Annotated in this window: 93 protein-coding genes (1 of these 93 running past the window's edge); 46 read left to right on the forward strand and 47 right to left on the reverse strand. The window is 32.3% G+C overall.

Annotated elements, in window-relative coordinates:
- The coding region (locus IUY40_RS05575) for a hypothetical protein (RefSeq protein ID WP_195735879.1) at nt 1-1,774 on the forward strand (1,774 nt) is incomplete at its 5' end.
- Nucleotides 1,775-1,786: 12 nt separating this feature from the next.
- A complete protein-coding gene (locus IUY40_RS05580; RefSeq protein ID WP_195735880.1) occupies nt 1,787-2,152 on the forward strand; it encodes a hypothetical protein in 366 nt (121 codons plus the stop codon).
- Nucleotides 2,153-2,241: 89 nt separating this feature from the next.
- Here the strand turns inward: IUY40_RS05580 and IUY40_RS05585 are convergent, their stop codons facing one another.
- The gene (locus tag IUY40_RS05585; protein WP_195735881.1) at nt 2,242-2,718 is read right to left on the reverse strand and encodes a RecX family transcriptional regulator; all 477 of its coding nucleotides are present in this window, start codon (nt 2,716-2,718) and stop codon (nt 2,242-2,244) included.
- Between the two features lie 421 nt (nt 2,719-3,139).
- Here IUY40_RS05585 and IUY40_RS05590 point away from each other — a divergent pair, with 421 nt between their 5' ends.
- Together IUY40_RS05590 and IUY40_RS05595 are read left to right on the forward strand one after the other, a co-directional pair.
- On the forward strand, nt 3,140-6,919 hold the full coding sequence (locus IUY40_RS05590; RefSeq protein ID WP_195735882.1) for a T9SS sorting signal type C domain-containing protein: 3,780 nt from the start codon (nt 3,140-3,142) through the stop codon (nt 6,917-6,919).
- 564 nt (nt 6,920-7,483) lie between these two features.
- Nucleotides 7,484-11,875, forward strand: coding sequence for a T9SS sorting signal type C domain-containing protein (locus tag IUY40_RS05595; protein ID WP_195735883.1), 4,392 nt, complete (start codon nt 7,484-7,486; stop codon nt 11,873-11,875).
- 177 nt (nt 11,876-12,052) lie between these two features.
- On the opposite strand, the gene bioB is transcribed toward IUY40_RS05595, so the two are convergent.
- The 3 genes from bioB to IUY40_RS05610 form a co-directional block, all read right to left on the reverse strand.
- Entirely contained in the window at nt 12,053-13,138 is a 1,086-nt protein-coding gene (gene bioB, locus IUY40_RS05600; protein WP_195735884.1) for a biotin synthase BioB, read from the reverse strand.
- A gap of 333 nt (nt 13,139-13,471) precedes the next feature.
- Entirely contained in the window at nt 13,472-13,909 is a 438-nt protein-coding gene (locus tag IUY40_RS05605; protein ID WP_195735885.1) for a hypothetical protein, read from the reverse strand.
- A gap of 115 nt (nt 13,910-14,024) precedes the next feature.
- Nucleotides 14,025-14,954, reverse strand: a complete 930-nt coding sequence (locus IUY40_RS05610) for a bifunctional riboflavin kinase/FAD synthetase (protein ID WP_195735886.1) — start codon at nt 14,952-14,954, stop codon at nt 14,025-14,027.
- A 192-nt stretch (nt 14,955-15,146) separates the two neighbouring features.
- Between IUY40_RS05610 and IUY40_RS05615 the strand changes: the two genes are divergently transcribed.
- Nucleotides 15,147-17,816, forward strand: a complete 2,670-nt coding sequence (locus IUY40_RS05615; protein WP_195735887.1) for a reprolysin-like metallopeptidase — start codon at nt 15,147-15,149, stop codon at nt 17,814-17,816.
- A gap of 16 nt (nt 17,817-17,832) precedes the next feature.
- On the opposite strand, the gene IUY40_RS05620 is transcribed toward IUY40_RS05615, so the two are convergent.
- The gene (locus IUY40_RS05620; protein ID WP_195735888.1) at nt 17,833-18,516 is read right to left on the reverse strand and encodes a ComF family protein; all 684 of its coding nucleotides are present in this window, start codon (nt 18,514-18,516) and stop codon (nt 17,833-17,835) included.
- Between the two features lie 98 nt (nt 18,517-18,614).
- Here IUY40_RS05620 and IUY40_RS05625 point away from each other — a divergent pair, with 98 nt between their 5' ends.
- The 5 genes from IUY40_RS05625 (at nt 18,615) to IUY40_RS05645 (ending at nt 24,668) form a co-directional block, all read left to right on the forward strand.
- On the forward strand, nt 18,615-20,156 hold the full coding sequence (locus IUY40_RS05625; protein WP_195735889.1) for a glycine--tRNA ligase: 1,542 nt from the start codon (nt 18,615-18,617) through the stop codon (nt 20,154-20,156).
- A 369-nt stretch (nt 20,157-20,525) separates the two neighbouring features.
- A complete protein-coding gene (locus IUY40_RS05630; protein WP_195735890.1) occupies nt 20,526-21,341 on the forward strand; it encodes a LytTR family transcriptional regulator DNA-binding domain-containing protein in 816 nt (271 codons plus the stop codon).
- Between the two features lie 174 nt (nt 21,342-21,515).
- The gene (locus IUY40_RS05635; RefSeq protein ID WP_195735891.1) at nt 21,516-21,830 is read left to right on the forward strand and encodes a hypothetical protein; all 315 of its coding nucleotides are present in this window, start codon (nt 21,516-21,518) and stop codon (nt 21,828-21,830) included.
- 497 nt (nt 21,831-22,327) lie between these two features.
- Nucleotides 22,328-23,986, forward strand: coding sequence for a tetratricopeptide repeat-containing sensor histidine kinase (locus IUY40_RS05640; protein ID WP_229335393.1), 1,659 nt, complete (start codon nt 22,328-22,330; stop codon nt 23,984-23,986).
- Nucleotides 23,976-24,668, forward strand: a complete 693-nt coding sequence (locus IUY40_RS05645) for a response regulator (RefSeq protein ID WP_195735893.1) — start codon at nt 23,976-23,978, stop codon at nt 24,666-24,668. Before IUY40_RS05640 ends, IUY40_RS05645 begins: the two co-directional genes overlap by 11 nt.
- Nucleotides 24,669-24,733: 65 nt before the next feature.
- On the opposite strand, the gene thiL is transcribed toward IUY40_RS05645, so the two are convergent.
- On the reverse strand, nt 24,734-25,780 hold the full coding sequence (gene thiL / locus IUY40_RS05650) for a thiamine-phosphate kinase (RefSeq protein ID WP_195735894.1): 1,047 nt from the start codon (nt 25,778-25,780) through the stop codon (nt 24,734-24,736).
- 305 nt (nt 25,781-26,085) lie between these two features.
- Between thiL and IUY40_RS05655 the strand changes: the two genes are divergently transcribed.
- The gene (locus tag IUY40_RS05655; RefSeq protein WP_195735895.1) at nt 26,086-26,565 is read left to right on the forward strand and encodes a DinB family protein; all 480 of its coding nucleotides are present in this window, start codon (nt 26,086-26,088) and stop codon (nt 26,563-26,565) included.
- 48 nt (nt 26,566-26,613) lie between these two features.
- Here the strand turns inward: IUY40_RS05655 and IUY40_RS05660 are convergent, their stop codons facing one another.
- The 3 genes from IUY40_RS05660 to IUY40_RS05670 form a co-directional block, all read right to left on the reverse strand.
- A complete protein-coding gene (locus IUY40_RS05660) occupies nt 26,614-27,570 on the reverse strand; it encodes a YafY family protein (RefSeq protein WP_195735896.1) in 957 nt (318 codons plus the stop codon).
- A gap of 281 nt (nt 27,571-27,851) precedes the next feature.
- Entirely contained in the window at nt 27,852-29,648 is a 1,797-nt protein-coding gene (gene lepA / locus IUY40_RS05665) for a translation elongation factor 4 (RefSeq protein ID WP_195735897.1), read from the reverse strand.
- Nucleotides 29,649-29,898: 250 nt separating this feature from the next.
- Nucleotides 29,899-30,432 (reverse strand): CvpA family protein, encoded by a 534-nt coding sequence (locus IUY40_RS05670; protein ID WP_195735898.1) that lies wholly within the window; start codon nt 30,430-30,432, stop codon nt 29,899-29,901.
- 166 nt (nt 30,433-30,598) lie between these two features.
- On the opposite strand from IUY40_RS05670, the gene IUY40_RS05675 reads away from it, so the two are divergent.
- The 4 genes from IUY40_RS05675 (at nt 30,599) to IUY40_RS05690 (ending at nt 33,241) form a co-directional block, all read left to right on the forward strand.
- A complete protein-coding gene (locus IUY40_RS05675) occupies nt 30,599-30,955 on the forward strand; it encodes a hypothetical protein (protein WP_129540515.1) in 357 nt (118 codons plus the stop codon).
- A gap of 83 nt (nt 30,956-31,038) precedes the next feature.
- Nucleotides 31,039-31,566, forward strand: a complete 528-nt coding sequence (locus IUY40_RS05680) for a hypothetical protein (RefSeq protein WP_195735899.1) — start codon at nt 31,039-31,041, stop codon at nt 31,564-31,566.
- 168 nt (nt 31,567-31,734) lie between these two features.
- Nucleotides 31,735-32,754 carry a phenylalanine--tRNA ligase subunit alpha gene (pheS, locus tag IUY40_RS05685; RefSeq protein WP_195735900.1) on the forward strand — a complete coding sequence of 340 codons (1,020 nt, stop codon included), beginning with the start codon at nt 31,735-31,737 and terminating at the stop codon, nt 32,752-32,754.
- Between the two features lie 79 nt (nt 32,755-32,833).
- Entirely contained in the window at nt 32,834-33,241 is a 408-nt protein-coding gene (locus IUY40_RS05690) for a hypothetical protein (protein ID WP_195735901.1), read from the forward strand.
- Between the two features lie 158 nt (nt 33,242-33,399).
- On the opposite strand, the gene IUY40_RS05695 is transcribed toward IUY40_RS05690, so the two are convergent.
- The 3 genes from IUY40_RS05695 to IUY40_RS05705 form a co-directional block, all read right to left on the reverse strand.
- Nucleotides 33,400-34,395, reverse strand: coding sequence for an NAD(P)H-dependent glycerol-3-phosphate dehydrogenase (locus IUY40_RS05695; protein ID WP_195735902.1), 996 nt, complete (start codon nt 34,393-34,395; stop codon nt 33,400-33,402).
- A gap of 278 nt (nt 34,396-34,673) precedes the next feature.
- Entirely contained in the window at nt 34,674-35,831 is a 1,158-nt protein-coding gene (locus tag IUY40_RS05700; protein WP_195735903.1) for an iron-containing alcohol dehydrogenase, read from the reverse strand.
- A 162-nt stretch (nt 35,832-35,993) separates the two neighbouring features.
- On the reverse strand, nt 35,994-36,758 hold the full coding sequence (locus tag IUY40_RS05705) for a type 1 glutamine amidotransferase domain-containing protein (RefSeq protein ID WP_195735904.1): 765 nt from the start codon (nt 36,756-36,758) through the stop codon (nt 35,994-35,996).
- An 87-nt stretch (nt 36,759-36,845) separates the two neighbouring features.
- Here IUY40_RS05705 and IUY40_RS05710 point away from each other — a divergent pair, with 87 nt between their 5' ends.
- From IUY40_RS05710 to IUY40_RS05745, 8 genes are all read left to right on the forward strand, one after another.
- Nucleotides 36,846-37,742: a LysR family transcriptional regulator gene (locus IUY40_RS05710; RefSeq protein ID WP_195735905.1), complete on the forward strand. Its 897-nt coding sequence runs from the start codon at nt 36,846-36,848 to the stop codon at nt 37,740-37,742.
- An 88-nt stretch (nt 37,743-37,830) separates the two neighbouring features.
- Nucleotides 37,831-38,523 carry an NUDIX domain-containing protein gene (locus tag IUY40_RS05715; protein WP_195735906.1) on the forward strand — a complete coding sequence of 231 codons (693 nt, stop codon included), beginning with the start codon at nt 37,831-37,833 and terminating at the stop codon, nt 38,521-38,523.
- Between the two features lie 73 nt (nt 38,524-38,596).
- On the forward strand, nt 38,597-39,430 hold the full coding sequence (prs, locus tag IUY40_RS05720; protein WP_195735907.1) for a ribose-phosphate diphosphokinase: 834 nt from the start codon (nt 38,597-38,599) through the stop codon (nt 39,428-39,430).
- A complete protein-coding gene (locus IUY40_RS05725) occupies nt 39,427-39,963 on the forward strand; it encodes an NADAR family protein (protein ID WP_195735908.1) in 537 nt (178 codons plus the stop codon). The genes prs and IUY40_RS05725 overlap by 4 nt, the downstream gene beginning before the upstream one ends.
- Before the next feature lie 6 nt (nt 39,964-39,969).
- A complete protein-coding gene (locus IUY40_RS19665; protein WP_317190903.1) occupies nt 39,970-41,424 on the forward strand; it encodes an O-acetyl-ADP-ribose deacetylase in 1,455 nt (484 codons plus the stop codon).
- Between the two features lie 4 nt (nt 41,425-41,428).
- A complete protein-coding gene (locus IUY40_RS05735; RefSeq protein ID WP_195735909.1) occupies nt 41,429-41,971 on the forward strand; it encodes an RNA 2'-phosphotransferase in 543 nt (180 codons plus the stop codon).
- Between the two features lie 2 nt (nt 41,972-41,973).
- Complete coding sequence (locus IUY40_RS05740) at nt 41,974-42,705, forward strand: metallophosphoesterase family protein (protein ID WP_195735910.1); 732 nt, start codon at nt 41,974-41,976, stop codon at nt 42,703-42,705.
- A 16-nt stretch (nt 42,706-42,721) separates the two neighbouring features.
- A complete protein-coding gene (locus tag IUY40_RS05745; RefSeq protein WP_195735911.1) occupies nt 42,722-44,191 on the forward strand; it encodes a nicotinate phosphoribosyltransferase in 1,470 nt (489 codons plus the stop codon).
- A gap of 249 nt (nt 44,192-44,440) precedes the next feature.
- Here IUY40_RS05745 and nadD read toward each other — a convergent pair whose 3' ends face one another.
- The 6 genes from nadD to IUY40_RS05775 form a co-directional block, all read right to left on the reverse strand.
- Nucleotides 44,441-45,022, reverse strand: a complete 582-nt coding sequence (nadD, locus tag IUY40_RS05750; protein ID WP_195735912.1) for a nicotinate (nicotinamide) nucleotide adenylyltransferase — start codon at nt 45,020-45,022, stop codon at nt 44,441-44,443.
- A gap of 118 nt (nt 45,023-45,140) precedes the next feature.
- Nucleotides 45,141-45,563, reverse strand: a complete 423-nt coding sequence (locus IUY40_RS05755; protein ID WP_195735913.1) for a DoxX family protein — start codon at nt 45,561-45,563, stop codon at nt 45,141-45,143.
- 71 nt (nt 45,564-45,634) lie between these two features.
- Nucleotides 45,635-46,207, reverse strand: coding sequence for a guanylate kinase (gene gmk / locus IUY40_RS05760; protein ID WP_195735914.1), 573 nt, complete (start codon nt 46,205-46,207; stop codon nt 45,635-45,637).
- Nucleotides 46,204-47,049 carry a hypothetical protein gene (locus IUY40_RS05765; RefSeq protein ID WP_195735915.1) on the reverse strand — a complete coding sequence of 282 codons (846 nt, stop codon included), beginning with the start codon at nt 47,047-47,049 and terminating at the stop codon, nt 46,204-46,206. Before IUY40_RS05765 ends, gmk begins: the two co-directional genes overlap by 4 nt.
- A gap of 50 nt (nt 47,050-47,099) precedes the next feature.
- Nucleotides 47,100-47,960 (reverse strand): YicC/YloC family endoribonuclease, encoded by an 861-nt coding sequence (locus IUY40_RS05770; protein ID WP_195735916.1) that lies wholly within the window; start codon nt 47,958-47,960, stop codon nt 47,100-47,102.
- Between the two features lie 57 nt (nt 47,961-48,017).
- Nucleotides 48,018-48,371 carry an ArsC/Spx/MgsR family protein gene (locus IUY40_RS05775; RefSeq protein WP_195735917.1) on the reverse strand — a complete coding sequence of 118 codons (354 nt, stop codon included), beginning with the start codon at nt 48,369-48,371 and terminating at the stop codon, nt 48,018-48,020.
- A 73-nt stretch (nt 48,372-48,444) separates the two neighbouring features.
- On the opposite strand from IUY40_RS05775, the gene IUY40_RS05780 reads away from it, so the two are divergent.
- Entirely contained in the window at nt 48,445-48,900 is a 456-nt protein-coding gene (locus tag IUY40_RS05780) for a DinB family protein (protein WP_195735918.1), read from the forward strand.
- Here IUY40_RS05780 and IUY40_RS05785 read toward each other — a convergent pair.
- The 14 genes from IUY40_RS05785 to IUY40_RS05850 form a co-directional block, all read right to left on the reverse strand.
- Nucleotides 48,893-49,402: a septal ring lytic transglycosylase RlpA family protein gene (locus tag IUY40_RS05785; protein WP_195735919.1), complete on the reverse strand. Its 510-nt coding sequence runs from the start codon at nt 49,400-49,402 to the stop codon at nt 48,893-48,895. The two genes, IUY40_RS05780 and IUY40_RS05785, sit on opposite strands and share 8 nt — an antisense overlap.
- An 84-nt stretch (nt 49,403-49,486) precedes the next feature.
- The gene (locus IUY40_RS05790) at nt 49,487-49,909 is read right to left on the reverse strand and encodes a hypothetical protein (protein ID WP_195735920.1); all 423 of its coding nucleotides are present in this window, start codon (nt 49,907-49,909) and stop codon (nt 49,487-49,489) included.
- Nucleotides 49,910-50,014: 105 nt separating this feature from the next.
- The gene (locus IUY40_RS05795) at nt 50,015-52,768 is read right to left on the reverse strand and encodes a TonB-dependent receptor (RefSeq protein WP_195735921.1); all 2,754 of its coding nucleotides are present in this window, start codon (nt 52,766-52,768) and stop codon (nt 50,015-50,017) included.
- Nucleotides 52,769-53,089: 321 nt separating this feature from the next.
- The gene (pgi, locus tag IUY40_RS05800) at nt 53,090-54,733 is read right to left on the reverse strand and encodes a glucose-6-phosphate isomerase (RefSeq protein ID WP_195735922.1); all 1,644 of its coding nucleotides are present in this window, start codon (nt 54,731-54,733) and stop codon (nt 53,090-53,092) included.
- 114 nt (nt 54,734-54,847) lie between these two features.
- Entirely contained in the window at nt 54,848-55,183 is a 336-nt protein-coding gene (locus IUY40_RS05805; RefSeq protein WP_195735923.1) for a hypothetical protein, read from the reverse strand.
- 38 nt (nt 55,184-55,221) lie between these two features.
- On the reverse strand, nt 55,222-55,842 hold the full coding sequence (locus tag IUY40_RS05810) for a hypothetical protein (protein WP_195735924.1): 621 nt from the start codon (nt 55,840-55,842) through the stop codon (nt 55,222-55,224).
- A gap of 36 nt (nt 55,843-55,878) precedes the next feature.
- Nucleotides 55,879-57,099, reverse strand: coding sequence for a peptidoglycan DD-metalloendopeptidase family protein (locus IUY40_RS05815; RefSeq protein ID WP_195735925.1), 1,221 nt, complete (start codon nt 57,097-57,099; stop codon nt 55,879-55,881).
- 20 nt (nt 57,100-57,119) lie between these two features.
- Nucleotides 57,120-58,061, reverse strand: a complete 942-nt coding sequence (locus IUY40_RS05820; protein WP_195735926.1) for a tryptophan 2,3-dioxygenase family protein — start codon at nt 58,059-58,061, stop codon at nt 57,120-57,122.
- A complete protein-coding gene (locus IUY40_RS05825; protein ID WP_195735927.1) occupies nt 58,061-58,828 on the reverse strand; it encodes a DUF3108 domain-containing protein in 768 nt (255 codons plus the stop codon). Before IUY40_RS05825 ends, IUY40_RS05820 begins: the two co-directional genes overlap by 1 nt.
- A gap of 293 nt (nt 58,829-59,121) precedes the next feature.
- Complete coding sequence (hppD, locus tag IUY40_RS05830) at nt 59,122-60,282, reverse strand: 4-hydroxyphenylpyruvate dioxygenase (RefSeq protein WP_195735928.1); 1,161 nt, start codon at nt 60,280-60,282, stop codon at nt 59,122-59,124.
- Between the two features lie 175 nt (nt 60,283-60,457).
- A complete protein-coding gene (locus tag IUY40_RS05835) occupies nt 60,458-61,615 on the reverse strand; it encodes a homogentisate 1,2-dioxygenase (RefSeq protein WP_195735929.1) in 1,158 nt (385 codons plus the stop codon).
- Nucleotides 61,616-61,867: 252 nt separating this feature from the next.
- Nucleotides 61,868-64,252 (reverse strand): patatin-like phospholipase family protein, encoded by a 2,385-nt coding sequence (locus IUY40_RS05840; RefSeq protein ID WP_229335395.1) that lies wholly within the window; start codon nt 64,250-64,252, stop codon nt 61,868-61,870.
- 379 nt (nt 64,253-64,631) lie between these two features.
- Entirely contained in the window at nt 64,632-66,431 is a 1,800-nt protein-coding gene (gene uvrC, locus IUY40_RS05845) for an excinuclease ABC subunit UvrC (protein ID WP_195735930.1), read from the reverse strand.
- 107 nt (nt 66,432-66,538) lie between these two features.
- Nucleotides 66,539-67,066, reverse strand: coding sequence for a hypothetical protein (locus tag IUY40_RS05850; protein ID WP_195735931.1), 528 nt, complete (start codon nt 67,064-67,066; stop codon nt 66,539-66,541).
- A 100-nt stretch (nt 67,067-67,166) separates the two neighbouring features.
- On the opposite strand from IUY40_RS05850, the gene IUY40_RS05855 reads away from it, so the two are divergent.
- Both IUY40_RS05855 and IUY40_RS05860 read left to right on the forward strand, forming a co-directional pair.
- A complete protein-coding gene (locus IUY40_RS05855) occupies nt 67,167-68,147 on the forward strand; it encodes a succinylglutamate desuccinylase/aspartoacylase family protein (RefSeq protein ID WP_195735932.1) in 981 nt (326 codons plus the stop codon).
- Nucleotides 68,137-68,703, forward strand: a complete 567-nt coding sequence (locus IUY40_RS05860; protein ID WP_195735933.1) for a 5-formyltetrahydrofolate cyclo-ligase — start codon at nt 68,137-68,139, stop codon at nt 68,701-68,703. The genes IUY40_RS05855 and IUY40_RS05860 overlap by 11 nt, the downstream gene beginning before the upstream one ends.
- Before the next feature lie 142 nt (nt 68,704-68,845).
- On the opposite strand, the gene IUY40_RS05865 is transcribed toward IUY40_RS05860, so the two are convergent.
- The 9 genes from IUY40_RS05865 to IUY40_RS05905 all read right to left on the reverse strand — a co-directional run bounded on the left by IUY40_RS05865 (nt 68,846) and on the right by IUY40_RS05905 (nt 78,585).
- Nucleotides 68,846-69,595, reverse strand: coding sequence for a tetratricopeptide repeat protein (locus IUY40_RS05865; protein WP_195735934.1), 750 nt, complete (start codon nt 69,593-69,595; stop codon nt 68,846-68,848).
- A gap of 90 nt (nt 69,596-69,685) precedes the next feature.
- A complete protein-coding gene (locus IUY40_RS05870; protein ID WP_195735935.1) occupies nt 69,686-71,440 on the reverse strand; it encodes a BatD family protein in 1,755 nt (584 codons plus the stop codon).
- A gap of 125 nt (nt 71,441-71,565) precedes the next feature.
- The gene (locus IUY40_RS05875; protein ID WP_195735936.1) at nt 71,566-72,342 is read right to left on the reverse strand and encodes a tetratricopeptide repeat protein; all 777 of its coding nucleotides are present in this window, start codon (nt 72,340-72,342) and stop codon (nt 71,566-71,568) included.
- 51 nt (nt 72,343-72,393) lie between these two features.
- Nucleotides 72,394-73,428: a VWA domain-containing protein gene (locus IUY40_RS05880; RefSeq protein ID WP_195735937.1), complete on the reverse strand. Its 1,035-nt coding sequence runs from the start codon at nt 73,426-73,428 to the stop codon at nt 72,394-72,396.
- Nucleotides 73,429-73,502: 74 nt separating this feature from the next.
- A complete protein-coding gene (locus tag IUY40_RS05885; protein ID WP_195735938.1) occupies nt 73,503-74,504 on the reverse strand; it encodes a VWA domain-containing protein in 1,002 nt (333 codons plus the stop codon).
- Entirely contained in the window at nt 74,504-76,135 is a 1,632-nt protein-coding gene (locus IUY40_RS05890) for a hypothetical protein (protein ID WP_195735939.1), read from the reverse strand. The genes IUY40_RS05885 and IUY40_RS05890 overlap by 1 nt, the downstream gene beginning before the upstream one ends.
- A gap of 172 nt (nt 76,136-76,307) precedes the next feature.
- Nucleotides 76,308-76,610: a four helix bundle protein gene (locus IUY40_RS05895; protein ID WP_229335406.1), complete on the reverse strand. Its 303-nt coding sequence runs from the start codon at nt 76,608-76,610 to the stop codon at nt 76,308-76,310.
- Nucleotides 76,611-76,638: 28 nt separating this feature from the next.
- Entirely contained in the window at nt 76,639-77,502 is an 864-nt protein-coding gene (locus IUY40_RS05900) for a DUF58 domain-containing protein (RefSeq protein WP_195735940.1), read from the reverse strand.
- A 78-nt stretch (nt 77,503-77,580) separates the two neighbouring features.
- Complete coding sequence (locus IUY40_RS05905; RefSeq protein WP_041518585.1) at nt 77,581-78,585, reverse strand: MoxR family ATPase; 1,005 nt, start codon at nt 78,583-78,585, stop codon at nt 77,581-77,583.
- A gap of 204 nt (nt 78,586-78,789) precedes the next feature.
- Between IUY40_RS05905 and IUY40_RS05910 the strand changes: the two genes are divergently transcribed.
- The 3 genes from IUY40_RS05910 to IUY40_RS05920 all read left to right on the forward strand — a co-directional run bounded on the left by IUY40_RS05910 (nt 78,790) and on the right by IUY40_RS05920 (nt 81,782).
- Entirely contained in the window at nt 78,790-79,662 is an 873-nt protein-coding gene (locus IUY40_RS05910; RefSeq protein WP_195735941.1) for an aldo/keto reductase, read from the forward strand.
- A 111-nt stretch (nt 79,663-79,773) separates the two neighbouring features.
- Entirely contained in the window at nt 79,774-80,526 is a 753-nt protein-coding gene (locus IUY40_RS05915) for an SDR family NAD(P)-dependent oxidoreductase (protein WP_195735942.1), read from the forward strand.
- 113 nt (nt 80,527-80,639) lie between these two features.
- Entirely contained in the window at nt 80,640-81,782 is a 1,143-nt protein-coding gene (locus tag IUY40_RS05920; RefSeq protein WP_195735943.1) for an ATP-binding protein, read from the forward strand.
- Nucleotides 81,783-81,948: 166 nt separating this feature from the next.
- On the opposite strand, the gene IUY40_RS05925 is transcribed toward IUY40_RS05920, so the two are convergent.
- A complete protein-coding gene (locus tag IUY40_RS05925; RefSeq protein ID WP_195735944.1) occupies nt 81,949-82,692 on the reverse strand; it encodes a DUF3298 and DUF4163 domain-containing protein in 744 nt (247 codons plus the stop codon).
- Nucleotides 82,693-82,796: 104 nt separating this feature from the next.
- On the opposite strand from IUY40_RS05925, the gene IUY40_RS05930 reads away from it, so the two are divergent.
- Nucleotides 82,797-83,939 (forward strand): cystathionine gamma-synthase, encoded by a 1,143-nt coding sequence (locus tag IUY40_RS05930; RefSeq protein ID WP_195735945.1) that lies wholly within the window; start codon nt 82,797-82,799, stop codon nt 83,937-83,939.
- Nucleotides 83,940-84,012: 73 nt separating this feature from the next.
- Here IUY40_RS05930 and IUY40_RS05935 read toward each other — a convergent pair whose 3' ends face one another.
- Nucleotides 84,013-84,807 (reverse strand): outer membrane beta-barrel protein, encoded by a 795-nt coding sequence (locus tag IUY40_RS05935; protein ID WP_195735946.1) that lies wholly within the window; start codon nt 84,805-84,807, stop codon nt 84,013-84,015.
- A 322-nt stretch (nt 84,808-85,129) separates the two neighbouring features.
- Here IUY40_RS05935 and gdhA point away from each other — a divergent pair, with 322 nt between their 5' ends.
- The 7 genes from gdhA (at nt 85,130) to IUY40_RS05970 (ending at nt 97,680) form a co-directional block, all read left to right on the forward strand.
- Complete coding sequence (gdhA, locus tag IUY40_RS05940) at nt 85,130-86,473, forward strand: NADP-specific glutamate dehydrogenase (RefSeq protein WP_195735947.1); 1,344 nt, start codon at nt 85,130-85,132, stop codon at nt 86,471-86,473.
- A 128-nt stretch (nt 86,474-86,601) separates the two neighbouring features.
- On the forward strand, nt 86,602-88,890 hold the full coding sequence (locus IUY40_RS05945; protein WP_195735948.1) for a T9SS type A sorting domain-containing protein: 2,289 nt from the start codon (nt 86,602-86,604) through the stop codon (nt 88,888-88,890).
- A gap of 102 nt (nt 88,891-88,992) precedes the next feature.
- Nucleotides 88,993-89,706, forward strand: a complete 714-nt coding sequence (gene recO, locus IUY40_RS05950) for a DNA repair protein RecO (RefSeq protein WP_195735949.1) — start codon at nt 88,993-88,995, stop codon at nt 89,704-89,706.
- Nucleotides 89,707-89,829: 123 nt separating this feature from the next.
- Nucleotides 89,830-91,722, forward strand: a complete 1,893-nt coding sequence (locus IUY40_RS05955; protein WP_195735950.1) for a PQQ-binding-like beta-propeller repeat protein — start codon at nt 89,830-89,832, stop codon at nt 91,720-91,722.
- A 48-nt stretch (nt 91,723-91,770) separates the two neighbouring features.
- Nucleotides 91,771-93,687 carry an Atg14 domain-containing protein gene (locus IUY40_RS05960; protein WP_229335408.1) on the forward strand — a complete coding sequence of 639 codons (1,917 nt, stop codon included), beginning with the start codon at nt 91,771-91,773 and terminating at the stop codon, nt 93,685-93,687.
- A gap of 203 nt (nt 93,688-93,890) precedes the next feature.
- Complete coding sequence (gene ileS / locus IUY40_RS05965) at nt 93,891-97,292, forward strand: isoleucine--tRNA ligase (RefSeq protein WP_195735951.1); 3,402 nt, start codon at nt 93,891-93,893, stop codon at nt 97,290-97,292.
- A 7-nt stretch (nt 97,293-97,299) separates the two neighbouring features.
- Nucleotides 97,300-97,680 (forward strand): TraR/DksA C4-type zinc finger protein, encoded by a 381-nt coding sequence (locus IUY40_RS05970; protein ID WP_082001802.1) that lies wholly within the window; start codon nt 97,300-97,302, stop codon nt 97,678-97,680.
- A gap of 178 nt (nt 97,681-97,858) precedes the next feature.
- Here the strand turns inward: IUY40_RS05970 and IUY40_RS05975 are convergent, their stop codons facing one another.
- On the reverse strand, nt 97,859-98,239 hold the full coding sequence (locus IUY40_RS05975) for a hypothetical protein (RefSeq protein WP_195735952.1): 381 nt from the start codon (nt 98,237-98,239) through the stop codon (nt 97,859-97,861).
- A 27-nt stretch (nt 98,240-98,266) separates the two neighbouring features.
- Nucleotides 98,267-98,626 (reverse strand): roadblock/LC7 domain-containing protein, encoded by a 360-nt coding sequence (locus IUY40_RS05980; protein ID WP_195735953.1) that lies wholly within the window; start codon nt 98,624-98,626, stop codon nt 98,267-98,269.
- 171 nt (nt 98,627-98,797) lie between these two features.
- On the opposite strand from IUY40_RS05980, the gene IUY40_RS05985 reads away from it, so the two are divergent.
- From IUY40_RS05985 to IUY40_RS06010, 6 genes are all read left to right on the forward strand, one after another.
- Nucleotides 98,798-99,022, forward strand: a complete 225-nt coding sequence (locus IUY40_RS05985) for a hypothetical protein (protein ID WP_195735954.1) — start codon at nt 98,798-98,800, stop codon at nt 99,020-99,022.
- 89 nt (nt 99,023-99,111) lie between these two features.
- Entirely contained in the window at nt 99,112-99,708 is a 597-nt protein-coding gene (locus IUY40_RS05990; RefSeq protein WP_195735955.1) for a lipoprotein signal peptidase, read from the forward strand.
- Nucleotides 99,709-99,790: 82 nt separating this feature from the next.
- Nucleotides 99,791-102,949, forward strand: coding sequence for a UvrD-helicase domain-containing protein (locus IUY40_RS05995; RefSeq protein ID WP_195735956.1), 3,159 nt, complete (start codon nt 99,791-99,793; stop codon nt 102,947-102,949).
- A 71-nt stretch (nt 102,950-103,020) separates the two neighbouring features.
- Nucleotides 103,021-104,214: a glycine C-acetyltransferase gene (kbl, locus tag IUY40_RS06000; protein WP_195735957.1), complete on the forward strand. Its 1,194-nt coding sequence runs from the start codon at nt 103,021-103,023 to the stop codon at nt 104,212-104,214.
- A gap of 112 nt (nt 104,215-104,326) precedes the next feature.
- Nucleotides 104,327-105,787, forward strand: a complete 1,461-nt coding sequence (locus IUY40_RS06005; RefSeq protein WP_195735958.1) for an OmpA family protein — start codon at nt 104,327-104,329, stop codon at nt 105,785-105,787.
- 64 nt (nt 105,788-105,851) lie between these two features.
- On the forward strand, nt 105,852-108,614 hold the full coding sequence (locus IUY40_RS06010) for a PD-(D/E)XK nuclease family protein (RefSeq protein ID WP_195735959.1): 2,763 nt from the start codon (nt 105,852-105,854) through the stop codon (nt 108,612-108,614).
- Nucleotides 108,615-108,839: 225 nt separating this feature from the next.
- On the opposite strand, the gene IUY40_RS06015 is transcribed toward IUY40_RS06010, so the two are convergent.
- Both IUY40_RS06015 and IUY40_RS06020 read right to left on the reverse strand, forming a co-directional pair.
- The gene (locus tag IUY40_RS06015; protein WP_195735960.1) at nt 108,840-109,622 is read right to left on the reverse strand and encodes an alpha/beta hydrolase; all 783 of its coding nucleotides are present in this window, start codon (nt 109,620-109,622) and stop codon (nt 108,840-108,842) included.
- Nucleotides 109,623-109,726: 104 nt separating this feature from the next.
- Complete coding sequence (locus IUY40_RS06020; RefSeq protein WP_195735961.1) at nt 109,727-111,019, reverse strand: aminopeptidase P family protein; 1,293 nt, start codon at nt 111,017-111,019, stop codon at nt 109,727-109,729.
- Between the two features lie 319 nt (nt 111,020-111,338).
- Here IUY40_RS06020 and IUY40_RS06025 point away from each other — a divergent pair, with 319 nt between their 5' ends.
- The 3 genes in view from IUY40_RS06025 to IUY40_RS06035 are tightly spaced (at most 38 nt apart) and all read left to right on the forward strand, a layout consistent with a single transcriptional unit that may run on beyond the window.
- Nucleotides 111,339-112,697 carry a polymer-forming cytoskeletal protein gene (locus IUY40_RS06025; protein WP_195735962.1) on the forward strand — a complete coding sequence of 453 codons (1,359 nt, stop codon included), beginning with the start codon at nt 111,339-111,341 and terminating at the stop codon, nt 112,695-112,697.
- A 38-nt stretch (nt 112,698-112,735) separates the two neighbouring features.
- Complete coding sequence (locus IUY40_RS06030; protein WP_195735963.1) at nt 112,736-114,079, forward strand: hypothetical protein; 1,344 nt, start codon at nt 112,736-112,738, stop codon at nt 114,077-114,079.
- An 8-nt stretch (nt 114,080-114,087) separates the two neighbouring features.
- On the forward strand, nt 114,088-115,343 hold the 5' portion of the coding sequence (locus IUY40_RS06035; protein ID WP_195735964.1) for a hypothetical protein. It continues 121 nt past the right edge of the window; 1,256 of the gene's 1,377 nt are visible here — the first part of the coding sequence; its start codon is at nt 114,088-114,090; its stop codon lies beyond the right edge, outside the window.

Below are 115,343 nucleotides of genomic sequence, written 5' to 3' on the forward strand. Positions count from 1 at the left end.
TGATACCAAAATTGCCGTTGAGTTTAATGATATTACAATCAATACCGATTATCAGTTGATAAGCGGTGTTGTAGAGACAAGCTACAATCCAGATTGGGGTAATGTAGTGGCTACAGACAATATTCTCGAAGATATTGAATCCTTAATAAACCTGATAAAAGAAGCTCTTCAAGAACAAACTCAAAGCGGAACAATTACACCCGAAAAAGCGGATGAAATTATAAAAGAAATTGCAAAACAAGAAGAAATTGCACAAAAAAGTAATGAAGAGATAAAACAAACGCAAGAGCAAATTAATAAAGAAAAAGGAGAGAAAAAAGAACAAGAAACAACCCAGGAACAAAAAGATAAGTTAGAAACTGCAAAAACTGCAGTAAGCGATGCTCATGATAAACTACAAGAAATAGCCAATAAACTTGGCGTAAAAGTTGGAAAGGGTAATAGAGAATCTGATGAATACTTCCAAGGGGTATTGCCTTTAGCTACTAATAACGGAACATTACAAATAAAACAAATAGATGGTAATGGCGTTTTTACATTTAAAACTACTGATACTAACTTCCTAGAAGCCTATAGCACAGTAGTCTCTGGAAAAAAATATACTTTTGTAATTACAACTTCTAATTCTACAAAAGAGGAATTAGAAAAGGCAAAAAGTATGGTTGACAATCCTGCAGAAGGGGTTGTTATTTACAATCATTATGACCTAAAAAACAATAAATTAGGATACAAAGTAAATTTTGCAAATAATTTCTTCAGTGGCATAAAACAACAAGATATTGAAGAGATTAAAGCCTTATATGCCGAAGCGCTGAACAACACGCTGGACGAAGCCGAAAATGTAACCGACTGGGCAAGCGAAATCTTTAAAGTCACAACGCAAATCAATAGTGTTTTTCAAGATTTGATGAACAAAATTGTTTTGCCAGAAGGCATTTGGAATCCTGCCGACAAAGATTTTGCTAGTAACAGATACAAAATGCAGGCTCTTGATGCAGGAGTAATTGATGGAGCTCTTGATGAAATTAAAAGCATACCATTATTAATAAGCATTGTCGTTGATTACACTACTAGTTCAAAAACTAGAGAAAAAATCAATCAAGCTTTCAGTGATTTTAGTTTCAAAGAAGCTATGAAAAGCTGGTACGAAGAACGAAAAGAACTTTATACAGGGCAATCTTTGCCAAAAATAGAACATCAAACTGGCAAAGATGTTGTTGCAGTGGGAACTCTTTTTGCAACAGGCGGTTTATCTGCTGTTGGCAAAACAGAAAAAGGACTTAGCTTTGTACAAGAGCTGGTTCAGGTAGTTAAGAAAAAGGGACTAACTGGTGTTGCTAAAATTTCTGCAAAACAGATAGATGATATTATTCTTAAATTTAAAGGAAAAATAAAATATGTACTTGAAGGAACTGGAGAATATTCGAAAGTAGGTGGGCATCATCCATTAGCAAAAAAAGCTTTTGAAGGAGCGACAGAATACGATTACAAAAAGGCTTTTAGTATTTCTGTAAATAAATTAGAAGACATCGGAGATATTGGAATCCATGCAAAAATAACAGGACAACAAAATAGTTTATATTCCGCTTGGAAAAAAGCTAACCCATTGAAAAAAATGAGTATCGAAGATATGGCTGATATAGAAATTAAAGCTATGGTAAATGCGGGTATTCCAGAAGATATAGCAACAGGATGGGTTATAAAAGGACTAGAAGATATTAAAATAAAAGGCGTAACTGAAATAAAAAACATCCCTTGGAATGGGGTTAATTAAAAATGAAATTATATGAAGACAAATCAAGAAATTTTAGATAATTATGGTAAGTTAGTTGTAAATGAAATAATCGACAGACAATATAAAGGTGTTTCAAAAGCAATTTTTCAAGGTTTAAAAAACCCTACTATGCAACGATACAATAAAATATTTGATAAGTTGAATCAAGAAGAAAAAGAATTACTAAAAAGTTTTATCTATGAAAATACTAATTCTTTAGTATTTGATTTTCTAAGAATTTTTGAAGAAAATGACGAATATAAATTAGTCTATGAAGAAGAAGGAAAACAAGTAAATCTAGTTGAGATTAGTGAAATGCTAAAAGCAGAACCTATTATAGAAAATGGGTGGATAGAGCGATTTAGCATTGAAAAATAAAGATATAATTTGTAGAAAATAGATATGAACTAAGTTTAGATTTAATTAATATAAAAAAAGAAATGTTGCTATTTTGTACAGTGTAAAAATTATTTTGTTTCGGCTTCTAGTTCTTTTACCTTTTCATATACCATATTGCTTTCGTAGCCTCTACGTAGTATATAATCGCAAAATTTCTTGCGTTTTTTAAGTTGATTATTTTCTTGTATACCATCCCAACATTTTTGGGTTAACTTTTCAAATGTTTCAATATATTCTTCCGTACTAATTCCTGCAAGAGCAAGATTAATATTGGTAGAAGTAATATGGCGTGCTTTGAGCTCGTTTACGATTCTTATTTTTCCCCATTGCTTTATTCTATGTTTTCCTTGGGCAAAACTACAGGCAAAGCGGGTTTCATTAAGGAAATTGTCTGTAATAAGTTGTACAACAATAGCGTCTATTTCGTCTGAAGTCATTTTTAAGCTATATAATTTTGATACAACTTCATCATGGCAGCGTTCTTGATAAGCACAAAAATGCTCTAATTTTCGCAAAGCTTCTTTGGGAGTACAATCTGATTTCATACAGTCTATTGTAGTTTTAATATTGAATAATAAACAAATGTAAAGCTTTAATTTTTTTGTCTAAAGCCTGTTTTGCTTTGAAATCCTATTTTGGAATAATTTGCTTAAAAACGCACGGTTAAATTGAATTATAAGGTATTGTAGGTTAGTTTGTTAAAAAAGCAATAAGAATGTAATTATAGCCGATGTAATGCATTATAATATGAATAATATTACAATAAGGTTTGGTTTTTTTTTATTATATTTAATAAAGTATTTTATAATCGTCTTTGCCCTAGGATGTTATGGAATTTTAATTCTCCTTTAGAGAAAAGGATATAATGCTAATTAATTTATTCAATTAGCATTGTCGTCTTTTTAATACCGCTCGTTAACATCACAAAGAGTTTGTTCATTTTTTTATCATTAAACCTACTATAACATGAGACTAAAATTATCTTTGTTTTCCGTTTTTATTAGTATGTATTCATGGTCTCAGACCACAGACACATTTACAACAAGTGGTACATTTACCGTTCCTGCTGGTATTACTAGTATTACCGCTAAGGCTTGGGGTGGAGGTGGGTCTGGAGGTGGAGCCAGTGGTGCTGGTTTACTTGCAGGAAGAGGTGCTGCCGGAGGAGGAGGAGGAGCTTATGTAAGCTCTGTACTTACAGTTACTCCCGGAGCAGTTTTGAGTGTGGTTGTTGCAGGCCAGACATCCGGTACAACAGGAGCAAATGGTACAGCAGGAGGTAATTCTACAATTACAGGTTTTGAAGCTTCATTTTTGGCAGTCGGAGGATCAGGAGGAGGTGCTAATAATACAGGAACTGCACCAGGTGCGACAGCAGGTGGTACAGTTGCAGCGTCGGCAGGAACAATCAAGATAGCTGGTGTTGCAGGAGGTGCAGGTAATTCAGCATTATTATCATTAGGTCTTTTCTCAGGAGCTGGAGGAGCTGGCGGAAATTCGGGAGGTGCCGGAGGAGGTGCTAATTCAAGTCTGATTTTGGGAACTGCGCCGGGAAATATAGGTACTGCCCCTGGTGGAGGTGGAAGTGGAGCAATAAATTCTGCATTAGGGGTAGCTCAAATTGGAGGTACAGGAGGAGCAGGTGAAGTATCGATTATTTATACTTGTCCAACTTATAATATTACAGGTACTAGCGCAACAAATGTTTGTGTTCCAGCTACTACATCTACAGTAACATTAACCTCAAGTGCATTATTATTACCTGTAGGTAATTATACAGTAACGTATGACAGAAGTAGTCCTAGCGCTACAGGGCTAACCGGAAGTATGACTGTTAGTACTGCAGGAACAGGTACATTTGTAGCAACTGGGCTTACGACTGCAGGTTCTAGCACTATTTCAGTTACTGGTATTGCTTCAGGGACATGTTCTTCTTCTTTTAGTGCTAATAATACGGTTACTATAACAGTGTCGCCAGCTACAGTTGGAGGAACTGTAAATGGAGGAACTACTATTTGTTCTGGAAACACGAGCGGATTGCTAACATTGTCAGGACATACTGGATCTGTTGTTAAATGGCAGTATGCTGTAAGTCCTTTTTCTTCATGGAATGATATAACAAATACTAGTACTACTTATACTTCTGGCGCATTAACTGCAACTACACAATTTAGAGCAGTTGTTCAGAGTGGAGCTTGTTCTTCGGCTACTTCTGCAGTAACTACTGTAACAGTAAATGCTCTGCCAACAATAACCTTAGCAGCTTCAGCGACAAATGTTTGTTTTAATGCAAGTACCCAAAATACAACTTTAGCTTATAGTGCTACTACAGGAACTCCAACTACCTATAGTGTTGTTTGGAACACTTCACCTAGCAATAGTTTTACAGCGATTACAAATGCGTCTTTATCAGCAAGCCCTCTTACAATTGCAGTTCCTGCAGGTACTGCTGGAGGAACTTATACTGGTACTTTGACAGTTAAAAATGCAAACGGATGTGTTAGCGCAGGATCGGTTTTTACTATAACTATTAATGCTTCGCCTGCAATTACTACAACAGGAACAGTAGCTAGCGTTTGCACAAGTACAAGCTCGCAAAATGCAACACTAGTCTATACAGCAACAGGAGGTGCCCCCACAGGGTATAGCATCGATTGGAGCGCAACGGCAAATGCAAATTTATTGGCAGATCAACTTAATACTTCTTTCGCTTTTTCGCAAACTGGAGGCAGCATAAATACAATTGTTGTGCCTGCAAATGCTTTGGCAGGGACTTATTCTGGGGTAATGACAATTACGAATGGAAATTGTAATACAACTCAGGCTGTATCTATAACGATTAATACTACACCTACTGCTCCAATAATAGGATTGATTACACCTCCAACTTGTACTGTTCCATTTGGGAGCGTTGCTCTAAGTAGTTTGCCTTCTGGTAATTGGACAATAATAACTAATCCAGTCACTGTTACTACATCAGGTTCTGGAACGAGTACAGTTATTACAAATCTAGCGCCAAATACATATACTTTTATAGTAAGTAATTCGGTAACAAGCTGTACTTCTCCAGCTTCACTACCAGCTACTGTTGCAAGTTTAATTACCAATTATTGGAATGGCTCTGGATGGACAAATGGGACTCCAAATATAAATCAGAATATTGTTTTTACAGGAAATTTCACTTCTTTAACTGGAACAGCAGGAGATATAAATGGATGTTCTTGTCAGGTAAACTCAGGGGTTAAAGTTGTATTTAACTCAGACGCTACTTTGTCTATTATAAATGCTGTTAATGTTAGCACGAATACGGGAACTAGCCTAACTTTTATGAATAATGCAAGTTTGCTGCAAACGAATAATGTTTCTAATTCAGGGAATATTATTTACAACCGAACAACAACAGCAATGAATGCATTAGATTATACGTATTGGTCTTCCCCAGTATCTGGACAGACTTTTAATTTATTATCGCCAAATTCAGATCCAAATAAGTTATATTCATACAATAACGGTTGGGTAGCTGAGTTGGCAACTAATATCATGACAGTAGGCAAAGGATATCTTATTAGAGTTCCAAAGGCAGGTACATGGCCAAATGGTGAAATAGTTAGCTATCCTTATTCTCAGCCTGTTTCGTTTACTGGAATTCCAAATAATGGAAATATAACAGGTCAGGCAATTACAATATTAGATGAGCCTTATTTAATTGGCAATCCATATCCTTCGGCAATGGATGCAAAAGCATTTCTAACAGCAAATAATCTTATTTTAGAAGGGACATTGTATTTATGGACACACAATACTCCCATTGCAGATAATGGAAATTTAGGTTTTCTGTATAGTGCAAATGACTATGCAGTTTATAATTTTACAGGAGGAACAGCAACTTCAGCAGCATTAAATCCAGGAGTTAATAATTCGGTTCCCTTAGGTCAAATTGCTTCAGGGCAGTCTTTTTTTGCTAAAAGCATAGCTTCAAGCGGGACAATTGTTTTTAATAATAATATGAGAATAGCCGGAAATAATGCTCAGTTTTTTAAACCTGCAAAAGAAGCCAAAGAAGCTTTAGTTGAAGAAGGACGTATATGGCTAAATTTAACAAATGCGAATGGTTTTTTTAAGCAAGTACTTATAGGTTATGTTGATGGAGCGACAAATGAGTATGATAACAAATACGATGGATCCAAATTTGATGTGGAACAAATGGCAGATTTGTATAGTGTAATTTCAGATAAAAAATTTATAATTCAGGGGCGTGCATTACCTTTTGATGTTAGCGATATAGTGCCGTTGGGGTATAGCTCAGCAATCATTGGTAATTATACTATTGCAATTGATCATTTAGATGGATTGTTGATTAATCAAGAGGTATATCTCGAAGATAAAGTAACTAATACAATACATAATTTGTATAATGGAGGATATACATTTGCTACAAAAGAGGGAGTTTTCGAGGATAGATTTGTATTGCGATACACTAATAAAACTTTGGGGACTGATGAATTTGATGCTTCTAAAAATTTGATATTAGTTGCTGTTGAAAATAAAGAAATTAAAATTAGTGCATATAATCAAACTATAGATAAAGTATTTATATATGATATGTTGGGTAAATTGATATATAAAAAAGAAGCAATTGAGTCCCCAAAATTAATTATAGAAAATTTAAAATCAAGTAATCAGGTTTTAGTGGTAAAAGTAATTTTAGATAATAAATATGTTGAAACAAAAAAAGTGATTTACTAAACAGATTTTATAAACCATTTGCTTTTTAATCGTTTAAGAGTGTGATATAAATTTGTTTTCTTCTTTTTAAGCATTGCCTACTTTTAATAGTTACGTCCATATCTATTAAAAGTAGGTTTTTGCTTTATAAACAAATATTTTATTGTAAAAATTAGGTATTTAAACGATTATATAGGTAGAATAACGAAAATTTGTTTTCCAAAAAAAAATCTCTTGTAAGAGGTTTTTTTTTGTGCTTTATTTGGTGTGAATTTGTTAAAATTAACAGTTTTTAAGGTTTAATTCCCTGTTAATTAGCCTTTTGGTGAGTTTTAAAAATCCTTGAATTTGTGTAAAATGACTTGATATAAAATCATTTGAAAGTAAAAACCGACAACGTGTTGGGTTTATTTTTTGAAATGCAATGAAAAGAAAAAATAGAAAAATAATAGATACTGATTTACTGATTGTTATTGAAAAATTTTAAGCAATAAATTGTTAAAATAAGATTGCTAATAACGGTCAATAAAATGATTGACAAAGAAATACCATACCAAACCATTTTTATAATTATAAACCATACTCATGGATAAAAAAATACTATTAAGCATTGTGCTATTCTTTACTTTTTTAATTAATTATGGGCAATGTACTTATCCAATTTCTGGGACATCACAATTAGGAACAGATTTGTTCTTTTGTATTGATAATAATACTCAAACTTTTACTAGAGGATCTTTTACAGCAATGCAGTATGTTAGTGTTAATGTTGTTAAGGGGTTTAAGTATACTTTTTCTGTGCCAAATATTTGGAACACAGCAGGAAATGACGTTGAATATTTGGGATTGTTTAACGATGCCGTTGGGAATTCTATTTTAGCACAAAATAGTACAGCAAATGGGGCTAGTGTAACATGGGAGGCGACCTTTTCTGGAAAAATCAGGGTTTTGTTATTAAGAAATAACGGTTGTTCAACTACACCAGATGCCACGGCAACAACCCTTACCCTTAGTTTGAATTCGATTGGAAATAAATTGGACTCACCAGATGCGGAAGGCTTAAATACATGGAGAGGGCATATTTATAATTATGCAGGTGGAGGTTCACCTGGAAACTTTCCGTCACCAACAATGGTAACAGCAGATGTAAATCCTTTTTTTAATGCAGATTATGTAGGGTATTATGATATTGCTTCAGATGCAATAAATGAAATTTTCATAGCTAATGCAGCTTGTTTTCCAGTATTTTCAGATGGGAATAAACGTGCGGAGATTTACACGGAAACTTTCGCAGTTCGGTATCGGATGAATTCAAAAAAAGCAGCGGGATGTTATCTGGCTACTTTTGCAGGAGATGATGGAGTTCGCTTATATGTTGATGGTGTAAAAGTTTTTGATGAATGGAAAGAACAGGCAGGGCTTGCTTATAATAGTGTTATGATTTATTTGTCTGGGGACAGTCATCTCGTACTTGATTATTATGAAAATGCGGGAGGTAATATAGTTACTTTTAGTTTAGTTCCTTTTGATGGTAGTACAAATAAAATTACTGCACCTACAACGACAACTGTATGTGGTGGAATAACTCCTGGGACTATTGTTGGGTCTAATTATTCGTATAATGGAGCAACAGTTAATCCTACGATTAAGTTTCAATGGCAATATTCATCATCGGCTACTGGTCCATGGACAGATGCAACAACAGGAGTAGGATTTGCCTCAAGAGATTATACGCCTGCTGCAATTACTGAGTCGACAATAAATACAACTTACTACAGACGTAGAGTATCTCCTGTTTCAAATTCAGCATGTTATAGTGATAGTACACCTATTTCTATTACAACAAATCCTAAACCTGTAATTGCAGACATGACAGCTTCATCTTGTAGCGGATCTGCATTTACTGTTATTCCAACAGATGGTATCAATGGAGTTGTGCCTGCTGGAACCATATATACTTGGTCAGCTCCAACTGTTCCAGCTACTGTAAGTGGATTTGCGTCTAGTGGAAGTAATCAAACAAGCATAACAGGAACATTAACATTGACCAACGGAACCGTAACGCCACAAAACGTTACATATACTGTTACAGCCACAAAAGGAAGTTGTACAAGTACGTTTAAAGTAATTGTTACTGTATATCCTGCAAGTATTGCGGGTACAATTTCTGGTGGTACTGCAATTTGTGCAGGAACAAATAGTACCCTTTTAACATTAAGTGGGAGTATAGGAAGTGTTCTTAGATGGGAATCTTCTACAGATAATTTTGTTTCGGTAATTACGCCTATCACCAATGCGGGAACAATATATACAGCAGTGAACCTTACTACGACAACCTCGTATCGAGCAATAGTACAAAGTGGAAATTGTGCTGTTGTTACTTCTGCGATTGGAACAATAACAACTAAAAATCCCATTGCTACTGGTGCTACAATTTGTCAAGGAGGCTCAGGTTCTCTTACAGCATCAGGCTCTTGTACAGCTGTTGTTCAAACACCAATAACTGCCTCAGGGACAGGAGGGATATCGAATAGTACAAGTTATGGAAATACTGCAAATACAAATATTTCTATAAATTTTCCTGTATTGCCAGTTGGAGCTGTGGTTGTTAGTACAAATGTTACGATAAGTTTTAATACAAATGGTAATTCGTATTTGAGAGAATTACGTGTTAGAGCGATACCTCCTGCTGCAGCAGGAGTAATGCAAGATGATTTAGCTCCAGGAGGTACTCTTACTCAGGGTAGTATTATAAATGGGCCTTTAGGAATATGGGGTACTGGAAATCCTGCGGGGAATTGGACATTTGCATTTAGAGAAGACTATTTAGATTATGCAAATCCAGATGCAAATATTACAAATATTACAATTACGGTTAATTATGCTTTACCAGGAACATTAGATTGGTATACAGTTGCATCTGGAGGTACAAAAATAGGTTCCGGATCTTCATTTAACCCAGTTGGTGTAGCTAATTCAGGATTGTTAAATACCAATACGGCAGGTATATTCCCATACTATGTAGCCTGTTCTAATGATGCAAATTGTAGAACACGTGTTGATTATATTATAAATCCATTACCAACAACTCCAGTAGTAGGAGCAGTTATTCATCCTACTTGTATTATCACTACAGGGAGCGTTACCTTGAACGGTTTACTAGTTGGTGGTACTCTAAAACAAACTGGGACAGTAATTCAAAATTATTCAATTACAACATCATCAATGACGGTTCCATTGCTTGTATCAGGAACATATCAGTTTGCAGTAGATAATGGTACATGTCCCTCGACAGCAACAGCTGTAATAACGATTAATGCACAACCAGCAGTAGCGATTTATACGACTGGTGGATGGAGTTCTACTCCTGCAATCGAAAAGAGTATTGTTTTTGCAAACAATTATAATTCAGAAATGAAAGGAGTTGGTGCTGCAGGAAATTTAGAAGGCTGCTCTTGTACAGTAAATTCTGGAGTTAATGTTATAATAAATTCTGGAGCTACACTAACTATTACCAATTCAGTTACAGTTAATACAGCAGCAAATACAAGTTTAACATTCGAAAATAATGCAAGTTTGGTTCAGACGACAAATGCAACCAATACAGGGGATATTATTTATAAACGTATTTCTAGCCAGATGAAAGCTTTGGATTATACTTATTGGTCATCACCAGTTTTAGGGCAAAAACTTAATGTATTGTCGCCAAATTCAGATCCAAATAAATTTTATTTTTACAATAATGGTTGGCAAGCAGTAGGAGCATCTAGTCCGATGGTTATAGGAAAAGGATATATTATTAGAGTTCCTAAAGCGGGAACTTGGCCAGGAGAAACGGTTAGTTATCCTTATGCACAACCAGTAGTTTTTAAAGGGGTTCCAAATAACGGAATCATTCCGGGAGAGACCATAACAGCAGGGAATGTTTATTTAGTAGGAAACCCATATCCTTCTGCTATTGATGCAGATAAATTTATACTAGATATAACGAATAATGCAATAACAAAAGGGACTCTTTATTTCTGGACACACAATACTGCGATTGCAGACAAAGGTTCACTAGGATTTACATATACATCAGATGATTATGCTTCTTATAATATTACAGGAAGTACAGTTACAAAGGAATCGGCAATTTCATTAGGAAATAAAGATCTCCCAACAGGTAAGATAGCTGCAGGGCAATCTTTTATGGTTGAGAGTACAGGGCCAGGAACAATTGTTTTTAATAATGGAATGCGAATAGCGGGTGAAAATAATCAATTTTTTAGACCAAGTAAAACGGCTAAAGCATCTGGGATCGAGAAAAACCGTGTATGGCTTAATCTGATTAATAATGAAGGAGCTTTTAAGCAAATTTTAATAGGTTATATCGAAGGAGCTACTAATGGAGAGGATAATAATTTTGATGGTGCAGCTTTTAATTTAAATAGTTTTATTAATTTTTATAGTATTAATGACGAAAAAAATTATAGTATTCAAGGGCGTGCTTTGCCATTTATAGAAACAGATATAGTTCCATTGGGTTATAGCTCAACAATAAAAGGGGATTTTACTATTGAAATAGATAAGGCAGACGGATCATTGTCAAGTCAAGTTATATATCTGGAAGATAAGGCAGAAGGGATAATTCATAATTTAACACAAACAGGATATACATTTAAGACAGCTATAGGTACTTTTGATGATCGATTTGTGTTGCGATATACCAATAAAACATTAGATACTGGAGAGTTTGAAACAGCCGAAAATGAAATTTTAGTATCAGTAGCAAATAACGAAATTAAAATTAATGCAATTAGTGAAACAATAGATAAGGTATTTATTTATGATATAACAGGTAAATTAATTTATAAGAAAGACAAAGTAGGAAATCCTAAATTGGTTATTGAAAATTTAAAATCAAGTAATCAGGTATTGTTGGTAAAAGTTGTTCTAGATAATAAGCATACCGAAACAAAGAAAATTATTTTTTAATACATAATAGCATTCTATTTTAAAACCATTTATCGAAAGGCAAATGGTTTTTTGTTTTTAGAGATTATGGTTGCTTACCAATTGATAAGAGATGTTGCGGTTATCATGAAAGTTAAGCATAAAAAAAATCCTCATTAAAGTTGATTTAATGAGGATTTTATAGTTTCAGAATTAAGATTATTTCGATTTACCCGAAGCTTCTAAATTTCTTTCTATCGCATGTCCAGGTCTTGACCATTTTGGTTTTTCACCAAGTGGAGCATATTGTGAATTTTCTGCTTCAACAGTTTCTGGTTGAGAAATTTTAGTAAAAGGTTTTTGAGGAATCAATCCTAATAAATCAAACATTTTCATGTCTTCGTGTACATCAGGATTTGGAGTGGTAAGTAATTTATCACCTGCAAATATTGAATTCGCTCCAGCAAAAAAGCACATTGCTTGCCCTTCGCGACTCATATTGGTTCTTCCTGCCGATAAACGTACTTGAGTTTCAGGCATGATGATTCTGGTTGTAGCAACCATACGAATCATTTCCCAAATTTCAACAGGTTTCTCTTCTTCCATTGGAGTTCCTTCTACAGCAACCAATGCATTAATTGGCACAGACTCTGGTTGAGGGTTTAAGGTAGAAAGCGCTACTAGCATTCCAGCGCGGTCTTCAATACTTTCTCCCATGCCTATAATTCCTCCGCTACAAACAGTAACATTGGTTTTACGAACATTCTCGATAGTTTGCAAACGATCTTCAAAACCACGAGTCGAAATAACCTCTTTATAATATTCTTCAGATGTATCTAAGTTATGATTGTAGGCATATAAGCCAGCTTCGGCCAAACGTTGTGCTTGGTTTTCAGTTATCATACCAAGGGTACAACACACTTCCATATCTAGTTTGTTTATAGTACGAACCATTTCTAGAACTTGGTCAAATTCAGGTCCATCTTTTACGTTTCTCCAGGCAGCTCCCATACATACACGAGACGAACCACCAGATTTAGCACGTAAAGCTTGAGCTTTTACTTGGCTAACAGACATTAAATCATTTCCTTCTACTCCAGTATGATAACGAGCAGCTTGAGGGCAATAGCCACAATCTTCTGGACAACCACCAGTTTTGATAGATAGCAAAGTAGATACCTGAACTACATTTGGATCATGATTTACCCTGTGAATTGAGGCTGCCTCATAAAGCAAATCCATCATTGGTTTATTATATATAGCGATAATCTCGTCTTTCGTCCAATTGTGTTTTGTACTGTTCATCTATGGGATTTTTTGATGCTCCAAAAGTAGTTAAATTGTTCTAATGAATCAATGTACTATTTCGTAAAATAAATTACAGTATTTAAAGTTCAGTCTGTTAAAAGTTTTTGTAATTATATTTCAAGACATGACTTTTAGATGCATGTTAGCAAGGATATTCAAAAAACAACAATTTATTCTTGTGAAATTATTCTATTTATTGAGAAATATTTTTTTAATTGCCTGTTTAAAATTTAAATATTACAATTTCGGTTAGGTTATTTAACGAAAGATGAGGTTAATTTTGAAAGAATAATTAGATAAATTTTAAACAGGGTCTAAAAGGTTATAAAATTAATCCGCTGCATATTTATTGTTCCAATACAGCATTAATAGCATGGTTACAACTACCGAAGAAGCAATGCCTTCAAATAATAGGCAAATACAATAAGTAGGTACAGATGGATTACCACCAAACATGAAAGTTGACGATAAAGTTTTTACATAAGCATCACCGCCTTTGGCATAACTGTAAATGAGTAATCCGAGGATACTAAGACAAACGCCAATTACAGATGTTATCATAGCAGAAATAGCATTAGAAACAGCATTGTTTTCGCCTTCAGCAAGATTCATCTTAATTGTTCTGTTTACTCCATAAACGATAAAAGCTACGTTCAAAGCACGTAAATAAAGGATATGAGCAAGGCCTAAAAGATTCATTAATAAAAAATAAACACCAATACCTAGGAATATAAGAATTCCGTTGTACAATTCTTTTGGAAGTTTCATAACGATTATTTTTAAGAAGTTAATAGTATTTGATTGAGAAACAGTGTAATGCTTATCAAATTTACTAAAAAAAACGCTATGTTGCCATTATGAATTGTAGAAAAAAATTAAGGAGTTATAATTTATTTGTAAAATCTAAAGTTGTTTTTTTATCTTTCTCTAATTGTTCTTTTAAGAGCGTAACTGAGTCAAATTTTTGTTCTTCACGAATATATTGTAATAAAGAAACCGAAATTTCTAAATCGTAAATATCTTCATCAAAATTTAAGAAATGAATTTCAATAGATTGATTTTGACCACCTACAGTTGGGTTAAAGCCTATGTTCATCATTCCGTAAATCAGTTTTTCATTGATAGTTGATCTTACAATATAAACCCCATTTTTAGGAATTAATTTGTATTCCTCTTCAATTTTAAGATTAGCAGTTGGGAAACCAATACTTCTGCCCAGTTGTTTTCCTTTTATAACAGTACCAGTCAAGAAGTAATCATAACCTAAATATTCGTTGGCAAGATTCATGTCACCTTCAGTTAATGCATTTCTTATTTTTGTAGAACTTACAGATACATCTTTTATTTCTTGTGCCGAAATCTGCTCTACTTCAAAACCATATTGTTCACCAAATGCAATTAAATCATTAATGTCAGCAGTTCGATTTCTTCCAAAACGATGATCGTGACCAATGATTATTTTTTGAATATGGAATTGATCTACTAAAATAGAACTTACAAAATCTTCGGCAGTTAATCTTGAAAAACTTTCGTTAAAAGGATGAATGACAAGGTTTTCTATTCCGGTGTTCTCCAGAAGTTTTGTTTTTTCAGCAATAGTGTTCAGTAATTTTATTTCTGATTTTTCCTGTAAAACCATTCTGGGATGCGGAAAAAAAGTTAGAACTAAACTCTCGTATTTTCCTTCTTGGGTATTTTGAGTAATCTTTTCAAGTATTTTTTTATGACCAATATGAACACCATCAAAGGTGCCAAGAGTTAGTATTGTTTTCTTGGTAGACTGAAAATCGTTTATAGAATGAAAGAGCTTCAAAGCAAATAGTTTAAGATGTTGCAAATTTATACTATCTATTTTAAATCTAATAGTAAGGAGAATTGAAATTTTATAAACTTGGCAATCATTTTGTGAAAATCCTTGATTTGAACATTTTAGCTAATTAATTAACAATTAAATTCTTTTATTATCTTTTATTAAATTAATTTTGAACTTTAAATATTTCTCAAGATGAAAAAAACTATACTTCTTTTGTTAATTATCTTTAGTTCGTCACAAATTCAGGCGCAAAGCAATGAAATGTGGACAAAAGTTAGTGAAAGTACAACCTCAATTACGGAGAGGGGAAATGCTCCTACTTATGATACAGAAAAGGCTGTTTATAAACTTGATGAAGCTTTTTTAAAAGAAAAACTATCCAGTACATTGCTTAAAACGGGTAAAAAAAACACAGTCGAAATCACTATTCCTAATATGGATGGGGCTTTTGAAAAATATACTGTTTGGGAATCATCTAATTTTGATGCCCAATTACAAGCTAAATATCCAGATATCAGAGCTTATGAAGGAATAAGCAGTAAAGATAAAAAAGCAAGAATCCATTTTAGTGTTTCTCCCAGAGGAATTCAAACAATGGTTTTAAGAGCAGATAATGCATCGGAGTTTATAGAATCTGTGGATGTAAGTACTGATGAATATATTTTGTTTACTGCTAAAAATAGAGGAAAAGGGAGTTTACCATTAACATGTAATACAAAAGAGGTAGCACTAAATCAAGACTTAAAAGATAAAACAGCTAAAATAGCAGCTAATAATAAAGTGTTTAAAACATTGCGATTGGCATTGTCTTGTACAGGTGAGTACGCTGTCTTTTTTGGAGGTACAAAAGCAAATGCATTAGAGGGAATAAATGCTACTATGACAAGAGTTAATGGGGTTTTTAATAAAGATCTGGCTTTAAAATTAGTTTTAATTGCTAATAATGATGCTGTAATTTATACAAATGCTGCAACAGACCCATATTCTGATGCTTCTGATGGAGTAAAAGGAAAGTGGCCTCAAGAATTACAAACGACTTTAACAAACGTTATAGGCGAAAGTGCATACGATATTGGTCATTTATTTGGTGCTTCAGGAGGTGGCGGAGATGCAGGATGTGTAGGATGTGTTTGTGAAGATTCGGTTAAAGGGAGTGGGTATACTTCTCCATCGGATAGAAAACCACAAGGTGATACTTTTGATATTGATTTTGTGTCACACGAAATGGGGCATCAATTAGGAGCAAATCATACTTTTTCTTATAGTATAGAAGGAAGTGGGGTAAACGTAGAGCCAGGAAGTGGTTCTACGATTATGGGGTACACTGGAATTACAGGTGATTATGATATACAAGACCATTCCGATGATTATTTTGCCTATGCTAGCATTTTACAGATTCAAAATAATCTTGCTAGAAAAACCTGTCCAGTAGATCAGGCTTTGACAAATAGTCCTCCTGTGATTAATGCAGGAGCAGATTATACAATTCCATTTAAGACGGCTTTTGTTTTAAAAGGTACAGGATCAGATGTCGATGGTAATTCAGTTACCTATTGTTGGGAACAAAATGATTCGGCAGTATCAACATCAGGAAGTGCTAGTGTAGCTAAACCTGATAAGCCCGATGGGCCTTTGTTCAGATCGCTTCCTCCTTCAAGTACACCTATTCGCTATATGCCAGATTTAAATATTGTCCTTTCAGGGAATTTAATAAGCACATGGGAATCAGTCCCGTCAGTAGCCAGAACATTGCACTTTACATTAACAGGCCGCAATAATGCAGCTTTAGGAACTGCACAAACAAATACAGATGAAATGACTGTAAATGTAAGAGCAGATATAGGACCATTTGTAGTAACATCTCAAAATAAAGATGATATAGAATGGCTTCATGGAACTAGTCAAATTATAACTTGGGATGTAGCAAAAACCAATACTTTAACAGGTTCTGCCAACGTTAATATAAAACTTTCTACAGATGGAGGTCTGACATTTCCAATTGTCTTAGCAGCAAATACACCCAATGATGGTTCTCAAACGATAAGTGTTCCAGAAGATATAACAGCAACAAATTGTAGAATTTTAATTGAACCTACGGCGAATATTTATTACGCAGTAAATAGTAAATCATTTGCAATTGGATATAAAGTAGAGTCCTCGTGTACTACGTATCCGATTAATGCAGGATTTACAATTCCTACAGCATTAGCATATGCATCAAGAACAATAACGGTTCCGGCAGATTCTGGAATTGTTTCGGATGTAAATGTTTTTGTTGGGTTAACACACACAAGATTTTCGGATATTCAAATGGAATTAGTAAATCCACAAGGAAAAGCAGTGCGGTTATTCGATAAGGATTGTGGAAATACTTCAGGAAGTTTATTACTAAAATATGATGATTTGGGAGGGGCTTTAGATTGCTCCAATACAATTTTACAAACTATAGCTCCTAAAGATTTATTAAGTGGTTTTAATAATCAAGAAGGAAAAGGAACCTGGACATTCAAAGTAAGAGATATTTACGTAGGTAAAGATGGTAAACTGGATTCAGCTTCGATAGAGATTTGCACAAAGAAATATACTTTGCAAACTGAAGACGTTGTTGAAATAATAGATCTTACTGTTTTTCCAATTCCTAATAAAGGAGAATTTGATATTGCATTTAAAAGTGAATCTAACGAAGAGATTAGGGTTTTTATATATAATGATTTAGGAAAAGAGGTATATAGAAATTCATTTGAAAGTATGGTAAACTTTAAAGAACATATTCAGTTAAAAAATCATGTAGCACCAGGAGTCTATTTCATGGCTGTATATGATGGGGATAGAAAAATGGTAAAAAAGATAGTTTTCGAATAGAGAGAAGTAATATAGTTTAGGAATGTGCCATTGCCATACAAACGATGCTAATTTTAGCTCCTGGTATTTTCAGCAATGCGCGGGAACAAGCTTCTAGTGTCGCACCCGTTGTAATTACATCATCGATAAGTAAGAAATGTTTGTTGTGTTCAGTATCAGTAAAGGAAACGTCGAATGTTTCAGTAAACCCCTCCGATCTTCCTAGAAGATTTTTTTTAGATTGAGTTTTAGAATATTTAGTTCTGATTAAGACAGAATCATTGTAATCAATGTTTAGCCCTTCTGAAAGAGCAAGCCCAAAAGAAGTTACTTGATTATAGCCTCTTTCGTTGAATTTTTTTCGATGTAATGGAACTGGGATTATTACATCAAAAGGTATAGCTAGCTTTAATTCTTTTAAATCTTCAACATACCATTGCCCAAGTATAGTGCCTATATTTTGGTGTCCTTTGTATTTTAAATTGTGAATAAGTTCCTGTACAATTCCTTTTTTATTGAAATAAAGAAATGCAGAAACATGTTCAACTTCTATTTTCCCATAAAATTTTTTATAAGCTTCGTTTTTTGGATTTAAATAATATTGGGTCAGAGGCATTTCATGCCTGCAAATCGTACAAATTATAATTTCATTTGCCATTAAAAAAGTGTGGCATCCAGCACACGCTTTTGGGAAAAACAGGTTAATAATGTAATTAAACACGAATAGAGAGAATTTAGTTACAAAAATAAAGAAATTCAAGCTTCAATCTTTGAAATTTTTCTTTTTTTTACAAGTACTTTTTATATTTTTGCATTACTATGGCAAAACAAGACGATTTATTTAAGAATGTAGTTTCGCACGCAAAAGAGTACGGATTTATTTTTCCGTCAAGCGAAATATACGATGGTTTAAGTGCGGTATATGATTATGCGCAAAACGGAGTAGAATTAAAGAAAAATATCCGTGAATATTGGTGGAAATCAATGGTTCAAATGAATGAGAATATTGTAGGTTTAGATGCCGCGATATTAATGCATCCAACAACTTGGAAAGCTTCAGGACACGTTGATGCCTTTAATGATCCATTAATAGATAATAAAGATTCTAAAAAAAGATATAGAGCAGATGTTCTAGTAGAAGATTATGCAGAAAAACTAAATCTAAAAGCTAAAAAAGAAATCGAAAAAGCGAAAGCTCGTTTTGGAGATGCATTCAATGAGCAGGAATTTGTAACAACAAATGCCAGAGTAATTGAATATTTAGCAAAAGAAAAAGAAATTAGAGAACGTTTAGGACGCTCTTTAGGCAATGGAGATTTAGAAGATGTTAAAGCTTTAATCGAAGAACTAGAAATTGCAGATCCTGAAACTGGATCCAGAAACTGGACTGATGTAAAGCAATTCAACTTGATGTTTGGTACAAAACTAGGAGCTTCAGCAGATTCAGCTATGGACTTATATTTGCGTCCGGAAACAGCTCAAGGTATTTTTGTGAATTTCTTGAATGTACAAAAATCTGGGCGAATGAAAGTTCCATTTGGAATCGCACAAACAGGAAAAGCGTTTAGAAATGAAATTGTTGCAAGACAATTTATTTTCCGTATGCGTGAATTCGAACAAATGGAGATGCAATTTTTTGTGCGTCCAGGAGAAGAAATGCAATGGTATGAGCACTGGAAAACAACACGTTTAAACTGGCACTTATCTTTAGGACTAGGGAAAGAAAATTACCGTTTTCATGATCACGAAAAGTTAGCACATTATGCTAATGCAGCTACGGATATAGAGTTTAATTTTCCTTTTGGATTTAAAGAATTAGAAGGAATACATTCTCGTACTGATTTTGATTTAAAAGCACACGAACAATTCTCGGGTAGAAAATTACAGTATTTTGATACTGAATTAAATCAAAATTATGTTCCTTATGTAGTAGAAACTTCAGTAGGGTTAGACAGAATGTTCTTGGCGATTTTTGCTACCTCATTAAAAGAAGAAGAACTTGAGGATGGTTCAATAAGAACAGTTTTGAAATTACCAGCAGTTTTAGCTCCAACAAAAGCAGCAGTTTTACCATTAGTAAAGAAAGATGGTTTACCAGATATCTCTAAAAAAATAATAGAAGATTTAAAATGGGATTTCAATGTTGCTTATGATGAAAAAGATGCAGTAGGAAGACGTTACAGGAGACAAGATGCTCTGGGGACTCCTTTTTGTATTACTGTAGATCATCAAACTATCGAGGATCAAACAGTAACAATTCGTCATAGAGATACGATGAAACAGGATCGTGTTGCTATAGCCGATTTGAGATCGATTATAGAAAATGAAGTTTCGATGAAAAACTGGTTGATGAAAATGTAAGTATAATGTATTGTTTTTACACAGTTATGTGTATTCCAATAAGTTAAATATAAAAAAAGCTTCTCATTTGAGAAGCTTTTTTTGTTTATAATGTTTTTGTACTTCTAATATAGAAAATAAGAATAATAAATTTAGCTGGATTTTATTTTACGTATTTCGTCGGATATATTTGTATTTCGTCCTTATGTATTAACATTTGTTTAAAATGTATTAACAATAAAATGTTTAAAAAGAGGAAAGATGTAATTTTAATTGCTTAATTAAAACTAAAAATAAGATTTTGTTGTTTAAATTTTAGTGAAAGGAATGAGTTTAAATATAATTGTCAGTTCGCTTACTATTAAATAATACCACTAATAAACAAAAGCATTGAAAAATTATTTATACATTATTATTGATGATAATCAAGAAAGTGTTTTGAAAACCAAGGAAGTAGCCGATAGTTTTTCAGAACTAATTTTTGTCGCTAGTGCAAATACATATAAACAAGGATTAAATTTAGTTTTAGAACATAATCCGAATCTTATATTTCTTGAAATTGATCCCGAAGATAAGACAAGTAATCTCTCGTTAGTGTTTATTAATGAACTGTATCATTATTTACGGATTGTCCCTAAAATTATTATAACGACAACCAAAAAAGATTTTGCGTTTGATGCAATTAAGTATGGGGTAATGGATTATTTGCTAAAACCACTTAAACGGACAGATTTGCTTAAAACTATTTTGAAACTCGATTTGCCTAATCATGAAGTAAACTTAATTAGTAATGAAACAGTAACAGATTTTAAAGGAACCCTAAAGGGAGATGCAATAGAATTACAAAAAATTAGTCAAGGGTTAATGTTATGTGTTAAATCATATGGAGATTATCGTTATATTCAAGCAAAAGATATTACCTATATTCAAGCAGATAATAATTCTACCGATATTTATTTGAACACTGGTGAAATGATAACGGCTTTTAAAACTTTAAAGTACTTTGAAGCTATTTTATTACATCCGTTCATACGCATACATAACAGTTACATCATTAACAGAAACCACATAGCAAGAATACATACAGGAAATTCAGTATGTTACATAAAAAACTCTACAAAAAAGTTACCATTTTCTAAAACGTATAAAAGAAATGTAGAGATAATAATTGCCGAATTTGCAAACGGAAACTATATAGAGGTCTAGCAACTAAGTATTTACACGTATTTGACCTACGTACACTATCATTTGATAGCATTCCACCATATATGTCTTTTTATCAAATTGAAAAGGGGATAACAGTACTAATTTTACACCATGATTTAGCAATAAGCGGTCATTTAAAATGTAAAAAAACACTAACAATAAAATCCCCCAATCATGAAAAAGTCATTCACAACAATCGCATTATTTTCTTTAGTATTAGTAGCAACTTCTTTTACTACTCAAGAAGTAGTAAACAGTAATATAGATCCCATTGATGGTGGTGTATCTGTAGGAGGAGGAAGAAAACAAGATATCTATATTGCGCAATTATCATCAACTACTAATTACACACAACCTATTGACGGTGGAGTATCTGTAGGAGGAGGAAGAAAACAAGATGTTTATAGAGCACAATTATCATCAACAGCTAACTACAATCAACCTATAGATGGTGGTGTTTCAGTTGGAGGAGGAAGAAAACAAGACTAGAATAAAAAAATTATATTTATAATTAAGGCTATCAATTTTTTGATAGCCTTTTTTTGTATGCATAGTTTTACTATTTTTGATAAAACTCAAAAACAGTATTGAAAAATAACTACCATATATTATTGTTATTATTTGTCGTCTTTTTTGGGTGTACCAAGAAAAATATGGTGGACAATAATCTGAATTCTTCAACAGATAGTCTACCAGTTTATTTATCATTGGCAAATGATGTTAATTTATCATTTAAGGAAAAACAAGATTATAATAAAAAAGCATTTGCCATAATTATAAATCAAAAAGACGATTCCCTTAATAAAGTAAATTTATTTAAAGTGGCTAATCGGTATTATAATATGAGCGATTGGTCGGCGTACAGAGAAACTTCAAGATTAATTTTAGAACGATCAAAAAGTAGCAATGACTCGATTCATTTGGCAAAAGCTTATACATATTTAGGGGATTATTATAGTTTTAAAACAGTTTCGGATAGTGCTTTTATGAATTATTTTAAAGCTGAAAAAATATATCTTCGGATAGATGATAAATACAATCTAGCAAAAACTTTTTTAAGTAAGGCAAATTTACAATTTAACGTAGGAGACCTTTTTGAGAGTGAAATAACGGTTTTTAAAGCTTTAAGGATTTTAAAGCAACAAAAAAACGTAAGTAATTTGCTGTATGATTCATATAATCTTTTAGGAGTAATATATAATGAACAAGAAGAGTTTAATAAAGCCCTAGAGTTTCATAATAAAGCTTTAAGTACTCTTGATGATAAATTAATTGCCCCTGATCTTCAACTAAAAGCCACCTCACTTAATAATATAGGATTTGTTTATTTAAGTACATATAATTATAAACAGGCAAAACAATCTTTTCAAAAAGGATTGGAACAAAAAAACTTATTTAAAGAAAAAACGGCATTATATGCTATGTTACTAGACAATTTAGCATATTCTAAATTTAAATTAAAAGAATCAGATGAGCTTCCGGGTCAGTTTTATCAGGCATTAAAGATAAGAGATAGTTTAAATCTAACTTCAGGAATAATACTAAATAAAATGCATCTATCAGAGTATTTTTTTAATAAAAATGATACTTTAAAAGCGATACAATATTCTAAAGAGGCGCTTAGTTTATCTCGGAATTCAAATAGGTTGAGGAATATCTTAGATGCCCTAAGACAAATAGCTCTTGTAGATCCTGAAAAAGCATCGATTTATTCAAAAGAATATATTCAGATAAATGAAAAACTACAAAAAGAAGAAAGAAAAATGGGAGAGAAATTCTCTCGAATAGAATATGAAACAAATGAAATAAAAGATGAAAATACAAGTTTAAATATACAAAATAGAACTTTGATATATGTGTTTAGTATATGTACTTTATTAGGACTCTTCTTTTATGTTTATTTGACTCAAAAAGCCAAAAATAGAGAGTTGCTTTTTAAGCAACAGCAACAAATTGCTAATGAAGATATTTATAATCTGATGATTTCGCAGCAAAACGCAATTGAAGCGATAAGGATTAAAGAGAAGAAAAAGGTAGCTCAGGATTTGCATGATGGAATTTTGGGCAGAATGTTTGGGGTTAGAATAAGTTTAGATAGCTTGGATAAAATCAATGATACGACAGCAGCTGTAAAGCGAAAAAAATATTTATTAGATTTAAGAGAAATTGAACAAGATATTCGTGAAATTTCACATGATTTAAACAAAGAGAAATCTGAATTGATTAATAATTTTGTTGCAATTGTGGATAAGTTATTGGAGAATCAAAAAGCTGCTTTTGAGTCAAAATTAATTTCAAGTATCGATTCGAGTATTAGATGGGACTTGGTGAGTAACTCTATTAAAATAAATTTATACAGAATTATACAGGAAGCTTTGCAAAATTGTAATAAATATGCACACGCAAAAACAATAAAAATAGAGCTTAAAAATGAGGTAAATCATTTGTCTTTACTAATAAGTGATGATGGGGTAGGGTTTAATGTACATAGAACAAAAAAAGGAATTGGTTTGCAGAATATTTTTTATCGAACTAAAGAATGTAATGGAACTGTTGATATAAAATCTAATAAAGTAGATGGAACAATTATAGTAATTAAAATTCCGATTGATCAAAAAATAAACCTACAGAACGATGACAATTGATAAAAATATTGATGGAATAATCAAAAATAATATACTAATAGTAGATGATCACCCTTTTATAATAGAAGGGTATAAAAATGCAATTACGAGATATAAGCCTAAGGAGTATGATTTCCTAATTACTCAGGCAAAAGATTGTAAGTCGGGTTATGAAATTATAACAGACCCAGCAATAACAAGTTTCGATATTGCGTTTTTAGATATCAGTATGCCAGTTTATGAAGAAAAGGAAATATATTCAGGAGAAGATTTAGCAAAGCTAATTATGGAGCATATGCCAAATTGTAAAATAATTTTGCTGACTATGTTTACTGAGTTACTTAAGATAAAGACAATCATTAGAACAATAAAGCCTAAAGGGCTAATTATAAAAAATGACTTGACATTTGATGAGTTACTTTTTGCTTTTGATAAAGTAATGAAAAACAATACTTATTACAGTCAATCGGTTATAGAAATGTTAGAAAAATCGCCAAAAGACTCCATAGAAATTGATCAGATTGATGAACAAATTCTTTTTCATTTATCTAAAGGAACCAAAATAGATGAAATTCCACATTATATTCCTATATCTCTAAAAGCAACGATAAGAAGAATAGATAACTTGAAAGGATTATTAAACATAAATAGGGGAACAGGTGATGATTTAGTTGAGAAGGCTAGGATTAAGGGGCTTTTGTGATAAACTATTTTAATAAAAACAGAAAAGACATCTACTTGAGATGTCTTTTTTTATAGGCGTAAGAATTATTCGCTTAAAGCGTCCCATCCACGAGCTTTTAAAGCAATTTTCGTATTAGCACGTGTTACCAGGTGTATGCCTTCACTTTCTTGCGTCATATGACCAATAATTGAGAAGTTTGGGTTTGCTTTTATTTTTTCAAAATCTTCCATAGCGATAGTAAAAAGCAATTCATAATCTTCTCCACCATTTATAGCAACAGTGGTGCTGTCGATATTAAATTCTTCACAAACATTTATAAATTGTGGATCTAGTGGTAATTTGTCTTCGTATAAATTACAGCCAACTTTAGATTGTTTACATAAATGAATAATTTCAGAAGATAATCCGTCTGAAATATCAATCATAGAGGTTGGTTTAATCTCAAGAGCATGTAATAAAGTACGAATGTCTTTACGAGCTTCAGGTTTTAACTGACGCTCAATTAAATAGGTATAAGCATCTAGATCGGGTTGAGAATTAGGATTTACCTGAAAAACTTGCTTCTCTCTTTCTAAAACTTGTAAGCCCATATAGGCAGCTCCAATATCGCCAGTAACAACTAACAAGTCAGTTTGTTTGGCGCCATTTCTATACACAATTTCATTTTCATCGGCTTCACCAATAGCAGTAATGCTAATAATCAATCCTTTTTGAGACGAGGTAGTATCACCACCAATTACATCTACATTATATTCCTTGGCAGCATGTGTAATACCTGCAAATAACTCTTCTAGGGCTTCTAGAGGGAAGCGATTAGAAACAGCAACAGAAACAGTTATCTGTGTTGGCTTGGCATTCATAGCACAAATATCAGAGATGTTTACTACTACAGCTTTGTAGCCTAAATGTTTTAAAGGCATATAAGCCAAGTCAAAATGCACACCTTCGATTAATAAATCGGTAGAAACAACAACTTTTTTGTCTTTAAAATCTAATACAGCTGCATCATCGCCGATACTTTTTAAAGTAGATTCCTGAGTAACATCAAAGTTTCGTGTTAAGTGCTCAATTAGTCCAAATTCGCCTAATTGTGCTATGCTGGTACGTTGTGGGTTTTTATCTTCAATCATTTTGTTGAGGTGCTAAATTTCTAAGTTGCAAATGTACAAAGTTGTAAAGGTTTTGTCTAATTAAAAAGAAGCCCATTTATTAGAGATGTTTATTTTAGATAAAATGAGGCTTGTTTCTTTAATTTTCACTTAAAAGTAAAACGTTTTAAGATGTGTTTATTTTTTAAGTGCTGTATTTAGTTGAAATATAAAGAGGTATGGTTTTTATGTTAAATATTTTTAAAAAATAAAATTACTACTGACAAACTGTTGTCACCAGCTCAATTTACTTTTGAAGGAATAAAAAAAATCAAACTTTTAAAATTATGAAAACACTAGCAGCACAAGTTATTACTCCAGAAGATTTATTAAAGCATTGGCAAGGACATCGCGTATTAACACGTCATGTTATTGAAGCGTTTCCTGAAAAAGATTTTTTTGAATTTTCTATCGGAGGGATGCGTACTTTTTCTCAATTAGCAGATGAACTTTTGGCTATTGCAGCACCAGCGCTAAAAAATATTGTAGAAAGAGAGATCCAACCTTATAAGGAAGGAGAAGAAAAATTGATTTTTAAAGCACAGTATCTTGAAAAATGGGACGAATCTACTGTCAAAATTAATCAGTATTGGGAAAAGCTTATGATAGAGGACTTCAGTGAAAGCTTCAATTTATTTGGGCAATATGAGTCTCCAATTATTCAGAATATCTTATATTTTATAGATAATGAAGTACACCACAGAGGTCAGGGATATGTTTATTTACGGGCTTTAGGTATTGAGCCTCCTTTTTTCTGGGATAGATAAAATGATTAAAACTCCTAAAATAAGATAAAACTTGTTTTAGGAGTTTTTTTATAGAAGTCTGTTCTTGTTTTTTTCTAACAATTCTAAAACCCGTAGCTTTAGTCGCTCAGGTTCAATTATTTTGGCATAATCACCATACATTAAAAACCAACGAGAAAAACCTTCTTCAATATCGCATGACATAAAGGTCATTTCAATTTGATTTTCTACTTCTCTTTCAGAAATAAAGCCATGGTATTTTCGTTCGCGCGATAGATATCTTGCTATGTTTTTCTCGACAAGAATACGTACTTTAGTAGTTGGGATAGTTTCACTTTTATTCAAATAAGTTTCAAGAGAATCATGTTCTATTGTGAAATCCTTTTCTGTTTTCTTTATTCCATGTACGCGATCAGTTCGAAATTGTCGGTAGTCACTACGTAAATGGCAGTATCCTATAACATACCAATTGTTGTTGTCATGAAAGATACCAACAGGTTCAATATTTCTTTCTATAATCTCATCTGAATTTAAAGCCCTGTAAAAAAGAATAACTTGCTTTTTTTCTGCAATACTCTCAAAAAGTACCGCTAGAGTATCAGGTGATTTATCATTAAAAAGTTTTTCGGTAGCTTGCATCAAAATACTTGACTCAATTGTAGAAACCCAATCTTTATCGTCGCTTTTAAGAACGGCTTTTAATTTATACATGGCCGAAGCATAATGGTTTCCTAATGCCGTATCTGTAAATTTTTGCATCAATTTTTCGGCAGCAATAAAACTACTAGCTTCTTCTCTGGTAAACATTATTGGAGGCAAACGATAACCTTCCATTAAGGCATAGCCAACCCCTGCTTCACTATAAATTGGAACTCCAGAAGCTTCAAGAGTACGGATGTCTCGATAAATTGTTCTTAGACTTACTTCAAAGCGATTGGCTAATTCCTGCGCTTTTACAATTTTTTTAGATTGTAACTGGATTAGAATAGCTACAATTCGGTCAAATCGTTTGGGAGTTTCGTCCATTTTTTTAAAGAATCTAAGTTTAAAGGTGCTAAGTTACTAAGTTTTGTCTTCCATTTACTCCAAATTTTATAAAAGTCTGAACTGTTTGTAATTTCATAGGAAATAAAAAACTTGCCACTGATAAAGAAGAATAAAGGAAAAAAATAGGTCTCAGCATTTTTAATGGAAGATTTGAATAAAGTAAAAAGGTTTAAAAATTTAAGATATCCCACAAAAAAACCTGACAACTTTCGCTATCAGGTTTTATCTATTCTCTTTATTTTTTCTTCTAAAATAAAAAACTAGTCATTCAATTTTAAAACAGCCATAAAAGCTTCTTGAGGAATTTCTACGTTTCCTACCTGACGCATACGTTTTTTACCTTTTTTCTGTTTTTCAAGTAATTTACGCTTACGCGAAATATCACCACCATAACATTTTGCGGTAACGTCTTTACGTAAAGCTTTTATAGTTTCACGAGAAATTACTTTTACTCCAATTGCAGCTTGAATTGGAATATCAAATTGTTGACGTGGAATTAATTCTTTTAGTTTTTCACACATTTTTTTACCAATGTGATACGCATTATCAACGTGAATTAAAGAAGATAAAGCATCAACAATTGTAGCATTTAATAAAATATCAACTTTTACTAAGTTTGAAGTTCGCATTCCAATAGGAGTGTAATCAAATGATGCATATCCTTTTGAAACTGTTTTTAAACGATCATAAAAATCAAATACAATTTCTGCAAGAGGCATATCAAAAGTTAATTCGACTCTTTCAGTAGTTAAATAGGTTTGGTTAGTGATTAAACCTCGTTTTTCAATACACAATGACATTACATTTCCTACGAAATCAGCTTTGGTAATAATTGTAGCCTTAATGTAAGGCTCCTCTACGTGATCTAATTTTGAAGGTTCAGGTAAGTCAGAAGGGTTGTTTACTACAAAACCTTCAGTAGGTTCTTTTTTGGTGTAAGCCAAGTAAGAAACGTTGGGAACTGTAGTAATTACAGTCATATTGAACTCGCGCTCTAATCTTTCCTGAATAATCTCCATGTGTAGCATTCCTAAGAATCCACAACGGAAACCAAAACCTAATGCAGCCGAACTTTCAGGTAAAAAAACCAATGAAGCATCGTTCAATTGTAATTTTTCCATCGAGTTACGTAACTCTTCATAATCTTCGGTGTCAACAGGATAAATTCCAGCAAATACCATTGGTTTTACATCCTCAAAACCAGTAATCATATTAGTAGTCGGAACTTTAGCATCAGTTAAAGTATCTCCAACTTTTACTTCTTTGGCCTCTTTAATTCCTGAAATTAAATAACCAACATCTCCAGCAGAAATAACATTTTTAGGAACCTGATTTAATTTTAATGTTCCAATCTCATCAGCAAAATACTCATTGCCAGTAGCCATGAATTTGATCTTTTGTCCTTTTTTTATTTGCCCGTTTTTAACACGGAAAATAACTTCAATTCCACGGAATGGATTGTAATGTGAATCAAAAATCAAAGCTTGTAATGGCTCATCTATATTTCCTGTAGGAGGAGGAATTCTTTCGATAATCGCAGCCAAAATGTTTTCGACACCTAAGCCAGTTTTACCTGAAGCGTGAATAATTTCGTCTAGTTTACATCCTAACAAGTCTACGATATCATCGCTTACTTCTTCTGGATTTGCACTTGGTAAATCGACTTTGTTTAAAATTGGAATAATTTCTAAGTCATTTTCTAGTGCTAAATATAAATTTGATATTGTTTGTGCTTGTATACTTTGAGCAGCATCAACAATTAATAACGCTCCTTCGCAGGCCGCAATTGATCTTGAAACTTCGTATGAAAAGTCAACGTGTCCAGGAGTATCAATTAAATTTAAGATATACTCTTCTCCTTTATAAGTATATTCCATTTGGATCGCGTGACTTTTTATGGTAATTCCACGTTCGCGTTCCAAGTCCATATTGTCTAGCAATTGAGCCTTTTCTTCACGAGCAGTAACGGTTTGTGTAGCGCCAAGCAAACGGTCAGCAAGTGTACTTTTACCGTGATCAATGTGTGCAATAATGCAAAAGTTACGTATCTTTTTCATTGTTTATTATGTCAATTCTCTATGCGAGTTTAAGTGTTTTTTTGTTGTGAATCGATGGTGTAGCAAAGCCATAACACCTCTTCAATAATCCGCAAAGATAATGCAAAGTTTTGGATTCTAGAATCTAGATGTATTATTGTTGAGGCTTTAAGAAATAAAAAATGGATTTGGCTGTTTTTTATACTCTTGTGTGCTTATTGTAGAATATAAACTTAAATAAAACACAAGCTTTTGTGTAAGAAAAAAACTTCTATTTAGCTGACTTGGATTTTTTTTCAGTACTGCTTTTCTTTAAAGTTTCGTACCAGTTTTCAATAGAAGGATATACAAAAGATGCGACTTTTTTAATTGGGTTATAGAATATCGATTTATCGAGTGTTTCTTGTTTTGCAAATGTATGATTGAAATTTATTTTTTCGAAAAGAGCAATAAAAATGCTCAAAATTAAGATTGTTTTTAAAACTCTGAAAAAACCTCCCCCAAGTTTATTAGCCCATCCCAGGAAAGCAAAATCGGCAATTCCGGTAAGAATTTTTGCTAAGAAATATACGGCAATAACTACTAAAATAAATGTCAGGATAAAAGCTGTAATCTGGATTGTATTTGGGTTCCAAGAAACATGTTTCATGATAATTTCTTTCATTAAAGACGAAAATTTGATTGCTAAATAGATCCCTAATAATAAAGAGATAAAAGAGGCTATCTCTACAAAAAGTCCATTTTTGATGCCCTGGTACAAACCGTAAACAAATAATGCACCTAAAATCATATCGAAAAAACTCATATTGCTGTCAATGTTTAATGAATGCGCAAATATAAAAGAATTATCAACTACGTATTGTCAAATTTCAAGTTCTTATCTTTGTAAACGGATTTATTTTTTTTTAATCCTATTAAACTGTTATCCTGAGCAGAGTCAAAGGATACAAATCATAATCAACAATATAAATATGTCAAGAGACACACAACTTAAAGAACGCTGGGAACAGCTTGTAAATATACTTTCTGATCAATTTTCACAAGGAGAAAACTTAGATTTAGATTCCATAATTTATTTAATTGGCGTACAGGAGTTAGGAAAATTACATCGTGAATTCAAAAAAGATGAAAAATTAAATCTTATGCACATTGCCATTTGTAGGTTATTAGAGCCTTACGGATTTTACGAATTTGAGTTTTTTGATGAGGAAGGTTGGCCACATTACAAAGTAAAAGAAGAATTACCTCCATTAAAAGCCGGAGAACAATCTGTTTTGATGAAAGAAGCAATTGTGAATTATTTTTTAGAAAGAAAACTTATTGATTAGTTTTATTAGTATTCAGTCGCAGTCTCAGTTTTCAGCGTGTGCTAAACTGTAAACCGCGACTGAACACTGAATATTAAAAAAATATGTGTAGATATGCAATGGTTTCTTATAAGCCACATTACGCTTGTTTTAAGTGTCGAAAAACATTTAAGAGGAGGCTTATAAAAGACATAACCGAAGGAGGTCAATCAATTCAGGAAGCAAAGTGTCCAGAATGCGGGGAATTAATGGCTAATATGGGACTTGATTTCGAATCGCCTAAAAAAGATGATGTAAAAAAATGGGAACATTTAAAAAGTCTATATTCAGTCGGAATTACTTTCCATTCATGTGGATGCAGTGGGCCTGGCTACATTCCTAATTCGAAAGAAAAATTAATGGAGTATTTTGAACAGTTAAAAGAGAAATATCTTAAGAATATTGATTTTTGGCGAGCCAGAATAGAACCCACTAATAATAGCGAAAGAGATAGAGATTGGAATAAAAACTGGGTTGAATTGGGTAGTGTAACATCAAAAAAAAAAAAAGAGATTGTTAAGAATCAGGACGGAATAGATTTTTGGCTTAAAAAAGTCAAGGAAATTGAACATAAACTAAGTCTGGTGAAATAGTTATAGATTGAATTTGTTTTGTGAGTTAAAATGTTTTTTCACTTTAATAATGTTTATATTTTCGTTTAGCTTGTTAATATATCACGACTTGTAAAGGAAACTTTAAACTTTAGACTTTAAACTTAAAAACAAATTACGTAAATTTGTATTCTCAATTACGGAATGAAAATGATAGATAAGATAAAAGAATATATTGGGGAAGCTCAAGCTTTTTCAACAGAAAATAAGGAAGAATTAGAAGCATTCCGAATTAAATTTCTTGGTAAGAAAGGTGTTTTAAATGAGTTTTTTGCAGAATTTAAGACTGTACCAAATGACCAAAAAAAGGAATTTGGACAAGTTATAAACGCTTTAAAAACAGCAGCAGAAGATAAAGTAAAAGCTATTGTTGAAGCTTTAGAAAGCAAAGAAGAAGTAAAAGGTATTTACGGAGATTTAACTCGTGCTGCAGAACCAATAATTATTGGATCTCGTCATCCGATATCAATCGTGAAGAATCAGATCATAGATATTTTTGCTAATATTGGTTTTAACGTTTCCGAAGGTCCAGAAATCGAAGATGATTGGCATAATTTTACGGCATTAAACCTTCCTGAATACCATCCGGCACGTGATATGCAGGATACATTTTTTATACAAACAAACCCAGATGTGTTGTTGCGTACGCATACTTCATCTGTTCAGGTGCGTTATATGGAAAATAACAAACCACCTATTCGTACTATTTCTCCAGGGCGTGTTTTTCGTAACGAAGCAATTTCGTCACGTTCACACTGTATTTTTCATCAGGTAGAAGGATTGTATATTGATAAAGATGTTTCTTTTGCAGATTTAAAACAAACGTTGCTTTATTTTACGAAAGAAATGTTTGGGAAATCTAAAATTCGTTTGCGTCCGTCATATTTTCCGTTTACAGAACCTAGTGCTGAAATTGATATTTATTGGGGGCTAAAAACAGAAACTGATTATCGTATTACCAAAGGAACAGGTTGGTTAGAAATTGGTGGCTGTGGAATGGTTGATCCAAACGTATTGAAAAACTGTGATATAAATCCAGAAGAATTTAATGGTTTTGCATTTGGAATGGGAGTAGAGCGTATTGCAATGTTGTTGTACCAAATTGGAGATATCCGTATGTTTTATGAAAACGACGTTAGATTCTTAGAGCAATTTAAATCAAACATATAATTTAAGTTCAAAATTTGTAAAGTCGAAAGTTTCATCACATGAAGCTTTCGACTTTATGACTTAATAATTTTTGGTAGCTATGAAAAAAGATATAATTATTCCAGAAGTAGAGAATGTTTTTATAGCCGTTGTTCAGGAATGGAGTGACGATTTTATGGAGAAAGTATGGTATGCTTATCTTGTAAATGACAGTGATTTTAATATTGAAAGTGTAATGGTGGTTTCAAAAGCATTTGGAACAATCGATGGCGAAATGAAAAAAACGTCACTTTTGCGTCATGCTTTTGTAGAAGTTCCTTCAGTTTCGGTAGTAAAAATTGAAATGGTAGAAAAAAGTGTATTGGCTTTAAACAACGAATTCATGGTTACTTATTTTATCGGTAATACATTATATGATAAGAAGTTTATTTTCAAAGCACATTCTATTCATGAAGATTTTTCAGAAGAAGTGCCAATTCTATTCGTTGAAGGAATTATGGTAAAGTAGTTTGCAGTAAATATAGTGATACATCACAGTTTCAATAAAACAGAAATAGATTTAGAAGGAAAACAAAGAATATAAAAAAAGAGTCAAGACAAAATAAATTAGTCAAGACTCTTTTTTTTCCTACAATATAACATTTATCCGTAACAGTCATTAGATATTTAATCTAATACATCAGTAAGTTTTTTGAAAACTGTTTTAGCATCTTTTCCTTCATATAAAATAGCATAAACGGCATCTATAATTGGTGTTTTTGCACCATAACCTTGGTTTAGTTTGTAAGCACTTTTAGTTGCATAATAACCTTCAGAAACCATGCTCATTTCCATCATAGCACTTTTAACAGTATATCCTTTTCCAATCATACTTCCGAACATTCGATTTCTCGAAAAAAGAGAATATCCTGTAACTAATAAATCGCCTAGGTAGGCTGAGTCATTAATGTTACGTTTCATTTTATGCACTTTTTTGATGAATTTTTTCATCTCGCGAATAGCATTGCTCATGATAACCGATTGAAAATTGTCGCCATAACCTAAACCATGAGCAATTCCGGCAGCAATCGCATAAATATTTTTAAGCATTGCAGCATATTCAGTACCAATAATATCATCAGAAATTTTGGTTTTGATGTAGTTTCCAGATAAGTTTTTGGCAACGACGCTAGCTTTACTTGGGTCACCGCATGCAATTGTTAAATAAGACAATCTCTCCAGAGCAACTTCTTCGGCGTGACATGGACCAGTAATAACACCAATGTTATAATATGGGATATCATATTTTATATGAAAATGTTCACCAACAATTAAGCTCGTTTCTGGAACAATACCTTTAATAGCCGAGAAAATAATCTTATTCTCTAATGAGACTGTTAGTTTTTCTAGTTCAGCATATAAAAAAGCCGATGGAATAGCAAAAATAATATAATCAGCATATTCAACAGCTTCATTTATATTATTGGTAAGTTTTAGCTTTTGAGTATCAAATTCTACCGAACTTAAGTAATTCGGGTTATGTTTGTATTTATTAATGTGTTCGATAGCAGCATCATTACGCATATACCACGAAATTTCAGAAAGATTTACACATAGCATTTTTGCAATGGCGGTTGCCCAGCTTCCACCACCGATAACTGCAAATTTTAAATTTTCGCTCATTATAATTATTAATTTTTCTCAAAAGTACTTAATAATGCAGTAATAACACAAAAACGAGCCCAATTAATGTACTATTTTGGTTTCAATAATAAAAAACAACTTTTTCGCTATACACACAATAAGTTATTGATTCTTACGTTGTATTTGTTTATGAATTAGAATTTTAGTTAAATGATTTCACAAATTATTGAGTTAGTTAGTTTTGTTTTAGTATTGTGAAAAGGCGTCCTTATTAAGTATAAGAACGCCTTTTCTATTTTATTTCTATTTTTAGAAACTTAATAACTCATTTCTACAATCGATTTTACTTTATCTAAAGTAACCAATTGTTTTTCTCCTAAACCTTTCCAACCTCTTTCTTCAAAACGATTTACAATAAAATCAGCTGTTTTCGCATAATCATTTGTATATTGAGATAATTTAGTGTCCATTCCCATAGTATGGAAAAATGCCACTGTTTGATTGATAGCTTCTTTTGCAACTTCATCATCAGAACCAGTTAGATTAAAAATACGTCTTCCGTATTGCGCTAGTTTTCCTTTTTTAGTTTCAAACATTACATGGTATAAACTAGGACCAACAATTGCCAATGTTCTTGCATGGTCAATACCATATAAAGCAGTCAATTCGTGACCAATCATATGAGTTGCCCAATCGCTCGGTACACCTTTTTGAATTAATCCGTTTAACGCCATAGTACAACTCCACATAAAGTTTGAAGCGAGAGCATAATCAGTAGGGTTTTCAACTACTTTTGGACCAACTTCTATTAACGTTTGTAAAATACCCTCGGCAATCCTATCTTGTAAATACCCTTCATGCGGATACGTTAAGTATTGTTCCATTACGTGAGTATAAGCATCTACAACACCATTTTGTAATTGTCTTTTAGGTAGAGAAGCAATTACAGTTGGATCGCAAATAGAGAATTTTGGGAATAATGCGCTACCGCCAAAAGCTAGTTTTTCTTGGGTAGCTTCAATGGTAACTACAGCACCCGAATTCATTTCGCTTCCTGTTGCAGGCAAGGTTAAAACGGTACCGAATGGCACTGCGTTTTCTTTAATCAACAAACGCTTTTGAAGAATATCAATTGGATTTCCATCAAAATTAACAGCAGCCGAAATAAATTTAACCCCATCAATTACAGATCCACCTCCAACAGCTAAGATAAAGTCGATTTTTTCGGCTTTAATAACAGCTACCGCTTTTATCAAAGTTTCAAAATGAGGATTAGGTTCAATTCCGCCAAATTCTACGATATCAAAACCTTTTAAGTTATTGATTACTTGTTCGTGAATTCCGTTTTTAAAGATGCTTCCACCTCCATAAGCCAATAATATTTTTGCTCCTTGAGGAACAAGATCTTTTAGTTTTTCAATTTGTCCTTTTCCGAAAATTAAATTTGTCGGATTGTATAATTCAAAGTTTAGCATTTCTTTTTAGAGTTTCTAAGATACTAAGTTACTAAGGTTCTAAGTTTTTTTGATTCTGGCAATTTGATATCTTTATTATTAATATTTATTGTGACACTAAGTTTTAAGCTTTCTTAAAGATATTCAAAACTTAGCAACTTAGAACCTTAGTAACTTAGAATCTTATTTAGTTAATTTTTGTAATAATTTTTCAGCTACCAATTTAGATGAGGCAGGATTTTGACCTGTAATTAGTAATCCATCTTCAATTGCGTATGGTTCCCAGTTTGGTCCTTTAGAATAAATTGCACCATCTTTTTGTAATGCATCTTCTAGCAAGAACGGAACTATTTTGGTTAATCCTACCGCTTCTTCTTCAGTGTTAGAAAATCCAGTAACTTTTTTTCCTTTTACCAAGAATTCGCCATTTATCTTAACGTCTTTAAGAACACCAGGAGCGTGACAAACAAAACTTACTGGTTTGTTTTGTGTGTAAAATGCAGAAATTAACTCAGCTGAATTTTTGTCTTCGGCAAGATCCCATAAAGGACCGTGTCCACCAGGATAAAAAACAGCATCATAATCGGCAGGATTTACATCAGTTAGTTTAATAGTATATTTTAATTTTTCTAATAAAACTTTATCAGCATCAAATCGTTTCGTGTCTTCGGTTGCTGATGCGGGATCGGCACTTTTTGGGTCTATTGGAGGTTGTCCCCCAAGTGGTGTTGCTATAGTTATTTCAACTCCTTTATCTACAAGAGCATAATAAGGAGCTGCAAGTTCTTCTGTCCAGAATCCGGTTTTTTCGCCTGTGTTACCCAATTTATCATGGCTAGTAACAACAAATAATACTTTTTTCATATGTTTTTTATTTACTTTTTGCGCTGTAGTTTTTGCGCTGTTTATAGTTACTGCGATAATAACAAATAGAGCGATTTTCTTCATATTGAATTTTATTTGATACAAAATTAGAGTAATTGAGGTATTAGTAAAAATAAAATAAATTATGTTTGTGATAAATATATTTATATCATGGTCAATCTAGAATGGTACAGGACGTTTAAATCGGTATATAAAAATGGTAATTTTTCTTTGGCTGCCAAAGAGCTTTTTATTAGTCAACCTGCGGTAAGTCAACAAATATCAATGTTAGAAGCACACGTAGGTTACAAGCTCTTTAACAGAAAATCAAAAGGAGTCGAACCAACGGACTATGCTAAGTTACTTAATAATCTGATTATAGATGCCTTGGATCGCCTCGAAAATGTTGAGAATGGCTTTCGAGCAAAAGCGTCAGATGCAAATCGATTAATTTCAGTAGGGATTTCTAAAAATTTATTTGCAAGCTTAGGGAGTGTTTTGATAGCTAAATTTGATTTTATCGATTTTAGTTTCAATGATAACGATTCTCTTTTTGAATTAGTAGATGCCAAAAAACTTGATTTTGCAATTGTTACCAAGCAATTTGACACCTTTGATACCATTCAGGAAATTGTTGGGAAAATAAAATTGGTTATGGTTTCTTCTCCACAACTTGAAGTAAATGAGTTTAAACTAAAGTTAAAAACTAAAAATTCTTCGGATATAGAACAATGGCTTAATGAGCAAAAATGGTATAGTCATGATGCACGAATTCCTCATGTTAAATTGTTTTGGTTGCATGTATTTAATAAAAAAAGACCTTCGATGGTTGCTAACTATATTATTCCTAATGAAAGCGAAATGCTAAGAGTGCTTTCTAAAAACAGCGGAATCGGCATTACTTGGAATTGTAATGCAAAAGAATTAATTGAGGAAGGCAAGCTACAGTTATTATGGGATAGTAAAGAAATGCCAAATATTGATGTTTTCTTATTGTCTGGGAAAAATAGTAATCTGAGTCCGATTTTTGAAACTATTGCTACAGAGTTAAAGGAGGTTTTAAAATGATAATCACTTATGTTTATATTTGATAGAGGTTAAATCTTAATCAGTACAAATACTAGTTATATTTGTGTAAATTTTACGCATTAGAGTTATGATAGAAAATCAAAATATTAGAGTTGCTGTTGATGCGATTGTTTTTGGATACCAAAACAATCAATTATATGTGCTTTTAATTCAACAAAAATTTGGAACTCAAGAATCGTATTGGGCTTTGCCTGGTGGTTTGGTAAAAAATGATGAGTCATTGCAACAAGCTGTAAAACGAGAGTTAAAAGAGGAAACCAATATCACGGTGAATCACTTTGAACAATTATATACTTTCGGCGATGATGTTTTCAGAGATCCAAGAAACAGAGTTATTTCTGTTGCTTATTTTGCATTAGTAGATCCTTCGAAGCTTAAAGTTAAAGCCGATTCTGATGCAGACAATGCGCAATGGTTTAAAGTAGATGCAATTCCTGATTTGGCTTTTGACCATAATTTGATTCTTAAAAAAGCAATTGAGCGTTTAAAAGCAAAACTTACTTATGAACCAATTGGGTTTGATTTATTGCCAGAAGAGTTTCTTTTTTCTGAACTGGAGAATTTGTATTGCACGATTTTAGAGAAAGAAATTGACAGAAGAAATTTTAGAAAAAAGATTTTAAGTTACGGGATTATTCAGGAAACAGATAATTTTTCGCCTAATAAAACAGGAAGACCTGCAAAATTATTTAAGTTTAATCAGCAGAAATACAATGCTTTATTGAAAGAAGGATTTCACTTTGAAATAAAGTTTGCGTAATTTTTACACAAAATAATTGCCGAACAAAACATTAAATGTATATTTGCGTATAATTAACGCAAACTAAAAAACTATGATACTTAATTTAGACCCAAATTTCAGACCATTTCCAGGACAAAAAGAAATAGATTTTAAAAGTTTCATTTTTTCAGGAGGAGAACCACATATCAAGATTAATCCTGATTTTGATGTCAACCAAAAAATAACAATTACACATAGATTAAATTCATTCAACGATTTAGGATTGTTGTGTTTAACTGTAGATGCATTAAGAAGAATGGATGTAAAAGTGATTGATTTGTTTATTCCGTATTTTCCAGCAGCAAGACAAGATCGTGTAATGATAAAAGGAGAACCATTATCTGTAAAAGTATACGCAGATATTATAAACGCAATGCAATTGAACAAAGTGTTTGTATTTGATGCACATTCTGAAGTTACACCCGCTTTGGTAAACAATTGCGAAGTGATTCCGAATCATACTTTTATTGCAGCAGTTATAAAATCAATAGGAAACGATGTAAAATTGATTTCTCCTGATGGTGGAGCTTTGAAAAAAATCTATAAAGTTTCAGAATTTTTAGGTGGAGTAGATGTTGTTGAATGTAGCAAAAGCCGCGATGTAAAAACAGGAAGATTATCAGGCTTTAAAGTATATGAAGATGATTTGCAGGGAATGGATTGTCTTATTGTAGATGATATTTGTGATGGTGGAGGAACTTTTGTAGGATTGGCTGAAGAGTTAAAAAAGAAAAATGCTGGAAAATTATATCTAGCGGTAAGCCACGGAATTTTCAATAAAGGCTTTGAAGTTTTAGATTGTTTCGATAAAATATTTACAACCAATTCTTTCAAAGATTTTGAGGGAGAAAGTGTTGAAGTTGTGAAATTAAGTGAATTGATATGAAGTATAGTATAGAAAAACTGATAGTAGAAAATCAAGATAATAAATATCTCTTTTTCTGGGGACATCAACCCAATAAAGATGGAAGTATTTCTAAAACTTGTTTTAGTCAGTGGTGGTTAAGCTCATTTGAAGTTGATAATGTGACTTATAAAACGGCAGAACACTGGATGATGGCAAAGAAAGCAGAATTGTTTAACGATAAAGAGGTTTTAGAAAAAATAATTAAAGCCAATTCTCCTGCTGAAGCTAAAAAGTTAGGCAGAGAAGTTAAAAGTTATGATGATGCTGTTTGGTTAGATAATAGATACGAGATTGTTCGACAAGGGAATTTTTACAAATTCAGTCAGAATAAGAACCTAAAAGAATTTCTGATCAATACAAAGGATAGAGTTTTAGTAGAAGCAAGTCCAGTTGACCCAATCTGGGGTATAGGAATGGCAAGTGATCATAAAGATATTCTTAATCCAGAAAAATGGCAAGGACTCAATCTTTTAGGTTTTGCTTTAATGGAAGTTAGGGATGAATTAAAGTGATAGATTATGAAAATAGAACTTCTTAAAGCAGATATTACAGAAATTCATGTTGATGCAATTGTAAATGCTGCTAATACTTCTTTATTAGGTGGAGGTGGAGTTGATGGAGCTATTCATAGAAAAGGAGGAAAAGCTATTTTAGACGATTGCGTTAAAATTCGAAATAAGCAAGGCGGTTGCAAAGTTGGAGATGCCGTGATTACAACAGCTGGAAATTTGCCAGCGAAATATGTAATTCATACCGTTGGTCCAGTTTGGAATGATGGTAAAAGTTTTGAAGAGGAATTGTTGAAATGCTGTTATTTAAGTGTTTTGGAATTAGCGGCTGAAAATAACATTAAAACAATTGCTTTTCCGAATATAAGTACAGGCATATATAAATTCCCTAAAGAATTAGCCGCAGAAATTGCAATTAATATGATTTCTATTTCTGAACACAGAGAGCAATTCGAAAAAATCATTTTTGTTTGTTTTGATGATGAAAATTTCAAAATTTATAATGATATAATAGAAAGTGATTTTGAATATAAAGTTAAATCCGGTTTGTTTGGTTTGGCAGTTGGAGATGCATTAGGTGTTCCTGTGGAATTTTATTCGAGATCTTCTTTAAAAGAAAATCCTGTTTCTGAAATGATTGGTTATGGAACCCATTATCAACCTTTAGGAACTTGGAGCGATGATAGTTCTTTGGTTTTTTGTCTAGCTGAGAGTTTATGTAATGATTTTGATTTATCTGATATTGCAAGGAATTTTGTAAAATGGTATAATGCAGAGTTATGGACACCACATGGAAAAGTTTTTGACATCGGAATCGCGACAAGAAATGCAATTCATAATATTGCAAAAGGTCATCAACCAGAATTGTGTGGAGGTTTTGAGGAAAAAGACAATGGAAATGGTTCTTTGATGCGAATCTTACCATTAGTATTTTATCTTAAAGGGGAAGAAGATATTGAAGTTATTTATCAAAAAGTAAAAGAAGTTTCTTCTATTACTCATGCACATTTTAGATCAGTATTTGCTTGTTTTATCTACGTTGTTTATTGCCTAGAAGTTTTAAATGATAGTATGAAAGAAGACGCTTATAAAAACATGCAAAATATTATTTCTGCTTTTTTAAGTGATAAAAAAATTAATCCTGTTGAAATTGAATTGTTTGATAGGGTTTTGAAAAACAATATAGCGGATTATTCTGAAAATGAAATTCATTCATCAGGTTATGTTCTTCATAGTTTAGAAGCTAGTTTATGGTGCTTTTTAAATTGGAATACCTATGAAGGGACTGTTTTAAAAGCAGTGAATTTAGGTGGTGATACAGATACAACTGCATCAATTACAGGAGGTTTGGCAGGAATATATTATGGAATTGACAATATTCCACAAAAATGGATTTCGGCATTGGTAAGAAAAAATGATATTGATGATTTGTGCGATCAGTTGTCTTTAAAGTTAAAAAAATAAAGTAATGAATGAAAAAATAGCAAAAAGCATTAGCAAATTCCTGAGTTTAGTACTCAGACATTCGCCAGAAACCATAAATTTAAAATTAGATGAGAATGGTTGGGCAGATGTAGAAGAATTGATTGCAAAATGCTCGAAAAACGGAAATACATTAAATTCAGAACTTCTGGATTATGTAGTAGAAAATAATGATAAAAAAAGATTTGCTTTTAATGAAGATAAAACTAAAATAAGAGCAAGTCAGGGACATTCAATTTCGGTTGAGTTAAACTTGAATGAAGCAGAACCTTCGGAGTTTTTGTATCACGGGACAGTTGGGAAGTTTATGGAGAGTATCAAAAGAGAAGGACTTCAGAAAATGAGCCGCCAACACGTACATCTTAGCCAAGATAGAGAAACAGCTATTAAGGTGGGCGGAAGAAGAGGAGCGCCGCAGATTTTAAGCGTTAGGAGTGGAGCCATGCACAGAGATGGATTTAAATTTTATTTGTCTGAAAATAATGTTTGGTTAACAGATGCCGTTCCGGCAAAATATATTGAATTTTAATCATGAAAAGATCTTTGGTAATTGGAGACATTCATGGCGGGTTAAGAGCTTTAATTCAGCTTTTGGAGCGAACCAATATCCATGCAAATGATAGATTGATTTTCTTAGGAGATTATGTTGATGGTTGGAGTGAATCTGCAGCAGTAATTGATTTTCTTATCGAATTGAATAAAAGACATAGTTGTATATTTATTAAAGGAAATCATGATATTTGGTGTCAGGAATGGTTACAATCAGGGAAGCCAAATAATATTTGGTTACAACACGGAGGAACGGCTACTATGAAAAGTTATGAAGACTATTCTTCTGAGAAAATAACGGAGCATTTGTCTTTTCTTGAAAGCATGAAAGATTATCATATTGATGAGCAAAATCGCTTATTTATTCATGCAGGATTTTCATCAATGCATGGTCCCGAAAAAGAACATTATTCGAGTAATTATTCTTGGGACAGAACATTGTGGGAAATGGCTTTGACAATGGATTCTCGTATAAAAAAGGACTCTCTTTCCTATCCCAAAAGGTTATTGCTTTATGATGAAATATATATAGGACATACACCAACCTTACATTACAATATTGAAGTTCCTATGCAGGGTTGTAATGTTTGGAATATTGATACAGGAGCTGCTTTTCTAGGAAAATTATCCTGTATAGATGTTGATACAAAAAAAGTTTGGCAAAGCGATACAGTACAAGAATTATATCCGAACGAAAAAGGAAGAAATAAATAACAATAACAATAAAACCATGAACCCATTATTATTAACAGACGGTTATAAAGTTGACCACAGAAGACAATATCCAACAGGAACAACATTAGTATATTCTAATTGGACACCAAGAAAATCCAGAATCGAAGGAGTTGATGAGGTAGTATTTTTCGGATTACAATATTTTATCAAAAAGTACATCATTCAGGATTTTGATTTATACTTTTTTAAACAACCAAAAGAAGAGGTTGTGAAAAAATATGCAAGAAGAATTAATAACTATTTAGGAGAAAACTTAGTTGGAACTAAACATATTGAAGATTTACATGACTTAGGATATATACCAATGGTTTTTAAAGCATTGCCAGAGGGAGCAAGTGTCCCTGTTCGTGTACCTATGTTTACAATGTATAATACACTTCCAGAATTTTTTTGGTTAACAAATTATTTCGAAACATTGCTTTCGGCAGTAGTTTGGTTGCCATGTAACTCTGCAACAATTGCAAAACAGTATAGAAAAGTACTTGATAAATACGCACAAGAAACTTCGTCAGTTCCAGAGTTTGTAGATTGGCAAGGGCATGATTTCTCTATGAGAGGAATGGGTGGGATAGAAGCTGCAGTCACATCTTCGGCAGGGCATTTATTAAGTTTTGCTGGTTCTGATACTATTCCTGCAATTGATTTTTTAGAGGAGTATTACAATGCTAATTCAGATGTTGAGCTAGTTGCTGGTTCAGTAGCTGCAACCGAGCATTCTGTAATGTGTATGGGAACGACTGAAGGAGAATGTGAAACTTTTAAAAGATTGATTTGCGAAGTGTATCCTAAAGGGATTGTTTCTATAGTTGCTGATACTTGGGATTTGTGGAAGGTATTAACGGATTACTTACCTCGATTAAAAGAAGAGATTCTTTCTAGAGAAGGAAAAGTAGTGATTAGACCTGATAGCGGAGATCCTGTTGATATTATTTGCGGTAACCCAAATGGGAAAACAGAAGAAGAAAAGAAAGGCGTTATTGAGTTAATCTGGGATGTTTTTGGAGGAACTACAAATAGTAAAGGATATAAAGAATTAGTACCACAAATAGGAGCAATATATGGTGATAGTATTACTGTAGCGAGAGCAACGCAAATTTGCGAGAGATTAAAAGCTAAAGGTTTTGCTTCTACTAATGTGGTTCTAGGAATTGGTTCATTTACGTATCAATATAATACAAGAGATACTTTTGGATTTGCAATGAAAGCAACTTACGGTGAAGTAAATGGAGAAGGAAGAGCAATCTTTAAAGATCCAATTACGGATGATGGAACTAAAAAATCTGCTAAAGGATTAATGAAAATTGACTTAGTAGATGGTATATATAATTTAACCGATAATGTTTCTTGGGAAGAAGAGCGTAAAGGAGAATTAAAAGAAGTTTTTAGAGATGGTAAATTATTAATCGACCACTCTTTAACTGAGATTCGAAATAACGTAAAAAAAGAAGAGCTTGCAATAAGCTAATAAAGGAAAAGCCTAAATGAAATTAACATTTAGGCTTTTTTGATATAATACGAAATACGACTCGATGTGTATAATTGTTTTTAACGCATAGAAACATAGTTTTTGTACTCTATAAAAATAGGGGTTTCTCTTATTTTAAATACACAGAGCTAGCTATGTGAGAGAAATGTATTTCTTTTCGTTTTCTTTTTAATGCATAAAGTCTATGTTTCTATGCGTTAAATAAAGTTTTATAAAGAGTTACTATAATTACTTTTTGTAAAAATTATTGTGGTCAATATATTCCCAAACTTTCTCGGGTAAAAGTGGTTGAATGTTCTTTCCTTCTTTAATATTATTACGAATAAAAGTAGAAGATATTTCTACAATAGGCGCATCTATTAAATGAATTTTAGGATGGTTTTTTAGTTCTAAATTTTCTACTTCAGATGAAATTCGAGGATAAACATAAATGTCATAATTTTCAAGAATCACCTCATAGTTTTTCCATTTATGAAGTGTTTTTAAATTGTCTTCACCCATAATCAATGAAAACTTATGATTAGGATATCTTTCCTGTAAATGAACTAATGTGTTTACAGTGTAATTAGGCTGAGAGAGTTTAAATTCAATATCCGAGGGTTTTAACTTCTCAAAACTATCTGTAGCTAAATGAACCATTTGCAAGCGGTGATAGTCATCTAGTAAAGTACTCTTCTTTTTAAGAGGGTTATGAGGTGTGACTACCATCCAAACCTGGTCTAAATTGGCATGTTCTGCCATGTGATTGGCAATGATAAGATGCCCAACATGTATGGGATTGAAAGTTCCGAAATAAAGACCAATTTTCATAAAAAAGGTAATTTTTGTTTGATAGATTAAATAGCTTTAACTACAACAGTATTTAACTGGATGAGGTAGTGTTTATCTTTTTTACTTTCAAATTGTTCTAAAATAATAGCTGTTAAGCTTAAAAACGATTCTTTTTAGCAATGAAGTTGTCAATTGAGAACTTACCACTTCCTGTTACAAAAAGGAGTAGATAAAACAATAGATATAAAGTCGCCATTTCTTTAACATCGATTGGGTCAGCTCCATGAACAACAAATACAGCAACTAACATTGTTACTATTAAAGGTATAGAGGCTAATCTTGTTGCTAAACCTATTGCAATAAGAAATGAACATATAACTTCGGCAAAAACTGCAAGAGCTAAAGAGAAAGCACTTCCTACTCCCAGAGGATCAGGGAACTGAATTTCGCCTCCGGCTAATAGTGTATTTAACTTTGGTAAACCATGAAAGAGCATCAATGTTGCAATTGATAATCGGATTATAAGAATAATAAAATCTACGCTGTTTTCGTTTCTTTTTATTTGAAATAATCTATTCATAATAGTACAGTATTTATTTTTATTTTAAAATAATTAGGGTTTTATGTTGCTTTTAGAGTGCAGAAAATCTATTATTTATTAATGAATTCTTTTACCAGTTGGTATGCTTCTTCTTTGGCAGTATCTAAATCGTAATTTTTGATAATTTTGTCAAATTGAGGAGCAGTTGCTAATTCTACAGATGCTTTTGCAATACGCATATTTATTTTATCCTCACTTTCGGTAGAACGTTTTTTCAAGCGGATTTTTAGTTCATCTATACTTGGGGGTTTTACAAAAACGGCTAGAGTTTCTTCAGGAAATTTATGTTTGATACGCAATCCCCCAGAAACATCAATGTCAAAAATAACATTTTTTCCTAATGCCCAAATACGTTCGATTTCGCTTTTTAAAGTCCCGTAAAAATTATCACGGTATACTTCTTCCCATTCCAGAAAATCTTCGGCTTTAATGTGTTTTTTAAATTCTTGTAAGGAAATAAAATAATAATCAGTTCCATGAACTTCTTCTCCACGAGGCTCGCGAGAAGCTGCTGAAATAGAAAATTCTAAGTTTAAATCTTCTTTACTCAATAAATGTCTAACGATGGTTGTTTTTCCTGAGCCGGAAGGTGCTGAGAAAACAATTAACTTTCCTTTGTTCATTCTGTTTTAATTTCAATTAATTTCTCATTAATGGTAATTGTCTTTGCAATTTTTGTGTCAGAACCATTTTCAGATAATTTAAATTTTTTAATGTGTTTTACGTCACTCCTTATTCCTTCATAATAAACATTGCCTAAGCAACTTTCAATTTCTGTTCTTTGAATATTTATTAGGTTAAAATCAGAATCGTAGTTTAATATTGTGTATCCAGTCTCATTGCCAGCACCGCACATTCCTTGTATATTGAATCTCGAACCGTAGTCAAATTTTAATAATATTTTAGTACCTGTAGCCGCATTTGCAAAATTTACTAATTCAAAACCTCTATCATAAATCCCTAAATCCGAAAGGTTAATGTTTTTATTAATCTGGGGACTTTTTATGTTTAAAACCTGATATTCTTTCAAAATTGAAATGTCTTGATTGTAAAGTTCTAACTTTAATTTCTTTTTTCTATCAGTCCACTCATTACCCGATTTATCATCTTCAGAATAAGTAAACTTTTCGTTAAATTCAGTTAAGTTCTTAAGAATATCTATTTTTTTCCAAACAGTCCCTTTAGGTTCAAAATTTAAAACCTGATCTTGCTGTTCTTTGGTCTTGAATGAATACAAGGTAAGTCCCCCGTCATAAATTCCTACAAGAGGGATTCTTTTCTTTATATTCTCATAATAATACCACCCTTTAACAGAGTATATTCTCATATGGTCTTCAGAAGAATTGTAAAAATTAAGATATACTGAGATTGGATATTTGCTATTAATCGAACCAGTCATTACTTTTTCTTCCGTTCGAATATTCTGAAGCTCAATTTTTAAATTTTGAGCAGATATATCAATCAAAGTTATAAATAGGGAAACCAGTAAGAGAAATCTTTTTTTCATGAATCTATCTAAAGTACATTTAAGACCTGCTCTTTAATTTTCTCTAATTCATCTTTCATCAGCACAACCAATTTTTGCATTTGGGCATGATTTGATTTGGATCCCATGGTGTTAATTTCACGACCCATTTCTTGAGTAATAAAACCTAACTTTCTACCATTGGCTTCAGTACCGTTAATAGTTTCTAAGAAATAATCCAGGTGATTGGTTAAACGTACTTTTTCTTCTGTTATATCTAATTTTTCAAGATAATAAATAAGCTCTTGTTCAAAACGATTCTCATCAATATTTACTTTAAGTTCCGAAATGGCAATTTGCAAACGATCTTTAATAGCCTGAACGCGTTCTGGGTCAAGTGCCAAAGCGTCTGTCATATATTGACGGATATTAGCTATCCTTAATTGGAATTCTTTTTCAAGTGATTCGCCTTCGTCTTTTCTGAAGCTTAAAATATTTTGTAGTGCTTCTTCAATTACAGTTTGAATTTGTTCCCAATCATTTTCGTCAATTTCATCACGTTCCGTTTTTAATGTGTCTGGCATACGAATAGCCATTTTCATCAATTCAGTTTCATCAGCTTCGGGATAAATTTCTTTTAATTGATTGATATAAATTCTCACGATAGGAACATTTACTTTCGTGGATGTTTGTTCAGAAGTACTTTCGATAAAAATAGAAAAATCGACTTTACCTCTTTCTAGTTTTAATGCAATTTGATTGCGTAAACCCAATTCCATTTCTCTGTAAAGTGAAGGCATTCTAACATTGAGGTCTAGGCCTTTACTGTTTAACGATTTTACTTCTACAGTAATTTTTTTTGTTGGCAATTGCAAAGTAGCTTTGCCAAACCCTGTCATGGATTGTATCATATAATTGGATATAAAGGGGCAAAGATAATGAAATATTTGCTGTAATGCTGTTGAAGGTTATTTGGTTAAAACTTTCATTACCTGTAGGATGTTTTGTTGCGAGTTGCCAATGTAAATTTTATCATCAATAATAAACACAGGACGGCTCAAGAAAGTATAATGTTCTAGTATATATTTTTTAAAGTCAGCTTCAGTCAATGATTTGTTTTTTAAATCCATCGATTTATACAATTGTGCTTTTTTACTAAACAGCGCTTCGTAGCTACCAGAAAGACGATACATTTCTTCAAGTTCGGTTTCTGTAATTGGATTTTGCTTGATGTCATGAAATACCAAATCTATATCTTTAGGTAATCCTTTTATTATTTTGCGACAAGTATCGCAAGTGGCGAGGTAGTATATTTTATTCATAGTGTCGAAATTTTGAGTACAAAGAAAACCCTTTTAAGATTCAAAATGTCTATTTTTATAAAAAAACAGAACCATGAACCAAACATTTGAAACAATTAGAGTGAGTAGAAAATTGACATCACAATTTTTAGAGAATTATTCATTAGAACAACTAAATAAAATTCCAGAGGGTTTTAATAATAATATAATTTGGAATATTGCACATGTTATTGTCACGCAACAACTTTTAGTATATAAATTGTCGGGATTGCCAATGATGGTTTCAGATGAGTTAGTGGACAAATATAGAAAAGGAACTAAACCTGATGGAGCAATATCGCAAGTTGAACTCGATGAAATTAAATCATTACTCTTTGAAACTATAAATCAAACTGAATTAGATTATAATGCTAAAGTGTTTAAGTCATACAATGAATTAACTACAAGTCTTGGTTTTGCTCTTAAACGTATTGAGGATGCATTATCTTTTAATAACTATCATGAAGCACTTCACGTTGGAATCATGATGAGTATTCGAAAATTTATTTAATTTTTTCTATTATTTCAATAGTTACTTTCATTGCGCCCGCACCTTTGTTTTTGGTAATATCCATAAATGCACGTTTAGATAAATCTATTTCACGTGTTTTTACAAATGGCCCTCTGTCTGTAATTACTACAATTACAAACTTTCCGTTGGCTTCGTTTGTTACTTTTACTTTGGTGCCAAAAGGGAGTTTTTTGTGAGCAGCAGTATATTTATTGTTATTGAAGCGACTTCCGTTTGCAGTTTTTCGTCCATTAAAACGATCAGCATAGTAGGAAGCGTGAGCAGATTTTTTGTATATTTTTAATCTAGAATTTTTATCTATAGTTATAGAGTCTTTTTCGGTATTAGTAGGAGAAGCAACTGTTTTGTTTTTTAGGTTCTTTAAGGTATCCTGTATTATTTTAGGATCAACAGGTTTTGTTTGGCTGGTTATATATGAAAAACCACAACTTAGAAAAGTAATGACTAGGATAGAAAGTATGATATTTTTTTTGTTACTCATAAATTTTATTTTTAAGGTGATAAATTACACAAATAATATGCCGAAAATAAAAAAAGCCCTATAATTAGGGCCTTACTTGTGCTTTTAGAACCATAAGTTCCATGGTAATCTACTTAAAATCAATACTAATCCTAAACCGTAAAAGATTGAAAATGTTTTGAATTTAGATTCACTAGTGATTAAGTTTTTATGTTTTGACCAGCCAATAGTTATCAAAATGATTGCAATGATATTGATTAATGGGTGCTCTAGTGAAGTAAGTCTAAGTTCTGCGTTTGCCATTTGTCCAAAAGCTGCTTTACCAAGTGGAGAAATAAAATAAAGAATCAAACCAATTAATAATTGTGTATGAGTTGCAATTAAAGTAAAAAGCCCAATCTTACGATCTGTAGATGTAAAATCTTTTTTTGAAGTAAAACCGATGATGGCATTTATAACAGCAACCAATAAAAGTATTAAGACAAGATATGCCCATCCTGAATGAAATTTTTGTATGAAATCGTACATAGAACTAAAGTTTTTTAAACAAATATAAACAAAATTATGGCATAAAAAAAACGGCATTAAGCTAAAAGCCAATGCCGTTTTTGATAATTATTTTGATTCTAAATATTAGAAATTATAACTTAGTGTAAAGTTCCAAGTTCTTCCAAAACCAAAGTAAACGTTGTTGTTTGTCGCTATGCCTTTGTAAGTTGCTTGTGTAGGGTAATCAGCAGCAAAAAAATTAGTTTTAGATTCAGCAATGTAAACTTTGTCTAAAACGTTGTTTACATTTAATCTGAAGTTAAATGAATTATCTCTGTTTTTACCAACTAACATTTTGTATGAGAAACCAGCGTCAAGTAAACCGTAGTTTGGTAATTCTAAAGAACCTCTATTGTCAGGTTTGTCAAAGTTTATTGGAGCGATAGATGCATACAATTTGTCATTGTAGTTGTAGTTTGCGTCTATTGTTACTCTTTCTAACACTTCATAAGATGCACCTAAAGATGCTGTTAATTGAGCAGCGTCACCAACTTTTACTTTGTCTAAATATAAAGTTTTATTAGCTAACCCTTCAATTGGATTATTTGCAGAATCGTAAGTGTTACTTATACTGTTTCCGTTGTATATCCAGTTTCCAATAGAGAACATACCAGTAACTTTTAATTTGTCACTTAATTTTGCATTACCTTCAAATTCTATACCACTATGTGTTTCTGATATTCCAGAGTAATCTAAGTACCCACCGATATTTGTTGGAGAGCCATCGTTACCTCTCTGATATCTGTCTTTCCAAGTTGTGTGGTAAAGGTTTACGTTACCATTAAATACAGCAGAACGGAAACCGTATCCAGCTTCTAGACCTACAATTTTTTCGTTGGTCAAGTTACCATTTAATACATTTCTAAAGTTTGGGTAAACACTTGTAAAGAATGGTTGTTTTGAGTAGTAACCAGCATTTACAAATACATTGTGTTGTTCGTTGATGTTGTAGTTAACTCCAGCTTTTATGTTACCACCAAGTATGTTTTCATAATCAGTTTTTGCAATAGGGTTTTCTGGTGTATAGTTAAAACGGTCAGCCCTTTTGAAACCTTGTTGAGAGATCCCTCCTTGTAAGAATGCAGTTAAATTATCTTTAGAGTATTCTAATTGAGTAAATGCCCCGTACCAATTTACATTTCCATCATAATCATATCCTAATTTTTCATTAGCTGTTGCTTTAGCAAAAGGATTTAAAGATGGTTTAAGAGGGAAAATTTCTGTTAAGATTCTATTTGGATTGTTAACATCAGTTTTATCAAGAAATGCATTTGCACCATATAGATCATTTAATGTTTGATAGTGGATACCTTTGTATGTTCTTAAATCAACACCAAAATCTAATGTTAGAGTTTGTGATAATTTTTTGTTTAAACTTATGATACCGCCGTACCAGTTGTGAGAGTTAAAAGATGATACTTGAGAGATACCTGAAGTGTTATTAATTACACCAGCTGATGATCTTCCAGTATCAGCGCCATTAAGATATTGACCTCCGATTTGTTGTCTTTGGTAAGTTGTGCTACCAATTTGAATTGGTTTTCCAGAATTCCATGCTTGGATTTTGTCCCAGTCTACTAAACCATTTGCAGTTCTAAAGGCAGCACTTGCGTAGTTGTTACCTCTAACACCACCAGTAGTTGTAGCACCAGCTCCACGACCCCAAGATCCATAAACTACTGTAGATAATTTTGTAGTTTCATTTATATTCCAATCCCAGTTGATAGAACCTACTGGTTTGTGGTAATAATTAGTTCTTAAGTTATATTGTTCGCCATTTAAATATCCCCAATCAGAGTTGTATCTTGTGTTTGGTTCTCCGTTTGATCCATATTTTAGGTAAGTGTCAAGAGAGATAAATGTACTTCTTTGATCGTGCCATTGTGGAGCACCTGTGAAACTAAATTGAATATCGTGTTTGTCATTTGGTTTGTAACCCAAAGCGATATAATAATTCTTTCCTTCAAATTTAGTTCCATCTATATAACCGTCACCAGTTGTTGAACTTAATAATATAGACGCAGAAAGACCATTTTTCATAAGTCCAGTGTTGTAAGAACCTTGTACTTTTAAGTAGTTTGCATTTCCGAAACCAGAAGCAAAACTTCCTCCTTCTTTTAAATCAGAACTTTTAGTTAAAATATTTATTGTTCCACCTACAGAAGCAATGGCTAATTTAGAAGAACCTAAACCTCTTTGTACTTGCATTGCTGAAGTTACATCTGAAAGTCCAGCCCAGTTACTCCAGTAAACAGTTCCACCTTCCATGTCGTTAATTGGAACACCATTTACCATCACAGCAATGTTCTTTTGGTCAAATCCACGAATGTTTATTCTTGAATCTCCAAAACCACCTCCAGATTTAGTAACATATACAGATGGTGTATTTTTTAAGATTTCAGGAAATTCCTGAGTTCCTAATTTTGCTTGAATTTCTGAAGCTTTAATTGTAGAAGCTGCAACAGGTGTTTTTCTGTCTTTTGCAATGTCAAGAACCCCACTTTTTATAACGATCTCCTCTAATTGGTTAGAGTTTGAAGTTAAAATGATAGTTCCTAAATTAACAGTTCCTCCTTTAGAAAGAGAAAATTTAACTGTTTTAGAATCGTAACCTAGGTAAGAAATAACTACTTCTCCAGATGCTACTGAAGTTGTAATAGTAAATTTACCATCAAAATCGCTAGAACCAGCATCAGTTGATCCTTTAACAACAGCGTTAGCTCCGGGTAAAGAATTTGAACCATCGGTAATAGTACCTGTGATTTTTCCTTGCGAAAATACGGTTGAAACTATCATGAACAATAGTCCTGTGAGTAACCAATTTTTCATTGTCTTCATTTGTTATTTAGTTAATTGTTTTTGGCAAAATTATAACAAATTAATCGGATTATGTTATCAAAACGTTAAGAAAATAATGTTTTGCGTAATCTCTTGAGTATTAAAGCGGTTTTATTGATTTATAGTAAAGAAATTAATGTTTTTTTGATTTTTAGGGCTGATTATTTGTTAAAATGGCAATGGGGTGTAGTGAGAAATTAAGACCTGATGTTAAATTTATATAAACAGAACGTGCTGAGGACTAGTATTATAAGAAAAAGCTTATTGATTATTTATTAATCAATAAGCTTTTATATATTGTGTAGTATTAAGTTCGGGGATTTACTTATTTTTTAAGAAATGATTTAGTAGGAAAGAAGTAGAGCTATCGTGATTCTTTACTGTTTTTGTATTGATCTCTTCAAGTATTGAATTAGCTAACTGCTTTCCTAATTCAACTCCCCATTGGTCAAAACTGAATATATTCCATATAATTCCTTGAACAAATATTTTGTGTTCATATAAGGCAATTAATGATCCTAAAGATTTTGGAGTTAATTTCTGTATCAAGATTGTATTTGTAGGTTTGTTGCCAGTAAATACTTTAAAAGGCAATAAAAGCGCTACTTTGTCTGCAGAAAGACCTTGTTTGTCAAATTCGGTTTGAACTTGCGATGCTGTTTTTCCGTGCATTAAAGCTTCCGTTTGAGCAAAGAAGTTTGACATCAATTTATTATGATGGTCTTCATTACTATATAATGGCTTCATATATCCAATAAAATCTGTTGGAATTAATTTTGTTCCTTGGTGTATTAATTGAAAAAAAGCGTGTTGAGAGTTTGTTCCAGGCTCTCCCCAAATGATAGTTCCAGTTTGGTAGTTCACAGGTTTTCCGTCACGGCCAACACTTTTTCCGTTACTTTCCATAGTTGCTTGTTGCAAGTATGGAGCCAGTTTTTGCAAATATTGGGTGTAAGGAATTAAAGCTTCACTTTCGGCTCCGAAAAAATTATTATACCAAACACTCAATAAAGCTAGTACAACTGGAATGTTTTGGTCAAATTCGGCTGATTTGAAATGTTCGTCCATTTCATAAGCACCATCCAATAATTCATTGTAATTATCAAAGCCTACTGCTAAGCTGATACTTAAACCAACTGCACTCCATAATGAAAAACGTCCACCAACCCAATCCCACATTGGGAAAATATTATCCGGGTTAATCCCAAATTCGGTAACTTTTTCAATATTGGTTGATACAGCAACAAAATGTTTAGCGATATCTTCTTGGCTAGCCGATTTTAAAAACCATTCTTTTATGGTTTCAGAATTTGTTAGTGTTTCTTGTGTTGTAAAAGTTTTTGAAACAATTACAAATAATGTTGTCTCAGGATTTAGTTTCTTGATAATTTCATTTACGTGATCACCATCTACGTTTGAAACAAAATGTGTTGTTAAGTGGTTTTTGTAAAACTGTAAAGCTTCAACAGCCATTACAGGGCCTAAATCAGATCCGCCGATGCCAATGTTTACAATGTCAGTAAATTCTTTTCCTGTAAACCCTTTTCTTGTGCCAGAAGTTACTTCTTGAGTAAATGCTTTTATTTTGCTTTTTACGCTGTACACTTCAGGAATTACGTTCTGTCCATCTACTTTTATTACTGCCGATTCTTTGGCGCGTAAAGCAGTATGTAAAACAGCTCTATTTTCAGTTTGATTAATGATTTCTCCACTGAAATATTGTGATATAGCATCTTTTAATCCAATTGAATTGGCTAGCTCTAATAAAAGAGAGATTGTTTCTTGACTGATGTTGTTTTTAGAATAATCTAGTAAAAAGTCATTCCATAATAAGTTGAATTTTTCAACACGAGTATCATCTTGTTGAAATAATTCTTGTATCGTAGTTTTGTGAGTTGCGTTATAGTGGTTTTGTAGATTTTTCCACGCTTCAGTCCCAGTTGGGTTTGTTGTGTTTAAAGCCATTTTTTGTTTTAATTGAAAATTTGGTTATTAATACACAAAAATACTGAAATTAGTTTTTAATAGCGTAGCGCTTCACAATTATATGACAATTAGTTACGAAAACGTTTTATGGAGTTATTCGTTTTTAATTTTTGTCGTTATTATAACCGCACCATCATTTTCTTTTTCATTATAAATGATGCGACTACTATTTTTGTTTAAAAAGTCTAAACTTATGATATCAGATTTTTTAAGAGGCAATAATATGGTATCTTGTGTCTTGTTGTATTCGAAAAGCACTCCATTTATTACAATTAAAGGAGATTTATCAATTTGATCTTTTTTAAAGGCTTGGTTAATGGTTTCTGTGATAAAATATTTATTTGCCTCCATATCATTTAAAATAAAAGTATGAGGATTAGTACATCCTAATGCTATTATAGACAAAACTATTAATAAAATTTGTTTCATTAATTGCTATGATTAAAATGTTATTTTTAAGTAGAATTTTACCAAATTTTCCACCAAGGCTTCTTGTTAACTTCAATTGTTTTTTTGTCCATATTGATTTCTATTCTTTTCGGTGATTCCATTTTAATTTTAGAATCATCAAAAAACATTACGCCATTATCATTTATTCCAATTGGAGATTTTGTTCTTTCTTTCCAGTCTTTAGTTTGTAGTTCTGGAATTAGCAGGCTGTTTTTTTTGTTAATGAAATTATCTCGTGCTTTTTCTGTGATTTCTTCTTCCAAATTTGAAGATGAATTTTTAAAGAGTGTTAGTGAATTGTCAGGAATATTTAAAAGCAAAATTTGAGTTTTGTCTTCGATTGTCAGAATGTCCAATACTTTAAAATAAGCAAGGGTATCTATGAGAAAGTGCCCGATTTTTGCTGAATTGGGATTGAATATTGATAAGTCTTTTGCATGAGCGCTGGCTATTAAATATCTGAAATTTTCTGAAAGGCCTTCGCCAAAAGAACTCATATCAGTAAAGTCTTTTTCTTGAATTATTTGACCAACTCTATAATTTAAAATTAAGTTATCGGGTAAATGGGTATCTCTGTAAAATAGTTTTAAACCTGAAAAAGTTTCATTATAAATAGATTTAAGACGATAGTTTTTCATTGTTTCCTTTTTTAAAAGATGAGATTTTAATAAAAACTACAAATTTCCAATGCTGTCCAGTTCTCTTTTTAGAGGTTCTATTTGCTTTAAGAAGCGTTCTCTATTTCTACCAGTCAACGATTCTCCTGTTGGTAGATTTAATTTTAAAGCATCAACCTGAACTCCATTTTTCCAGAAACGATAACAAACATGAGGTCCGGTTGCCAATCCTGTGCTTCCTACTAATCCTATTGTTTGTCCTTGTGTAACTCTTTGTCCTCGTTTTACTAATATTCGGGACATATGTAAATATTGGGTAGAGTAAGTACCGTTGTGTTTTACTTTAACAAAATTTCCGTTTCCAGCAGTGTATCCTGTAGTTTCTACAATTCCGGCCGCCGTTGTAGATATTGGGGTTCCTGTAGGAGCTGCATAATCGGTTCCTTTATGTGCTTTCCAAGTATGTTGTACAGGGTGAAATCTATTGCTAGTAAATCTAGATGTGATTCGGCTAAATTTTATTGGTGTTTTCAGGAAGAGGTTTTTAAGTGTTTTTCCCTCATCATCATAATATTCTATTTTTCCAGATGTTGTATCTTGTTCGAAAGGGAAGGCGTAAACGATTTTGCCTTTATATTCAAAGAAAGCAGCTTCTAGTTCTTCTACACCATTATAAATAGAGTCATTTATGAAGCGTTCTTTAAAAATTAAGCCATAGCGATCTCCTTTTTTTAATTTAAAGAAGTCGATAGACCAGGCGAATATTTTAGTAATTCGGCTAGCAAGTGCAGTTTCGACGCTTTCATTTCCTAAAGTCCCCGATAGAGAGTTTTTTAAAATGCCACCTATTATTTTTCGTTTAAGAGTAACGGGTTTTACTTTTTTGTATGCCTTTGCAACGCTATCTCGTAAATCAATTACATAATAGCTTAATGCATCGGGTTGGTATATGAAAACTTGTAGATCGTTTGTTTTATTTTTTGATCTAAGAAGCGTGTATGGTTTGTGATATCGGATGTTTCTAACATTAAATGAATCTTTGATTTGTTCTACAATACTATAGACTTGTTTGTTACCAATGTTTTGTCCTTGTATTATAGATCCAAAAGTTTGTCCTTTTTCTATAGTGTCATTAATTACATTGTAGTCAGCATAATTAAATCCAAATTCAATTTTTACTGGTTTTGGTTTGGTAATTTTTGGTTCAATTTTATCCGTTGTTTTATTACATGATATTATTAAAAATAATAGTGTTATAATTGCTAATACTTGTTTCAAACTCTTCCTTATTTTATTAATTAAACTTCTTTTTCATTTCCCCAATTGGCTAATTCTTCGGGGCTCCATAATTCTGGAAAAAATATTCTACGTTGGTATTTTGGATGCATATATTTTTGCCAATCGCTTCCGCCAGTTGCTTCTCCATTTCCTTTTCCGCTTTCAAGAATGTATTTTTTAGCTGTGTTTAAATGTTGCATTACCCAAGTAATATTTACAGTATGGTCGTAATGGCGCATTGCTTCAATTAATACTGGGTTTTTTTGGTCTTTTTCTGGAAGTTGCTTGAATTTTTGCCAAATATTTTTAGTTTGGTATTCTTTCATTTGAGTTAGAAACTGAGATTTGTATTTTTTCTCAAATTCCTGAAGTAAATATGATTTCTTTCCTGTTTGATAATCTTTTCCAGCTGCTTGCCAATATAAGTGCTCAAAGCTAGTCTCTAGATTTGTGCTTGCATCAAATGTATTTTTGTATCTGCGATCTGTTAAATTTATAACATCGGTTGAGGAAAATTCGATTAGTCGATATTGTGCGCTCTGAAAACCACTTGCTGGTGTTAATGTGTTTCGGAATTTCATATACTGCTCTACTTCCATTCCATTTTCCATAATACTAAATGAGTTGGTAAGCATGTCAAAATATCGTGTAATTCTAGAAAGGCGTTCGCTAAAAAAATCGGTTTGAATGTTTTCTGCTTCCGAAATTTGTTCAATCTCCCATAGAATCATTTTAAAAATTAATTCATTTACCTGATGATACATTATAAATACCATTTCATCAGGCAGGGTTGTTCTTTGTATTTGTAGGTTTAAAAGTGCATCAGTTTGAATGTAATCCCAATAGGTAATAGGTTTAGACCAAAGCAGACCTTCTAATTGTACATCTGTTTTTTGGTTAATAGCATGGTATTTTTTGCCAATTTCTTTTAAAATTGATTCTGAATTATCAGTGATATTCATTATTTTTTTACTTTAAGTGGATTCTTTAATCCTTTGTATGCATCCAAATCGGCTTTTAATGAGCCAACGGCAAGTTCTGCTTTTATTCGGACAGGCAACTTATTGTCGTCATCTGTTATCCATAGAGTTACGCTTTCCTTTTCTTTAAAAACTCGCCCCGATTGTACCAATGGTTTAAAAATCATTGTTGGAACGGTTCCAAATTTAGTTGTAATATCCTCACGACCTACGAATTTTAACTTAAATTTTGTTGTTTCGTTGTCAAAAAACATGTCGATTGTTATTGAGTCTCCTGATTTCAGTTTATCTATATTAGGATGATTTCTCAAATAATAAAAAGAAGATATAATATCTTGCACGTTTTTACCAACAGCTACTGTTTTTTCTGTTTTGTGTTTGTAGTCTTTTACCAAAACTCGGCCATCTTGATTAAAAAAGCCTTCTTGATTTTTGGTATAACCACCTTCGTCTATTTTTCGTACAAATTGATATGGGTTGCCTGTTTCTTTGTCAAAGTAACTTTCGTATAAGTCATCTACTTTGAAGAAAAAGCGAGACATACCAGTTGTATATCCTTTGCCCACTGCGTGGAATACTTTTTTGTTGTTTACTGTCGCTTCTTTCATTTCTAGAGTTGCATATCCAGCATTTATAATGCCATAATGTATTCTAAATTTGAACCATTCACCCACATCAAAGGCATCTTCTTTTTTGGTGTCGAAGCTAAGTGTAAGCATTACGAATATGCAGAGGATTAGTTTTTTCATAAGTTTCTTTGACAATTTATAAAAATAAAAGCAAATTCTATTCCAAATTTATTAAAACAAAAAAACTCAGTCAAGAAATGACTGAGTTTTTATGCTATTAACTAACCAAAAAACTATAAATTATGAAATTTATATCAATTTAGGAAGGAAACCACCCCCTCCTGTTTTGCGAGTGCAAAGATAGATATAAACTCCTTAAAAATAATAGCAAAAAAGTTAGTTTAACATAACATTTGTAAAAAAAGCATCAGTTTAAAGAGAATTTTTTCGCATAATGCATAAAAAAAGACTTTTTACAGCGTTCCTCGCAATTCTTGCTCTCTTTCAATTGACTCAAAAAGGGCTTTGAAGTTGCCAGCGCCGAATCCTTTAGCTCCCATTCTCTGAATTATTTCAAAAAATAGGGTAGGGCGGTCTTGAACTGGCTTTGTAAATATTTGTAATAAGTACCCATCTTCGTCTGCATCGACCATAATGGCTAGTTTCTCTATTTCATTCAAATCTTCTTTCATCATATCCATATGAACCCCTAGACGCTCAGGAATTGCTTGGTAGTATGTGTGTGGAGGTGGAGATAAAAATTCTACACCTCTGGCTTTTAATTCAGATACTGTTTTTATGATGTCATCTGTAGCGATAGCTATATGCTGTATTCCTGGGCCGCCATAAAAATCTAAGTATTCCTCAATTTGTGATTTTTTCTTTCCTTCGGCTGGTTCATTGATTGGGAATTTTATTCTTCCGTTTCCGTTACTCATTACTTTGCTCATCAACGCAGAGTATTCTGTATTGATTTGTTTGTCGTCAAAGGATAAAAAATTTACAAATCCCATAACATCTTCATAGAATTTTACCCAAGTATTCATTTCGTTCCAGCCTACATTTCCTACCATATGGTCGATGTATTTTAATCCTGTTGGTTCTGGATTATAGTCAGATTTCCATTCTTTGTAACCTGGTAAGAATATACCATTGTAGTTTTTTCTTTCCACAAAAATATGAACGGTTTCTCCGTAAGTATAAATTCCTGAGCGAACTACTTCTCCAGATTCATCTTTTTCGACAGTTGGTTCCATAAAAGAGCGAGCACCGCGTTTCATGGTTTCTTCATAAGCGCTTCTGGCATCTTCAACCCAAAGAGCAGCAACTTTTACCCCATCACCATGTTTTTTAAGATGTTCATGGATCGGAGAGTCTTGTGTTAATGGTGTGGTTAAAACAATTCTGATTTTATCTTGTTTTAATACATAAGATGCTTTGTCTTTTACTCCGGTTTCTAATCCTGCATAGGCTAATGATTGATAACCAAAAGCTGTTTTGTAATAGTGAGCCGATTGTTTTGCATTCCCTACGTAGAATTCTACATAATCTGTTCCTAATAATGGAAGGAAGTCTTGTGCTCCTTCAAATATTTTTTCTAAACCGTATTCTACTGATTTTACTTCTTTACTCATTGTGTTTATTTGTTTAAGCGGTTAATCGTTTAATTGAAGAACCGAAATGTTGTTTTTAAGTTTTGGTTTTTTAACCGTAAAGGGCGCTAAGTAAAAAACGCAAAGTTCGCAAAGTTTGTCGTGGCGATGTTTGCGTAAAATTCTTGCGGACTTTGCGGTTAGATTGAAAGTGAAATTACTCCGTCCAGGATTTGTAATACTGTCCATCATCAAGCCCCATTGCTTCTTCTGTAACCATAAGAGGTCTGAAAGTATCAACCATTACGGCTAATTCGTGGGTTTCTTTGTGGCCAATACTGCGTTCCATTGCGCCAGGAGCAGGGCCATGCGGAATTCCTTTTGGGTGTAAAGTGATGTGGCCTTGTTCAATATTATTACGGCTCATAAAATCGCCATCAACATAGTATAGCACTTCATCTGAATCGATATTGCTGTGGTTGTAAGGTGCCGGAATTGCTTTCGGGTGATAATCGTAAAGTCTTGGGCAGAATGAACAAACTACAAAAGTTGCCGTTTCAAAAGTTTGGTGTACTGGTGGTGGTTGATGTACGCGTCCAGTGATAGGTTCGAAGTTGTGAATCGAAAATCCATACGGAAAATTGTAACCGTCCCAACCCACAACATCAAAAGGATGTGTAGCATAAAGTACTTCGTGTATAATGCCTTCTTTTTTGATTTTAATTAAAAAATCACCTTTTTCGTCATGTGTTTCTAATTCATTCGGCAATATAAAATCACGTTCACAAAATGGGGAATGCTCTAAGTGCTGACCAGATTGGTTTTTGTAACGTTTAGGGGTGTAAAATGGAGAATAAGATTCGACATAAAAAAGACGGTTGTCTTCCGTTTCAAATTCTATTTGGTATATGATACCTCTAGGAATAATTAAGTAATCACCATATTCAAAAGGGATATTTCCTAACATGGTTCTTAGTTTTCCTTTTCCTTTGTGGATGAAAAGCATTTCATCTGCATCTGCATTTTTATAGAAATATTTTGTTAGTGATTCTTTTGGGGCTGCCAATCCAATAATACAGTCTTTGTTGACTAACATTGCTTTTCGGCTATCTAGAAAGTCATTTTCGGGTTTTAATTCAAAGCCTTTAAAAAGTAATGATTTTATATTTTTTCCGATTGCAATTTTCGGTTCAACAGAGTAAGAGTTTAGAATTTCCTTGACTTGTGTTGGTCTGTGAACATGATAGGATAATGATGAGTGTCCGTGGAAGCCTTCAGTTCCAAATAACTGTTCATAATAAAGTCCGCCGTTTGGTTTTTCGAACTGGGTATGTCTTTTTTGAGGAAAACTTCCTAATTTATGATATAATGGCATGGCTTTTCAATTAGATAATTTGTAAATTAGATAATTAGAAAATATGAATTGTGTGAACAGATAATTAGTTTATTTTCTAATTGACCAATTATCCCAAATCGAAACCATTACTCAGGATTTCTCTTAATGAGGAATTGAAGATAATCTAATAAACCTATCCATTTTGTTTTCATTATAACAAATGTCGTATTTTTTTTAATTAAAATTGCATATTATGTTATTTATAATATAAAAAATCTCCAAAAATTCAAATTAAAATACAAATCCTATTTTAAACCAGGTGTAACCTTTTGTATTTTCGGGTGACCAAGAATATTTTACTTCTATAGGGCCTAACATTGTTTCTAAGCCGTAGCCTATGGCATAACCTGTGTATTTTGGTACCGACACCCATTCGACACCTTCGAAAATGTTGTTTCCGAGGTTTGCGAAGTTGGCAGCAAAATTAATGTGATTCTTTTTGAATATTTCATAATCGAAAGTTACTTCAGTTTTTATGAAGCTATTTCCTGCTGTACTTAGAAAGTCATATCCGTAGAAGTAATTAAAATTATCTATTTTTTGGTAACCATAACCTCCTAATATATAATTAAAAAAAGGTACACTCGCCTGACCAAAAGTTAGTCCCGCATTGGTTTTAAAGAGGATAGTAGCTTTATTGAATATGGTTTCTGCGAAACCAATTTCGGCTTTTGCAGTAGAGAAAGGCTCAAATGCTTTTGTATAATTTGAAGAAAACAAATAGGATTGGATATTACCTGAGAAACCCCATCCTTTTTTAGGAAAATCTTTATTGTCGAAACTATCATAATTCATATAACCGAATAAACTAAAGTAACTGCTATTGTCAATATTAGGATCTATATTGGTTAATGTCTTGGAGTTTATTCTTAAATATTTATATTCTACACCACCTCCAATCAAGAATTTTTGAACAAAAATACTTTGAAAATACGCTTCATTAGTTATATCAAGAAAATCGACATTAACTAAATTTGGATCTATACTTTTGTTTAGAGGATCACTTAATTGGGTAGTTATATTTCGGTTAAATTGCGTTAGTTTTGATTTAAATCCAAAACTTATATTAAACCCATTTTCAATATAATAGTCAAAATTATATCTAAAATTATCTCCTAAAATTATATCTAATGAAGTAATATCATTTTTAAAGAGTGTTTTTTTATGGGTTAGATTTACTAAGATAGCGCTTTTGTATAAGCCATCATAGTGTAGACCAAGTTTTAAATAAGTTTGTGTTGGGTTTTCTTTTAGTGTTAAGTTTAAGTTGTCTATAGAATTATCAGGATCTAATGAATATGAAATGGCACTAAAGTTTTGGGTGGCATTAATGTTGTTAACTCCTTTAGTAAGGTCAGCATAGGTGATTTTTGAGCCAGATTTAAAACGTAATTTACTTGTTATATATTCGTCAGTGTAATTGTCTAAGTGGTTGCAATTTATGTTCTCTATTTGGAGTGTGTCTGAAGCTACTTTTAATTTAGGTTTTTTATAATAGCCTTGTTTTTCTACTAATGCTTTGATTTTTTCATAAACAGAAAAAGCAGCATCTTCTCCTCTGCGAATAATTTGACCTCCTTTGTCAAATGAAATTACACCATATTCTTTAATATCTGGTTTGATATAAATATCTGTGTTTTTTACTTTTTTCTTCATCTTGTCTATAGATTGAAGATTGGTAATTTGTACTAATATGCGAGTTGCATCTTTAAGCTTATGTCGATCTAGTAAATCATCTTGAACATCGACACCTATAATGATATCTGCACCTAAATTTCGAACTTCTTTTATTGGGTAATTATTTACAACTCCACCATCTACCAGAAGTTTTCCATCTATTTCTATAGGAGAAAACAAGGATGGGAATGCTGCACTGGCAATCATGGCTTGAGCCAAGTTGCCTTTGTTTAATAATACTTCCTCACCAGTTTCAATATTGGTACCAATACACAAAAATGGAGTAGGCAATTGATTAAAATCTCGAATGTGTCTTACGTTTCGAGTAAGGCTACTTAACAAATTATAATTATACATCCCTTTAGAAAGTGCTTCGGGGATACCAATTTTGAAATTACTAAAAGGTAAAATTATAGCATATAATTCGTCATTTCTTTTTTCGTAAAAATTTTTAGAAGACCTTGGGATATAATCATTTATTAAATCATCAAAGTTTGTCTTTTTGAAAATTGAATCAATTTGAGTTGCATTGTATCCTGAAGCATAAAGACCTCCGATTATAGACCCCATGCTGGTACCTCCTATAAAATCTATTTTCACTCCAGCTTCTTCTAGCACTTTTAAAACACCAATATGAGCAAATCCTTTGGCACCACCACCACTTAGTACCAATCCTATTTTTGGTCGATACGATTCATCGGTGTTTAATTTTTTTATGGTGTCTTGAGAAAATGTACTCTGAGTGAAACCTAATACTATTAAAACAACTAATGGTTTTATGTTCTTGATGGTTCCAATAGCTATCGGAATGGAAAACTGCGAGTACATAAAGGCTATTTTTTCTTGTATAAAAAGAGCGACCCTAGAAGCTTCTTTTTTTACAATAGAAAAAAAGTTTATTAATCGAGTATTCGTAATGGACAGCTGGATGAGGCTCATAGAAATAGCTGGTTTGTTTTGTAAAAGTCGGAAATATTATTGAACTTTATATGTCAAATTTGTTTTAATAATATTATTTCTTCAATAATATTAGGTTTTTGTTTTTGTTAAATTTCTACATATCGGTATGCCATCGTGCGCCAACTCTGCAACTAGATTGGATTGTTTTCTTCTTTTTGTTTATTTGTATGTCGCAAAATTCGTCGCATTCAAGCCCTATGTTTCAATACTATTTATAATTTGTATTTTATTATTCTTAGAGGTTGTGATTTCTAATTTTTCGAAATCATTTACTGCTTTTATTTTTATGTTATCTTTTTGACTATAACTATGGAATGAAAATAGTAGGAGGATATTTAAAATGATTATTTTCATGGTATTATACCGAGTTGTTGTTGTTGTAAAATGTTGTTATTTTTTTTGCTTTGGATGGACCTATAACGTCTGTTATTTCTTTTTCCGAAGCCAGTTTTAATCGTTTTACACTTTTAAAATGTTGTATTAAGGTTAACATGGTTTTTTCGCCAATTCCGGGAATACTTTCTATAGATGAATTTAATGCTGCTTTGCTGCGTTTATCACGGTGAAATGTAATTCCGAATCGGTGTGCTTCGTTTCGTAATTGTTGTATTATTTTTAATGTCTCAGATCTTTTATCTAGATATAATGGTACTGAATCTCCAGGATAAAAGAGTTCTTCAAGACGTTTGGCAATACCTATTATTGTAATTTTACCTCGTAAACCAAGTTCGTCGATACTTTTTAAAGCAGCTGACAATTGTCCTTTTCCTCCATCAATAATTATTAATTGAGGTAATGGTTCGTTTTCCTCTAATAATCTTTTATAACGGCGATAGACGATTTCGGTCATAGACGCAAAATCATCTGGGCCTTCGACAGTTTTTACATTAAAGTGACGGTAATCTTTTTTGCTTGGTTTTCCATCTTTAAAAACCACACAGGCAGCAACAGGGTTTGTTCCTTGTATATTGGAGTTGTCAAAGCATTCGATATGACGTGGTTCAATAGGTAGGCGTAAATCTTTTTGCATTTGTGCCATAATACGTTTTGTATGGCGATCAGGATCTACAATTTGTAACTGTTTGAGTTGTTCTATGCGGTAAAATTTGGCATTTCTAATTGATAAATCGAGGATTTGTTTTTTATCACCCAATTGTGGAACAGTAACTTTTATATTTTCTCCTAAATCGACTTCAAAAGGCACAATTATTTCTTTAGAAAGTAATTGAAAACGTTCGCGAAGTTCGATTATAGCTAGTTCAAGTAATTCGGCATCAGTTTCGTCTAGTTTCTTTTTTATTTCTAATGTATGTGAACGTATAATCGACCCATGCGAAATTTGAAGAAAATTGACATAGGCGGCACTCTCATCAGAAATTATCGAAAACACATCAATGTTGGTAATTTTCGGATTAATAATAGTTGATCGTGATTGATAATTTTCGAGAACTTCTATTTTTTCTTTTATTTTTTGAGCTTCTTCAAAACGTAGATCTTGTGCCAATTGGGTCATGTGACGTTTAAAATCCTTCATGCTTTCTTTGAAGTTTCCTTTTAGAATTTCGCGAATTGCATCAACTTGTTTTTGGTAATCTTCTAGTATTTCTAATCCTTCACACGGACCCTTACAATTGCCAATATGAAATTCCAAACATACTTTAAACTTGCCACTATCGATATTTGATTTACTTAAATCGTAATTACAGGTTCTAAGAGGATAAAGCTCTTTAATGAGATCCAAAATCGTATGAACGGTCTTAAAGCTGGTATAAGGGCCAAAGTATTCTGAACCATCTTTGACCATTTTGCGTGTAGAAAAAATGCGGGAAAAAGGTTCTTTTTTTATACAAATCCAAGGATAGCTTTTATCATCACGTAATAATACATTGTAGCGTGGCTGTAAGGTTTTTATAAGATTGTTTTCTAATAAAAGAGCATCGGTTTCAGTAGGAACAACAATGTGTTTTATAGTTACAATTTTTTTTACCAAAACATTAGTCTTGGCTGTATCATGAATTTTGTTAAAATATGAGGAAACTCTCTTCTTTAAATTTTTAGCCTTACCTACATATAATATTTTTCCGTCTTTATCATAATATTGATATACGCCAGGGTTGTCTGGTAATGTTTGAATTTGGAGTTCGAGTGGAGTATGCATATAACAAAATTAAACTTTTGAGTTTAAAATATATAATTCTTTTGAGTTTCTTCAAAAGAAAGAGTCCGTTTTCTATAGAAAACGGACTCTTTCTTTATTGGGAATTTTTATTTAATTGTAAAGTATTCTGTTTGTAGTAAATGTGTTCTTTCATCAAATGAGAAATCTACATATTTTGCATCATCTTTTTTAATAGAAATTTCTAATCTGCTTCTTCCAATTTCTTTTTTATTAGCATCGTATGCTTTTAAAATTAGATCTCCTTTAAAATCATTTTTAGCGATTAAGTATATGGTTACTTTTTTCTGCTTATCGGTATCTGCTCCGTATATTTTTTCAGCTTTGCATTCCTCGAAGTTTACCTTAAAAGTAGGCTCTGAAATTACTTTTGATGTATTTATACTCTCGCTTATTCCTGAATTTATCCCTTTGATTACATCACCGATTCCTTTTGAAGCACTTTTCGCAGCTTCTTTTCCTTGTTCTTGGAGTGCTTTTCCTGCACCTTCTATTAACTTAGATTTTACAGCGATTACTTCATTTCCATCTGTTTCTGCTTTTTTCATTTTTTCTTCTTTACTCATGCAAGAAATCAAAAGAGATAATGCACCAAATAAAATTGCAATTTTTTTCATTTGTGTTTTAGTTTGTTGATTTTGTTTAGGAATTTATGTATTAAAACCCAAATGTACAAATATAAAATATAATTTCTATATTTAGCTTTTATTATTGAATATGAGAAACAGTATACCGCTGGTGATTTTTGGTGAATCCATTTTACCAGGTGAGAGTAAAACCATCAATGTCGAAATTGCCCGACTGCACACTACTACTAAACTTAATATTCCTGTTATTGTGAGACGTTCTAAGCTCGAAGGGCCTGTAGTGCTCTTTTCTGCAGGGATTCATGGTGATGAAATTAATGGTGTCGAAATTGTTCGTCAGATAATTAGCAAGAAAATAAATCGTCCGAAAAAAGGAACTATCATTTGTATTCCTGTAATAAACATGTATGGTTTTGTAAATAAAGCACGAGAGTTTCCTGATGGTCGCGATTTAAATCGAGTTTTCCCAGGAAGTAAAAAAGGTTCTTTGGCAAGTCGCTTTGCATATCACATAGTTGCTGATGTTTTACCAATTGTCGATTACGCAGTCGATTTTCATGCTGGTGGAGCAAGTCGTTTTAATGCGCCACAGATTAGACTTTCTGAAAACAATCCTGATTTAAAAATTCTAGCAGATGTGTTTAGCGCACCCTTTACTTTGTATTCTAAAAATATTTCGGGTTCGTTTAGAAGTATAAGTGAAAAATTAAAAGTGAAAATGTTGCTTTTCGAAGGCGGAAAATCATTAGATATTAATCATGATATTGCTAATGTAGGTATTGATGGAGTTAAGCGTTTACTCGCTCATTTGAAAATGTTAGATTCTAATCAGGTTGTTGAAACTCCAGATAAACCTTCTATTTATATTGAAAAATCAGTATGGCTACGCGCTAAATGCTCTGGATTGCTACATGACTATGATACAATTGGTAAGTTTGTTAAAAAAGGAGCTATTTTAGCAATTATTACTGATCCATTTGGTAAGTTTGAAAGAAAGGTGAAAGCACCACATGATGGTTATATCATAAATGCAAACCATTCGCCAATTGTGTATGAAGGTGATGCTATTTATCATATGTCCAAAAACAATTTAGAGGAAGATGACAACTAAGAAAGAATTGCGTTTAGAAAAAAAAAGGTTAAGAAATCAGCTTACTGAAACAGACATTGAAGAATTGAGTTTGGTTATTGCCAATAAAGTACTTTTATTACCAATTTGGGAGAAAACTTATTTTCATGTTTTTCTACCGATTGTAGAACATAAAGAAGTAAACACGGAGTTTATTCTGCATTTATTAGCTGGTAAGGACAAAGAAATTGTTGTTTCAAAAAGTAATTTTGAAACTAGAGAAATGACCCATTTTTTGCTTACAGATAATACCAGAATTAAAAAAAATGAATATAATATTCCTGAACCTGTAGATGGTCTAGAAGTTCCATCAAGCAAAATTGATGTTGTTTTTGTTCCTCTTTTGGCTTTTGATACTTTTGGGAATAGAGTAGGATATGGGAAAGGATTTTATGATAAGTTTTTATCTGAATGTAAACCCGAAACTATAAAAATAGGATTGTCTTTCTTTGAACCAGAAATCGAGATTACAGATGTTTTTGAAGGAGATGTGAAATTGGATTATTGCGTTACACCTGAGAAGGTTTATAAATTTTAGTTTTTTTCTACAAAGATTCGTGAAGAAATTAGATTTAGCTTATGTTGAATTAAGATTTGCAAAGTTTAAATTGTATGCAAAAAAAATAAGACTGCTTTAAGAGTCTTATTTTTTTATTTAAAGATATAGACGTGGTAAAAAACTATTTCACCTCTTTAACTGCTGAGGATTCTATCCAACCTTCAGTCCCATCAGTTAATTCTATTTTTTTCCAGTTTTGTAATGATTGTTTTACGTATACTTTTGCTCCTTCATGAAGTGTAAAAATTGATGAACCAGCTTTTTGAGGTTCGCTACGTACTTCGGCAATTTCTGAAAATACTATAGCAGGTCTTTCATTGTCAAAATGACTTTTTTCTAGAAACCCTGCTGTTAAAGTTACAAGTAAAGCAAGTAATATTAAAAACATTCCGATAAAGTAAACTCTTTTTGTACGTGTAAGTTGCGAAAAATAATATCCAATAAAGCAAAGTAAGAAAGCTGAAGTGATCCCTACAGAAATCCATGCCCAAGTATTGTAATGGTATATTCCGGTAAAGTTTCGGATCAGTTTTGCAAAACCAACTTTAGGCACTTCTTTTATTTCGTCGATAGTTAGTTTTTTCGCAAATTTTAAATTGTTTAAAGCCTCTGGATGATTAGGGTTTAATACCAACGCTTTTTCATAATTGTATATTGCTGGAGCTACTTTATTTAGTTTGTAATAGCAGTTGCCTAAATTATAATATAATTCAGCCGATTGTTTTTTATCAACTTTTATAACGTTTTCATACTCTTGTACTGCTTGTTCGTATTTAGATTCTTGGTATAAAGCATTTCCTTTATCAAAGCTATTTTGAGCAAAGAAAATTTGGGATAATAATAAGAATAGGTATAAAAGAATATTTTTCATTTTATTGATATGTAATAAGAGTTTCAATTTTTTGAAGTTCAATCCAATATGAATTAAAATTCTTAGCGGGTTTTGCGGTTAGAAACCATATTAAACAATTTGTTTTTCTAATTCTGAAATTATCAATACTGCTTTATCAAAATCTTGCTGAATAGAAGCGCTAGATGCTGGTGCATATCGTGCAAACTCACAGTTTTCTGTTAAGTTAATGAAATTCTGAACTGATTCTGAATTTGCATTTCTTGATAATAAGATCTCTTTGATATTATCCTTACTCATTTCTGAAGTTTCAATATGTAATTTAGCTTTCAAGAAATTGTGCATTGCTTTTTCAAGTGCAATATAAAACGCCTCTTTATTATTGATTTGTTTTTTAGCTTGTGATAAATATTTCTTGGCTAGTTTATTATTCATTCTAATTCTGTTTCCAGTAATATCACCATCAAGTGCTTCTTTTTTCTTCTTAGCTAGAACAATAATTGGTAAAATAAGGAATGGTAAAAACAATAAGACATAATATAAGTTTGAACCATAAAAATCATCTTTTATTACTGAGGTGAAATTGCTTCTAAGTTTAATGTACTTGAATTGTTCGCTAGTCGATATTTTGTTTTTAGCAGTTGGACCAGATGCTACATTAGCTTCTGTCGGTGTTGGGCCATCAAGAACATTTACCATTATTTCTGGAGAGGTAATTGTTTTATAGCTTCCCGTATTCAAATCAAAATATGAGAATTGCATTGGTTTTATAGCATAATTTCCTTTGTATTGTGGAATAATAGTATAGGTATCAGAAACTTTTCCCGACATACCGCTAAGGGTTGTATTTACTTTTTCATCATGTACAGGGTCATACATTTCCAAAGCATTTGGTACAACAGGTTTAGGTAAAGTAAATAATTTCATGTTTCCGCTACCAGTTGCACTAACTACTAATTCTAGACCTTCTCCGTTTTTTAAAGTTGTTTTGGATGGTGTTACTTTAAAATCAAATCGACCAACAGCACCTGAAAAGCCTTCGGGTTTATTCGTTTCGGGAAGTGCTTTTACGGAAATTGTTTTTGAACCGGCAGATACGCGTTTGTTACCTTCCGTGATTATTACTTGGCCAAACATATTTCTTCTGTTGGTAGGTAATTGTACAGCAACGTCTAAGGATAGAGGTTCAATTGCTAATTTTCCTGATTTTTGAGGGTATAATACCGTTTTTTTAAGTACAACATAACGATATCTTTCTCCTTTAAACATGGCTTCTTCGGCAACAGGCTGTTTTATCTCGATATTCTGACTCCAAAAATCATTATATTTTGGTTTGTTTAATTCTCTCCAACTTGTAATACCGATATTATGACTGAAATATAATTTATAAACAACTGTAATTGGCTCATTTATATATGGTGACGTTTTTGAGATATCTGCGACTAAATACAAATTATCATCTGCAGATATCTGTTGTGGGTCATTAGGATCTCTTTCCTGTGCCACAGCAGCTGTGACATTTATTTTTATTGGTGAAGTTTTGTAAACCTGACCGTTATATTCTATTGCTGCTTGTTTTATGACAAGGCTTCCTTTTTGGTTTGGTAATAAAAAATAAGAATAAATTTTTTCAAATGAACTTCTTCCATTGATCCATGACTGGCTTACTTGTTGGCTTGGTCCTGCCACAATTCTGAAACCATCAAATGAAGGCTGAACAAAGTTATCGCCATCAACGTTCATAATGAAGTCAATTCGAAGTCTTTCGTTTAGACCAAGTGTAGTTTTACTTACTCTGGCTTCAAATTGAACTTGAGCCATAAGCCCTTGGAAACTTAATAGTAATAGAATTAAATATCTTTTCATTACCTGTATTTCAGTTTTTGTTTAACTGTTTAATTGCTTTTGATTGTTTATTTGCTTAATTGAATGTTTATTTAATATTATTTATCAAAGAAACAGTTAAACAAATAGAAGAGTAACCTTAAAAATTACCAGTCTTTTTCAGTCTTTTTAGGAGCTCCTTTTACTTTTTGGGCATTTACTTTATCTTGAATTTTCTTTTCCTCATTATTTACAGCATCTAGAAGATTTTGTAAACGTTCTTTTGATATACCGCCTGGCACTGGTTTTGGCTCACCCTTATTGTCATCTTTTTTAGGATTTCCTTTGTCATCTTTTCCATCTTTTTTATCCTTATTAGGATCGCCCTTGTCATCTTTTTTATCTTTGTCTTTATCTCCTTTGTCGTCCTTTTTATCTTTATCGCCGTCTTTTTTGTCGTCTTTTTTATCCTTGTCCTTGTCTTTCTTTTTGTCTTTGTTTTTATCTTCTTTAGGAGGGTTTTCTTTTAGCATTTTCTTTGCCAATGCATAGTTGTAACGGGTTTCATCATCTGAAGGATTGTTGCGTAATGCATTCTTATAGGCTTCGACTGCTTGTCCATAATCTTTTTCTTTCATGAAAACATTTCCAAGGTTATGAAAAGCTTTATGTTTTTGAGATGGTGTTTTGGCAATTTTTAAGGCTTTTGCGTAGGCAAATTTAGCTTCGCTCGCTTGATTTTGCTTATAAATAGCATTTCCTAAGTTATAAGGCGCAACGGTACGATTTGGAAATTTAGATTGCGAAATTCTATAATTAGCTTCGGCATCTACAAATTTATTCTGTGTATATTCTTCATTAGCTTTTGGCAACGCTTTATCCTTTTCTTGAGCTGAAATAGTCAAAGAAAGCGTCAATAAAATATATAGAAGTAAATTTTTCATTCTAATTTTTTTGTTTTTTTGTTTCAAAAGATAGTAACTGTTCTGAAACAATTATTTTTTCTCGTTAAATAAATTCAACTCTTTTACCCAGTTTGTTTTTCTTTCCAATAAGAACAGATCAATGAACAATAAAACAAAAGCAATACCAATTAACCATTGGAATTGTGATTGAAAATCGGCCATTTGTGTAGCTTCAAACTCTGTTTTTTGGATATTGTCTAAAGCATTTTTCACATAATCTAAAACCTCTTTAGTGTTTCCACCATAAATATAGCCTCCTTTGGTTGCTTTTGCAATAGCTTTTAAACCTTCTTGATTTAATTTTGTTATAACTATTTCGTTATTATTATCTTTCTGAAAGCTCTGGATTACACCATTTTTTTTCAACGGAATTGTAGCTCCTTTTTCAGTTCCAATACCAATGGTAATGATTTTCATTCCTAGCTTATTGGCTTCTTCAGCTGCGGCTTCGGCACCTTCAGAATGGTCTTCTCCATCAGAGATTAGTATCAGTAGTTTGCTTGTTTTGCTTTTTTCGTCAAAATAAGTTGCTGATAGTCTTATGGCTTCGTCAAGAGATGTTCCTTGTGATGAAACCATATCAGGACTCATACTTTGTAAGAACATTTTAGCTACGCTATAATCGGTTGTAATTGGCAAAACAGGGAACGCACTTCCCGCATAGGCAACAATTCCTATTCGGTCATTTCCTAATTGGTTGACAATTTGGGAAACTAGTTGTTTGCTTTTTTCTAAACGGCTTGGAGCTACATCTTCTGCAAGCATACTCTTAGAAACGTCTACGGCAAACACAATATCGATCCCTTCTCGTTTTACGGTTTCCATTTTTGTTCCAATTTTCGGATTAACCAATCCTAAAATCAATGCTGCTAAAGCTAAAAGGATAACTCCCAACTTTAAAAAGGGTTTAAAAACCGAATGCTCTGGAGTTAGTTTTTTCACTAATTCCAAATCTCCAAATTCGCGTTGCTTTTTTCTTTTCCAATACATATTGAAAAGGAAAATGCAAACCAAGATTGGAAGCAATATAAGAAGGTATAAATATTTTTTTTCGTCTAATTCCATTTTCTAATTCTAGTTTTCAGTTTCTAGTTTCAGCTCCCAGTTATTTACTGTGACTGTAATTTAACACTGAAATATTATATAAAGCTTCTGTAAACAGTATTTCTTAATCCAACTTCCAATAATAACAATAAACCTGCAAATATTACAAAAGGGCGGAATTTTTCATCGTAATCATAAAATTTTAATTCTTCGATTTCGGTTGTTTCCAGCTTATTAATTTCATTATAAATAGAGGCTAGCTTTTCATTACTTGTAGCTCTAAAATATTTACCTCCCGTTTTGTTTGCGATAGTTTTCATCATTTGCTCATCAATTTCTACCTTCATCATTCTAAATAAAAATTGACCATTAGGAGCAATTGCATATGGGAACTCGGCCATTCCATTGGTTCCAATTCCAATTGTATATACTTTAATTCCGTATTGTTTTGCTATATCTGCTGCGGTATCAGGTTCGATAAATCCAGCATTATTAACACCATCGGTCATTAATATAATTACCTTACTCTTGGCCTTGCTATCTTTAAGCCTATTTACAGCAGTTGCCAATCCCATTCCTATTCCTGTTCCATCAACTAAAACATTATCGTATTTTATGCTTTTAATTGCTTCTAGAATAATTGCTTTGTCGCTAGTTACAGGGATTTTTGTATAAGCTTCAGATGCGTATAAAACGATTCCAATTCTGTCGTTTGGTCTTTCGTTTACAAACTCAGCAGCTAGTTTTTTAAGCGCTTGCATACGATCTGGTTTTAAATCTCTCGCAAGCATACTTCCAGAAACGTCTATTGACATTACGATATCTATTCCTTTTGTCGTTTTCGTTTTGTTGCTCACATCTACTGTTCTAGGCCTTGCTAGTGCAATTATCAAAGAGCTTAGTGCTAAAATTCTAAATATGCCTAAGAAAGGTTTTAGTTTTGCTAATAATGATTCGGAAGATTTAAAACCTTGCAATGAACTCATTTTTAATGTTGCCGATTGCTGATTTCTTTTCCAAAATAACCAAGCAATTGCAATGGGAATCAAAAGAAACAACCAGAAAAACTCAGGGTTTAAAAAAGTTATTTTATCCATTAATTAGTTACTTTTTTTAGTTCTACAGAGTTTAATATGCGGTCTGCAATATCATTTGCATAACTATCTCCCTCTTCATGAAAAATCATTATTTGTTGTAATCCGCCTTCTTGACTAAATAGAAGAATTTCGTAATACATTTTGCTACTTGACTTTGTACCTTTGTCTATAATAGAGAAAGTTCCATATCCCTTAATTCCACGAATTCCTTCTTTAGTTTCAAAATCTTCTTCTTTTACAATCATATTTCGAGCTCCTTGTGCTTCGATAGTTTTGATAGTAACTTCTAATGATTTAGATAAATCAATTTGAGTTTCTTGTTTGTATTTTAAAGTAGAAATCATCAATGAGAAATTATCAACTAGGCTTCCATATCCAAAAGACTGCATCTCTTTAATTAGTGCCAAGCCTTCTTTAGGTAAAGTTTTGGTTAAATCCATTCGTTTTAAAACCTTAGGCGTTTCTATTATTATGCCTGGATTTCCATACTCACTTTTCACCCATTCCCCTTCTAATAATTCTTTAGATGGGTGTCCGATGATATTATCTTTTACATAAGTAAAACCTTTTGTAGCGATAAAATAGCTAGTAACAAGAATAATCAAAAATAAAACAGTAGCTACGGATAAAGCAATACGTTTGTTGCGTTTTTTTAGTAATTGAAGTTTTATTTGTTTTTGTCTCTGAGCTTCGTTTAACAAAGTATCTTCTTCAACGGTCACTTCCACAGGAATTGCATTGTCAAGAGTAAGGATTACTTTTTGTATTTTATTTCGGTCTTCGGTAATTTCAAAATCTAATGGTTTAGATTTTGCAAATTTCACCAAATCGGCTTGTTTTAATACGCGTTCTAAGTTCTCAACAGTTTCTGGAGTTAGTGTCATTTTCTTTTTTAAAGAAGCGGCTCTAATACCTTGAATCAACTCTGAGGTAGTGCTTTCCATTGCAGGAATTTCTATTGCTTCTTCAATATAATTTCTAGCAATATCTGTTAATTCACTATAATAAGCTTTGACTTCACCTTTTTGCCAAAGTTCTTTTTTCTCCAATGTATTAAGTAAGCTAGTTGCTTTCTCGATAGGAGTTTTGTAAACTTCTTCTTCTATCTTTTTCTGTTGTCTTTTTTTGATAAACCAATATACTAAAGCACCAATTACTAGAATTAAAACGAGAGCCAAGAGGTATTTCCACCAATCGCCAATTTGATTTTCAACTTTAGTTATGTCTTTAATATCATACATTTTTTGTTGCAATGTATCTACTTTCACATTTGCAACTTCTACTCGAATAGAATCAGATAGATATGGTTTTTTATCGATAAGGATTTGAACGCTTGGAATGGTATATTTTCCAGAGTCAAATTGAGTTAAACCATATTTTTTAATCAATTCATAACGGTCGTCTTTTTTGACTGTATCAATTGGATACGATTTGATTACCTCAAGAGGTCCGATATTTTTAAGTTTAGGAAAAACAACTTTCGACTTAGAATCGACAGAAGTTTTAATTGTTAACTTAAACTCAGCTCCAATTTTGTTTTTAGTAGTATCTATGCTGGTCTCAATTTGTTTTTGTTGCCCAAAAACAGTTGCCGATAGCAAGAATAAAAATATGTAAAGTTTTAATTTCATTTGATTTTTTTGATTCAGATAGTGATTTTTGATTGAAGATTAACGATTTTTGATTTCAGATTTTCTATCCGATAATAAATTCATATATCTTTTCTTCAAATTCTAATCTTTCATTCTTTATAAATTATTTTTTGATGTTTTTATGCTTGAAACAAAGATTGAAATTAATTCATTAACCTCTGTTTTTAGCTTTTGTTACATTTCCTAAATCTAATGACAAATTTGCTTTTTCTATTATTTTTAAACAAACGAAAGTTTCTCTTAGCTCTTTGAGACAAATTCCCATTTTATGAATAAAATCTTTTTTACTCTCTGCGCTTTGGGCTTCTCCATAATTTAAAGCTGGAGATGTTCCAGAACGAATTATTTGACCAGATAGATGATTGCCAGCATAATTTTTTTCAAACTTACTTGCGACAATTATTATAGTTGCTACAAAATCAATCAATCTATTTTCTAATTCTTGCTTATTCATTTTTTAACCCTTCTTAAATCAAAAATCTTTATCTCGATTTAAAATAGCCTAATAATTTGGTTACATAACTTTCATCCACACGAGTATTTACAACACCTGCACCCGATTTGCTAAAAGTTTCTTTAAAATAAGCTACTTTGCTATGGTAGTGTTTCTCGTAATTAGCTCGTATTGATTTGGAACCGGTATTGATTAATTGTGTTTTACCAGTTTCAGCATCAAGCATTGAAACCATTCCGATATTTGGTATTTTTTCTTCTCGAATATCATATACCCGAACACCAGTAATATCATGTTTTTTGGATGCAATTTTCAAAGTATGCTCATAATCATCAGACATGAAATCTGAGATTACAAAAACGATGGCTTTCTTTTTTTGTGTACCCGATAAAAATTTTAATGCCTGGGCAATATCGGTTTTATGACTTTTAGGTTCAAATTCGATTAATTCACGTATGATACGTAATACGTGTGATCTTCCTTTTTTAGGTGGAATATATAATTCGATTATATCCGAAAATAAAATCAAACCAATTTTGTCATTATTTTGGGTTGCCGAAAAAGCCATTGTTGCAGCAATTTCTGTTACAATATCTTTTTTAAACTGACTTTTTGAACCAAAATTTTCAGAACCGGAAATATCCACCATAAGAACCATGGTAAGTTCGCGCTCTTCTTCAAAAACTTTTACGTGAGCTTCATTATAACGTGCCGTTACATTCCAATCAATAGCACGTATATCATCACCATATTGGTATTGACGTACTTCACTAAAAGTCATTCCTCGTCCTTTAAATGAAGAATGGTACTCTCCCGAAAAGATATGATTACTCAATCTTTTGGTTTTTATTTCAATTTTCCGTACTTTTTTTAACAGGTCTTTTGTATCCATTTTATTTGTTTAAAGTTTAAAAGTTTCAGGTTTCAGGTTAGTTATCCCAGCATGAAACTTGAAACGCTAAACAAATTTTTAAGGTACCTCAATTTCGTTTACAATTTTATTAATGATGTCTACAGAAGTTATGTTTTCTGCTTCTGCTTCGTAAGTAATACCCACTCTATGACGTAATACATCATGTACAACTGCACGAACATCTTCTGGTATTACATATCCACGACGTTTAATAAAAGCATAACATTTTGCAGCATTGGCTAAGTTGATACTTCCACGAGGAGATGCTCCAAAACTGATAAGTGGTTTTAAGTCGGCCAATTTATATTTTTCAGGATAACGTGTTGCAAAAACAATATCTAGAATATACTTCTCTATTTTTTCATCCATATAAACTTCACGAACAGCTTCTTGTGCGCGTAAAATTTGATCTACAGAAACAACAGCATTTACTTTTTCATAACTTCCTTTTAAATTCTGGCGAATTACTAAGCGCTCTTCATCCATTTTAGGATAGTCAATTACAGTTTTAAGCATAAAACGATCGACTTGCGCTTCTGGAAGTTGATATGTTCCTTCTTGTTCAACAGGGTTTTGAGTTGCAAGTACTAAAAATGGACGATCTAGTTTAAAAGTAGTATCACCAATAGTAACTTGTTTTTCTTGCATCGCCTCCAAAAGTGCCGATTGAACTTTGGCTGGAGCACGGTTAATCTCATCGGCAAGGACGAAATTAGCGAAAATTGGGCCTTTCTTGATAGAAAATTCATTTGCTTTAATGTTGTAAATCATCGTACCAACAACATCGGCAGGTAATAAGTCAGGTGTAAATTGGATACGGCTGAATGAACCTTGTACTGCTTGTGAAAGGGTATTTATTGCAAGTGTCTTTGCTAATCCAGGAACTCCTTCTAACAAAATATGACCTTGACCTAGAAGTCCAATTAATAAACGTTCGACCATATGTTTCTGACCCACAATAACTTTGTTCATTTCCATTGTGAGAAGGTCTATGAAAGCACTTTCTCTTTCAATTTTTTCATTGATCGCTCTAATGTCTAAAGTCGTTGTATTTTCTTCCATATAAATATTTTTAAAACCTTGAATTTAATGCCTTACTTTTGAGAGTGCAAATTGAATATTTTTTGAGAAGTAAGATGTTAAAGAATGGTTAAAACTTCAGGCAAGGCGCTAATTTTAAGGACGAATTGTGATTCTATTTTTAAGAACTTTGATGATTATGCTTTAGAAAGCAAGATTTATTACTACAAATAATGTTATATTACCATGAGCAAAACACTATTATCGCCTATAATCGTGGGCACTATGAATTGGGGAGTTTGGGATAAAAATCTAACTCCAAAAGAAATGGAAAACCTTATCCAGATTTGTCTAGAGAATAAAATAACCACCTTTGATCATGCTGATATTTACGGTTCATATACTACCGAGGCTGATTTTGGAAAAGCATTCGCAGCAAGTAAAATTTCAAGAGAGAAATTACAACTGATTTCTAAATGTGGAATTCAGATGATCGCGGAAAACAGAAAAAACACAATTAAGCATTATGACTATTCGAAAGAATATATTATCTGGTCTGTAGAAAATTCTTTGAAGAAATTAAAAACAGATTATTTAGATGTTTTTTTATTACATCGACCTAGTCCCTTAATGCAAGCTGATGAAATTGCTGAAGCTATTGAAAAACTTAAAACAGAAGGGAAAATTATTGATTTTGGATTGTCGAATTTTACAACATCGCAGACAGAATTAATTCGCCAAAAAATTGATGTTAGTTATAACCAAGTACAATTTTCGGCTACAAATTATGAGCCGATGGTTGATGGAAGTTTTGATTATATGCAAATGCACGGGATTCGCCCAATGTCATGGAATCCATTGGGGACTATTTTTAGAGAAGATAACAAGCAAACAAGAAGATTGAAAAAACTATTAGCAACATTAGTTTCAAAATATAGTTTAGGTTCGGATACTATTTTGCTAAGTTGGATTTTAAGCCATCCAGCAAAAGCTATTCCTATTGCCGGAACAGTTAACGTTGCAAGAATTCAAGCTTTAATGAAAGCAGTAGAATTACAATTAGAAAAAGAAGATTGGTTTGCTATCTGGACAGAAAGTATGGGTGATGATGTGCCTTAAATTTTAGTTTATATTACTTGATTTACAGATGTTTTAAAATTAAAATAAACACATAGAAATATAGTTTCTAGGAATGCAATTAATATTTCTATGTGTTAACAATAAAGGAGAATGAAAAAAACAGCTTTGATAACTGGCGCTACAAGTGGTATAGGTAAAGCTACAGCGCAAATATTAGCAAAAAACAATTATAAAGTTATTCTTTGTGGAAGGAGGCAAGACCGATTAGCAGAGCTTGAGGCAGCACTTTCGGAATATACTGAAGTACACACATTGGCATTTGATGTTCGTGATAAGGAAGCTGTTCTAGAGCGTATAGGTTCTTTGCCAGAATCATTTTCTGTTATTGATGTTCTTATCAATAATGCAGGAAACGCGCATGGATTGGATCCGATTCAGACAGGTGATTTAGACGATTGGGATGCTATGATTGATATAAATGTAAAGGGACTTTTATATGTTTCTAAAGCGATTATACCGCAAATGAGCGCAAGGAAGTCGGGACATATTATTAATATTGGTTCAACAGCTGCAAAAGAAGTTTATCCTAATGGGAATGTGTATTGTGGTACAAAACATGCTGTTGATGCGATTAGTCAAGGAATGCGAATTGATCTAAATCCATTCGGAATTAGAGTAGGTGCAATTCATCCAGGAATGGTTGAGACCGAATTTAGTGAAGTGCGTTTTAAAGGTGATGCTGATAGAGCTTCAAATGTTTATAAAGGATTTACTCCCTTACAAGCAGAAGACATTGCTGATATTATTCATTTTGTGGTTTCAAGACCCTATCATGTAAATATTGCGGACTTGGTTGTTATGAGTACTGCTCAAGCTTCGTCAACAATAGTTAAAAGAGATTAATTAGTTTAGCTAGGTTTTTTAGCTAATTAGACTAATAGAAATTGTGAATATGATATTTATAATCAAACAATCCAATAATCGTACAATCTAATAATTTAAGAAGTCTAAAATATATGATAAATAAGCGCCTTTTAATAAAAAACCTGCTCGCGCATAATGATGAGAGTAGTTTTTATGATAAAAAAAGGCAATTAAATTTGCATTCTCGTGAAGGGAAAGCGAAGTTTTTAAAACATATTTGTGCGTTGTCTAATTCTAATCCAACAAATAATTCTTATATAGTTGTAGGGGTTGAGGATCAAGACAATGAAATTGTAGGAGACGATTTTTTTGACGATAGTCGAATTCAGAATCTAGTTAATGCTTTTCTTGAAAATCCACCAAAAATTCAATATGAAAATGTACCTTTTCCTAATCTCCCCAAAGATAAAGTGATAGGATTGGTTACAATCAAACCTAAAAGCAAAATATCATATTTCAAAAAAGGAATTCATACCATTGTTGCCAATAGTGTTTTTATTAGGCGAGGAAGTAATTCGGTTCCAGTTGAAGAAAGAGAAGTTGAGAAAAATTATCAGAATACCGAAACAGTAATCGGGATCGAAAATAATTCACGTAATAGTATAGGGTATACTCTAGATGGAGTAATCGATTTTATGAATTTTAGACATAAGGATATGTCGCCAAAGTATAAAGTTTTTAAGGAATTATTTGTGATTTGTTGGGCAGGAGTTCCGAATAAATCTCGTGATAAAACATTTTTATCTCGAGTGGATATCGAACTGATAAATGAGCAAATTAAGTTGTTTTACTCAGCTCAGGACGTGGTTACGATTACTTATAATGATGATACTTTTACTATTCTAGAATATGTTCCGTTGGGATTAAATGACAAAACAAGTTATTATCCGTTGGAGCAACAAACAATTCATTTTTTTGAAAATGGCTACTATAAAATTGATAGAGAAATACTTTTTCAGCCGCCAGAATTTAATAGAAAAATGCTGTTTCATATATACAATTCCAATATTGCATTACTTGTCAAAGTACAAAAAGGACTTGTATTGTCTAATCGGGAAATGATAGATTTAGAGAATTTACCTTCTACTTTTATGATCTGCTACCTCAATGGATTTGAAGATGCTAAGCAAAAATTAATTGATGCTAAGCTTCTTTTAAAACCATTTACACAAGTGTATTTATCTTTTAAAGAAGCTTTACGAATCTTACGAAAGATGAAATATGATGTGCAGTGAGAAAGGCACTAAGGTTTCCTTCGTAGGAGGATAACGCTATGTTTCGCAAAGATACACTACAGTGTGTCTTTATTAGAGGTTCTAAGGTTTAATTGCCTCCAGTTTTAACTGGAGGAGATAATTAAGGTTGTTTTGGCTTTAGCTAAATTATTTTCGTTTTCAAGAATTATTTAAATACTAAATAATCATTTACTTTATCATAAGGCAATAGCAATTCTTTTGGACCATCTGCATACGAAGCAGCTTCATAAGAGTTGTAATAAAGTAGTAATCCTTCTTTTGTATAAAAAATATTTAAAGGCAGATTAAATTTTTCATTTTCAAACATTAAACCTGTTGCATTAATACTTCCGGTGACAGGAATTTTATATTTTGCTCTGAATTGTTTTTCTGCAAAGACTTTAAAATCCTTTTCGTTTACAAATAATTTTTTGTTTGTAATTGTTTTTCCAGTTTTAGGATTAAACAATAAAGAACGGTATCCTTGATATCCATGAGCACCTCCTGTAAAGGTATAATGATTGATTTTTATATTTATAATACTATCAGACTGGTATTCTATATTGCCTTCAATTTTGGCTTCCCAACCGAATTTATCATCAGGAAATTTTTTGTGCATTTCTTCATACGAGCCAATAAAGGAAGTCGTTAAGTCATTGTAGTCAGTTGATTCAAATGGTTTTTCTCCAAAATAAACGATTTCTTTTAGAACTGAAAATACTTTTTTGTTGATGCTATCTGCTACAATAGGAGGATTCTGAGCAATAGGTATTTTTAAGCTAATTTGTGGGCAATTGCTTTTACATGGTAAAGTTGATTTCTTTTCAAACGTTTGTTCTTTGAACGAAAGTTCTTTAGTACAACTTGTTAAAATAAAAAGGGTTACGAATAAAAAAGTATAATGTCTCATCTTTAAAATGTTAATTAATTACAAAGGTATTAACTTGTGTCTTGATTAAAATAAATTAAAGGGTAAATTTGTAAAACATTTTAGAGTTACAAAAATATAAAGATATGAAATTCAATACTAAAGTTATACACGGTGGACAGCATCATGATCCAAGCACAGGAGCAGTAATGCCTCCAGTGTATCAAACATCAACATTTATACAAACAAGCCCAGGACAGCCTCTTGGAGATTATGAATATAGTAGAGCATCAAATCCTACTAGATCAGCTCTTGAAAATGCATTGGCTAGTATTGAAAATGGAACACGTGGATTGGCTTTTTCATCAGGATTAGCGGCGACTGATTGTGTTTTACGTTCATTTAAGGCAGGAGATGAAATTATTGCCATGGATGATTTATACGGAGGAACATATCGTATGTTTACTCGTATTTATAAAGATTCAGGAATAAAATTCCATTTTGTAGATATGAATGATATCGCAAAGTTTAAATCTTTAATAAACGAAAATACTAAGTTGGTTTGGGTAGAAACACCAACAAATCCGTTAATGAAATTGGCAGATATTCAGGAAATTGCCAAAATCACTAAAGAGAAAAAAATATTATTTGCAGTAGATAATACTTTTGCAACACCATATTTACAAAAGCCTCTTGATCTAGGAGCAGATATTGTAATGCACTCTGCAACAAAATACTTAGGAGGACATTCAGATGTTATAGCAGGAGCTTTAATTGTAAAAGATGAAGCTTTGGGAGAGCAATTACATTTTCAACAATTTGCTACAGGAGCAACTCTGGGACCAATGGATAGTTTCTTGGTTTTAAGAGGAATTAAGACACTTCATTTACGTGTGCAAAGACATTGTGAGAATGGAGAAAAAGTGGTTGAGTTTTTAAGTAATCATCCTAAAATAGGAACAGTTTATTATCCAGGTTTGCCTAATCACCCATTTCATGAAATTGCCAAAAAACAAATGAAAGCTTTTGGGGGGATGGTTTCTTTTACTTTTGCTTCAGGTAAAAAAGAAGATTCGATTGACTTTTTAGAAAAATTAAAAGTATTTACTTTAGCAGAATCTTTAGGAGGAGTAGAATCTTTGGCAAATCACCCAGCTTTAATGACTCACGCTTCAATCCCTGCAGATAAGAGAAAAGAAGTTGGTATTACTGATGATTTAGTTCGATTAAGCGTTGGAATCGAGGATGCAGAAGATTTAATTGCCGATTTGAAACAGGCTTTAGAATAATAAAAATAGGCTACAAATACAAAACCCCCAATATTTATAAATGTTGGGGGTTTTGTTTTATATAAAACTGGTTTTAAAGATCTAAATAATATACATATCCAAAATTAAACCAGATCTGATTGTCGTTGGATTTGTTTTCTTTATAAATATTCTTGTTTGGATTTAATCCATCAATCCAATCGGAGTTGTAATATTGGAATCTTGCCTCGAATAATAAATCATGTAAAGGAGCTAGTTTATAATGTACTCCAGCTCCATAAGTAACCGATAGAACAGTTCCGCTTTGGTTAGAAAACCCATATTGATGTCCATCTGAAGGGGTTAAGTATTTTGGGAAAGTAGTTGCAGTATTTCCTAAAGGACCTAATGTTGAGCTTACTTTGGTACTGTAATAGCTGAATTGAGCACCGATGCTTATATAAGGACTAAATCCGCCAACGGTATTTTCATAAGCGTGTATTCTCATGAATGGAGAATATTCTAATTGAAAACCAATATTGGCTAAGGTTGATTTACCACTCATGGCCTTAAGTTGTTTAACACCAATGCTATTAGGGTTACCGTTTACAGTTGCTCCGAAATGTTCTAAATTCGTTTTGTTGAATGAAATTTCAGAACGAACTTTAAAGTGTTCATTTAGATAATTTTCGCGTCTAGAATTGTATGAAAAGTTTAAAAAATGTACAAGCCCAATACCGAATCCCGTGTTTCCAACATTAGTTGAGGCATTATCTCTTTGTCCATAATCTGATCTGAATGAAATAGGTCCAGCGATAATACCGATTTCATGTGCTAGTCTCGATTGTGCATTTGAATTGTGTGAAAAAATAAACGAAATTAATAATGATATTATTGTGTTTTTGAACATTAGGTTTAATTTTCTTATCATCACAAAGATATAAATATCTCTAGTATATCATTAAAAATTAAAAAAAATATAATTAGTAAGGAGTATGTCTTTTTTGCTTTGAAACTATAACGTTTTCGTACAAGGCATTGCGTTAAAAATATGTATTTTTAAAAATATGTATTAATAATATAATTCTGCTTACAAATTGTGAAATAGTATCTCACATTTCTTTATTAGGCGTATATTTGTGCAAAATAACAAAAGACCACTATTATGTGAGTTTTTTGTTGTTTGGTTGAGTAAATAATAAGATTAATTTATTTGATAAATTTTTTATAAAATGAAACAAAAAATAAATGAATTTATGGCTCTTGTAGAGTCAAAAAATCCAAATGAACCTGAATTCATTCAAGCAGTTAGAGAATTTGCTGAAACAGTAATTCCATTCATTGCAGATCAAAAAAAATATGATGGTAAGAATTTACTTCTTAGAATTGCAGAGCCAGAGCGTTCTATAATTTTTAGAGTGCCATGGGTTGATGATAAAGGAGAAATTGTAGTTAATAGAGGATTTAGAATTCAGATGAATTCAGCAATCGGACCATATAAAGGTGGAATTAGATTTCATCATACAGTGAATTTATCAGTTTTAAAGTTTTTGGCTTTTGAACAAGTTTTCAAAAACAGTTTAACAACACTTCCTATGGGAGGTGGAAAAGGTGGGGCTGATTTTGATCCTGAAGGAAAATCTGATGGAGAAATTATGCGTTTCTGCCAGTCATTTATGACAGAATTATGTCGTCATATTGGACCAGATCTAGACGTTCCAGCTGGAGATATTGGTGTTGGAGCTAGAGAAATTGGATACTTATTTGGTCAATACAAAAGAATCAAAAATGAGTTTACAGGAGTTTTAACTGGTAAAGGAATTGCTTATGGTGGTTCATTAATCAGACCAGAAGCTACTGGATACGGTGTTGTATATTTTACAGATCAAATGTTACGTACTATCGGACATGAGATTAAAGGAAAAAGAGTTGCGATTTCAGGTTTTGGAAACGTTGCTTGGGGAGTAGCATTGAAGATAAATGAATTAGGTGGAAAATTGGTGACAATTTCTGGTCCTGATGGATATATTTACGATGAAGACGGGATTTCTGGAGAGAAAATCGAGCATATGGTAGAAATGAGAGCTAGCGGAAATAACAGAGCAGAAATGTATGTTGAAAAATATCCAAATGCTCAATTCCATAAAGGAAAAAGCCCATGGGAAGTAAAAGTAGATATTGCTATTCCTTGTGCTACTCAAAATGAATTGAACGAAGAAGATGCTAAGAAATTAATTGCAAATGGAGTTTTATGTGTTACAGAAGCTGCAAATATGCCATGTACGCTTGATGCGATTAAACAATTTGTAGGTAAGAAAGTTCTTTTTGCTCCAGGAAAAGCTGCAAATGCTGGTGGAGTTGCCGCATCTGGATTAGAAATGACACAAAATTCAATTCGTTTGAACTGGACTAGTGAAGAAGTAGATCTTAGACTAAAAGATATAATGGTAGGAATCCACAATCAATGTAAGAAATATGGCATTGGTGAAGATGGTTACGTAAATTATGTAAAAGGTGCTAATATTGCGGGATTTGTAAAAGTAGCAGATGCTATGCTTGCTCAAGGAGTAGTATAGTTTTTATAATACAATTAAAATGCCTCCATTCGAGTTTCGAATCGGAGGCGTTTTTTATTTATATCATAACGAAATCCAAATACTCTCGTTTGTATTATATTTGTGAAACCAATTGTTAGGTATAAATAATGGAAAAAAAGATTCTTTACGGTTTGGTTTTGTTGCTAATGCAATTTGGTTTTGCACAAAATAAACTCTTATGGCAAGGGTATTTTTCATATAATCATATTAAAGATGTCTCAGATTCACCTGTGGCAATTTATGCAGCAACAGATAACGCATTGTTTTCTAAAAATGCGATAACAAATGTTATTAAGACTGTAAATACTGTAGATGGTCTTTCAGGACAAACTATTTCATCTTTATATCATAGTGAGTTATTTCGTAAAACACTTATTGGATATGAAAATGGATTGATGACAGTTATTAATGAAGCTGATGGAAGTATCGTAAAAGTGGTTGATATCATTAATAAACAACTTCCCACGAACCTTAAAAAAATCAATCATTTTGTAGAACACGACGGAATAGTTTATGTTTCGTGTGATTTTGGAATAGTTCAGTTTAATTTGAAGACATTACAATTTGGAGATACTTATTTTATTGGAGATAATGGAGCGCAGATTAATGTAAGACAAGCTACAATTTATAACGGATTTATTTATGCAGCTACCAATAGCGGTATTAGGAGAGCTAGTATCACAAATGCTAATTTAGTCGATTATAATCAGTGGGCTGTTGCTGCTGGAGGAGATTGGTCAAGTATAGAAACAAACGATACAAAACTTATAGCAATTAATACGTCGGGTTATATTAATAATTATGACTCAGTTTCAGGTGCTTTTGTTGGCTTTATGTCACTTCCAGAATCAGCTAAGGATATGAGAGCTAAAAATCATAATTTATTTATAACTACAACAAGTACCGTTTATATATATGACAATCAAATGATTTTACTGCGCCAAATAAAAAATAGTGATGTGGCGACAACAATGCTAAGTTTTACTTGTGCAACTGCTGTAGGAGATAAGATATACATTGGTACGAATGAAAATGGACTTTATGTTTCTAAACTTTTAGGAACTTCATTTTTTGAGAATGTTATGCCAATTGGGCCATCACGGAATGATATCTTTGCTATTAATGTTACACCAAATGTGCTTTGGGCGGTTTATGGAAATTATAATTCGTCTTATAATCCATATCCTTTAGCTAGTTATGGAATTAGTAAATTCAATACTACTGGATGGTTGAACATACCATACGAAAAAGTGCTTCAAGCTAAATCAATGACAAGGGTTATTGTTAATCCTAATAATGAAAATCAAGTGTATGCAAGTTCGTTTTTTTCGGGATTATTAAAAATAGAAAATGATACCCCTTCGATTTTATACAATCAAGCGAATAGTGGATTGGAAAGCCTTACTTTTTTAGGACCTGGTTATATAGATGTTAGGATAAATGGAACTACTTTTGATAAATCAGGAAATTTATGGGTTACGAATAGTTTAATAAAAAATGGACTAAAGGTTTTAAGAACCAATGGACAGTGGCAAACATTCCCTATTAGTACGGCTCTTATTAAACCTGAAGATACAAGTTTTAGTACTATGGTTATTGATAATAATAGTACAAAATGGATCGGTACAAATAGAGATGGCGTAATTGGTTTTAACGAAAGTACAAATACAGTCAAAAAAATGACAGAAGGGTTGGATGTGGGGAATCTGCCGGCAATAGACGTAAGGGCAGTTGCTGTGGATGCTAAAAATCAGCTTTGGATTGGCACAACAAAAGGGCTTCGCGTTTTGAGTAATGTAAATAACTTTCAAACAGAAAATCAATTAAAATCTAACCCAATCATTATCATGGATGATGGTTTGGCTCAGGAATTACTTTATGAACAATTTATTACTGCAATTGTCGTTGATGGGGCCAATAATAAATGGATTGGAACTGCAGATTCTGGAGTGTTTTTAGTTTCACCAAACGGACAGGAAACCAAATATCATTTTACTATAAATAATTCGCCATTACCGAGTAACCAAATCAACGATATTGGAATAAACAGTGTTACAGGAGAAGTTTATATAGCAACAAACAAAGGAATGATTTCGTTTAAAGGAATTGCAACCCAAGCGAATGAAGATTTGAATAGCGTATACGTATATCCAAATCCTGTGCGTCCCGAATTTTCCGGAACAGTAAAAATTGTAGGATTACTTGATAAAGCAAATATTAAAATTACAGATATTGAAGGTAATCTGGTGTATGAAACAACTTCTGAAGGAGGAACAATCGAATGGGATACAACAGCTTTTGGGAAATATAGAGTAGCTTCTGGTGTATATATGATTATTATTTCGGCACAAGATGGAGGTGAAACCAAAGTTAAAAAAGTGATGATTATACGATAGCAAACAGTGTTCAGTAGTCAGTTTTAAATCTAATAAGTCCAACAGCTCAAGAAGTCTAAATAATCCAATTCCCGATAGTTATCGGGACTAATTAATCCAATTTTGCAAGTTAAAACCAAAGCAATTGTCATTTCGGCTATAAAATTCCAAGAAAAAAGCTTGATTGCCAAGTGTTTTACCCTTTCGCATGGATTGAAGACTTATTTTGTTAGAGATGCTTTTTCAACTCGTAAATCTAGTCAAAAAATCGCTTATTTCCAGCCGTTAACTATTCTTGAGATTGAAGCAGTACATAAAAATAAAGGTACATTAGAAAACTTCAAGGAAATAAAAATAGGAATTCCTTTTCAAACCATTCATACTGACATTGTAAAAAGTACAATTGTAATGTTTCTGTCAGAGATTTTGCATTACTCTATTCAGGAAGAAGAAAAGAATGAATCTCTTTTTGTTTTCTTAGAAACTGCTTTGTTTTGGTTGGATCAACATGATGAAATTACTAATTTTCATCTGATCTTGATGCTAGAAACCACTAAATATTTAGGCTTTTATCCTGATGTTTCGGATGCTGATCTGCCATTTTTCGAAATGAACGAAGGTGTCTTTACTCTTTTTCATGGTCTAAGTGCATTAACAGAGCATGAAACTAATTTATTTAAGAAGCTCATTGACTTAAAGTTTGATAACGATCAAAAAGTATTCCATGTTATTGAACGACAACTCCTTTTGAAAATCTTGATAGACTATTATAGCTTTCATTTGGATGGTTTTAAAAGGCCTAAATCACTAGAAGTTTTGAAAGAAATATTTTCTTAAAACCGAATCCTATTTTATATATTTGCGCTGTTGTTTTTGTAAAATTTTGAAGATTCCAATCTTTTATAATCAATTTCAAGAACATTATTTATTCTTAACTATAAAATTTTAAAAAAAACTAACATGAAGAAAATTACTTTTTCGATTATTCTACTTTTATTAGTGAGTATTTCGGCTTTTTCCCAAAGGAAATATGACGAAATAATCAATACAGACAATGCTGTACAGGACATGGTACAGAATGAAATTACAGGGATTGTAGTTTTTAAAGAAGGCGGAACTGTAAAAGGTTTAGACCCAGAAACGAAACAAATAGTTTGGACATTGACCAAAGATGATTTTGGGGCTATTTCTGCAGGAGATATTTTAAGTGATCCTGATTTCGGAAAAGTTTTTAAGGACAAAAGTGCTTTAACCAGCGTTGGGGGTAGTCCATATGTTGAGGCTTATATTAATAGTAAATATATAATCATTAATACCGATACAGGTAAGATTGTATACAACTCTTCTAAAGAGTCTTTTTGGGTAACTCAATCAGATTTTATTCCTGAAACAGATGAGTATTTGCTTACTTTGAAAAAAGACGGAGATATGGCAATTGCTTTATTAGATATGAAAACAGGAGAGTTAAAATGGAATACAACTGTAGATAAAGCAAAATCATTATTTAGTTTTTCACTAAAAGAGTCTGCAAACACGAATAAAGCAACGGTACACGGATCAGTAATTTATTATTTATTGTACGGGAAACTGTATTCATTTGACAGAAATTCAGGGAAATTAAAATGGAAAGCCGAAGAGGATTATTCAAGATTCTTTTTGACTCAAAATGATAAAAATATTGTAGTAGTAAACAGTAAAGGTTTGTTTGCAGCCAAAGAATATTTAAATGTTTTGAATACAGAAAACGGGAAAAGTATCTGGAAAGAATCTATTAAAACAAAACGTGTTGTTTATTTAGAAGACTGGGGTACAAAATTGTTAATTGCTCATTATAGTGGTTTTAACTTTTTTGATTTAACTACAGGAGAAAAAGTTTGGAAAAAAGACGCTCGTGGAGATGGATTGAAAAGAGTAATCCCAATAGATCAAGATTTCTTATATGTCGCAGAGAATGAAATGATGTTGATCAACAAAGACGGAGAAAAACTTTGGAAAAAATTTATTGAAATTTCAGATGACAAAGAAGATCCAATTTATTACTTAGGAAAAGTAGGTGAAAAAGTAATGTATCTTACTGGAACTTACGGTAATATGGTTGATTATAAAACTGGAGTTAAACTTTGGAAACGTAACATTGGTTTTGATAAAAAACGTCCAGTTTTGCCAACTTATGACGAAGCTACAAATTCGTACTTAGTATATAATGACGGAAAGTTATACAAATTTGATCCAAGTATTAAGGATAAACCAGAGCCATTTGCTAAAGTAAAAATCAAAAAAGAAAAAGAATTAAATAGTATCGAATTATTTCCTTGGGGAGTTGTGCTTTCAGGACCAGTTGAGGTAATGGGAGTTAATATGGATGGAACTATAAAATACCACCTTACTTATACACAGCCTGGTGAAGGAACAAGACGTTTGCTTAAAAGCGCTGCAATTGCAGGAAGTATTGGTTTAGGAGTTGGCTCGGCAGTAAGTGCCGTACAAGCTTCTGAGTTAACAATGACCTATCGTGATTCTAGCGGGAATATGAGATCTACTGTTATTAAAGAAGAAGATAAATCAAAAATGAATCAGGCTAAGAATATGGCAGGGGCTTCTGCTGCTCTTGGTATCGTAGCGGCTAAATTTAATTCTCGTTTTAATGCAATGAAACAAAACAGAGATTTTTCTTATATTTTCGCAAAGGCAGATAGTGGAGAAAAAGTTTTAGTAAAAGTTAGTAAAGTAAATGGGGTAGAAGTTGATAAAATTATTTTCAATAACACAAAACCAGTTTATGAAGTAGATCCTGCGACACAAAATATTTTTTATGTGTCTGATAAATCTATTCAAATTTTTAATAAGAAATAAAAATCTTAAAGCCATCAGGATTTACTACTGATGGCTTTTTTTTTGCCTATGAAAAATATAGTATTCTTAGCTGCTTTGCTTGTAATTGGTTCAATTCAGGCACAAGAAAAAATAAGTTCAAAAAAAAAGAAATTTTACATACCTGTAATTAAATATTCGGAATTTCCTGTTCTTGATAATGTGTTAACACAAACCACTTTTTATCAAATGGATAAACAGTTAATACAAGAAGAGCCTATATTGAAGAAAAATTACTTTAATATAGAAGGATTTATAAAAGATCCTGTAAACGGAAAACTGAAAATTTATTTAACCGTTGAACTACCACAATATAAGGCAACAAAAATCGACAGTACATTTGATAAAAAGAATGGCTGGATGTTTCAGGCTTTTTCTAATTATAGTGTAAAGATAAAAATGGAAGCTAAATGTGCTGATAAACTTCTGTTAACCCAAGATTTTAATACTGTAGAATCCTATTTACTTGCATTTGGCTCTAAAAAAGACAATTTGCGAGCTGCTATAGAAATGAATAATAAAAAAATTGTAGAAGCAGAGAAAGACGGGAATTTTACTGTTGCAGAATTAGGATTAGATAGAGTAATTTACAGTTCTGTTGAATCCATACAAAGATATCTTAATTACAAATTAAGGTATAAAACAGGTGAGGATAAAATAAAGTTTGAATTTGTAACTTCTAAAGGACATTCTGAATACAATCAGATACTGGCATTTGAGAACGAAATTACAGCTCAAATAGCAAAAGTAACATTAGAAAAAGGATTAGATGAGAAATTGCTAACGCCACATTTGCAATATCTGGAAAGCTTATTGGTTAAATATCCGCCTTCACCCGCTAATGAAAACATACGATTTATTGTAACAAACAATTTAGCCGAAACTTATTTTTTACTTGAAAATAAAGAAAAAACGTTAATGTATGCTAATTTACTTATTGAGAATGACAAGCAAGATTCCAGAGGAGCTTCTATCGTTAAAAGCGTAAATAATGCTTATTTTGCTGATAAAAAAATAAGATGTCACACGACTCGTTTTGCAGATCTTAAAAAATTAGGTCTTAAAATTGCCGAAGAAAAAGAAGAGAAAAGACTAGCTTTTTTTGAAAAAATAGAGCAACAAGATGCGGCATGGGAAATCGAAAAATTGAACCGCGAAACATATTTAGAAAAGGCAAAAACGCAAAGGTTTAATTTGCTTGATTCTATACCGTATCAGCTAAACGCTAATTTATTGGCCAAGGTTGTGGATAATTTAGGCGGAAGTCAGGCTTTGAAAAAAATAGAAAAAGCACATTTTCTCTCTAAACTTTCTATAGAAGGAAATAACGTGCCTCAAACAGAAGAAAAATGGGCAACTACATCAAATTATCTTTTGAAGAAAAAAATGCCTGAAACCTATTATGAAATTATAAATGGAGCCGAAGCATGGAGTCATGATGATCGTGAAAGAGGTGTTAATGCAAAATGGGCAAAGTTATCAACTTATGATTATAGTAATTTATCTAAGAATGTTGATTTGATCAATTTTCTGACAGATTTAAGGCTTGATTTATGGAATAATTTTGAGGTTTTACAAGATGAAATGTATGAAGGAAGATTATGTTATCATCTAAATTATTTTGAGAAAACATTAAGTACAGGAAACAGAACAATTCCTAAAACAGATTATCATGTTTTTATTGACAAAGAGAATTTTAATATAGTTTCAACCGAAAAAACAGAATTTGACAATGGTAACAAAAGCTTTTTTGAAAGAAGACTTTATGGAGATTATCGTCCAGTAGCTGCATTAAATTCAGGAAAAATTCCTTATAAAATTAACTATGAAATCGAAGATTTTAATGGTGAAACACTTTATCAGGAAGTTCGTGAAAAAATAGAAATAAACCCAGTTTTTGGAAATAGAATTTTTATGAAAGAAGTCTATTTCGGAGGATTTAAATAGTCTTCAATTATTGTACAGAAAAAGAACTAGAATTGATTGGTTTCGGTATTATTGACTCAAAATATTGAGATTAATAGCAGAAACTAATCAATTCTTTTGTTTTTGTATTTATTGTCTCAACAAATGTTTGTGAAATTTCAATAAAGTGATGGACAATAATCCAAAATTCCTTACTTTCGCACCTCGTTTAAGAAAAGAATAAAATGAGCACAAAATTTACTGAATACAAAGGACTTGACTTGCCAACAGTAGCGTCAGAAGTACTTGATTTTTGGAAGAAAGAAAATATATTTGAAAAGAGTGTAACTACTCGCGAAGGTGCCGAGCCTTTCGTGTTTTTTGAAGGTCCCCCTTCAGCAAACGGATTGCCAGGAATTCACCACGTGATGGCACGTGCGATTAAAGATATTTTTTGCAGATATAAAACTCAAAAAGGTTTTCAGGTAAAAAGGAAAGCGGGTTGGGATACACACGGATTACCTGTAGAATTAGGTACCGAAAAAGAACTAGGAATCACAAAAGAAGATATTGGTAAAACAATTTCTATCGAAGAATATAACGAAGCGTGTAAAAAAACCGTAATGCGTTATACCGACGTATGGAATGACCTGACCGAAAAAATGGGATATTGGGTAGATATGGAAGATCCATATGTAACTTATAAACCAAAGTACATGGAGTCAGTTTGGTGGCTTTTAAAACAAATCTATGATAAAGGTTTGATGTATAAAGGTTATACTATACAACCATATTCTCCAAAAGCAGGAACAGGATTGTCTTCGCACGAAGTAAACCAACCTGGAAGTTATAGGGATGTTACCGACACAACAGTTGTAGCACAATTTAAAGCACTAAACGAGACATTACCAAGTTTTCTTCAAGGATTTGGTGATATTCACATTTTGGCTTGGACAACAACGCCTTGGACATTGCCATCGAATACTGCTTTGACCGTTGGGCCAAAAATTGATTACGTTCTGGTTAAAACATTCAATCAATACACGTTTGAACCAATCTGTGTTATTTTAGCTAAGAATTTAGTTGGAAAACAATTTAGTAAAGGTTTCTTCGAAAGTAATGATGTTGCAGATTTTGAAAATTTCAAAAGTGGAGATAAGAAGATTCCATATCAAATCTTAACCGAATCAAAAGGGATAGATTTAGTAGGTATTCTTTACGAACAATTGTTGCCATTTGTGCTACCATATCAAAACCCAGAGAATGCTTTTAGAGTAATTTCGGGAGATTTTGTAACTACCGAAGACGGAACAGGAATTGTACATACAGCACCTACATTTGGAGCAGATGATGCTAAAGTAGCCAAAGAAGCTAAGCCAGAAGTTCCGCCAATGTTAGTATTGGACGAAAATGGAAACCCAGTTCCTTTAGTTGATTTACAAGGAAAATTCACTTCGCATGTAGGTGAATATGCTGGTAAATATGTAAAAAATGAATATTATGACGAAGGTACAGCGCCAGAACGTTCTGTAGATGTTGAAATAGCGATTCGTCTTAAAGAAGAAAACAAAGCATTTAAGGTTGAGAAGTATGTGCACAGTTATCCACATAGCTGGAGAACAGATGAACCTTTATTATATTATCCTCTTGATTCTTGGTTTATAAAAATCACAGATGTAAGAGATAAAATGTTTGATCTTAACGAAACAATCAACTGGAAGCCAAAAGCAACAGGAGAAGGTCGTTTTGGAAATTGGTTGAAAAATGCTAACGATTGGAATTTATCGCGTTCACGTTATTGGGGAATACCATTACCAATTTGGAGAACAGAAGATAAACAAGAAGAAGTTCTTATTGGTTCAGTAGAAGAACTGTATAATGAAATCGAAAAATCAATAACAGCAGGTTTTCAAAAAGAAAATCCGTTCAAAGGTTTTGAAATCGGAAATATGAGCGAAAGCAATTACGATTTAATCGATTTACATAAAAACATAGTAGATAAGATTACTTTGGTTTCTGCAACAGGAAAACCAATGCAACGTGAAGCCGACTTAATTGATGTTTGGTTTGATTCTGGAGCGATGCCTTATGCACAATGGCATTATCCTTTCGAAAATAAAGATAAAATAGATGGAAATAAAGATTTTCCAGCCGATTTTATTGCCGAAGGAGTAGACCAAACACGTGGATGGTTTTATACATTACATGCAATTGGAACATTGGTTTTTGATAAAGTAGCCTATAAAAATGTTGTTTCAAACGGATTGGTTTTGGATAAAAATGGACAAAAAATGTCTAAACGTTTGGGGAATGCAACAGATCCATTTAAAACATTAGAAGAGTTTGGTCCAGATGCAACGCGTTGGTATATGATTTCGAATGCAAATCCTTGGGATAATTTGAAATTTGATATAGAAGGAATTGCTGAGGTTCGTCGTAAGTTCTTTGGAACATTATACAATACTTATTCATTCTTTTCATTGTATGCAAACATCGATGGATTTAAATATGCTGAAGCAGAAATTCCGTTAAACGAAAGACCAGAAATTGATCAATGGATTATTTCTGAGTTAAATACGCTTATCAAAGAGGTTGATGGTTTTTATGCTGATTATGAACCAACAAGAGCTGCTCGTGCAATTTCAGACTTTGTACAAGAGAATTTAAGCAATTGGTACGTTCGTTTGTGTCGTCGTCGTTTTTGGAAAGGAGAGTACGCACAGGATAAAATAGCGGCATATCAGACACTTTATACGTGTTTGTTAACAATAAGTAAACTAAGTGCTCCGATTGCTCCATTCTTTATGGATAAGCTTTACAGAGACTTAACAACTTCAACGCAGTCAGAAAATTACGGTAGTGTACATTTGGCAGAGTTTCCAAAATACGTTGAAAACTTTGTTAATAAAATGTTAGAGAGTAAAATGCAGAAGGCGCAAATTATCTCATCACTTGTTTTATCACTTCGTAAGAAAGAAATGATTAAGGTGCGTCAACCATTGCAAAAGGTAATGATACCAGTACTTGACGATAATCAGCGTAGTGAAATTGAGGCAGTTTCTGAGCTGGTAAAAGCAGAGGTTAATGTGAAAGAAATCGTTCTTTTAGATGATGCTTCGGGGATTCTGGTAAAGCAAATTAAGCCTAATTTTAAAGCATTGGGTCCACGATTTGGAAAAGATATGGGATTGATTTCCAAAGAGATACAGTCTTTTACTGCAGAACAAATTAGTCAGTTAGACAAGGAAGGTTCGTTAGGTGTTGTTATTGCTGGAAATAGTGTAACTTTATCATTAGAAGATGTCGAAATAACGTCACAAGATATCGAAGGTTGGTTGGTTGCAAATTCAAACGGAATAACAGTTGCGCTTGATATTACAATCACGGAAGAATTGAAAAATGAGGGTATCGCAAGAGAATTGGTAAATAGAATTCAAAATATCCGTAAAGATTCTGGATTCGAAGTAACCGATAAAATAAAGGTACAAATAAAAAGAAATGGTATATTAGAAAATGCGATTCTTAAAAACGAAGACTATATTAAGTCTGAGACATTAACATATAGCTTAGTTTTCTTAGACGAATTAGAAAGCGGCATAGAAATTGAGTTTGATGATATAAAAACAATGATATTAATTTCAAAATAAATACAAGATGGTAGATGAAATTACAAGATACTCTGACGCTGATCTAGCGGAATTTAAAGAGATCATTTTGGGTAAAATACAAAAAGCGCAAGCAGATTTAGACTTGATTAAAAGCGCTTATATGAATGATTTAAATAACGGTACAGATGACACATCTCCAACATTTAAAGCGTTTGAAGAAGGAAGCGAAACGATGTCCAAAGAAGCGAATTCACAGTTAGCTATTAGACAAGAAAAGTTTATTCGAGATTTAAAGAATGCGCTATTCCGTGTAGAAAATAAAACATACGGTGTGTGTAAAGTAACAGGGAAATTAATCGGGAAAGAAAGATTAAAAATTGTTCCTCACGCTACAATGAGTATTGAAGCTAAAAATTTGCAACGATAATTTTTAAATAAATCAAAGCGCTCCTAATTAAGGGGCGTTTTTTTTTGCAATAAATTTAAGAAGTAAGTTGATTTAAAAAAAGACTGTTAATTTGGGACTTTGAGATTTTTATTGGGATTAATCAATTTAATTAAAACTGTCTGCTGAAAGACAGTTTTAATTAAAGAAGATGTTATTGCTAAGCTAGATTTTTCTCTAACTCTAATTTGTGTTTTCTTAAAACAGCTCTTGTCATTCCTAGATTTGCTTTAGTTGAGTCTGCAGCAAGATAGATCATGAATTTTTTGTTTGGAGAAATATCGATAATGTGAATCTGATTAGAAAGTGTAATCAAAATATCTTCGATGTCCTGGTTTAGATTTAAAGCTTTTACGGCACTCAATTTTGCTTTTACTACTTCGAGGTTATAAGCAGCTGCCAGTTCAGGGTCAAAGCCTGGGTCTATTGTTAAGTTTCCAAAGCTTAATCCTGATTCAATTTCGGTTACAGCTACAGCTATAAAGCCATTTACATTGGTTTTCATGTCATTTAAAAACACATTTAAGAAGTCATTACTCATAATTTTCGGGGGTTTATTGGTTATTAATTATTTTAAAAGGCTGTTACTGCTAAGTTTAGTCGCTAGTTCATCAATATTTCGTAAAAACAATCCGAGATTGCTCCCGTCATTAGAGAAAACAATAACACTGTGAGAATTGTTTATTTTATTCATTACTACTACACCACCATCGGTAGTTTTAAGGTATAATTGTTTTAGTAATCCCTTAGCTAAGTCAGTTAGGAATTTGTCGCTCATAGATAGGATAGCATCGCTCATTGCGGCAATACTATCACTATAATCTAAATGTTGGGAGGTTATTAATTTTCCTTTTACACCAGATATTAGGGCTGATGATGATTTCGTCTGAATTAAAAACTCATTTAGGATAATTGTGATTTCATTCATTGTGTAGGGTTTTGGAAAGTTGTTAAAAAATAATTGATAAAGCGAATTTAATTAAAAAAATATAATTTTTTCATGTGCTATATCGTTAATTTGTTTAATAAATAAATTTTTTTTATGTATTATTGTATGCGAATATAAAAACAAGTAATTTTTAATTTAATATAAAAAGTTATGACTAAAGTATTGAAATTTAGAGATGTGAAGTCCGATGTTGATAATAGAATGAAGGATTTTGAAAAAATAAGAATTAAGCTTAATGTTGCTCGTGCTAAAAGTACGCAGAGTGATAATATTAAATCCAGTGAAGGTAAAAAAGAAACGAAAGGATTGTTTGATTCAATCTCTAGTTTTTTTTATGAAGGATCAAAACCTGTTAGATATAATGGAAGGAAATAGAGAACATTTTGTTACGAAATAATTAACGCTCCATTGGGAGCGTTTTTTTTGATTTAATTGTTACTTTTGCGCCAATAAAAAATTACAAAATGTCACTACGAAAAGCGTATTTACTTATTTTCATTATTTTACTTATCGATCAGGTTTCTAAAATTTACATTAAAACAAACTTTGTTCTAAGTGAAGAGGTAGAGGTTTTTAAATGGTTTAAGATTCTTTTTATAGAAAATGAAGGAATGGCTTGGGGAACAAAAATTCCAGGTGAATACGGAAAATTGATTTTGACAGTGTTTAGGATTTTTGCTGTTTTTGGTATTGGATATTGGTTATATGATTCTATAAAAAAACAAGCTTCGACGTATTTAATTGTTGCTATTTCTTTAATTATGGCAGGAGCAGCTGGGAATATTATAGATTCAGTTTTTTATGGAATAATTTTCGATGATAGTTATAATAACTTAGCTACATTGTTTGCTCCGCAACATTACGGAACATTATTTCATGGTAAGGTGGTTGATATGTTGTATTTTCCTATTTGGGAAGGAAATATACCAACATGGTTACCAATATGGGGCGGAGAATCATTTAAATTTTTTAATGCAATTTTTAATTTTGCCGATATGGCGATTTCTACAGGAGTTGGAATCTTAATTGTTTTTAATAAAAAAGCATTTAACAAGCACTAACAATTTTACTACATAGAATTTTAGTTTTTTACGACCGATAGTTCTCGGGATGTTTTACTTTTACAGTACGAAAAACTAAAAAATGCAAAGACCCTCCTTTTCTATATATGACGCATCTGCGGGTTCTGGGAAAACATACACTTTAGTTAAAGAATATCTTAAAATTATTCTTTCAGCTCCCAAAAATGATGCTTATCGTAATATTCTCGCGATTACATTTACCAATAAAGCGGTGCATGAAATGAAAAGCCGTATTGTGGGTAGTTTGTCTGAATTTGCGAAAGAGGAACCATCTGCGAAAGCAATTGATTTGATGCAGGACTTAGCTCGGGAAACAGGTCTTTCGATTATTGAATTAAAAACTAAATCACAGAATATCATCAAGCATATTATTCATAATTATGCAGCTTTTGATATTTCTACAATCGATAAATTTACTCATAAAGTTATCCGTGCTTTTGCGCATGATTTAAATTTGCCTATGACTTTTGAGGTGACTTTGGACACCGAAAATTTGCTTATAGAGGCAGTTGATGCTATTATTGCTCAAGCAGGTCAAGATGAAACTTTAACCAAGTTGTTGATTGATTTTACGATGGAAAAAACCGATGATGATAAAAGTTGGGATGTTTCTCGTGAAATTCTTGAAACGGGAAGATTGATCTTAAATGAGAACAATCGAAATGAGATTATACATTTTCATGATAAATCAATTGGGGAGTTTGTTGAAATAAAAAAGAAACTAACGGTTTTGTGTAAAGACCTAGATGAAGAGAATGCAACTTTTGCTGTAAATGCACTTTTGTTAATTGAAAAAAATGGAATTGATTTAAAATCTTTTTCGAGAGGAACATTTCCAAATCATCTAGAAAGTATTAGAGATGGGAAATTTAATCCCAAGAATAAAACATTTCATGAGTTTGATGATATTGCGATAAATAAAACGGCCAAAGACAGGGTTTTAATTGAGAATATTATCCCAGAATTACTTCAGATTCTGGATAAGGTTTATAAGAATTTTGAGAAGCGAGATTTTTACAAAGCTTTTCTTAAAAACATCACGCCGCTTTCGTTATTGAATACAGTGAGTAACGAGTTGGAGAAGATTCAAAAAGAGCAAAATGTTTTGTCGATTTCTGAATTTAATGCAATTATTCATCGTGAAATCCAAAATCAACCAGCGCCTTTTATTTATGAGCGTTTGGGAGAAAGATACCGTCATTTTTTTATTGATGAGTTTCAGGATACGTCTGAAATGCAATGGCAGAATTTGATTCCATTAATTGACAATGCGCTTTCTGGTCAGGATGATTTTGGGGTAAAGGGTACACTTATGATTGTTGGAGATCCTAAGCAGTCAATATATCGTTGGAGAGGTGGAAAAGCAGAACAGTTTATTGAGTTGAGCAAAGATTTAAATCCATTTAATAATCCAGATAAAACAATAACACATTTAGATACTAATTATAGAAGTTATAGTGAGGTTATTGAATTTAATAATGGCTTTTTTAAATTAATTTCTTCAGAATTTGAAAATGCTGATTATAAAGATTTGTATGAAAATCATAGTTATCAAAAAACTAATGCCAAGAAAGGGGGATATGTAAATATTTCATTTCTTCCGGTAGTAGATAAAAGTGATCAAATTGAGGATGAGGCAGTACTGGAGAAAACAGATTTGTATGTCTTGGCGACATTAAATACAATTCAAAAAGTGCTACGTGAGGGATTTGAGTATAAAGACATTGTTGTTCTGACCCGTAAAAGAAGTCAGGGCATTGCTGTTGCGAATTATTTAACGGAGCAGAATATCCCCTTATTGTCTTCGGAGACATTAATGATCCAGAATGCAACAGAAGTCCGATTGATTATTCATTTATTAAAATATTTGAATAATAATGCAGATTTAGAAGCAAAAGCTAATTTTTTGCATTTTATGGCTAAGAATGCAGATGTTAAAATGCCAATTCATGATTTTATTGCTGAAGGAATGGCAGAAAGAGATGAAATTTCTTTTGAAAAATGGTTAGAGAAATTTGATGTTTTGCTATCATTTGAAAGTATTCGAAAAAAATCACTATATGAATCTGTAGAGACTATTATTTCAAAATTTGTACGTCTAGAATATAATAACGCGTATGTGCAATATTTTCTTGATATAGTTCTGGAACGTGATATTAGGAATCAAGCAGGTATTTCAGATTTTTTAAGTTATTGGGATAAGAATTCAGAAAAATTCAGTATTCCATCTCCAGAAGGGAATAATGCGGTTCGTATCATGACTATTCATAAATCGAAAGGATTAGAGTTTCCAGTTGTTATTATGCCTTTTGCGGAAGAAGATTATAGTCGGAAACCAAAAGATAAGTTGTGGTTGAATGCAGAGGAAGAAGATTTTGGGTTGCCAAAAGTATTAATAGATAATAGCAGTGCTGTAGCGGGATTTGGAGAAGACGCTGCAGTTGTGTTTAATTTAAAGAAACAAGAAGAATTGCTTGATAATGTAAACGTTTTATATGTTGCATTGACTCGGGCAGAAGAGCAATTATATGTGATTTCTCAAGAGATAAAACCTAGAAAAGACGGTGATTTTCCAGGTAATATGGCATCTTTTTTTATAAAATATTTAATTGACCTAGGGGTTTATGATGAAAATAAGTTGGAATATGAGTTTGGGAATTCGGCTAAATTATCTTCAGGTGAGAAACATTCTTCGTCTGCCAAAACAATTCCATTAGTTTCGGAGGTTTTAAATCCTAAGAGTATTAAAATTGCTCAACGCGAAGCCTTAATGTGGGGGACACATCAACAAGAAGCTATATCTTATGGAAATGTGATCCATGAAATATTAGCTTTTGTAAAATATAAATCAGATATTGATTTGGCAGTTGTAAAAGCATTAGAGGATGGCTTGATTACTTTTGATCAAAAAGATATTGTTTTAAAGACGATTCAGGAAATTGTAAATCATTCAGAGATTAACATTTGTTTTGAAGTTGGGAATAGGGTTTTAAATGAAGAAACTATAATTCAAAAAGAAGGGAAAGTATTAAAACCAGATAGAGTAGTTATAACTCCTAATGGAGAGGCTTATCTTTTGGATTATAAAACGGGTTTAAGCAATCCAAAATATAAACAACAAGTAGAAGAATATCAGTTTGCAATTGAGAATATGGGCTTTAAAGTGTTAAAAAAGGCCTTGGTGTATATAGGAACCGATATCGTTGTAGTAAATTTGTGAAAAAATTAATCAGACGTTAAAGAATAGAATCAGGCTAACTTGTTAAAATTTAACATATTAAATAAATAAAAATGTACGGAAAAATTAAAGAGCATTTGCAGAATGAATTGCAAACTATTGAAGAAAACGGAATTTTTAAAAAAGAACGAATAATAACTTCTGCTCAGGATGCTGAAATAACAATCTCGACAGGAGAGAAGGTTTTGAATTTTTGTGCTAATAATTATTTAGGGCTGTCTTCGCATCCAGAAGTGGTTCAGGCTGCAAAAGACGCGATGGATACTCATGGTTTCGGAATGTCGTCTGTGCGTTTTATATGTGGGACACAAGATATTCATAAAACATTAGAGAAAAAGATTGCTGATTTTTATGGAACAGAAGATACTATTTTATATGCTGCAGCCTTTGATGCTAATGGGGGTGTTTTTGAGCCTTTATTGGGTGAGAATGATGCAATTATTTCGGATAGTTTAAATCATGCCTCAATTATTGATGGAGTTCGCTTGTGTAAAGCAGCTCGTTATCGTTATGAGAATAGTAATATGGAGGATTTAGAGCAACAGCTAATAAAAGCGAATGAAGCTGGAGCTCGTTTTAAATTGATTGTTACTGATGGAGTATTCTCTATGGATGGACTTGTAGCTCCATTGGATAAAATATGTGACTTGGCAGATAAATACGATGCTATGGTTATGGTTGATGAATGTCATGCAGCTGGGTTTATTGGAGCAACAGGAAAAGGAACTCTTGAGGCAAAAGGAGTAATGGGTAGAGTTGATATCATTACTGGAACTCTTGGTAAAGCCTTAGGTGGTGCTATGGGCGGGTATACTACAGCTAAAAAAGAAATTGTAGAATTACTGCGTCAAAGATCAAGACCATATTTATTTTCAAATTCATTAGCGCCAGCAATTGTAGGTGCGTCTATTAAAGTATTTGAACTTCTTGAAAAAGATACAGTATTAAGAGATAGATTAGAGTGGAATACTAATTATTTTAAAGAAGGTTTAAAGAAAGCTGGATTTGATATAATAGATGGAGACTCAGCTATCGTTCCGGTTATGTTATATGATGCGAAATTATCGCAAAACATGGCAAATGAGCTTTTAAAGGAGGGTATTTATGTAATAGGATTCTTCTTTCCAGTAGTTCCTAAGGAAAAAGCAAGGATAAGAGTGCAATTGTCTGCTGCGCATACTAAGGAGCATCTAGACAGAGCTTTAGAGGCTTTTATTAAGGTTGGTAAAATGTTAAAAGTTGTATAATTCCCATTTTTAACATTTCTTATTGTATTTTTTTAACATTTCATTTTGTAGTTAAAAATTTACGCGTTACTTTTGTCTATAATTAACTAAATTGTAATTAAATAAATTAAGTATGAAACATCTTAACAAACTTTTAGTTGCTGTGATGATGGTGATGGGGTTAGGTTCTCACGCACAAGACAGTAACAACCCATGGGCTATCTCTTTTGGAGTTAATGCCGTTGACACTAAAACAAGTGCTGGTGGAGGACATAACTGGGCAGATCAACATTTCTCTCAGGCTTTCGCAGCAAAAGACAACTGGAACATTCTTCCTTCAGTATCGTACATCAGTGTATCTAGATACGTTGGTAGTAATTTCTCTGTAGGATTACAAGGTTCTGTGAATAAAATTGATAAATACGTAACATTTGCTCCAGGTGCTCCTGGTCATGATTCACGTGGTTATGTAGTTTCTAACCCTGGAGATTTAATGTATTATGGTATTGATGCTACACTTAGATATAGCTTCATGTCATTGATTAATTCTAAAGTAATCGATCCTTCGTTAAGCGTTGGTGGAGGTTATACTTTCTTCGGAGATAGCAGTTTTGGTACTGTTAATCCAGGTGCAGGTTTAACTTTTTGGTTCACTGAATCAATTGGTTTGTCTTTAGCTACTACTTATAAAAAATCTTTTGGAGATAGAGAAGATAAATTTGGTACGCCAGATGCTCCATCTCATTTCCAACATTCAGCAGGTCTTACTTTCAAATTTGGAGGTAAAGATACAGACGGAGATGGTATCTACGATAAAGATGATGCATGTCCAGAGGTTGCTGGTTTAAAACAATTCAACGGATGTCCTGATACTGACGGTGATGGTATCGTTGATGCAAGTGATGCTTGTCCAACTGAATTTGGTTTAGCTGCTTTAAACGGTTGTCCTGATAAAGATGGTGATGGTGTTGCTGATAAAGATGATGCTTGTCCAGATACATTTGGTTTAGCTGCTTTAAAAGGTTGTCCTGATACTGACGGAGACGGAATTGCTGATAAAGATGACAAATGTCCTACTGTAGCAGGTCCTAAAGAAAATGGTGGATGTCCTTGGCCAGACGCTGATAAAGATGGTGTTCTTGACAAAGATGATGATTGTCCTACTGTAGCTGGTCCAGCTAGTAACAGAGGTTGTCCAGAAGTAACTACTGCTGTATTAGATGATCTTAAAGTTCAAGCTAGAGCAGTATTCTTTGACACTGGAAAAGCGACTTTCAAAAAAGGTGATGCTGCTACTCCAGCTAGATTAGATGCTATTAGAGAAATTCTTAAAGCTTATCCAAATGCTAAATTTAGCATAGAAGGACATACTGATAGTACAGGTTCTGCTAAGATTAACAACAAACTATCTGAAGATAGAGCTAATGCTGTAATGAACGCATTAATCGAAAGAGGTGTTAGTCCAGAAAACTTAACTTCTAAAGGATTTGGTCCATCTCAACCAGTAGCAAGTAACAAAACTGCTAAAGGTAGAGCTGAAAACAGAAGAACTGAAATCAGACACATAGGTTCTAAATACGAAGGTAAATTGTAATTTACTTTTCTAAATAATTTTAAAAAGCCATTCTTAATTGAATGGCTTTTTTTATTTTTATACAATGACAGAGATTTATTTTTTAGATAATATTGCAAAGGTTATAATTGAAGGCTATTCAGATAAATTGGCAGAGACGACAATAGTTTTGCCAAATAAGAGAGCTAAAATTTTTCTTGTTGAGGCTTTAAAAAAACAAATTCAGAATACAGTTATTAGCCCAAAGATAATTAGTATAGAAGACTTTATTCAAGATATAGCTTCTGTACGTTCAATCGATTCGATAGAATTGTTGTTTGAGTTTTATGAAGTGTATCTGTCTATTACTGAGAAAAAGAATCAACAGTCTTTTGAATTGTTTGCTAACTGGGCTAAAACACTATTACAAGATTTTAATGAGATTGATAGGTATTTGTTAGATCCGTCACATGTCCTTTCTTATCTTAAAGATATTGAGGATATCAAAAAATGGGGAATTGAGGTTGAAAACAAAACACAACTATTAGAAAATTATATAGATTTCTGGAAATTACTTCCTAATTATTATGAATCTTTATATAACCATTTGTTGAATAAGCAAATAGGTTATCAGGGATTAATTTATAGAGAAGCTGTAAATAATATAAATCATTTTACTTATTCAGTTCCAGATCAACATTTTGTTTTTGCTGGATTTAATGCTTTAAATGCTGCTGAAGAAAAAATAATTCAACATTTAATTGCTTCTGATCAGGCTAAAATATATTGGGATATTGATAAGACATTCCTAAATGATCCTTATCATGATGCTGGATTGTTTGTTAGACGATTTAAACAAGACTGGAAACATTATAAGGCAAATTCTTTTGAGTGGATATTTGATGATTTTTCACACTCTAAAAACATACAAGTTATTGGAACTCCAAAAACAATTGGTCAAGCCAAAATAACGGGAAGTATTATTGAAGAAATTATCACGAATAATCCAGATTCATCACTGGATAAAGTGGCTGTAGTATTGGGTGATGAAAATATGCTAGTTCCTCTTTTATATGCTTTGCCATCTACAGTTGGTGCTTTAAATATTACAATGGGATATTCAAGTAAGAATAATCCAACCCAAATTTTAATTGCCAAATTGTTTAAAATGCATACTAATGCATTGTCTAGAAATAGTACCTCTTACGTTTTTTATTACAAAGATGTTTTGGATATTTTGACACACCCTTTGGTCGAGCCTTATGCAAATGTAAAGGAGTTAGTGAAAAAAATAAATCAAAACAATTATACTTTCATAGCTCATTCTAAAATTATTGAGCTCAATGAGTACCCTTCGGATTTGTTTCTGTTGCTTTTTCAAAAATGGGATTCAGGCTCAGTTGCTGTTCTTAATAACATTTCGACGCTTTTGCTTGTAATAAAAGAAAATTTAAGTAATGATATTGAAGAAGATAAAATTGCTAAAACCTTTGTTTTTGCCATTTTTAAGGTGATTAATAAGTTGATTAATTATTATTCTCAACATCAGCATATTGATAAAATAGAGACGCTTTATGCTATTTATAAACAAGTTATAGAGGTTGCTGAAGTTTCGTTTGAGGGAGAGCCTTTAAATGGGTTGCAGATAATGGGAGTTTTAGAGAGTCGTGTTTTGGATTTTGATACTGTTATTGTAACTTCTATGAACGAAGGTAAATTTCCGGCCGGAAAATCTATGAATTCATTTATTCCTTATGATGTGAAACGTGAATTAGGTTTGCCAACTTTTAAAGAAAAAGATGCGATTTATACGTTTCATTTCTATCATTTATTGCAACGTGCCAAGAATATTTACTTGCTTTATAATACCGAAAGCGAAGGGCTAGATGCTGGAGAGAGAAGCCGTTTTATAACACAGCTAGAGGTCGAGAAACAGCCAAATCACAATTTGACTCATGAAATTTATAATGCAGTTTTGCCTGAAATAGCATACGAGCCAATGGTTATTCCGAAATCGGAAGCTGTAATGATGCGTTTGAAAGAAATTGCAGTTGCAGGATTTTCGCCATCAGCATTAACCAGTTATATTCGAAATCCGATCCAGTTTTATTTTCAAAAAATATTGCGAATTCGTGAGGTCGAAGAAGTCGAAGAAAATATTGCTTTAAATACATTGGGGACAATTATTCATGAGACCTTGAAGGCACTTTATGAACCTTTTATTGGAAAATTTATCTCTGAAAATGATATTTTAAATTGTTTTAAATTATTAGATAATGAAGTTTTAAAGCAATTTAAGTTAGTTTATAAAGAAGGAGAGATTAAAAAAGGCCGTAATCTTTTGGCTTTTGAAGTTGCAAAACGGAATGTTTCAAATTTCTTAAAAGTAGAACTAGAATGTATTAAAGACGGTGATGCAATTAAAATACTTGCAATAGAAGAAACTTTTGAAAGAACATTAACACATCCAAGTTTGCCTTTTCCGGTTTTAATAAAAGGAAACGTAGATAGAATCGAGCAACGTAATGGTATTGTTAGAATTATTGATTATAAAACAGGTAAAGTAGATAAGGCTAATGTTGTTCTTAAAAACTGGAATGGACTTGTAACAGATATAAAAAATGATAAAATTATTCAGGTTTTAGCATACGCTTTTATGTATGAAAACAATGCAAAAGGATTGCCTGTTGAAGCTGGAATTATCTCTTTTAAGAATTTAAAATCTGGGTTTTTGCCTTTTGGATATAAAGAAGAAAAGGATGTTGATATGATTATTAATGATGAGATAATGAACAACTATTTGGAGCAAATTGTGTTGTTACTCAATGAAATATTAGATATTACAATTCCTTTTGAAGAGAAAATTTAATATAGCCTTTGCGTGTAATTATCTTAACACATAGAAACATAGGATTTATATTCTCAAAAAAGGCATTTCATTTATTTTAAATGTACATAGCTAGCTATGAGAAAGAAATGTATTTCTTTTTTTGTATTCTTTTTTACACATAAAACCCATGTTTCTATGTGTTAAATGAAATTTTACGACCTGAGCAAAACGTGCAGATGCAGTAATTACACGAATAGTTAATTATTATATTCCTTTAAAAAAATCCAATAAAACTGTAGTCAATTCTGTTTCGTTCTCGATAGAACTCATGTGACCATCAGGGAAAGTTATAAGGGATACATTTGTGTTTTCTATTTGTTGAATGCTTTCTTCGTAACTTAAAACAGGATCTTTTTCGCCTAAAATTAATAGCTTTGGATAAAGATTTGTATGTAAAATAATTCCTTTGTCTTTTCTTATTTTCATTCCTTCTAGAGAAGCAATTATTCCCTGAAGTGGAGTTTTTAAAGCTTCTTCTTTTACGAGTTCTATATTCACAGCAAGTCTTTCTCGGTTGTTTTCGCTAAATAAATTTCCAATAGCTAAACCTATAAATGCGGCATAGTTTTGCTTAACGGCTTTGATTGCTCTGGTTCGGTTTAGTTTTCGTTCAGCATTATCAGGTTTAGATGTAGAATTTAATAAAACCAAGCCTTGTACCTTTTCGGTATATAATTCGGCGAAAGCCAAAGTGACATAACCACCCATAGAATGCCCTACAAAAATAGCTTTCTTGATCTTAAGATGAGCTAACACTTCATTTACTACATCGGCATTGTCTTCCATGGTATGAACATAACCAAGGGGTTCTGTTTTTCCGTGACCTAATAAATCAATAGCAACAACACGGTAATTTTTAGAGAAAGTATCAATATAATGATTCCACATGGTTTTGTTTTCTAAGAAGCCATGAAGTAAAACGATAGTTGTACCTTTTCCTGTGTCTGAATAAGAAATATTGATGTTTTTGAAGAGGATAGTTTTCAATGAGATTAATTTATGTTGCAAAAATAGTAGTTTGTTATGTAAGGAAAAGCAAAACGGCTAACATTTCTGAAAGCCGTTTGTCTTTATTAATAAAATGAACTGAATTAAACGTTCATCAAGTTTTCTATTTCATCAGCTTCGATAGGGATATTACGCATTAAATTAAATGGTTCTCCGGTTTCCTGAATCACAACATTATCTTCTATTCGAATACCAAAACCTTCAGCAGGGATGTAAATTCCAGGTTCAACTGTAAAAACCATATTGGCTTTCATTGGTTCGTGTAATAATCCGTAATCATGTGTGTCTAATCCCATGTGGTGAGAAGTTCCGTGCATGAAATATTTTTTATATGCAGGCCAATCAGGGTTTTCATTCTGTACATCGGCTTTGTCAATTAGTTTTAAATCTAATAATTCTGACGTCATTATTTTTCCAACCTCTATATGGTATTGTTTCCAAAGTGTTCCAGGAGTAAGCATTTTTGTAGCTTCATCTTTCACACGTAAAACAGCATTGTAAACAGCTTTCTGGCGAGCGGTATAGGTACCCGAAACAGGAATTGTACGAGACATATCGCTAGAATAATTGGCATATTCGGCAGCAACATCTAACAAGATTAAATCTCCAGCTTTACATTGTTGGTTGTTTTCGATATAGTGTAAAACATTTGCATTATTTCCTGACGCAATAATAGGAGTGTAAGCAAAACCTTTAGAGCGATTGCGAATAAATTCGTGAATAAGCTCCGCTTCGATTTCGTATTCGGTTACATTTGGTTTTACAAAAGACAATAATCTTCGGAAACCTTTTTCGGTAATGTTACAAGCATGTTGAATCAAATCAATCTCTTCGCTTTCTTTTACCGAACGAATGCGTTGTAATATTGGGTTGCTTTTGGCAACCTGATGTGCAGGATATCTTTCTTTCCACCATTTTACAAAACGAGCTTCACGAGTTTCAGTTTCAACAGTTGCACGATAATGCTCATTAGTATTAATGTACATTGTGTCGGCATAAGTCATCATTTCGTTCAGGACTTTTTCAAAATCTTGTAGCCAATAAACGGTTTTGATTCCAGAAACTTCAAAGGCACGTTGTTTGGTTAGTTTTTCGCCTTCCCAAACAGCAATATGGTCATTGGTTTCTTTTAAAAATAAAATTTCACGTTGATTTTCGTATGGAGCATCTGGAAAAAGCAACAAGATGCTTTCTTCTTGATCTACTCCGCTTAAGTAAAAAATATCTCTATGTTGAGCAAAAGGTAATGTACTATCGGCGCTAACTGGGTAAATATCATTTGAATTAAAAACCGCTACACTATTAGGCTTCATTTGAGCTGTAAATTTTTCGCGATTTTTTATAAAAAGAGAGCTATTTATTTGATGATATTTCATATTAATTGTGTTTTATACTTTGAATACTCAAAAATACTAATTTTAGAAACACTAAAAAGGATTGGTTTGCTAAAATTTTCTTATTTGTTTGGGAATTTTTCCTCTCGCTTTTTCTCTCGCAGATTTAGGAGATTTTTTATTCCGCTATCACTTCATAAAAGCATAACGCCTCAAATGAAATTTGCGGAACTCAATTTTATGAGAAAATAATATAGTTATATAAAAATACAATTTTTCTGATGATTATTGATTTTTATAGTAGAATTGCGTAATTTTAACATGAAAAAATCCGAAGCAATTCGGCTTAATAAATAATAAAATGAATAAGTCAGATTTTGAATTAATTACGATTAAAGAAGTTAAAATAGAATATCCTTTTTTAGTAGAGCGAGAAGGATTCGATTATTTTGAAGAATGGGAAGATCAGGATTTCTTTCTTGTAGCACGACAAGAGGTAAATTATGATGGTAATTTCTATTTAGACCTTTATGAAGATAAAGAAAAAAAATGGCTTACAAATGTATTAAATCTACCGTTAAAAGGGATTGATACATTAAGAATTGAAGGCGTTTTAATAAATGGAAATTTCTCTACAAACGGAACTATAATAAATGCAGAAGGTGATTATGGACCCTACGTTTTTATTGCGGGTAATGTTAATTGCCAAAGCATGTTATTAGGTGGTTCATATGTTGAGATAAAAGGTAATGTTAGGGCTCAGGAAGTTATAATGACTTCTTATAATCACGGTAATTTTAAATGTGACGGTGTAATTGAAGCGCCAGTATTTATAGTCGAAGATCATTATACAACATTTGCTGAGCGTAAAAATGATTTGTTTTATTACAATGATAAGACTGACGATTTTGATGCTAAAAACGAATGTGAATATGATGAAGTTTCTGGTGAGGATATTATCTCAGCTGAATTGCGAAAACATCTTGATAACCCGTTAATAGAAACTTTTGAAGAATTAAAACGGGAACTAGAATTTGGAGAATTGATTTTAAAACAGAACAATCCTCCAGCTAAAAATTACGAATATTGGCACGATCGTGTTTTATCAAATTATAGAGATCTTAAATTGGTTCCGAAAGAATTTAAAACCGAGAAACTTTGTAATCTGGCATTAAATAGTACCTATCATGCTTTGTCATTTATTGATGAGAAATTAATAACTATTGAATTCTGCGATAAATTAGTTGTCAAAGATGGTTTTGCAATTCAAGTTATTCCGGATGAATTTATGACAAAAGAGCTTTGTTTTAAAGCTGCGGAAAATGGAACAATGTTAAGATTAATTCCAGAAGAATATTATTCTGAAGAATTGATTCTGTTAGTTTTTAAGAATGCAAAACATCAACCAGATATTAATGATGTTCCTTCGGAGTTTATTACTGAAAGTTTGCTCAAAGAATATGTAAAAATAAGCAAAGGATTATGGCTTGATAAGGCTTGTAAGGAAAATGGAATTGATAAATTATCTATTTTGAAACAAGTAATCGATTCAGGGATAGAGTATTTAGATACTGTTTTCGGTAATCATTTTAGTAAAGAAATAGTTGATTATGCTTTTTCTGTTTATGGCAGTGAAAACAAAGAGGAGTGGAGTAAATATGTTCAAAAATACAAGATCAAATTTGAGCGTTTGGGTTTATATGATCATTTTAAGGAATGACAGATGAGGAAATTCCTGTGAAATATTTAAATTATTTTATGAATAAAAAAACCAAGTTTTTTAAAAATGTATTAATACTTCAATTTATTCCTATTTTATTTCTTGGCATTTTGATTTTATCAAACTTTAGAGAGCAAAAAACACTTAAAATTAAAGGTCTTCATCCTTATGAATTTAATTATGGCTTTGCAGTTCCTTTGCTGATTTTTGGTATTGGTTTGGTTCTTTCGCTTTTGAGTTTGTTTTTAAAACAAGAAAATGATAGACAAGATGAGGCGGAAGGAGTGAAGGTAAAACGCAAACAAAATTTCTGGAAATTTGCATTTTATTGCAATGTTTTTTTCGTATGCGTTATTGCCATTTTTTCTGCAGTAATTTTTCGCGAAGATTCCATTGTTATAGATCAGCCAGTACTTTTTTATAGTTCAATAGTCTTAAGAGCTTCGCTTGTTGTTTTGATAAGTGTGGTAGTGGCTTCGTTCTTTTTAGCAACTGGAATTAATTGGAAAACAAACAAAATGCTCGCTGTGATTATTTTAATTTTCAGCTTTTTTATTATAGGTATTTCAATTTTCGGCGACGTTCTTTTTATGAAGAAATTCAATGATGCATCTGAAAGCTATAAAATGGCCAAAAGCGAAAAAATAATGCCGAGTGAAAGCGAAGAAGAGGTTGGAGATTATGATGGATATGTTAATTATGAGGAGAGTGAAGAAGGAGAAGAAAGTAACTCTGAAGAAAGTGAAGAAAACCAAGAAAGTGAATATGGACCAAGTGAAGAAGTAAAAAAACTACAGTCTCTGGTGTTGGATAAGTCAACAGTTGTTGATTCATGGAACGCAATGAGGGATGATTTTTTTGTAAAAAAAATCGGCACGTCAGCTGATTTGGTAGGACTTAGGATGTATGTGTATAGTGTTCTTGCAGGACAGACATATGACAATGATTATCGTGTGCTTAATCTTATTTCGCGTCTAAGAAACCGTCCCGTACAGCTTTATGATGGGCTTGAAAGTTATAAGTGGATTCTTTTTAGTACCGTTTCGAAAGAAACATATCGCAGTAATCAATTTGATCACGTTGTTGATGCGTTGCTGTTTACGTATCATGATGTAGGTGAAGATGCTGGAAAACTAAATAAAATTTATGAGATTATGCAAAACAATATAGATTCTGATGAAAACAATATTGGAAAATTTCTTCCGGAAATTAAAAAGGTTTGTTCTCCTTATGCAATAAAAAAGCTTAGTAAAAATGAAGGTTTTTATAAGTCCAATTCAGATATTGTGTGGTTTTACAGTTTTTGGGCAAGAAGAAGTAAGGAAGGTAATATAGATAAGGTTTATATGGTTTTGAGAGAAATACAAGAACATTATATTTAAATTTTAAAATGATAAAATCCTATAAAATAATTTTAACCGTTCAGTTTTTTGTATTAGCTGTGTTTGGTTTTGTTCTTTATACTGTAGAGTATGGTATTGCTTTTGCTGTTATTCCAAAATTGATTTTACTGTTAATAGGTTTCTTTTTTTTGATGACATTAGGGATTTCAATCTTCATCCAGCGTTTGATAGTTTCTGTTATCCAGTCTGATTTAGAGGTTGTAGATTTAGAAAACAGTAGTGAAGATAAATTCTGGCGCATTTCTTTTTTTACGAACTTGGTTTTTGGTGTGATAGTATTTTTGTTTTCTATTATTTGTGTGATACTGAATTTTGGAATAGGTATAAAAGGCTATTCTGGTTTCGGAATACGATTTTCTGTTTTTTTTGGAATTCTGTTTGTTGCAAGCTTAGTTGTAGGACTCTTTTTAAGGATAAAAGATTCGGTTAATGAAGTAAACGGACTTCTTGGTGGTTTAATGATACTTCTTTCGGCTCTTATTTTTGGAGGTTCTTTATTTTTTGGATTGAATCAGTTAGTTTCACCGCAGTATTCTTCAAGTGAAATAATTGAAGCTATTCCTTTTGTTCTAGAAGTAGATGAAACCGAAGTGTCCCAGGATAGTGCTTATGCAGTTATAGACACTACTGTTGTTGATAGTACAACTACATTTGGGCAGGACGAAGATATCACAGATGAGGAATTATCTGATGAGGAAGAGGATGATTATTACGGTTTTAAAAAAATGAAACCAACTGGTGTAAAATCAACAGGATTTTTTAAGGGATATTTTGATGGAAGTTATACTGATACTAAAATGCGAAATCTAATCCAGTATTTTTTGGCAGATTTCTTAAATTTAAAAAAAGGAGAATATTCTATCAGTATAAAAAATGTAATCGACACGGAATCCCAGATTGCTGAATATTCAGAAATAAAACATCTGGGTAAAGTATTAAGAGATGATGATGAGGCTCTTGCAAAATCATTTAAAAGTTACAGCCCTATTATTTATTCTTTGTTGTCTAAGAAAATTTACGTTGAATCTAATTTAAAACAGCTTGTAGATGTTTTGATCGTTAGCAGAGATGATATTTCTAGTACTGATGACGCCTCCAAAGTAATGGATAAGATTTATAACGCAATGATTTCTAGGTCAAAAAGAGAGTCTCCAATCGATTACTATCGTAAGATTGTACCTTATGTTTCCAATAGTACCTTAGCCTTAATGAAGAAAAAAGCCTATGCAATCGGAGGAAACAG

The organism is Flavobacterium sp. ALJ2 (assembly GCF_015594725.1).
GTDB lineage: Bacteria > Bacteroidota > Bacteroidia > Flavobacteriales > Flavobacteriaceae > Flavobacterium.

Excerpts from the sequence above, each read along its gene's own strand:
- IUY40_RS05580 (WP_195735880.1), top strand. The coding sequence starts at position 1,787 with ATGAAGACAAATCAAGAAATTTTAGATAATTATGGTAAGTTAGTTGTA.
- IUY40_RS05585 (WP_195735881.1), bottom strand. The coding sequence starts at position 2,718 with ATGAAATCAGATTGTACTCCCAAAGAAGCTTTGCGAAAATTAGAGCAT.
- IUY40_RS05590 (WP_195735882.1), top strand. The coding sequence starts at position 3,140 with ATGAGACTAAAATTATCTTTGTTTTCCGTTTTTATTAGTATGTATTCA.
- IUY40_RS05595 (WP_195735883.1), top strand. The coding sequence starts at position 7,484 with ATGGATAAAAAAATACTATTAAGCATTGTGCTATTCTTTACTTTTTTA.
- bioB (WP_195735884.1), bottom strand. The coding sequence starts at position 13,138 with ATGAACAGTACAAAACACAATTGGACGAAAGACGAGATTATCGCTATA.
- IUY40_RS05605 (WP_195735885.1), bottom strand. The coding sequence starts at position 13,909 with ATGAAACTTCCAAAAGAATTGTACAACGGAATTCTTATATTCCTAGGT.
- IUY40_RS05615 (WP_195735887.1), top strand. The coding sequence starts at position 15,147 with ATGAAAAAAACTATACTTCTTTTGTTAATTATCTTTAGTTCGTCACAA.
- IUY40_RS05625 (WP_195735889.1), top strand. The coding sequence starts at position 18,615 with ATGGCAAAACAAGACGATTTATTTAAGAATGTAGTTTCGCACGCAAAA.
- IUY40_RS05635 (WP_195735891.1), top strand. The coding sequence starts at position 21,516 with ATGAAAAAGTCATTCACAACAATCGCATTATTTTCTTTAGTATTAGTA.
- IUY40_RS05640 (WP_229335393.1), top strand. The coding sequence starts at position 22,328 with ATGAATTATTTTAAAGCTGAAAAAATATATCTTCGGATAGATGATAAA.
- IUY40_RS05645 (WP_195735893.1), top strand. The coding sequence starts at position 23,976 with ATGACAATTGATAAAAATATTGATGGAATAATCAAAAATAATATACTA.
- thiL (WP_195735894.1), bottom strand. The coding sequence starts at position 25,780 with ATGATTGAAGATAAAAACCCACAACGTACCAGCATAGCACAATTAGGC.
- IUY40_RS05655 (WP_195735895.1), top strand. The coding sequence starts at position 26,086 with ATGAAAACACTAGCAGCACAAGTTATTACTCCAGAAGATTTATTAAAG.
- IUY40_RS05660 (WP_195735896.1), bottom strand. The coding sequence starts at position 27,570 with ATGGACGAAACTCCCAAACGATTTGACCGAATTGTAGCTATTCTAATC.
- lepA (WP_195735897.1), bottom strand. The coding sequence starts at position 29,648 with ATGAAAAAGATACGTAACTTTTGCATTATTGCACACATTGATCACGGT.
- IUY40_RS05670 (WP_195735898.1), bottom strand. The coding sequence starts at position 30,432 with ATGAGTTTTTTCGATATGATTTTAGGTGCATTATTTGTTTACGGTTTG.
- IUY40_RS05675 (WP_129540515.1), top strand. The coding sequence starts at position 30,599 with ATGTCAAGAGACACACAACTTAAAGAACGCTGGGAACAGCTTGTAAAT.
- IUY40_RS05680 (WP_195735899.1), top strand. The coding sequence starts at position 31,039 with ATGTGTAGATATGCAATGGTTTCTTATAAGCCACATTACGCTTGTTTT.
- pheS (WP_195735900.1), top strand. The coding sequence starts at position 31,735 with ATGATAGATAAGATAAAAGAATATATTGGGGAAGCTCAAGCTTTTTCA.
- IUY40_RS05690 (WP_195735901.1), top strand. The coding sequence starts at position 32,834 with ATGAAAAAAGATATAATTATTCCAGAAGTAGAGAATGTTTTTATAGCC.
- IUY40_RS05695 (WP_195735902.1), bottom strand. The coding sequence starts at position 34,395 with ATGAGCGAAAATTTAAAATTTGCAGTTATCGGTGGTGGAAGCTGGGCA.
- IUY40_RS05700 (WP_195735903.1), bottom strand. The coding sequence starts at position 35,831 with ATGCTAAACTTTGAATTATACAATCCGACAAATTTAATTTTCGGAAAA.
- IUY40_RS05705 (WP_195735904.1), bottom strand. The coding sequence starts at position 36,758 with ATGAAGAAAATCGCTCTATTTGTTATTATCGCAGTAACTATAAACAGC.
- IUY40_RS05710 (WP_195735905.1), top strand. The coding sequence starts at position 36,846 with ATGGTCAATCTAGAATGGTACAGGACGTTTAAATCGGTATATAAAAAT.
- IUY40_RS05715 (WP_195735906.1), top strand. The coding sequence starts at position 37,831 with ATGATAGAAAATCAAAATATTAGAGTTGCTGTTGATGCGATTGTTTTT.
- prs (WP_195735907.1), top strand. The coding sequence starts at position 38,597 with ATGATACTTAATTTAGACCCAAATTTCAGACCATTTCCAGGACAAAAA.
- IUY40_RS05725 (WP_195735908.1), top strand. The coding sequence starts at position 39,427 with ATGAAGTATAGTATAGAAAAACTGATAGTAGAAAATCAAGATAATAAA.
- IUY40_RS19665 (WP_317190903.1), top strand. The coding sequence starts at position 39,970 with ATGAAAATAGAACTTCTTAAAGCAGATATTACAGAAATTCATGTTGAT.
- IUY40_RS05735 (WP_195735909.1), top strand. The coding sequence starts at position 41,429 with ATGAATGAAAAAATAGCAAAAAGCATTAGCAAATTCCTGAGTTTAGTA.
- IUY40_RS05740 (WP_195735910.1), top strand. The coding sequence starts at position 41,974 with ATGAAAAGATCTTTGGTAATTGGAGACATTCATGGCGGGTTAAGAGCT.
- IUY40_RS05745 (WP_195735911.1), top strand. The coding sequence starts at position 42,722 with ATGAACCCATTATTATTAACAGACGGTTATAAAGTTGACCACAGAAGA.
- nadD (WP_195735912.1), bottom strand. The coding sequence starts at position 45,022 with ATGAAAATTGGTCTTTATTTCGGAACTTTCAATCCCATACATGTTGGG.
- IUY40_RS05755 (WP_195735913.1), bottom strand. The coding sequence starts at position 45,563 with ATGAATAGATTATTTCAAATAAAAAGAAACGAAAACAGCGTAGATTTT.
- gmk (WP_195735914.1), bottom strand. The coding sequence starts at position 46,207 with ATGAACAAAGGAAAGTTAATTGTTTTCTCAGCACCTTCCGGCTCAGGA.
- IUY40_RS05770 (WP_195735916.1), bottom strand. The coding sequence starts at position 47,960 with ATGATACAATCCATGACAGGGTTTGGCAAAGCTACTTTGCAATTGCCA.
- IUY40_RS05775 (WP_195735917.1), bottom strand. The coding sequence starts at position 48,371 with ATGAATAAAATATACTACCTCGCCACTTGCGATACTTGTCGCAAAATA.
- IUY40_RS05780 (WP_195735918.1), top strand. The coding sequence starts at position 48,445 with ATGAACCAAACATTTGAAACAATTAGAGTGAGTAGAAAATTGACATCA.
- IUY40_RS05785 (WP_195735919.1), bottom strand. The coding sequence starts at position 49,402 with ATGAGTAACAAAAAAAATATCATACTTTCTATCCTAGTCATTACTTTT.
- IUY40_RS05790 (WP_195735920.1), bottom strand. The coding sequence starts at position 49,909 with ATGTACGATTTCATACAAAAATTTCATTCAGGATGGGCATATCTTGTC.
- IUY40_RS05795 (WP_195735921.1), bottom strand. The coding sequence starts at position 52,768 with ATGAAGACAATGAAAAATTGGTTACTCACAGGACTATTGTTCATGATA.
- pgi (WP_195735922.1), bottom strand. The coding sequence starts at position 54,733 with ATGGCTTTAAACACAACAAACCCAACTGGGACTGAAGCGTGGAAAAAT.
- IUY40_RS05805 (WP_195735923.1), bottom strand. The coding sequence starts at position 55,183 with ATGAAACAAATTTTATTAATAGTTTTGTCTATAATAGCATTAGGATGT.
- IUY40_RS05810 (WP_195735924.1), bottom strand. The coding sequence starts at position 55,842 with ATGAAAAACTATCGTCTTAAATCTATTTATAATGAAACTTTTTCAGGT.
- IUY40_RS05820 (WP_195735926.1), bottom strand. The coding sequence starts at position 58,061 with ATGAATATCACTGATAATTCAGAATCAATTTTAAAAGAAATTGGCAAA.
- IUY40_RS05825 (WP_195735927.1), bottom strand. The coding sequence starts at position 58,828 with ATGAAAAAACTAATCCTCTGCATATTCGTAATGCTTACACTTAGCTTC.
- hppD (WP_195735928.1), bottom strand. The coding sequence starts at position 60,282 with ATGAGTAAAGAAGTAAAATCAGTAGAATACGGTTTAGAAAAAATATTT.
- IUY40_RS05835 (WP_195735929.1), bottom strand. The coding sequence starts at position 61,615 with ATGCCATTATATCATAAATTAGGAAGTTTTCCTCAAAAAAGACATACC.
- IUY40_RS05840 (WP_229335395.1), bottom strand. The coding sequence starts at position 64,252 with ATGAGCCTCATCCAGCTGTCCATTACGAATACTCGATTAATAAACTTT.
- uvrC (WP_195735930.1), bottom strand. The coding sequence starts at position 66,431 with ATGCATACTCCACTCGAACTCCAAATTCAAACATTACCAGACAACCCT.
- IUY40_RS05850 (WP_195735931.1), bottom strand. The coding sequence starts at position 67,066 with ATGAAAAAAATTGCAATTTTATTTGGTGCATTATCTCTTTTGATTTCT.
- IUY40_RS05855 (WP_195735932.1), top strand. The coding sequence starts at position 67,167 with ATGAGAAACAGTATACCGCTGGTGATTTTTGGTGAATCCATTTTACCA.
- IUY40_RS05860 (WP_195735933.1), top strand. The coding sequence starts at position 68,137 with ATGACAACTAAGAAAGAATTGCGTTTAGAAAAAAAAAGGTTAAGAAAT.
- IUY40_RS05865 (WP_195735934.1), bottom strand. The coding sequence starts at position 69,595 with ATGAAAAATATTCTTTTATACCTATTCTTATTATTATCCCAAATTTTC.
- IUY40_RS05870 (WP_195735935.1), bottom strand. The coding sequence starts at position 71,440 with ATGAAAAGATATTTAATTCTATTACTATTAAGTTTCCAAGGGCTTATG.
- IUY40_RS05875 (WP_195735936.1), bottom strand. The coding sequence starts at position 72,342 with ATGAAAAATTTACTTCTATATATTTTATTGACGCTTTCTTTGACTATT.
- IUY40_RS05880 (WP_195735937.1), bottom strand. The coding sequence starts at position 73,428 with ATGGAATTAGACGAAAAAAAATATTTATACCTTCTTATATTGCTTCCA.
- IUY40_RS05885 (WP_195735938.1), bottom strand. The coding sequence starts at position 74,504 with ATGGATAAAATAACTTTTTTAAACCCTGAGTTTTTCTGGTTGTTTCTT.
- IUY40_RS05890 (WP_195735939.1), bottom strand. The coding sequence starts at position 76,135 with ATGAAATTAAAACTTTACATATTTTTATTCTTGCTATCGGCAACTGTT.
- IUY40_RS05895 (WP_229335406.1), bottom strand. The coding sequence starts at position 76,610 with ATGAATAAGCAAGAATTAGAAAATAGATTGATTGATTTTGTAGCAACT.
- IUY40_RS05900 (WP_195735940.1), bottom strand. The coding sequence starts at position 77,502 with ATGGATACAAAAGACCTGTTAAAAAAAGTACGGAAAATTGAAATAAAA.
- IUY40_RS05905 (WP_041518585.1), bottom strand. The coding sequence starts at position 78,585 with ATGGAAGAAAATACAACGACTTTAGACATTAGAGCGATCAATGAAAAA.
- IUY40_RS05910 (WP_195735941.1), top strand. The coding sequence starts at position 78,790 with ATGAGCAAAACACTATTATCGCCTATAATCGTGGGCACTATGAATTGG.
- IUY40_RS05915 (WP_195735942.1), top strand. The coding sequence starts at position 79,774 with ATGAAAAAAACAGCTTTGATAACTGGCGCTACAAGTGGTATAGGTAAA.
- IUY40_RS05920 (WP_195735943.1), top strand. The coding sequence starts at position 80,640 with ATGATAAATAAGCGCCTTTTAATAAAAAACCTGCTCGCGCATAATGAT.
- IUY40_RS05925 (WP_195735944.1), bottom strand. The coding sequence starts at position 82,692 with ATGAGACATTATACTTTTTTATTCGTAACCCTTTTTATTTTAACAAGT.
- IUY40_RS05930 (WP_195735945.1), top strand. The coding sequence starts at position 82,797 with ATGAAATTCAATACTAAAGTTATACACGGTGGACAGCATCATGATCCA.
- IUY40_RS05935 (WP_195735946.1), bottom strand. The coding sequence starts at position 84,807 with ATGTTCAAAAACACAATAATATCATTATTAATTTCGTTTATTTTTTCA.
- gdhA (WP_195735947.1), top strand. The coding sequence starts at position 85,130 with ATGAAACAAAAAATAAATGAATTTATGGCTCTTGTAGAGTCAAAAAAT.
- IUY40_RS05945 (WP_195735948.1), top strand. The coding sequence starts at position 86,602 with ATGGAAAAAAAGATTCTTTACGGTTTGGTTTTGTTGCTAATGCAATTT.
- IUY40_RS05955 (WP_195735950.1), top strand. The coding sequence starts at position 89,830 with ATGAAGAAAATTACTTTTTCGATTATTCTACTTTTATTAGTGAGTATT.
- IUY40_RS05960 (WP_229335408.1), top strand. The coding sequence starts at position 91,771 with ATGAAAAATATAGTATTCTTAGCTGCTTTGCTTGTAATTGGTTCAATT.
- ileS (WP_195735951.1), top strand. The coding sequence starts at position 93,891 with ATGAGCACAAAATTTACTGAATACAAAGGACTTGACTTGCCAACAGTA.
- IUY40_RS05970 (WP_082001802.1), top strand. The coding sequence starts at position 97,300 with ATGGTAGATGAAATTACAAGATACTCTGACGCTGATCTAGCGGAATTT.
- IUY40_RS05975 (WP_195735952.1), bottom strand. The coding sequence starts at position 98,239 with ATGAGTAATGACTTCTTAAATGTGTTTTTAAATGACATGAAAACCAAT.
- IUY40_RS05980 (WP_195735953.1), bottom strand. The coding sequence starts at position 98,626 with ATGAATGAAATCACAATTATCCTAAATGAGTTTTTAATTCAGACGAAA.
- IUY40_RS05985 (WP_195735954.1), top strand. The coding sequence starts at position 98,798 with ATGACTAAAGTATTGAAATTTAGAGATGTGAAGTCCGATGTTGATAAT.
- IUY40_RS05990 (WP_195735955.1), top strand. The coding sequence starts at position 99,112 with ATGTCACTACGAAAAGCGTATTTACTTATTTTCATTATTTTACTTATC.
- IUY40_RS05995 (WP_195735956.1), top strand. The coding sequence starts at position 99,791 with ATGCAAAGACCCTCCTTTTCTATATATGACGCATCTGCGGGTTCTGGG.
- kbl (WP_195735957.1), top strand. The coding sequence starts at position 103,021 with ATGTACGGAAAAATTAAAGAGCATTTGCAGAATGAATTGCAAACTATT.
- IUY40_RS06005 (WP_195735958.1), top strand. The coding sequence starts at position 104,327 with ATGAAACATCTTAACAAACTTTTAGTTGCTGTGATGATGGTGATGGGG.
- IUY40_RS06010 (WP_195735959.1), top strand. The coding sequence starts at position 105,852 with ATGACAGAGATTTATTTTTTAGATAATATTGCAAAGGTTATAATTGAA.
- IUY40_RS06020 (WP_195735961.1), bottom strand. The coding sequence starts at position 111,019 with ATGAAATATCATCAAATAAATAGCTCTCTTTTTATAAAAAATCGCGAA.
- IUY40_RS06025 (WP_195735962.1), top strand. The coding sequence starts at position 111,339 with ATGAATAAGTCAGATTTTGAATTAATTACGATTAAAGAAGTTAAAATA.
- IUY40_RS06030 (WP_195735963.1), top strand. The coding sequence starts at position 112,736 with ATGAATAAAAAAACCAAGTTTTTTAAAAATGTATTAATACTTCAATTT.